Here is a 115,343-nt window from a genome sequence, read left to right on the forward strand (position 1 = left end):
TCTGCGTTCCTATACGAACACGCTGCTGTACACCTCGCTTGGTGTCATTGTCAATTTATTGATGACGACGCTGTGCGCATACCCGCTCTCGAAAAGGTATTTATACGGAAGATCGCTGTTTGCCTTTTTCGTTGTATTTACGATGTTTTTCGATGGCGGATTGATTCCAAGGTATACAGTCGTTCATTCGCTCGGCATGGTGAATACGATATGGGCGCTGCTGATTCCGACAGCGGTCAATGTGTTCAACATGATTTTGATGCGAACCTTCTTTGAGGAAATACCGGAAGCCCTCTATGAGTCGGCTACGGTGGATGGTGCTGGAGAATTAAAAATATTATGGAAGATCGTGCTGCCGTTATCGCTGCCGGTTATGGCGACGATGTTTATCTTTTATGCGGTAGCGCACTGGAACAGCTTCTTCCCGGCTTTGATTTATTTGAACGATAAATCCATGTTCCCGCTGCAAATTCTTGTACGGAACATTGTCGTTCAGGGCGAGCTTACTTCACAAGCAACAGAAACAGGCTCTGCCGAAGGCATTACGATGATGGCTCAAAATATTAAGTATGCCGTCGTATTCGTAGTCATTTTACCGATTCTGCTGGTGTACCCGTTTGTTCAAAAGTATTTCATACAGGGCGCGATGCTGGGAGCGGTAAAGGGTTAGTTAATCATGAGAAAACTATTTCAAAGGAGCAGTGGATATGTCGGAAAATACGAAGGTTCATCTTATTGGTAATGCCCATCTCGACCCGGTTTGGTTATGGCAGTGGCAGGAGGGTTATGCGGAAATCAAGGCAACGTTCCGCTCTGCCCTGGATCGCTTGAACGAATTTCCCGAGTTTGTGTTTACGTGCGCTTGCGCCGCCTACTATCAATGGGTAGAGGAAAATGCTCCTAATATGTTTGCAGAAATCCGTGAGCGGGTTGCCGAAGGGCGTTGGGTCATAACCGGGGGGTGGTGGATCCAGCCGGATTGCAACTTGCCGTCAGGTGAATCCTTTGCGCGTCACAGCTTGTATGGACAGCGCTACTTCCAGGAAAAATTCGGGATCATGGCGACCGTTGGCTATAACGTCGATTCGTTTGGTCATCACGGGATGATGCCGCAAATTTTAAAACAAAGCGGTATGGACTATTACTTGTTTATGCGTCCTGAAGAGCATGAGAAGCATCTGGAAAATGATTTGTTTTGGTGGGAGTCCGAGGATGGCAGCCGCGTGATGACCTTCCGTTTGTCAGACAGCTATGCCAATTTCACGAAGCATGGCAAGGATGCCAAAATTCTCAAGCATCAGCGGCTTGCCAAAGAAAAAGGTCACGACTACATGTCGTTCTATGGAGTGGGCAACCATGGTGGCGGACCGACGGTAGCTAACCTGCAGCTGATCGATGAAATTCGTGAGGAGCATGGCCGGGAACAAATTATTTTAAGCTCGCCGAATCAGTTTTTTACCGATATGGTCACGGAAAATCCGGCGATTCCTGTTGTCAAGGATGAAATGCAGCGTCATGCTATTGGCTGCTACTCTGCGCATTCCGAGTCTAAAGCGAACAATCGTCGCGCTGAGCATCGATTACTGAGCGCTGAGAAATTCTCTTCTTTCGCCAATGTGTTGTTGGGGCTTCCTTATCCGAAGGCACCACTCAACCTGGCTTGGGAAAACGTCATGTTTAATCAGTTCCATGATATTATGGGCGGCTGCAGCATCAAGGAAGCCTTTGACGATGTGAGAGAGTTTCACGGAGAAGCATTGGCTATTGGCGCGAGAACACTGAACGCGGCTTTACAAAAAATATCGTGGGCGATCGATACGATGAAGCCCGAGGTCAAGTCACTGAGCAAGGATAAGGATTGGCAAACCTGGGAGCAGGATGATTTGGGAGCACCTATCGTTGTGTTTAACCCTTTGTCCTGGGAAGTCGAGACGCTTGTTAAAGTGAACAAGAAGCTGACAAGTGTTACTGACGAAGCGGGTACGCCGATTCCGCTCCAGACTGTACGCGCGTCACGGACAAATGGAAGAGACGACAAGTGGGACTCGTTAATCACGGCTCGTGTTCCTGCGTTTGGCTATCGTGTTTATTGGACTTACCGCGATAAGGACATTCCAGCGGCACCACTCGCAGGAGAGGTTCTTGTGGATAACAATGTCTTGGAAAATGCTCAGATCCGCGTGCAAGTGGATGCTCATACCGGTTACATCAGCAGTATTCTCGACAAGTTGACGAATACCGAGCTGCTGAACGGCAAGGGCGCTGTGCCGATTGTGATCGACGAGCATCACAGTGATACATGGGGCCATCATCTGGTGCAATACCGGGATGAAATCGGCCGCTTTGGAGATGCGCAAATCAAGGTGCTGGAGCAAGGTCCACTGCGCGTTACACTTCGTGTGACGAGCTATTATAACAACTCTGTGCTGCGTCAGGATATCAGTCTGGGCCATCATTCATCGGATATACAGGTTCGTGTGCAGCTGGACTGGAGAGAAAAACACAAGATGCTGAAGCTGTCCTTCCCTATTCATGTGGAGCAGCCACAGTCTGTCTCGGAAATTCCTTATGGCTTTATTGAGCGGCCGACGAATGGCAACGAGGTGCCAGGACAGCAATGGGTGGATGTATACGGTCTCGCACCGAATACTGCGGATGGTGAAGAGCAGCAGGTCAGAGGAATGGGGCTGCTGAATGATTCCAAATATGCGTATGACGTGCAGGGAAGCGAGATCCGAATGACAGTTGTCCGCAGTCCGATATTTGCCGATCATTTTAGCGAGCGTGACGATGATCAGGTTGAATATATGGATCAAGGTGTACAGGAATTCGGTTATACACTTGTACCTCACTCCGGCAGCTGGAAGGACGGCAGATTGGTCCAAAAGGCAAATGAGCTTAATGTTCCGCCGCTGCTCATGTGGGAAACTTACCATGAAGGATCGCTTCCGCAAATATCAGAGGGTATTGTCATTTCTGAGGCTGCTATTGTGGCAACGACGTTCAAGCGTGCGGAGGAAGGCGACGGATGGATCGTTCGCTGCTATGAGACCTTGGGGCAGGAAACCGAATCCGCGTTCAAGCTGCCTGCACTGCAGCGTGAGTGGAGCGCAGCGTTCCGCAAATGTGAAATCAAGACATTTTTTGTTCCCGACGATACAGGCTTAGCTGTGAAAGAAGTCAATTTCGTTGAATTGGCTGAAACCGAGTAAAGTGAATAATCTGAACCAAGTCAAGTGAACGAGCTAACTTTATTTATGTAAAGGAGCATACCGATGAGTGCAGTGCTTGATGTAATGTGTGATAAATACCCGGAGTTGGTTGTGTGTCTGCCTGATGTGGAGAAAGCTGCTGAGCTGCTGAAGCAAACGTTCCATGGAGGGGGCAAGCTGCTGCTGTGCGGTAACGGCGGAAGCGCATCCGACAGCGAGCATATTGTAGGCGAATTAATGAAAGGCTTTCGATCCAAGCGATACTTGTCGGACGAAGCACGAAGCTCATTTCTCAAGGAATTCCCCGATGCTGGGGATTTCCTTGCCGATCATTTGCAGGGAGCACTGCCTGCGATATCTTTGGTCAGTCATTCGGCCTTGATAACCGCATATGCCAACGATGTGTCAGCGGAAATGATCTTTGCCCAGCAGGTTTACGGATACGGCAAGCGAGGAGATACACTGCTTGGACTGAGCACCTCCGGCAATTCCGCAAACGTCGCCCGGGCGATCCAGGTCGCTAAGGTTCAAGGTCTTCATACCATCGGTCTTACTGGGAATCAAGGCGGTCAGATGGCGGAGCTTTGCGATGTAACCATTCGAGTGCCATGGGAGCTGACGCCTGATATTCAAGAACGGCATTTGCCGATTTACCATGCCTTGTGCATCATGCTGGAGGAGGAGTTTTTCCCCTCATGAGTATTTTGGCCGGTATCGATATTGGAGGCACCAAATGTGCGGTAAGTCTGGGAGTTATGGGGGATAGGGCTGACCAGCAGATCGAAATTATTGCCAAACGACGCTTTGCTACTTTATCAGGCGCGGAGGCCAATATAGCTCGATTGTTAAGCGAGCTGGAAGAACTGCTAATCGAGGCTGGTCAAGGAGATGCTGAACATGGGCAGCTCGAAGCGATAGGCATCAGCTGCGGCGGTCCATTGAACAGCAAAGCGGGACTCATTCTGTCACCGCCGAATTTGCCAGACTGGTCCCGTGTCGATATCGTCACTCCATTTCGCGAGCGCTTCGCTGTGCCTGTCGGCTTGCAAAATGATGCCAACGCGTGCGCATTGGCAGAATGGAAATGGGGTGCCGGTCAGGGCAGTCGCAATATGATCTTTCTCACCTTCGGCACCGGGATGGGAGCCGGTTTGATTCTGGATGGCAGGCTGTATTCGGGAACGTCAGATATGGCTGGAGAAGTTGGACATATGCGTCTCTCTCCAACAGGTCCTGTCGGTTATGGAAAAGCGGGCTCCTTTGAGGGCTTCTGCAGTGGCGGGGGTATTGCTGAGCTCGGACGTATGGAAGCAGCACGTTTATTTAAGGAAGGAAGGACTCCTTCCTTTTGTGCTGAGCCTGGCGCTATACCTGCGATTACAGCGGAAGCTATCGGTGAGGCGGCGCAGCGCGGGGAAGCGGACGCGTTTGATATTTTTCAAACGGTAGCTCGTCAATTAGGCCGCGGCTTGGCGATTCTTGTGGATATCCTGAATCCCGAAGTCATCGTGATCGGCAGTATTTACGGCAGACAGCTTCCTTTGTTGGAACGGGTGATGCAAGAGGAGCTGCAGCGCGAAGCGCTCTCCCATTCGTTGTCCGTGTGCCGGATCCTGCCTGCTGGACTGAAAGAACAGGTCGGTGATTACGCCGGTTTATCCGTAGCGTTGAATCAACTGATAACAGCCAATTAACAGTCACTGCTCAATGAGCAATGAAGCAACATTAATAATAAAGGGTGGGAATACAAAATGGGGAACACGATTGCGAATGGCGTATGGCCAACGATGCTCACGCCGTTCACAGAAAATAATCAATTGGATGAGCCTGCCTTGGAGCGGCTGGTGGATTGGTATATCGAGCAGGGCGTACATGGTTTGTTTGCCGTATGCAATTCTAGTGAGATGTTCAAGCTGAGCCTGGACGAACGCGTGAAGGCGACCCGGATTGTCGTCAGACAGGCTTCCGGCCGTGTGCCGGTTATTGCATCCGGACATATCTCAGATTCTATCGAAGACCAGATTGAGGAAATTAAGCAAATATGGGCTGAAGGGATTGAGGCCTTCGTCATGCTGAGCAACCGTTTGGCAGCAGAGCACGAATCCGATGAGGTATGGAAGGCTAACGCGGAGCGTATTCTGCAGGCGATTCCCGATGTCAAATTCGGGATTTACGAATGCCCTTATCCTTATAAAAGACTGATGAACCCCGCACTGCTGGAGTGGTGCATCTCGACAGGACGTTTCTTGTTCCTTAAGGATACGTGCTGCGATATTGTTGAGATCAAGGCTCGGCTTGAGGTGCTTAAGGGAACCGGACTGAAGCTTTTTAATGCCAATTCGGCAACACTGCTGGAATCACTGAAGCTCGGAGCTTCAGGTTTTAGCGGAATCATGGCCAATCATCATCCGAATTTATATGTGTGGCTAGCTGAGAATTGGAATACACAGCCGGAGAAGGCCGAGCAGGTTCAGGACTACGTGGGTCTCGCCTCGGGGATCGAAGGTCAATATTATCCGGTAGATGCCAAATACAACATCCAGCTGTCAGGCGTTCCGATCACACTGACTACACGTGTCAAGGATGGCGCGGGTCTCCAGCCGCATCAGCGTACACTGGTGGAGCAGTTGAAGCGTTATTCGGATCGATTGATGGCGGAGCTGAAGTAAGATTAGTAGATTAGTTATATTTGGCACTTTCCTGTGTCTACTTGTCTATAACAAAATCCTCCAAGTAGACACAAAGAAAGTAGCCTAATTTCATGAAGTTAAAGCCAATCGATCGATTATTCACAGCAATATACGATTGCTGATGTCATGAAGCGTGTCGATTTTTTTGCAATTCGAATTAATAGCTGACTGTAGGCTCAAGCACAGTTAAAGTATTATTGAACGTATTCAGATTTACCATTGCTCCTATAGGGATCGCAGCTTTATATTGACCGTGGGCACTTGCCAGATTCGTCATAAGAGGTTTGCCAAGGGGTACAACGAATTCATTAATCAGATCTTGATATGACTTTCCATAGGCATCTGCACAATCCGTACATTCCCCCATAATAATTCCAACACAATTCGCGAATTTGCCAGCCAACTTTAAATGGTTCAAATACCTGTATATCGTGTTGATGGGTTCATGCGTATCCTCCAGGAATAATATTTTCCCCCTCGTATCGATTTCAAAAGGTGTGCCCAAAGTATCAACCAAGGAAGTCAGATTACCCCCGACTATGGGGCCAACGACGTTACCACCCACCCTGCTCACCAACGGCAATCCTGGCGGATTTTGGATTTCCCTGTATAAAGCTAACGAAGACGTTGCAGAAAAAAATTGGTTGAAACTATACGCAGGCGTATCTGGTTTGAAATCGATAAGCATGAGACTATGGAAAGTAATCAAATTTGAAAATTGGTATAGGGCATTCAGCAAAACGGTTATATCACTATAGCCGGATATAATTTTGGGATGGCTCTGGATGAAACGATAATCAAGATAGGGGATTATTCCGGCAACCCCGACACCCCCTCGGGTGGGTAGGATCATTTTCACCTGATTGTTTTCAAATATTCTCATCAAATCCATAGCCCTTTGCTGATCGGTACCCGCTATAAAACCATTTTGGACATATACATATTGACCCAAAACAACATTAAACCCCATACTTTTAAGAAAATTAATGTTTGCATCTATAACCTCTGCCTCCAATGGACTACCCAAAGTAACAACCCCGATGGTATCGCCTTTTTGCAAAATAGCCGGTCGAATTGCCATTCGTACACCTTCCTCCTCAAAATTGCATATGTAACTTCATTTCTTTAATGTATATGGACAAATTCGATGAGCCATAACACAAAAAAGCCTCAAATTTCGAGGCTTTAGCTTTAGTATTGATTGTTATTAATGGAAATGGGGGATGGTATTATAATCAATGATGCAATCGTCTACGTTCAAATACTATAATATTGTGTCTAATAGATACTATACGGAAACGATTGTTCAAGAGGCAGCGTTCAGCGCGCAGTAAGCGGCCACCGATAAATAAAAAACCTCTACATGGAAATACACTGCCAATAATTCGAAAAGCTCTAATAACTCGAATACCAGCAATCCGACGGAACTCTATTGTTACGACATCATTTCTTATATGAGACATAACCTTTCACCTCACTTTCGTATATGAAACTACTCATAGTAGATGCAAGTAGAATTCCAATTGGAACTGCTAGTACCCTTCGGGCTTCACAAATCCGCTAGTGGCATTTCTAGTTGTGATGGTTACCTACAGCCCTTGTATTGACTTGAAAAGTTGTATCCTTTCATTGTATGTGCTACAATTTATACCGAACGTTCAGTATAATAAAATGAATGTTCAGATAGGAGCTTCAACATGAGAGAACAACACACGACACACCTACTGGATACTCAATCGGTTGGTCGAGCTTTCCTTCGTTATTTGATCCCTTCCATGCTGGGGATGCTGCTGGTCGCTGTCAACATTGTCGTCGATGGTGTCATGGTAGGAAACAAGCTGGGGTCCACGGCGCTCGCAGGCTTGGGCATTGCAAGTCCTGTATATACGATATTTGTCGCGATGTCACTCTGGATTGGTATCGGGAGTGCAACCTTATATTCACAGGCAATGGGTGCGAAGGAGCATCATAAGGCACAAACTATCTTTTCGTATTCCGTGACGATTATTACCGTAGCAACACTCGTGATAGGCATCACTGCCTTTATGTTTCGTGATCCGCTCATCTATGCGCTTGGTGCTAATGCCGAGACATATCCCTATGCGTCTGCCTATATGAATGTGATGCTGCTGTTCGGATTTGTATTTACTATAGAGAATGCTGTGAGTATCTTTGTCCGTAATGACGGTAATCCTAATCTGTCGATGATGGCGCAGATTACCTTTGCACTGTCTAACATTGTTATCAACTATTTTGTTTTATATGTGTTCGAGCTGGGGGTTGCCAGCGTGGCTATGGGGACGATCATTGCTGCATTTCTTGGTTTAATGGTACTCTTCACCCATTTTCTTAGAAAAACGAATCATCTGAAGCTGCGGCGGTTCAAATGGGATAAGGCACTCCTGATTACAGTTATCATTGTAGGATTTCCAAGCTTTCTGGCTGAGGTTGGTATTTCCGTATTCACGATTTCGCATAATGTTTCGTTGGAAAAGTATGCCGGGACAGACGGGGTCGCTGCATTTTCTATTATGAGCTATATTCACAGCATTATTTTGCTGACCTTCTTGGGAATGGGCTCGGCGATCCAGCCACTAATCAGCTATTATCATGGAGCTCGGCAGGATGAACGGAAGCGGCAAACGATCCGAATTGCTGTCCGCACGGCGCTTGGAGCGGGAGCTGTCCTACTGCTGATTGTACAGCTGGCAACATTACCGATCGTTGGCATTTTTGGGCATTTTAGCAGTCAGGTCACAGCTCATGCTGTCCATGGGCTCAGGATTTTCGTAATCGCCTATCTGTTTATGGGCATTAATTTTGTGATGATGACTTATTATCAATCAATCGGCAGTATGAGGATGGCAATCTGGATCACGGCAGCGAGGGAAATGATTCTTATGCTGGCTTTCATTACAGTGCTTCCAAGGTTCATGGGGATCACGGGGATCTGGATGGCTGTTCCCTTGTCAGAATGTATTGTACTGATTACGATTGTTATTTATTATAGGAGGCAGGGATCTTTAGGGAAACATTCATTGCGTAAGGCTGGTATCTAAAAAGGAGATGGACCCGATGAATAAAAAACAGCTGCAGAGTGAGCAGACTAAAAAAAAGGTAGCTGAAGCCGCAAGGGCATTATTTGCCCAAAAAGGGTATACAGCCACATCCATTGAGGATATTGTAGCCGCTACGGGAAGCAGCAAAGGGAATATTTATTATCATTTTCATAACAAAGAGGGATTATTCCTGTATTTGCTGGACGAATGGGATCGGGATTGGAAGGAACAATGGGCTGAGAAGGAAAAGCTGTACACAACCGTGGAAGAAAAATTATATGGGTTTGCCGAACATCTCGTCGTGAATGATCTGAACCACCCACTAACCAAAGCTACAGATGAATTTATATACAGCGAATGGGCAAGAAATGATGTACAGGAAGAGGTAGCCAATTATCTTTCTGACCATGTGCAATTGAACCAAAGGATGCTTCAGCAGGCAATGGACGCGGGTGAACTGAAGTCGGCTGACGCACGGACACTTGGGTTTATATTGGAGGGATTGCTAATGGGGCTTGGCGAAATGTCCAAACGTTCCCCCAACCATGAAGCGACATTGAACATTTATCGTCAAGCCATTCATGTGTTTCTCCATGGCACAGTCGTCCATAAGCCAAGGGCCTAACGCTAATAGATATATGGATATGGAATAAATTGGATGATAATAGATCGCTTCATCATCGTTTTTTATTGGAAAGCTTGGAGAATCTAATGAAAAACGATGAGGGGTCACAGGCCATTGGATACTTCCAAATACGATTGTATGATTATTGGGGGAGGTATTGCGGGCTTACAGGGAGCGATCCAGCTCGGCAGGTATAAGCACCGCGTACTCGTTATAGATAAGGGTGAAGGTCGTTCAAGCCTCTGCAGGAGCTATCACAATATACTCGGTTGGCCGGACGGGGTGTCGGGCAATGAGCTTCGCAGTCTTGGTAAATTGCAGGCGGAACGACTTGGCGTGCAGTTCATACAAGATGAGGTAACTGGCCTTGTAAGATCAGAAGACGGATTGATGATAGGCAGATCAAAGGGCAATCAAAGCCTTCAGGCTAAGACCGTATTGCTTGCAATGGGGTTGAGTGACAGGTTCCCGGCGCTGCCCGGACTTGAGCAATGTCTCGGTTTAACGGTGTATGTATGTCCCGATTGCGACGGTTACGAAGTTAATGGCCGACAAACCATCGTTATGGGTGCCGGTAATGTCGGTGCTGTCATGGCGCTGACGTTGACCTACTGGACCCAAGCTATCACGTATATCAATCATGAGTGGCAGAATAAAACCGTTGATGATGAACATTTGGAGAAGCTGGCTTCACATGGCATCGTCCATATCGACGCAGCGTTGTCAGAGGTGGTAAGAAGTGAATTCAACGGTGATTTTCAGGGTGTTTTTCTGGATGACGGACGTATGATTGCAGGCGAACGGGGCTTTATCGCTTTTGGCGGGAATCATGTTCATTCGGAGCTCGCTCGTCAAGTGGGCATTGAGTGCCTGGAAAATAAGCATATCCTCACGGACCCACGCACCAAGATGACCAACATACCTGGCATATGGGCGGCAGGTGATATCGGTGTGCATGCGGAGCAGCTGACAATAGCGATGGGCGAAGGCTCTCAGGCAGCGATATGGATTCACAAGGAGCTAGTAGGAGCACATAGAGTCACGCCAACTTACAGACGAGATCTTCAGCTTGAACATCATTGAATACGTCGATTACCGTATATGGATAGAGTAAGCAGAGTTCATTCTGCTCGCTCTATTCATTTTTATTTTCACTACCTGCAGCATTGCATGTTAAAATACTACTTGAAATCCCCATACAAAAAATGGATATCAAAGGAGTGATCATTATTGAAAGCGGTAACACCCTTGTTAAAAGGCCTGTCATCTGTACTCCCGTCTTCGTTTAAGGGCAGGCTGTACATTATGCTGTTTGTTTGTTCCTTTGTTCCCTTATTGCTAATCGGAGGTTTGTCGGTGTATTCGATTTCCTCCATTCTCAATAACAAAATTGATAAAGGACTGCTAAACCACTTGAATCAGGTCATGATCAATCTGCAAAAAACTTTAGATTATTTAGATTACAGCTCCCAGCAATTCACGACCAACGGATTAATCGGAAAGGATCTAAACCAAATTCTGCTAACCGATGATCTGACTGAAACGATGCCGCTGCACAATGAGATGAAAAAAAATATTAATTTACTCAATTTCACCAATCCGACGATAGGCTTAACGATGTTCTATGATAAAAAAAGCAAGCAGGTTTTATTTTCCAATTTATTGACATCCGATCTTGACCTGGAACGACTGCCCACCTTAACAAGAACGAACGGTGCAGTGTACTATGGTCCGCATAAAACTCATTATAAATACAACGATGAAAATATGGTTTTTTCGATTAGCAGAAAATTCGATATATCCGGCGGAAATCCGCTCACTTCGGAGGTTATTATTTATACGGAGACGAATTTTAAAATATTTCAACAAATTCTGAATACGACCCAATATGGGATGAGTGCCTTCCATTTGCTGTTGGATGAGGATGGCAAGATTTTGTACTCCGATAACAATGATTTGTTTCTTGCAGGAAGTATGTATAAGGAAAAAGAACAGGATCGTTTTCGGGTTTTCAGTGATACGAACAGCCACGGCTGGACACTTGTGCTTTATATAGACCGGCAAGCTTATAATATGGAGCTGGTTAGATGGCTGGTAGCCTTTTTCGTTGTCATTATGATTTCGGTATCCATCAGTATTTTTATGGCGGTTAAAATATTAAATTATGTATACAATCCATTGTTAAATATAAAAAAGGGTATGGTTCTGGTAGCTTCCAACAAAATGGACTCTGAGCTGAGCCGCAGCGGATTGGATGAATTTGATTATATCATTGAACAATTTAATAGCATGAATTACAAAATCAAGGAATTAATCCTACGTGTTGAGCAGCAGGAAATACGAAAGCGTGAAACCGAAGTCGCGAAGCTGATGGCACAAATCAATCCGCATTTTTTGTATAACACCTTGAATACTGTACAGTGGTTGGCGAGGATGAAGGGTGAAACCGAGATAGATCGTTTCGTTGCCTTATTTACGAATGTATTAAATTATAACTTGACCAAAGAAGGACTGATCGTAAGCATTCGTGAGGAAGTGGAGGTCTTGAAAAATTACATAGAGCTGCAAAAAATTCGCTACGATTATTTGTTCGATGTTCGATTAACAGTCGATGAGCAGACTTGGGGGGATCGTGTTCCCCGGTTTTTACTGCAGCCTATCGTTGAGAACTCCCTTTATCATGGGCTTAGGGACGAAGGCGGCATCATCGAGGTCACGGTACGAAGAACTGAGGATCATCAGTTATTGATTCTTGTTCGTGATAACGGCTATGGAATGTCTGAAGACAAAATCAAGCAATTGCTGTCCGGGGAAAACCGCAGTCAAACCGGAATGGGTATCGGCCTCAGCTATGTGGACATGACCATTCAAAGTAATTATGGCTCGAAGGGCAGGATGGAAATTGAGAGTGTACAAGGATCTGGAACAACGGTGCAAATTATTATTCCACTAACCGGAGAGGGGATTCATCATGATTAAAGCTATGATAGCCGACGATGAGACATTGGTCAGGAAAGGGCTCATTACCGTCATGCCGTGGGAGAAATTCGACATCCGTATTGTAGGAGAAGCTTCGAATGGCCTTCGTGCCTTGGAGCTTATTCAAAGCCAGGAGGTCGATTTGTTATTTACAGATTTGATGATGCCCGAATTGAACGGCTTGGAGTTAATGAGAAAACTTAATGCCACACATCCGCATATTCAGGTGGTCGTGCTGACATGTTATCCGGAATTTGAATATGTGCAGGAATCGCTTCGGCTTGGAGCCATTGATTATATTCTGAAAACCCAACTGGAGCATGAAAAGATGGATGCCGTGCTGCAGCAAATTGTTCAGCGATACCATGCAAGACAAGCTTCCTCGCAAAATGTCGTACAGCGTTATGGAGATAGCGGTTGGTTATTCATGACGGACCAGCCGAATGTTGATTATTCCGCTCTTGTGCGCAAGTATGAGGCTGAACGATTAATTCCTATCGGAGAAGACCTATGGTTTATGATTGAGCGGCTGTCCGATTCAGAGCAGCTGATCCGGGAGTGGTTGGATAATGATGCTAAGTGCGGTTGGATTACAGGAAGAGTTCTGCTGCACAAATGGGAGACACTGCAGGAGCTTCAATCACAGGTGCGCTGCTATTATGAACGGGAATTGTTTTACCGTTACGAACCAGGCATTCGATATTACGATGTGGTAATCCCCTTGACCGATTCGGACGTTCTGCAGGATTGGAAGGAAAGTGACCTGGCTGCATTAACGAATCAATGGGTTTCAAGAGACTGGATTACGGATGATGCACTGTTTCAGTCGATGCTCGAACAGTTAACGACGGCAAGGCTGCCAGTGAAGCAGCTGCGCCGCTTGTTCTATGATGCGATAGTGAGATGGAATTTTGCTGAGAAATGTCAAATAGCGGAGTGGCTGTACAGCATCGACCAACTGACCTTTATGGAGGATTGGAAAGCGTTGTTGATGAGGACGAGAGATACCGTTAGAAGCATGTACAAGAGGGAGCAATATCCGAATGAGATTGTGACGGGTATCTGGAAAGCTATTGAATACATGCAGCAGCAGGATCAATTGAATTTCACGCAAGAGCAGATCGCCAAAGCCGCAAATATGAGCAGAGGATATTTCAGTCAATGCTTTAAGGAGATTACCGGCAAGGGCTTCCAGGAGTATGTCAGTGATATGCGCTTGGACAGGGCCAAAGAACTGTTAACGACGACGACGATCCCGATTTATATCATAGCAGAGCAGTCCGGGTTTAAAGATGAAAAATACTTCAGTCGTTTGTTTTTGGCAAAAGTCGGCAAGCTCCCTTCGGACTATCGGAGTTAACACCGTTGTATCTTCTTAACTTTCTATGAAAAATGTTGTTATCAGGTAAGAAAATTGTTGGCGCTTACACATTCCTCCCCATGCAATTTCCAAACAATAACACAACATATTACTGACAGCTTTCTAAGCCGGGTTATTGAGGAATCGGTCTATAATGAAACTGTTCACAAAATACAAAAGGAGGTCTTGGCTCATGTTTAGAAAAAGAAAAGGCTTGAGTGCACTCATCACTATTTTGTTATCTGTTAGCTTGGCAGCCTGCTCGACTGGCAAAGATCTGGCAGAGCAGGGGAAGAGCAGCGATGGAAAACCAGAGAAGGATATCCCGGCAGGTCCATTCGCTAAATTTCCGGAAACGATTACAGTCAAATATGGAAAACCATCTTCGGTCGATGTCAAGCTGCCGCCGGGGGACAGTCAGGAAAACAATGAGTTCGTAAGATTTATTTCGGATAAATTAAATATTAAATATGAGCATACTTGGCAAACACCAGATGGTGACCCTTATAAACAAAAGATTGATTTGGTAATTGCAAGCGGCGACGTCCCTGATGTGATGTTCGTAAACGAAACCCAATTAAAACTGTTGGTGAATTCTGATTTAGTAGCTGATTTAACTAGTGCGTACGATAAGAATATTTCTCCGGAATTACGAAAAGTGTTTGATTCAACAAAAGAGCTTAGCTTATCACAGGCAACCTTTAACGGCAAGTTAATGGCTATTCCGAATTCTCAACCCGGCGCCGATGCGATGAATGTGCTCTATATCCGTAAGGACTGGCTGGATAAGCTGGGTTTGCCGGAGCCTAAGACATTAAGCGACATTGAGAACGTAGCAAAGGCGTTTATAGAACGCGATCCGGGAGGAAACGGGAAAAATAATACACTCGGCCTTACCGGAACACAGGATATTATAAATATCGGAAGCAGTATATTCGGATTTGATACGATATTCAGTTATTACGATGCTTATCCTGAGCTTTGGATCAAAAACAAATCAGGTAATGTTGAATACGGTTCCATACAGCCCGAAAATAAAGCGGCGCTGGCGAAATTAAGAGAGATGTACGCAGCTGGAATCATTCATAAGGAATTTGTAGCCGAAACAACAAGCACAGGCAGAGAAAAAGTGATCAGCGGGAAGGTCGGGATGTTTTTCGGACCCTTCTGGATGGGAAGTTTTATGTTGATGGACAGCGTCAAACAAAATCCTCAAGCTGAATGGATACCACTAGCCGTTCCGCTAGACGGCAAAGGCAATTTTAAAACACATACGATGTCACCGACTTCCAGTTTCCTTGTCATTAGCAAAAAGTTTAAACATCCTGAGGCCGTTATTCGTACGCTGAATCATGAATATATTATCGATCAGAGCTTAGGAGTGGATTTCTATAAAGGTCAAAATGTCCCGTACAAAAGGGTAAACCTGCCTTTCGGACATATGATGGCTCCATTTGATGAAAAGGAAATTCGAGTGAGTGGAGTGGATAAAGTTATTGCCGGAAAGGCCGATTACAATTCTCTTCCATCGCCGGAAAAATTGCAGTACGACAGAATTAAGTTTGAAAAGGAAAATCCGAAGAAGGATTTGACCGCTTGGTCGACCACGCTTAGCTCCGCTACGACGAGAGCCATGCTGCAGGACAATGTGATCAAGACATCAGGTGTCTTTTATGGAAAAACTCCAACGATGGGACGCAAATGGGTCAATTTGAAAAAAATGGAGGATGAAGTATTCATCAAAATCATCATGGGCAGTAAACCGCTCGAAGCCTTCGACGAGTTTGTAACGGAGTGGAAAAAGCTCGGAGGTGATGAGATCACAAACGAAGTGAGAGGCATGCTCAAGCAATAGGTATAAGGGTTAAGATGAACAGATTGGAGCTACGCTATGAGATCGAAACATCATGTTTGGAGTTACTACGCGATGATTGCACCTGCAGCCATTCTTGTAATCATCTATGAGATACTTCCGTTATTCGGACTTGTTATGGCATTTCAGGATTTTATTCCGGCCAAGGGCATATTCAACTCGCCCTTTGTCGGGCTGGAAAATTTCAAGTATATGTTCGAGCTGCCCGAAAGCTCCCGGATATTTTTTAATACGATTTTTATCGCTGTCTCCAAAATCATCATGAATTTGGCTGTTCCACTCGTATTTGCACTCATGCTGAATGAAGTTGTTCAACATACGCTCAAACGTTGGATTCAAACGATCGTATATTTACCACATTTCATGTCATGGGTCATATTGGCCGGGGTACTGACCAATATGCTGTCAACTAGCGGCATTCTCAATTCCATGCTGAAAGGAATGGGGATTGAACCGATATTTTTCCTGGGAAGTAATACCTGGTTTCCGATCGTCATTGTTGGCAGCGATGTATGGAAGGAGTTTGGATTCAATGCCGTCATATTCATGGCTGCATTAACAGCGATTAATCCAAGCCTGTATGAGGCAGCCAAAATAGACGGAGCCAACAAATTACAGCAAATGCGTTACATCACACTAACGGGTATTGCACCCACGATTGTTTTATTAGCTTGTCTTGGGATAGGTAAAGTAATGAATGCCGGCTTCGAGCAAATTTTCAACCTGTACAATCCATCTGTCTACGAATCAGGAGATATTATTGATACTTATGTATACCGCATTGGCATGATTCAACATCAGTATGGCTTGGCTACGGCTGTAGGTGTGCTGAAATCGGTCGTTGGATTTTTGCTGGTGGTCATTTCATGGAAGCTGGCAGATAAGTGGGCCAATTACCGCATTTTCTGAAATCAGGGGGAGACACGATGTTCACAAAGCAGCAGAGCGTCGGCGGGAAGCTGGCATACCTGGGATTGCTACTTGTTTTAATCATCATCACGGTCATATGCCTGGCACCGATTTGGCATATGGTTGTGCTGTCCTTCAGCGATAAATCTGCGGCTGCGGGCGGGCTAGTTACCTTTTATCCTATAGGCTTTACGCTCACTCCCTACGAGTATATTTTGCAGGATCAACGGTTTTTCAATTCTTTTCTGATTTCGATTCAACGTGTGCTGCTGGGAGGCGCTCTTAATTTTATACTGACGGTATTGGCGGCCTACCCCTTATCCAAGGAACGGTCAGAATTTCCGGCGAGAAATAAGCTGATGTGGATATTCGTATTTACGATGATGTTTAACGGCGGCTTGATTCCCTGGTACATGACCGTAAAAATGACTGGGATTATGGACACGGTATGGGCGCTTGTACTGCCTACAGCTGTGCCGGTGTTCAATGTTATTCTGCTGATGAATTTTTTTCGCGGCATTGGTAAGGAAGTGGGGGAAGCTGCCACGATGGATGGTGCGGGTCCTTTTGCTACGCTGTTCCGAATTTATATCCCGATGTCGACAGCAGCTATCGCGACGGTTACGTTATTCAGTATTGTGCATCATTGGAATTCGTTTTTTGATGGCATGGTGCTTATCAATGATCAGAACCGGCAACCGCTTCAGACGTATATCCGTTCACTTGTGATATCACCCTTGTTAAGCAACATGAGCAGCACTGACATGGAGGAGTTAATGAAGCTGTCAGAAAAAACGTTCAGTGCGGCCAAAATAGTCATTACGATGGTACCCGTGCTGATGGTATATCCGTTTCTTCAGAAATATTTTGTGACTGGCATTTCACTTGGCTCTGTCAAGGAGTAGACCATAAAACAATCAATAAGGAGTGTAGAGCATATGGGAAAAGTGGCTTTTGTAACGGGTGCGGACAGAGGTTTGGGGTTTCACATTACCCAATGGTTGCTGGAGAACAAATACAAGGTGTTTGCCGGGCAATATTTGGAGGAATGGAACTTTCTTGCGGATTTGAAGCTCAGCCATCCAGAACAATTGGAGCTGGTGCCATTGGATATCGGCAGCAGCGATAGTGTGAAACGGGCCGCACGTATGGTATCCGCCAAGACCGGACATGTAGACTTAATAGTAAATAACGCGGGGATAGGCAATCGCGCCGACCATGCGAATGTTCTGGTTGAGCTCGATTTTGATGTGATGATGCAAATCTATAACGTCAACACACTGGGAGCTTTGAGAGTTAACAACGCACTTATGGGGCTGCTGCTCCAAAGCGAGGACAAACTGATTGTGAACATCTCCTCGGAAGCTGGAAGTATCAGTGAGAACAAAAGAAAAGCATCGTACGGCTACTGCATGTCGAAAGCAGCTATGAATATGCACACATCCATATTGCATAATCATCTGCGGGATATGGGAGGACAGGTTATGGTGTTTCACCCCGGTTGGATGCAAACCTATATGAGCGGTAAGCTGAATCCGGACGCTCCTATTTCTCCGGAAGAGTCTGCCGGGAAGATTATGTCTCTGGTCCAGGATCATAAAACGTATTTGGCTGACCAACCGGCCTATTTGGATCTAAATGGAAAAAAATGGACATGGTAAATCAAAAACGAGAGGAAGCTGCCCCTATGCAAACCAATCAAGCTTTAGCTTTAGGTGACTATAAGCATGCAAAATATCATCCATTCACAGATGTAGATCGGGAGCTTGAAAAGATTTTTGAAGGCGAATTTGCCGTTACAACTACAGAGGACTACGGGCAGCTGGACCCGAGGGTTCTGGAATCGTATTCACTAGTGATCTCCTACACGGAATTTGCCAAGGAGCCGCTGCCATCCGCTCAAACCGCAGCGCTGCTGTCTTATGTGGCTAATGGGGGTGGACTGCTGGCCATTCATAACGGGATTTCGCTTCAAAGGAGTCAGGAGCTAGGGACGATGCTGGGTGCTAAATTCACGGGTCACCCGCCCTTTACAGCCTTGCCGATCAAGACTTCGGGGCACAAGCATCTGATCACTGAAGGTATCGATGATTTTGTTATGGATGAGGAACCGTACCGGTTTGACATGTATCCGCACTATCAGACTACAATTCTCGCCGAATATGAGCATGATGGACAATTGTGGCCAGCCGCATGGACACATGAATACGGATTAGGCAGAGTCGTCTATTTAATGCCTGGACACCAGCTGGCGTCCTTTAGTGTAGAGCCTTTTCGGGAGCTTATTCGCAGAGGCGGGTTATGGGCAGCTCAATTATTGTAATGGAGTCCGTGTATACAAAGGAGATCATGGAGAGAAATGCTTGAGGCTACAAATAAAAAAGCAAATTATACCGTGCTGCTTGCCATTAGCTTGGCTCATTTCATTAACGATGCCCTTCAAGCTGTCATTCCAGCTTCCTATCCGATCCTGCGTGATTCCTTACATTTAACGTATACTCAGATCGGCATCATCACCTTCATTTTGTATTTTTCTTCATCGGTCATGCAGCCTTTTGTGGGGATGTTTGCGGACAAACGGCCAACGCCTTATTTATTGCCAATCGGAATGATTATTGCTCTAATCGGAATGCTTGGTTTAGCCTTTGCACCTGCCTATGCGGTCCTGCTTGCTGCCGTTGGATTAGTCGGTGTAGCATCTGCTGTGTTCCATCCTGAGGGTGCACGAATCGCCTATTTAGCCGGCGGTGAGCGTAGAGGCTTGGCGCAGTCCATATTTCAGGTCGGAGGAAACTCCGGCGGAGCGATGGCACCCTTAATGACAGCGCTGATCTTCTTCCCATTTGGCCAGTTCGGGGCTGTATGGTTTACCATGATCGCAGCCATAGGCATGATGATTCAGCTATGGGTAGCCCAATGGTATCGGCAGCACCTGCTGGTAGGTCAACGCAAAGGCCAGTCCAAAGCTCCGGCATCACGATTTGGCCAGCATGAAAAGAAGATCAAAACTGCGATAATCATTATTTTGTTGATTGCTTTTGCACGTTCATGGTTCGGAGCCAGTATTTCAACTTATTTTTCATTTTATTTACTTGAGCGTTTTCAGATGACGGTTCCCGAAGCTCAAATTTTCCTGTTCATCTATATGGGTGCGGGAATTATCGGAACATTTTTTGGAGGGCCATTATCTGACCGGATCGGCAGGAAAAATGTCATCCTGTTATCCGTTCTTGGCTCAGCACCATTCGCGATGCTTCTACCCCATGTGGGTGAAATCTGGGTATATCCATTGCTATTTTTGCTTGGTATCATTAATCACAGCAGCTTTTCTGTAACCGTTGTGTATGTACAAGAATTAGTACCTGGTAAAGTAGGCACGGTCTCAGGACTCATAACAGGTCTATCGTTCGGCTTGGGTGCGGTTGGGGCTGTGGCATTGGGTGGCCTGATTGATTTAACAAGTCTTACTATTGTGATCACAGCATGCTCATTCATGCCTTTAATCGGTGCGCTCGGGTTACTGCTTCCTTCTGACAAAACGATTCGAGAATGGTCCAAAGCGGTTACGTAAACACTCTACCAGCTTATAATTAAAAGAGAAACTGACACCTGCTAGCAGGGAAGCCAGTTTCTCTTTTTTCATTATATCAGTCCATGTTCGGTACATTGGCATTCGGCAGACTGAAACGGGAGAACAAGCTCCATATGAGTTCCCTTCGGCTCGTCATGCCGGTTTTCGTGAAAATCGATTTCATATGATCTTGAACCGTATAGGCGGAAATATGCAGAGAGCTGGCGATTTCTTTCGTGGAGAAACCCCGTAATACCGACTCAAGAATTTGTTTCTCTCGTAATGAAAGTCCATGGGCTTCCGCCATAAAGGGCATAATATCCAGTGGCTTCGCCGTTTCGAAGCAAACTGCCAGCAGCATGGAATCAGAGGGTCCGCTTAACCGACTTGCCCGGATAACCAGAAATTGTCCATCTGGTGTATAAAAGCAGACTTTGGACGGGTACGCTTGGTCTGGATATGGAGTATGGTTCGATTGGGCGCGAGCACACACCGCTCGAACAGGCCGGGGCAGCGTGGTGCTGTCGATTCGTTCCCATTTGCGAAGCAAGGAAAGCCAATAATCGGCCGCTGCATCAGAGGATAGGGTGGTAAGGCTGTTCGACAAAATCAGGATGCCAGCGTCCATGTGCACCTGCTCCGATTCATGAGTCGTCAGCTTCAGGCTTCTCTTGCGCAGCATCTGAGAAATAGCAGGGACCAGAGAGGAAACGCAGGAACGCTCAGCCTCCCCAAACACAGGTTGATTCTGAGCACGGAATAGAGTCAAATACCCCCAGCATGCGCCATCGCTCACCAAAGCCGCTCGCATTTCATCGCCAAAGCCTGCCGGACTGAGAATGTCGCGGTAGCGGGAGCTCTTCTTCAATTGACCATTCGTAGCCCCACTGAGTGTGGCGGTGGGGTCATCAGCTTGGACCAAGCTGGCGTATTTATTGAAATCTTCGTGCTGGTATTCATTTTCAAACAGCAGGTGATGAATTTTTTCTACACTATGCTCCGTAACAGCCCCCGTTGAGAGCAGTGTCCTCGGATCAACAGTCGTGCAACAAGCCGCATCGAACGGTACGACGCTGCGTAAGAGTTGGATTACCATTTCCCGATAATCCGAACCAGATGCAGGACTCGTTTCCAGTGCAGATATCTCTTTGGTGACGGCTCTTATATGTGTATGAACGCTCATGTCGCTTCTCCTCGTACAAACCGGTATGTGCTTTCTGTAAGAATCCCAGATTTGTGGGATTGTCCGTACCGACTACATCCTTATAATTGAGAATGATTCTTATTGTTATTCTACTATATAAAAAAGGGGATGAAAAGAAACTATGCTGCGTCGTCGTACCCTGCATTTGTTGTTGTTGACTCTGACCGGTCTCATTATTCTTTTAGGTGGTTGCTCCAGAAGTGCGGAAGACGTTAAGGAAACAACGGTCCCGTCGACAAATGTGGAAAATGTGGTCCTGTTATCTCCGAAAGCACCTTCTCTGATTCCAGCATTGCTGGCCGAGAAGAAAGGGAGTCCAGATATGAAGCTGAAGGTGGAAACATGGGATACCATTGAGCAGTTGCTTGCTCGTATCCAGAACGGAAATGTACCATTTGTTGCCGCACCGCTTAATCTTGGGGCCAATATTGCTGCAAAGGGATTGCCGCTGCAGCTGCTTCATGTCAATACGTGGGGTTCCATGTATTTGATCTCTACTTCACCTGATGCACACCGTCTGGCTGATCTGACCAATGAGACGGTATATATTCCCGGACAAAGCGGCCCGCCCGATATTGTAACCCGATTTTTGCTGAGAAAGGAAGGGCTGGATGGAAAGATCAAGCTTGCTTATTCTACCGTTCCAGAAATGATGCAGCAGCTTGCAGCAGGTACCATTAAGTATGCTGTGCTGCCAGAGCCTATGATCAGCGGATTGCGTGTGAAGCTGGATGGCAGGTTATATGAAGTTATCGATTTCCAGAAAGCGTGGCGGGCCCAATTTGGAGAGGATTTACCGCAAACAGGTATTTTCGTGAACCGTGAATGGGCTAAGACACATACCAAGGAAGTAGCGCAATTTCAGATTATGTATCGGGATGCGCTGAATGAGACGGTTCTAAGGCCAGAGGAATCGCTTAAGTTGTCTGCTGAAGCATTCGGTCTCCCGCAAGCCGTACTATCTGCTGCCATGACCAAGATAAGTTTGGTTTATAAAGATGCCAGGGATGCCAAGCCGGAAGTAGAGCGATATTTTCAAATTTTGCTGCAGGACGCACCGGAATCGATAGGAGGCCGGCTGCCTGATGCGGGTTTTTATTACGGTCTATAACAAATGGCCAGGCAGCTATACCTTTCTTGTTATTCTTGCCATCTGGGAGGTTGTGGCCCGTGTATACCCTGCTGTTATTCTTCCTTCACCACTTGAAACCTTACAGGCGCTGCTTCATATCGCTGGAAACGGACATTTATGGGAGCCGTTGTTGATTTCCTTCGTACGTCTAGCGATTGGTTTTGGTATAGCTTTTGTCATTGGAACTGGACTTGGAATTGCATCAGGCTGTAACGATAAAATATACGCATTCGTGCGGCCAGCGGTGACACTGTTACAATCCGTACCTCCCGTGTCATGGATTCTTTTGGCTATACTATGGTTAGGGATAGACGGAGGGGCGCAGATTCTGGTCGTCGTGATTGCCCTTTTTCCAGTGTTTTTCTTTAACTCAGTGGAGGGCATCCAACAAGTACCTAAGGATTTGCTTGAAATGGCAAGCGTCTTTCGTGTTCGTCGTATGAAGCGAATCCGGGACATTTATTTGCCGGCCCTGCGGCCTTACTGGTTGGCAGCCCTCACCATCAACATCGGCAGCGGATGGAAGACCATCGTCATGTCGGAGTTAATCAGCGGCCAAACCGGAATAGGCGCAGCAATGAACACCTCACGATTATATTTGAAGACGGATGAAGTGATCGCCTGGACACTGCTAGTTGCTCTGTTGGGAATGAGTCTGGAATGGTTAATGCGAACCTACTTCTACGGAAAGCATAAGGAAAGAGAGAACAATAAACGCTATGCGGTTTGAACAAGTGACCAAACATTACGGTAATCGAACGATTATGTCGGAGCTATCTCTTGAGCTTCATGAAGGGCAAATTACTTGCATAATGGGCTCCTCGGGTATTGGTAAAACGACGCTGCTGCGAATGGCGGCAGGTCTGGAGCTGCCGGATTCCGGAATCATAGAAAGAAGAAGCGATATGCGAATCGGTTATGTATTTCAGGAGCCCCGGTTATTGCCATGGAAAACGGTACTGGACAATGTTCGATGGGTGCTCGATGATCGGAAGCGTGCGATTAGAGATGAGGATATTGCGGTTTGGTTAACAGAAGCGGGATTGGCGCATGCGCTGACAAGCTACCCCGATCAGCTCAGCGGTGGGATGAAGCAGAGGGTTTCCTTGATCCGGGCATTCATAGCCAATCCGGGATTGCTCCTGATGGATGAGCCTTTTCAAAGCCTGGATGCCGCAACTCGGTTGGACATGCAGAAGCTGCTGCTGCGACTATGGCACAAGAATAAACCAACCGTCCTGCTCGTCACGCATGATCTGGATGAGGCTCTTGCTCTTGGATCTCGTATCGTAGTACTTACAGGGGCAGGTTCGCTTGCGATGGACATTTTCCATGCTGCAGCCGATGTCGGAGCTGACACCATGCGGTTTACGGCAGACGATATCGTTAAGCTGCACAAACTTGTCAATGGACATCAATCAACCTAAGGAATGGAGCGATAACAATGAACAATCCTCAATCAAGAATGAACTGGAATAGCCCGAATGTGAACCGCTATGGAGAGACGATCTCCTTAAAAATACCTGGTTACGGACTACTGCATGATATGACGGATCGCATATTGAACGCGATCAACCATAGTGAAGATACCGAAGATACCAGCTTGGATGTGCTAATCGTTGGGGCAGGCGGCGGTCATGAGATTGTGACGCTGGGCAGCAAGCATGACAATTGGACATTTACAGGTATCGATCCCTCCGAGCCGATGCTGAAGATCGCGGAATCAAGGATCAATCAGGCGGAGCTTGGGGATCGGGTATCTTTAATAAAAGGAACCGTCGATAAACTACCGCTTGAAAAGCGTTACGACGGTGCAACTTGCATGCTGGTCCTGCATTTTGTCAAAGGCATGCAGCACAAGCTGGAGCTGCTTCGCGGGATCTCCGCGCGACTGAAGCCTGGTGCTCCTCTCTTGCTTGCATCGCTGAACGGTGAGCCGCAGACACAACAGTTTGCCACTCAGATGCAAGCCTGGGAAACTCATATGCTGGATAACGGAATTACACAAGAGGAATGGGAGCGATTCGCCGCTTCTATCGGTCAGGAATCAGATCCAATTTCCGCAGAAGACGTGGCAATGTTGTTACAGGAAGCTGGATTTACTCACACATCACGTTATTTTGGTTCTTATTTAATAGAAGGATATTTTTGCTTCAAATCCGCCGATACGATGGAATAGAGAATACAGCATACGGGGTCAGGAGAATTATTGTGAAAAATCATATGATGGTAGTTGGTGGTTACGGTCAGGTAGGACAAATGATCTGCAGGGATCTGGGTGAGTTATATCCAGGAAAAGTGATTGCGGCAGGAAGAAGCTATGATCGTGCTGAGCAATTCTGCTTAACAACCGAGGGTAAGGTAAAGCCTTACCAGATCAATATCAAGGAAGCCGTTGATCCGGAAATATGGAAGGATATCAAGCTGGTCGTGATGTGTCTGGATCAGATCGATCCTGCATTTGCACGGACTTGTTTTAACAACGGAGTGCATTACGTGGACATTTCTGCTGATGATTCGTTTCTTTCACAGCTGGAACATCTGCATGAGGAAGCCGTAGCAGGTCAAGCAACGGCGGTGCTGAGCATTGGACTTGCGCCTGGGCTGACCAACCTGTTGGCTGCTCACGCCAAACATCTGATGGATCAGACGGATGTCATAGACATATCGATCATGCTGGGATTGGGCGACCAACATGGTAAAGCGGCTATCGAATGGACAGTGGATAACCTGGGCACGGATTTTACTGTGATGCAGGCTGGAAGTAAAGTTGTTGTATCCAGCTTTACGGACGGTAAAATAACGGAATTTGGGTCAGCGTTGGGACATAGAAAGTCTTATCGGTTCAACTTTGCTGATCAGCATGCTCTATCGCGAACACTGGGTGTGCCACTTGTATCCACCCGGCTCTGTTTCGACTCGGCGTCCGTGACCGGCTTGCTGGCGTGGTTAAGAGTAGGCGGAGTGTTCCGTTTATTGAAGTTGCAGCGGATTCGTCATGCTGTCATCCAATTGTTCGGTAAGCTGCGATTTGGAAAAGAGATGTTTGCCGTGAAAATTGATGCGTGGGGGAAAAAAGGTCAAGATGACGTGTTGATAGAATGTCTGGTTCAGGGGATCAAGGAAGCCACTATTACGGCAAAAGTGGCTGCTACTGTAGCAGATAGGGTTTACCGCTCTGTATTGCCGCATGGCGTGTATCATATTGATCAGTTATTTGAATGGGAAAATTTGCTTCCTTCGCTTCCTCCTGAGGTTATGATTGACATACGAATAAACGACTATAGCTAAAATCTCCGTTGTAACATTCTGGAAGAACAACTACACTTTTGATATAAATTGAAAGTGGAGAGAGGTTATCACCATGTCCATTGCGCTGCGGCCCTTGAGGCTGCCGGAGGATTATGCAGAATTAGCAGAGCTATTAAACACATACTGGTCAGAACCAACCACGGCAGAGAGGCTTGAGGAAGACGATGCCAAGCTTTACGAAGTAGGCCATACCTACATCGATGATAACGGGCTGCTTGCAGGCTATGATCGCGTACGTCAGGTTGCGGTTACAGAGCAGGGCGTGATCGTAGGTTTTGTTTGGGCTTGGCGGGCACCCTGGACAGAGCCCGGCCATCTCAATAACACGCTGATCGTAGCTAAACAGCACCGCAATCAAGGTGTGGGGCAGCTTCTCCTGCGCCATGTGACAAATTGGGGAATCCAGCTTGGAGCTAGCCTACTTGTAGTGGAGATTTGGGATGACAGTACGGAATCGCTTCAATTTGCTGAACGTAGAGGGTTTATAGTTGAACGTCATTCTTTTCAGTCCGTGCTTGATATGGAGAAGGTCGACTTGGAGCGTATGAATGACCATGATCTTTTCCGTGCACTGGAGGGTGAAGGGGTGCGGTTCTCTACGTTAGCCCATGAGGCTGAAGAGGGGAGCGAGCAGAGGCTGTACGAGCTCTACAAGGAGACACTTCAGGATATACCGGGGTATACAGGTGAGGTCCCAGCCATTGATGAATGGCGTAAGTGGTACTTGAAGGTCGATGGCTATGCACCGGAACAAGTCATTATTGCGATAAATGGTAATAAATATGTGGGTGTATCCAATGTATTGCACAATCAGCTGACCAACGGAATGTATCATGAGTATACCGGTGTGAGTAGAGCTTACCGTGGTCGTAAAATCGCGTTGGGACTGAAAATAAAAGCAATAGAGCTTGCCAAACAGCGTAATGCCGCTTATATCCGTACGGACAATGACTCCACGAACGAGCCCATTCTTCGAATTAATCGGCGTTTAGGGTACGCGCCATTGCGAGGCAAAAATCGGATAATTGCCAAGCTGCAGGATGTATGGAATCATGTCCAGGGTGGACATGGATGAGAATCCGCCATACAATGCGAGAGGTCCATACTCTTTAGAAATAGATATGTATAACGAAATAAATGTTAAGCCCCCTCGTAACCCTGACAGTATGCTGTCAGGGTACTTGCTTTATGATTAGAAGTGTAAAGAAGAAACATAGAGACCCCAAATTCGAGGAGGCACTTCTAATGACAACGATTAACCACACATCAAACCATGTAGACACTGAGATTCGCCCTTTCCACATCGCCATTCGACAAGCGGATCTTGATGAACTGCACTACCGCTTGTCCCGCACTCGCTGGCTTGAAGCACTTCAGGATGCTGGCTGGAAGTACGGCGTGTCGCTTCCGTATGTGAAAGAGCTGGCAGCTTATTGGAACAATGAGTATGATTGGCGCAAGCATGAAGCGCGTTTGAATGAATTCCCACAATTTACAACGACGATAGATGGGGCCCATGTGCATTTCCTGCATGTCCGTTCACAGGAGCCTGATGCGATGCCGCTCATCCTCACACATGGTTGGCCAAGCTCGATCGTGGAGTTTTTGGAGCTGATCGGTCCGCTTACAGATCCTCGGTCTCATGGTGGAGATCCGGCGGATGCCTTTCATCTCGTCATCCCTTCTGTGCCTGGATTTGGCTTCTCTGGTTCTGCTCTCGAAGCCGGCTGGAATATAACTCGTATTGCCCAAGCATGGGCAGAGTTGATGGAACGTCTCGGTTACGAACAATATGGTGCTCATGGCAGTGATTGCGGTGCGCTCGTTTCCCGTGAGATGGGTATTCAGAAGCCTGACGGTCTGCTCGGTATCCATGTGCTGCAGTTATTCTCCTTCCCATCAGGCGATCCCGCTGAGATGATAGACCTGTCCGCAGATGATCAGAGCCGACTTCAATTTCTGGCCAGCTTTCATGAACGGGCAGGCTTCAACGCGATTCAGCAGACCCGGCCACAGACGTTGACGTATGGTTTGACTGACTCTCCGGCAGGCCAGCTCGCCTGGATCGCTGAATTATTCAATGGGTTTGGTGACCATGTGGACTTCATTAACCGTGATGCGTTTCTGACGAATGTAATGCTGTATTGGCTGACCAATACGGCGGAATCCTCCACTCGCCTCTACTATGAAAATGCACATAACAGCGAACAGGCTGTGCAAGGCCCTAATACGACCGAGACCGGAGTTGCTGTGTTTGGCTACGACTTCAAGTCGATGAAGCGTTTTGCAGAGCGCGATAACACTAACATTGTACATTGGTCGGAGTTTGAGCGTGGTACACATTTTGCCGCCATGGATGCGCCGGATCTTTTGGCACCCGACCTGCAAAGCTTCTTCCGTCGCTTCAGATAATGACATGATTTCCTTGTATAAGAAGGTTAAGTACGGTTACGTGTAGAAAACAATAAGAATCTGCAAGTGTGACCATTAAACTCGGCAAGGAGGAGCTTCAAGTGAAACTGGATCGGTTGCTTGCCATTACGATGACTTTACTCAATCAACCCCGCGTCAACGCAACTGAACTGGCTGAGCGCTTTGAAGTTTCTCTGCGTACGATCTATCGGGATATGGAATCTATTAATCAGGCTGGAATCCCGATTGTTTCATTTCCTGGCTCGGACGGAGGATATGAGATTATGTCCGGATATCGTATAGATAAACAAGTCTTATCTCTCGATGACTTTTCGTCTATTTGTTCGGCATTGAAAGGAGCACGCTCTGCTACCGACAGCTCGGACATCGATGGGCTTTTGGAGAGAATCAATGTCTTGATGCCGACTCCATCCAATGCCGCCAATACGGTTCATGTGGATCTTGATTTCACCCCAACCCCCAATGACAAGGTGAAAATCGCCCCTCTTCGTCAGGCTATTAAAGAGCTGCATATCATCCGGTTTGACTATTTGGATAGCAAGGGAACGGAAACAGAAAGAACGATCGAACCGATGGGATTGTTTCTCAAAGGATATGTTTGGTATTTGTATGGCTACTGTCTCAGTCGATCTGCTATGCGTGTATTCAGGCTTTCCCGTATGATTAGGCTGCGAAGCTTGCCCGAGCTATTCGTCCGGCGCGCTTATACGCTGCAGGATGTTGAACAGCAGTTCATGAGCCATGCTAATTTTTCCAAGGTGCGAGCGGTTCTGTGTTTTAATCAAGAGGTCAAGACGAGAGTACGGGATGAATATGGTTATGACCAGATCATAGATAACCCGGACGGTACGATATCAGTAACGGCACATTATTCCTCCACGGAAAAAGCGGTTCAGAACATTCTTAGCTACAGCAGCTATGTCAAGCTGTTAGAACCTCCCGAATTAATTGCCGAGCTGCAAGGTCATATTATGAAAATGGTCCAGATCTACAAGGTCGACTGATTCGATACCCAAGTGCTGCCGCGGGCGGTTGGAACGAGTATGGAGAGGTGATAGGGGGAGAAGGTTGATAGCCGTAGGAGCCGTCTTGATCAATATCCGCTATTTGTGTACAAGGATATTACCTATTTTCCAATGACATGGTACGATTCCAGGTTGTTGGGATTGGCAAGATTATGGCAGAGCGACTAATGCAGCAACGAAGTACGCGCTAATGTGGAGGAGTTCCTTATGGAGTTCCTCTATTTGTTTATAGAGTGGGAAATACGGAATTTTTATCTATACAGGATCTGCGTACGCTTCAATCTCTTGTGAATCCTGTGGGCCCTTCGAGCTTGTCTTAGTATTTGTCTGAGATGCGGTTTCGTTAGGTGCTGCTGAATTTGAAGGCCATGCTGTACAAACAGTTGATGATAATAATAGAGCAGTGAGACTGAGGCTGCGAGTCATAGTTAACATGGTTCATTTCTCCTTATAAGTTTGATGTTGGTCTCATGAGTATCCCAAACAGGTTGTCATTTTAACAAGTTACCTTCTGTCATATCTTTGCATCCTGCGCTGAAATGGGCTGGTTTCCATGTCATATGACATTTAGGCACTGGTCTATATGACGTAGGGAGGAATAGACTGTGGATGACTATAAGAGTCTCAAAACAACCTGGGAGGGAAATGAACATGCACAAACGATTCGTGAGTAATACGCACAATATGTACTTTTTGTTTCTAACATTTATAACGGGATTGTTTTACTTTTGTTTTTATTTGGTTAGTCTTATACTGGGTTTAAGCTTGTGCTTTACATTAATAGGGGTTCCGATACTCTCTTATGTGATGCGCACGACACAAACATTTGTACAATACGAGCGTATTCAAACCAAGCTTTATGCTGATATCACGGTGGAGCCTTATCCAGAGAAACCACGCATAGAGGGTACCTTGTGGGCACAGGCTAAAGATGAGCTGCTCGATCATCGGAACTGGAACGCTATCTCTTGGTTAATGCTGAAGTTTATTATTGGACTTATTGCTCTAATTAGTGCCGTATTTGTATATGTGGCTCCTGCCCTATTCATCCTGACCCCGGTTCTATTCCAGGTTGTCGATATCCAGTTGATGGGGATGCCTATCGATACATTCACCAAATCTCTTTATACGATGGCTGGGGGATTCGTTCTTGCTATTGTAGGTGCTTGGCTGGGAAATGGTCTGGTTCGAATGGTAGGGGGTTACACGCGTCATATGATTAACAGGTTAATCCGGTAGGACTTCCTAATTAGATAGCGATATGAAGTGAAACAGAAGGTTTGTTAGGGAGTTGATTGACTTGTACGACATGGTTAAACAATGGTTCTGGTATGATTGGATCATGTTCCTGATTCGAATTATTAGCAGTGTATCGCTCTTTCTCACAACGATTCAATTCCAGGATCAAATACCGATGCCGCTATGGGGTATGGGTATTTGGCAGCTTATCGCATTTTCCGTACCTTGGCTGTGCTTGCTTCTTAACTATAAGTACTATCTGCTAACGGAAATTGTTTTTTCCGGGGGGCTGTGCTTGTTTTTGGGATATTTATTTCCAGAAGCCTATTTGTCGTTTTTGACATATGCTTTTCTGATCGCTGCCAATAGTGCACATCTTTCCTATCGTTGGTCGGGGCCTATTTCCATCGTCCTCATACCCTTACTTATTAATCTGCTGTCTCATCAGAATAGCTACTTAATTATGATCATTCACATCGGGCTGGCTTACACGCTCGGATTTACCTTTCATCTGCTGGTCGTTAATCATAAGCAAAATGAGATCATCCGCGGGCAAAATGCCGTCCTGGAACAATATTTATCTCAAATCGAACGTATCACATTGGCTGAAGAACGTAACCGGCTTTCCAAAGAGCTGCACGATACGATCGGACATTCCTATACCTCTATCATTATGGGATTGGAAACAATGCGACCTCAGCTTTCGGAAAAGGCGCAGGAGAAAGGACTCGATCCTCTATTGCTATTGGCTCGCAAAAGTATAGAGGAAGTCAGAGGCTACTTACATAAGATGGAATCACCGCAAGAAAAGCTATCGCTGCTGCAATCTTTGCAGAATTTGGCCGATGAATTTCAAGCGAATACCAAAGTGCAGGTTCATTTTCGAACCTATGGCGAGGAATACCAGTTACCCAAGCAGGCCAAGCTGACATTTTATCGCTGTCTTCAGGAATCATTAACTAATGCGGTACGTCATGGTCATTCCACGGAAATTAATGTTTCTGTGCAATTTGAGCAATGGCAAACGAGACTCGAAATAAAGGACAACGGTACAGGAATGCAGAAATGGCAGGAAGGCTTCGGCCTGAACGCAATGAAAGAACGAGCCATGAATCTGCAGGGACATGTCTCTGTTTACTCTGAGCCCAGTGAAGGAACTGTTGTTGTTTGCACACTGCCCAAGCAAGCGGAGCTGCCAGAAGAAATCATTCGCTTGCTGCTCGTTGACGATCAATCCTTCATACGTGAGAGTCTTCGTACCCTGCTGGAAAGACACAAAGATTTGCAAGTGGTGGGTATGGCTGAGGATGGAGAGCAGGCCATTGAAATTTGTGAGCAGGTCCAGCCGCAGCTTGTGATCATGGACTTGGACATGCCCAATATGGATGGTATGACTGCATCGAAAATTATGAAGCAAAGGTGGCCGAACATTCGTATTCTCATTCTGACCACGTTTCAAGATACGGAGCAAGCCCTAGAGGTGCTGAGAAGTGGGGCGGATGGGTACTTATTGAAATCTATGGAGCCACGTGAGCTTGTAGAAACGATTCGTCTTGTGTATCGTGGGGGCACTCTCATAGATCAGGATATGTCACAGAAATTGTTTGAGAAAATTCAACTGGACAAAGAGGAGAACAGCTTACCCAATACGAACACAACGGATGAATATGGACTAACGCCTCGTGAATTAGAAATTTTGCAGCTCGTATCCAAGGGTTTGCGTTACAAAACTATCGCCTCAAAGTTATATTTATCTGACGGAACCGTCAGGAACTACGCCTCAACCGCCTATATGAAACTGGGCGTACGTAATCGGGAAGAAGCGGCCAAGAAAGCAATGGATGCTGGATTTCTCTAGTGCCTTAAAGAGGTTCTTGTTAATTCATTTAGATAATTTATCAAGGGAGTGCCTATATTCCCGAAAGGCATGTTATAATATGGGGGATAATGGAAGTGATTTATCGAGAATAGTTGAGACGAGAAAGGTGAGATGAGGAGCATGGCTCAAGTGAAGATCTTTGGTCTTAAGGAAAATCTGAACCCCATTAAGGAAAGGGTTTCGGATATTATTCATCTTTGTGTTGTTGAAGCTTTTAAATTTCCAATGGATAAGAGGTTTCATCGTTTCTTTCCAATGGCTAAAGAGGATTTTTATTACGCCGCTGGACGAACTGAAGCCTATACCATTATTGAAATAAGTATTTTTGAAGGACGTTCAGTGGATTCCAAAAAACAATTAATTCGCATGCTTTTTGAAAATTTTCATAACAAATTAAATATCACTGCGCAGGATTTAGAAATTACAATTTTTGAGACTCCTAAATCGAATTGGGGGATCAGAGGTTATCCAGGCGATGAACTTCAGTTGAATTATAATGTGAATGTATGAATGTGGTTAGGGGCAGCCAATGAATTTGGTTGCCTATTTGCTTTGCTATACATAGTGAAAAGTTACAGAATAAGTACTGCTGCGATACACATTGAAAATAGAAAGTATTTGTTGTCAAAAAAATGCTCTAAACCCTTGTCTTACAAGGATCTAGAGCAAGCTTTACCGTAATTCTTATCCTTGCTCTTAATAGAGTATACTCATGATTCTGTACGATAGTTAAGGAAGGGAAAACTCCAATATTCGATTGATCACTCTATAGCTGGAAGAAGCTTCTCCCATACGATATCCAGTAACGCCTGCATTCTTTTCTCGTCCGAGGTAATCGCAATGACCACATCCTGCTTGGGCATTATGATACAGAATTGACCGTTTGCACCTCTTCCACAAAACCCGCCAAACTGGCAGCGCCAAAACTGATACCCATAACCCTGCTGCTTGTCTATACCATCCATAGCAGCAGTTGATATATGAACAGAAGTCGCCTTCTCAATCCATTCCTCCGATATGAGTCGTTGACCGTTCCAAACTCCTTTACGTAAGTATAACTGTCCAAATTTCGCGATGTCCTCTGTCGTAAGATTAAGACCCCAGCCGCCACAGTTAATTCCCATAGGACAAGAATCCCAAGTTACATTTTCGATTCCAAGAGGTTGAAAAAGTCTGGTCCGTAGATAGTCGAGAAGCGTTTGTCCGGTTACCTTCTGTACGATCGCGGACAGTAGGTAAGTAGCGCCACTGTTGTAGACGAATCGTGAACCTGGAGCTTCTTCAATGGGCGTTTCGAAGAAAGCTTTTACCCAATCACCGTCTTGTGTATTCCGTATGAGGTTTGTAGGATCTTCTGAATGGCCAGAAGTCATTGTAAGCAGATGTCGGATCAGTAAAGAGCTCATGTTGGACTCAATTTCCGGTGTCATATGATCAGGGAAATATTGCAGTACCGGCTCCTCGATGGATAGCAGACCATCATCAACCAACATACCGATAGCTGTTGAACAGAAGCTTTTACTAATTGAAAATAAAGCATGCGGTTCGTCCGGATGATGCGTCGGCCACCAGTTTTCGGATACTACGTACCCATGACGAAGGAGCATAAAGCTGTGCATATTCAATCCGGCAGCTTCAATGGCCATAATGAATTGTTCAATGGCCTGTGGAATGATATTCTGATCTTCAGGTTTGGAACGAGGTAACAGATGTTCTGTCATATTAGCCCTCCCGTAGATATGGTTTCTTTTTCCATCATAACATGGATTGGGCGGAAGCGATGAGGACAATTGGAATAAAATGAAAGATTTATTGCCGCGATAATAAAGCAGACATGCGTTTGCAGGTTTCAAGTGGATACGATATGATGATGGCAGTTTCAGAAAACTCAATAGGAGTTGATTTCATATGAACCTAGAGGTCAATACAAAAATGAAAATATCAAAGTCTGTAAAGGACGTATTCGAAGCATTTGTGTATCCTGTACAAATGGCAAACTATTGGTTCACAGGCTCGGATCAATGGGAACAAGGCAAAACGATTACTTTGAGATATATGGAATACAATGCACAAGTGGATATTAAAATATTGGAGCTCGAAGAAAATAAGAAAATCGTGTTCCAGTGGGGAGCAGCAGGGGATGGGAATGTGGTTACGATTACGCTGAAAGAGCTTGACTCTAAGAGTGCCCTTATTGAGGTTAATGAAGTAGGCTTTAAAGAGAATGATGATGAACTCATAAGCAAATTGTTGGGCAATAAAGAAGGCTGGGTATACATGTTAACCTGTCTAAAAGGTTATTTGGAATATGGCGCTATTTTGAGAGCTGCATTGGTGATATAAGGTTTATTGAATGTTTAACGGTAGTCTGGACTGAATTCCTATGTCCTGGGCTACCGTTGTATTTGTGTAGAACGACCCATACTTATATTTCCGAAAGTTTGTCCAAATAAGCGCGCAGAACATCGTGTTGGAGAACAAGACTCATGAACTTGCCTTCACGAATGCATTGAACCAAATCGGCTGTCTCCAATTCTTTAATATGATGGGAGATGGTAGCGGCGCTCACGTTGTGGGACTCATGCAGTATACTGCATGGTAGCGGCTCTTTGGCTGCTCCGATTTCCTTGAGCATTTGATAACGACGCGGTTCGGCCAGGGCGCGGGAGATCCTCGAGAACTGCTGGTCGGATAAGGTTGTCATACAGATTTCTCCTTTTCTGTGACATTGTGTGTTGTTGTATTAACTTCTTTTTATGTCGTGGGTCGCTCTTCATTTTGATGATATGGAAGTATCTTGATTTGTCAACGCAGATTCAGTAACGATGAAAAGCAACTGTGATTATGTTTATCATACCATATTTGGTCTAAAATTTCTCCTGAGCAGACAGGATGATCGATCCTCCACTCCCGTACATTTCTGATCCTATCAGGCATTATCGTATAATTTAATTAAGGTACCCATTTAAATCCCAGAATTGACCATGTTTGAGACATTGTTATAATTGGAGATGCTATGGATTACACAATCCCTACAGGATTCATAACAGCAAATAAACAGCTCCATTTAGCAATAGTCATAGAAGGGAATTGTAGTTCCCTCTATGCTTATTGCTAAAAGAGCTGCTTGTCTGGCAATCAGTGATTAGTGAGGGTTAGCTTAGATCTCGCTTTTTTTGAACCAAGGGATGTTCTTAGCATAATGGTCACAAAACCAAGCGCCAGGAATATGATGCCGGACCATACGACATGATGAGTGCCCATACTTGCAATAAACATACCGCCAATTAATGTGCCGACCGTTACGCCTAGATTGGCAAAGGCAACAAACAAGCCGTTTGCAAAGTCAGGCGCTTCTGGGGCTGAGGAAGTAATCCAGTATTGAGATATATTGAGTCCGAGGGTAAAAAGAACACCCCATAACGCGATAATTATCGTCATTGGAATAGTGAAATTCCCTAGCAAATACGCGAGTAAATAAATGACTCCGAACACAAATGGAAACACGATTGCTGTTGCGATCGCTCTATTGCTTAGTAATTTTCCAGCCAATAGATTACCTGCCATACCGGTTACACCGAATAATACCAACATCAGGCTGATTTGTTTTCCAGTCATATGAGTAACGGTATCCAGATACTCGGCAAAAAAACTGTAAACGGCATACATCGATGAATTCAAGAAAATGACAGTCACAATGCTGATCCAGACCAGTGGTTTCTTCAACACGCCCAACTGTGCTCCGTAGGATAGTTTTTCCTTAACGGGCATAGACGGGATGAAAGCGAGAATGGCTACGAATGCTATCGCATTGACTACGGCAAAGAACCAAAGTGAAGCTTCAAGTGACATGACGTCCGCGATAAAAGACGTGATGGGTGTACCAATGACCATCCCGGCAGTAACGCCCATGAATACCTTGGATATGACTTTGGGAACCTGGTCTTTGCTAACGGAATTGGCTGCTGCTGTAAAAGCTACCGAGAAATAAACGGGATGCAGGAACGCAGGGATAATCCGAGCTATAAGGAGCACGGTAAAGTTAGGCGCATAAACAGATATCACATTGGTGATGACGAAAAGTCCGATTACCATGAGCATGGCTATCTTACGATTCATTCCTGAGAAAAGCAAGGGTAAGAAGGGTCCGCTAATCGCAACAGCCAGTGCGAAAAGGCTGACAAGCAAACCTGCGTCGGATACGGTTATGCCAAATTGTTGGGAAATCTGTGGCAAAATGCCGATTACACCCATTTCGGTATTGATGATACCAAAGATACCGAAAGCGAGGATGAATATAATTAAAGATTTAGATTGAGCCACCTTTGAAATCATCTCCCAATTATCGTGTAGTTGTATATCTCTCAATTGACGCTAGTCACATGCGCCGATTTCTTCAAACCTCAAGCAGCTCTTGCGGGATTAAACAGACTAAATCATATCAAACCATCCTTCTTTTTTTGTCGTCAATTAGATACTTGTATAACTATATAATTAAAGGTACTGTTCGTCAAGTACCTTATTCGCGCACAAAAACAAGGAAAATGAACTTAAATGTGGAATTCGTTAACATAACGTGAAGTGCAGACAAATAGAGGGAAGGTGTGAAGAAATGAAAGAAAAGGTTCTCCAAGCTTACGAAAAGCTTGCTAAAGACTATGAAATTCATGTTGATACTGAGAGTGGGCATAACGCTTATTATGAACGACCGGCGATGATGAAGCTTATGCCAAGCGATATGAGAGAACTAGCAGTCCTGGATGCTGGCTGTGCCGCAGGTTGGTATACGGAGCAATTTATAAAACGGGGTTCTCAGGTTACGGCTGTTGATCTAAGTCCTGCCATGGTAGAAGCTTGTAAAAGGCGAGTCGGTGATGAGACAGCGGTGTTCACTTGTGATTTGGCTGAAACACTTCCGTTCCATAACGAGATATTCAATCTGATTGTAAGTTCATTGACCCTTCACTACATAGATGACTGGGAACCCACCTTTCGTGAATTTCATCGTATCCTGAAACCAGGAGGCTGCTTGATTTTCTCCGTGCATCACCCTTTTATGGACTTTAAACACTTTGATAGACCCGATTACTTTGCCCATGAGCTACTGAAGGAAACATGGAACAAAAAGGAGTCTGGACCCGTAGAGGTTACATTTTACAGGAGACCTCTTCAAGAAATACTTAACGTCACCTCAGCACAATTTGTAATTGACCGAATCGTTGAGCCGCAGCCCGATATAGAGTTCAAAGATAAACCTGAGTCCATGGATTGGTATAAGCGATGGTTTGATCGTCTTTCGACGAACCCGCATTTTCTAATTGTAAAAGCACGAAAACAATAATCGTTACTTATAAGACATAGTCTGAACCTCCATTTGGTAGCATACCAGAAGGAGGTTTTTATTTTGACGAACATAGTTCTTTACGAACTATGTTCGTTGTGGTATAACTTGAAGAGAAAGGAGCGAGTTGAAATGAATACAAATACACAAGCGAATCATGCCACAGCCGCGTTCTCAGTCGAGTGACTCCCATTACGAAATCTGCTCAACAAATCGTAACCTCATTTGGTATTACTATTGTCACTGCTTATTTATCACACCGTATCAACGCCTTACAAGATGTCCACAATTGGGCAAGAGGCTTGTCCCTGTAAGTGTTAGGATAAACGGAAATATTGTTATATCTATAAACGAACAATGCTCTTTACGAACTATGTTCGTTATTTTATAAAATAGTTAAGACATTCACAAACTAACTTTGAGGAGCTGAAAAGGATGACAGCAGCATCAGCAAAAGAACAACGTATCGCAATTATAGGTGGAGGTCCCGGCGGATTGACGTTAGCCCTGATTTTGCAGCGGCATGGTATAAAAGCCGTCGTGTATGAACGCGAAGATTCGGATAAAAACCGCGACAGTGGTGGCTCGTTGGACATTCATGAAGATACCGGGCAAATTGCGCTTAAAGAAGCAGGCCTTTACGAGCAATTTAAAGCGATTGCCCGCTATGAAGGAGAAGACTTCCGGCTTCTCGACAAAACAGGCAAAATTTATATGGATGAGGTGGCTGGCGTCGATGATACTGGGGAACGTCCCGAAATCGACCGCGGAACCCTATGTGATCTGCTGCTGAACGCTCTCGATCCTGAATGCCTTCACTATGGGCATAAATTAATTGAAGCCATTCCTTTGGATAATGGCATGCATGAGCTTCGCTTTGAGAATGGGCACGTGGATACCGTCCATCTTGTCGTCGGTGCCGATGGCGCCTTCTCCCGTATACGTCCTCTTCTCACGGATGCCAAAGCCGAATATAGCGGACTCAGTATGGTGGAGCTTAATGTGGACAATGCAGCCGTTGCCCATCCTGAACTCGCCGCCTTTAACGCTCGTGGGAAGATGTTTGGTCTTGCCGATCATCAAGCGATTCTTGCTCAGCTCAATGGAGATGGCCGTATCAAGGTATATTTAAGCTTTAGAGCCGAACGTGACTGGCTGGATACGTGCGACATTCCATTCAATCAGCCCAAGGAAGCGAAAAGGAAGCTGCTACAGTATTACAGTGATTGGGACGAACAACTGAAGAACTATATCCACTGCTCTAACGACAAGATGATCCCAAGACGCATCTATATGCTGCCTGTCGGTCTGAAATGGGCCTTCAAGTCGGGTGTCACGTTAATCGGTGATGCTGCGCATCTGATGTCTCCTTTTGCCGGAGAAGGCGTGAACTTGGCGATGCTGGATGCAACACAACTGGCGCTAGCCATCGCTCACTATGACGATCTCGATGAAGCGGTCAGCGTGTACGAGGAGAAGATGTACGTCTACTCATCCCGATCAGCCGGGGAATCAGATAAGAACCTCAAGCTTATTTTCTCCGATGACGCTGCAACCAAATTGAAGGAAATGTTTGATCAGTATCATCAGCAGGCTGAACTTAAAGAATAAATCAAGAACCGCTATGAACCTCGGACTTCGTGTAATAGAGCGCATTGAAAATAAAAAATAGTACAAAGGTTAATCCATTGGGATATAAAGGGTTGAGAACACCTATATTCACATTTGATTTAATCAAATCAAGCATATGAATGATCGCAGAACCAAATGGAAAATAGCTTACAAAAGTAATGCGTTCCGGAATATGGTCCTCAACTCCCTGAATCGCCATCATATTAATGAGGATAGCGACAATTCCGAGCACGACCGGAGGGATGAAGCTTTTTCCAACAATCCCGGCAGTCATCATAATCGGGATAAGCAGAGCTTGCAGCACAAACATCCACAAATACGCATCGGTATATTTCCAGAACAGTTCGGCCGTAATCGGTTGATGGCCTATTAAGCTGCCCGACAACCAAATCAATGAATAATTAAGGGCAGATACCGTAACAGATAGAAGCAGAACGACAACCATTTTTGCAAATAAAATCGTGACGCGACGATGAGGATATACGAAAAGTTGATTAACCGTATTATCATTGTATTCCCGGACCACCACATATCCTGCTAGCATCGATAATAACATCGGACCAATCATTACGTTGAGAAACAGAAGATTGTTATTTAACAGATTGGTCCAATTCATGTCCTTGAATTCACCGAATGTGGTGATCAACGCAGGCAGTACAGCACCAATGATCGTTAACCAGAGAATGTTGGAGCGTTTTAATTTCAGTAATTCGGTATACATAATATTAAGCAATTCGAGCACCCCCCGTCAGGCCAAGGAAATAATCCTCCAATGTTTCACGCAGCATCGTAATTTCGCACACATCTATGCCGTTATCAACAAGTGTTCGATTGATCATAGCCGATTCTGATAGCTGTTCGAACACCCTGACAATGCCCGGTTCGGGAACGGAGTAGTCGTGAATGCCCAGCTTCTGCTCCAGCAGCATAACTGTCTGACGATCATTGCTTACCTTATACTCCACACAATGTCTGTTTCTCATCTGCAGCGCTTGTTGTTCAATTTCCTCCACTAATTTTCCGTTATGAATAATGCCAAGTACCGTAGCCATCTGCTGAACCTCACTTAAAATATGGCTTGATACCAAAACAGCAATATTGCGTTTCGATGCCAACTCAATAATTAAATTGCGTACTTCCTTTATTCCAACAGGGTCCAAACCGTTTGTTGGCTCATCGAGGATAAGCAGCTCCGGATGATGCAGTAGAGAACGGGCTATGCCAAGACGCTGCTTCATTCCGAGCGAGAAGCTTTTCACTCGCTTGTTGCGAACGTCCAGCAAACCTGCTTGCTCCAGTGATTGTTCAATGCTTTCCTTGTTCCCCATACCCATCATTCGGCGGTGGATGTCCAGGTTCTCGGCGGCAGTCAGATTCGGATAAAATCCGGGTATTTCAATCATCGAACCGATGCGTTCAAAAGCGGCTCTGTGCCCCGACTCCAAGGTCTGCCCGAACAGTTCGATCTGGCCTGATGTGGGTTGGATGAGACCCATAATCATGCGAATCGTCGTCGTTTTACCTGCTCCGTTCTGGCCGAGAAAACCGTAAATCTCTCCTTTTTTCAAGGAAATGTTAATACAGTCGACCGCTGTGTGATCTTTATACTTTTTGGTGAGGCCGCTTGTTTTCAAAATGGTTTCCACTTGTTCCCAACCCCCTATAAGTTTTGCATAGCAAAATGACTTCATAAGCCATCATTTTGGTTGGTTTTAATTATATAGAGTACACTTTACATCCTAATTAACTATTCCTTACATTTTTCTTAAGTTGCCTTGGGCAAATAGAAGGAAAAGCTGGTTTTTTGATTTGGGATGCTGTCGACATGAATTTCACCTTGCTGTTTCTCAACTAATTTTTTGGTAATCGTCAGGCCCAGACCGTTCCCTTGCTGAACAGCATTTCTGGATGCTTTGCCCGTATATAGGCGCTCGAATATATACGGCAAATCTGTCTCTGAAATCCCTTGGCCTTGATCCCAAACATCAATCCATACGCGTTCTTCTTCTTCCCGAACCCTAATGCCGATCATTCCACCTTCCACTCCGTAACGAAGCGAATTGGACAGCAGATTGTTCATAATCCGATCTATGCTGTGCCCATTTCCCCAAACGTAAATGGGGTGTTCGGGAAGCTGCAGCTGTGGACTCAATTGTACGAGCTGAAACTGGTGATAAAAGGAAAGGATCGCTTCTTGTATTTTGTCAATGATGTTGATTCTCTCAGGGTTCAATAGTTCATCATCGGCCTCCAGTTTGGAAAGCTCGAAGAAATCTCGTATCAAGGTTTCCAGCTTGTTCCCCTTGGAGGAGATGATTTGGAAGTAATGCTGTCGTGCAGCTTCTGTAAGGGTTTTATCTGTCTGCATGAATTCTACGTAGCCTAGAATGGCTGTTAGCGGTGTTCGTAAATCGTGGGAGAGATGGGTGATCATTTTTTTTCGTTCGCTTTCCAGCCAGTTGACCTTCTCCATGCTTCGCTGAAAGTCATCGATGAGTCGGTTCATACTGCCTCCGAGCTCGTTCAGGGATTTCTGCGTGGTGGGGATACGGACTCTCTGATTGATGCTGCCATTGCGTATCTCTTCGATACGGGCGGTCACCATCGCTAATTGCCGTTTGAAATGCCACTGTCGAATAACAAGTAAGCTGCTTGAAGCAAGCAAAATAACGGTGATGCTAGTCTGGATGTACATGAGCATCAGTTAGCAGCCTCCCCGAGTTTGTATCCAATTCCCCAAACCGTTTGAATATATTCCGGCTGAGACGGATTCAACTCAATTTTAGTGCGAAGACGGCGGATATGTACCATGACCGTGTTGTCATCAGACATACAGTCTTCCTTCCAGACGGCTTGAAAAATTTGCGCCTTCGTGAAGACCCGGGAAGGTTTGGAGAGAAACAACTTTAATATTTCAAATTCTTTGGAAGTCAGCGTTATTTTACCGGTTCGTGACGCGACTTCATAGGTATGCAAATTGATCGTAAGATCACCATGGGTCAACACGGACGAGGGATCGTCTTTCGTACTATTGTTAAAGTAGACATAACGTCGAAGCATAGCCTTGACCCTCGCGGATAGCTCTCCAAGCCCAAAAGGCTTTGTTAAATAATCGTCCGCACCGAGCCCGAGTCCGATGATTTTGTCCACCTCTTCTCCTTTTGCAGACAGGATCAGTACAGGAATATTTTGTGTTTCTCGTACGCGACGGAGTACTTCATAACCGTCAATCTCAGGTATCATCAGATCCAAAATGAGGATTTGAAATTGTGTTTGTGTTAAGAGGCTGAGTGCCTCTTTTCCGTTGTAGGCGGATGTTGTTTCATAGCCTTCTTTTTGTAAATAAGCGGTCAGCAATTCGTGAATCTCCCAGTCATCTTCGACAATGAGTATTTGTGAAGTTATATTGTCCACTCCTCGATAGTTCGGATACAAACATCTTACCTTTTTTTGGATTTTTGGAAAAGCAGTAACTAGGATCAATCGTCAAATGAGCATTCTTTCTCTGCGGTATGCTGTCATTAGACGCAACAAAAAGCTTATCCAGTCATACAAATCATACATATATGGTATGCTGTAAACTAGTTGACTCCATGGGAAAGCATGTGTTCAGCAGTTGCAATGTGACAAAATGGAAATTTTAACATCTGGGAGGGACGTTTATTAGATTATGGTTACCAGAGAGACACTCGAGCAAAAACAAATTTTGATTTATGTCATTACCCTAATTGCTGCTGCAGTTATTGGGTTGATGTGGCCAGCTTTTTCTTCGACATTTGGGTATATAACCTCAATCGTGATTGCCATTCTACTATTTAGCATGTTCACTCAAATACCTTTTTTTCGTTTACAAGAAACGTTATCCAATCGAAGATTTATTTATGCCCTGCTCGTTACGAACTACGCGGCGGTTCCTTTATTGGTCTGGCTGCTAACGAGCTTTTTACCTAATCAACCACCACTATTACTTGGCGTTATGCTTGTACTTTTAGCACCCTGCATTGACTATGTTATCGTCTTTACTCACCTTGGACGAGGCAACGAAAAGCTTATGCTGATCTCGACACCTTTTCTTTTTATTACCCAAATGTTATTCCTGCCTTTGTTTTTGTGGCTTTTTATCGGCGATCAGGCCGTTGAATTCATTAGTTTGGAGCCTTTTTTTGAAGCATTTATCGGACTTATTCTGCTTCCCCTTCTGCTTGCTTTGGGTGCACAGTTTTGGGCGACCCGCAGTAAAATGGGAGAACTAATGTTAGATGGTGCCGCATGGCTTCCGGTTCCTTTTATGGCCTTAACGCTTTTTGTGATTGTAGCGTCCCAGATCAGCCGCATCTATGAATATTATGAAGTGATCATATACGCAATTCCAATTTATATCGCCTTTATGGTCATTATGCCTTTTGTCGCAGCTCAGCTTGCAAAATGGTTTCGATTGGACGTTTCGGCTGCCCGTGCGCTCGTTTTTAGCGGAGGCACACGCAACTCACTGGTTGTCTTACCGTTTGCTTATGCATTACCGGATCCGTTAGATGGGTTGGTTGCTGCGGTTATTGTCACTCAAACGATCGTGGAATTGGTAGGCGAGCTCATTTATATTCGTGTGATCCCGGGTTATCTGATTCGTGATAAGCAATAATTTGAGAAAAGGACTGCATCTGGTGGTCCTTTTTCTCATTCTCGGATGTACGAGTTCAGGCAAGATGGCTTAACTCTGATTAGGTATAGATATTACCCATATTTGGAATATTAATCTTTAGGGACTTTGAGCAGAATCGAATGATTGAGGTGACAACGATTGGGAAATAAAATGAATCCGATTATTCTGAAGATGTTAAAGTCATCGAATCACACTTTCCTTCTAACCTCGCTGCAAGAAGCCTTCCAGGATGCAGCGGATTTTGAAGTCGTCTGCATTGGTGAAATGGAGTCCCAAAAAGTCTATCTTTGTTATTTATCTACACTTGTTGGTTCCGATCATTTGGGCTTTCATGTAGCTTCCATGGAAGAAAACCAGCTTCATACGGTGTTGGAAAGCTTTTATGGAACTAAATATGCAGAAGGGAACTTCAATACGTGCGAGAGCTCTATATGTAACGGGAAGACCGTATTATGTATGTCACACTCATCCAATGGAATCATTCTGGAGACGTATTATCCGCATCAAAGTGCGGTGCAGTCACCTCAAAACGAGAATGTGATTCAAGGGCCGATGTATGCATTCAATGAAAATTATCAAACGAATGTTGCCTTACTGCGCCAAAGAATGAAAACATCGCGCTTAAAAATATGGGAATCTACCGTAGGTAACGTGATGCATAGCAAGGTGGGCGTCGTTTACCTGAAGGATGTAACGGAAACCAGTCTGGTACAACATATATGTGACCAAATAAGTCAGATTGATGTAGATGGTATTCAGGACTCGGGAGAGCTTCTACGATTAATGAACAATCATTCCACTTTTAATTTGTATCCTATTGCCATTACCTCAGAACGTCCGGATCGAGCGGCAGCTTCCCTTTTGGATGGAAAAGTTATTGTGATTCTTGAAGGAACCCCTTTCTCCATAATTGCACCAACTGCTTTCGTAGATTTTTGGCAATCAGCTGAGGACCAGTATCTTTCTCCTTTTGTTGCTGTTTTTCTAAGGGTGCTGCGGTTTGCTGCTTTAATGATTAATTTGTTCTTGCCGGGCTTTTATGTGGCGATAACCTCAGTTAACATTGATGTCAATCGGTTGGAGATTAGTCTTGCCGCTGCAGCGAGCAGAGAAGGCGTGCCCTATCCTGTCTTAATTGAAGCCATGCTCATGTTATTGATTCTAGATTTCATAGTAGAGGCCGGAGTTCGTCTGCCTAAGTCGATCAGTTCCACAGTGACCATGGTAGGTGGTGTCGTGCTCGGCCAAGCGATCATTCAAGCCAATATAGTAAGCAATCTGCTGGTAATCGTCGCTGCAACTACGGCCATTACGAATTTTATCGTAATCGATTATCAAATGGGGCTTGTACAAAGACTATTAAAATATTTTGTTCTTTTAGGAGCCAGTATAATCGGAGTTTTGGGAATTGTCATTTGTTTTGTGATCATGGTTATTTTTCTTTCACGTATTGAATCCTTTGGTGTGTCGTATCTGACACCTATTGGGCCAAAAGCTCGGGTTCGCTCTCGAGGCGTCGGTCTGCTTGCAAAAATGCATCCTTTTTCAATTAAATTCCTCATGAATTTGTGGAAAGAGAAGAGGCAGGGAACTTGAACCCATCCAAGCTGCAAATTTCCTTTAGTGAGTATTTTGTATTGCAGATTATGATATTTGGGGGTACTTCTTTTTTTCTGTATCCGTATTTTATCATTCAAGCTACACACGAGAGTTATTGGATGATTATCGTCATCTGGATGCTGCTCGGAATGTTAGGTGCATGGTTGTATAGCTGTATGTTGGCCTTAGAACCTGGAAAAGATGCTTTCACTATTTGTAAACATCAATTTGGCATGATGGGAAGCTTATTATTCATCGTACCTCTGCTGTGGTTTGTCGGGAGTTCTATTGTATTAATGATTCGTGCGCACGGGGAAATGATTTCCATGACCATGCTGCACACAACCCCTCAATGGTTTTTAAGCGGGGTTGTTTTTGTCTCCGCGTTTTTGGCATCAGGTGGACTCATTTCGATTGTTCGTACAGCGGGCGTGTTCATTATTGTTAGTATTCCACTATCCATTGCGCTAACCCTGTTAGGTCTGAGCGACATACAGATTCAGCTGGGAAAACCATGGCTGCCTAATAACGGAGATTTTTTACAGCAAGCCTCTTTTTATGGATCTTCTTATGTATGGACGGGTTTTATTTATTTTGCAGTTACTGGAGCTTATACGAATAAACCCAAACAGCTCTGGAAATCGTACGGGATAGCTACAGTCTTTTTTTTTCCAATCATATTTGGGGCAGTTTACTTTCCCATTTTGACCTTTGGTCCCGAACTAACGAGAAGTCTTACATTTCCGTACATAACCAAAATGGATTCGATAAGTCATTACTGGCTTGTGATTGAGAATCTAACGGCTGTGTTTGTTTCCGTATCTATGTTATATGTCATACTGGCCATGGCTCTAATGATCCATTGCTTCGTCGTCGGAATGCGTACCCTGTTTCCCAAATTTAAGGAAAATTTGTTGTATATAATCACGGGTGTGCTGACGTATGGAATGGCGTTAATTATTCCCTCATGGAATTGGATAGAACAAGTGGTTATATGGGCTACCCCACTTCGTTTATATGTCGTATTTGTCATTCCGGCAGCTATTCTTATCAAATATCGGATACAGAAAGGGAAGAAGCATCAGCCATGAAACCAACACATCTTCTCCGCCTGGGCGGTATCGTGATCTTATGTATGATCTTGCAAGGATGCTGGGACGTCAAGGATATAGATAATCGAATGCTGGTCGCCGTCTTGGGAATTGAACATGCCGAAGATAATAAAATTTCGCTTTTGGTGCGGTTTCCTGTAACCAAATCGATACAGACAGGAGGAGGAGGAATCGATAAAAGTTTTTTTATGGCCAAGCAAAAGGGAGATACGGTGGTAGATGCTTTGGATGAACTGCGATTGAGATTACCCAAATCGCTTGATTTGTCTGAGACAAGAGCCATCTTTTTGGATCAGGAATTAGCCGAAAAGGGAGTAAAACCTTACCTGGAATTCGCGGTGAGAGATCGAACCCTTCCGTTAAGTACGGTGGTAGCCTTGATTTCAGGCAGTATGGAGTCGATATTTTCAAAACCTAATCCTACAGGAGAATTGTCAGGTATTTATACCAAGCTTTTTTTTGAATCGTATGCCGGTGGAACTCCCCAAAAAAACAAGGTCCCGCTTTGGAGCTTGTTCAGTCGGATGTACAACCCATTGGAAGAAAATATCGTGCCATTATTGGTGAGAAGTAATATGAATATGTTTGAATTAAAAGGAAATGCCTTCTTTGTAGAGGACAGGATGGTGGGTAAGCTCACTCCTGAAGAAACACTTATTTATGAGATTATTACCCAAAAGATGAGTGATTTTGAAATTGAAACGACAGAAGGAGCCAATGTGAAAATTCTTAAAAATAATACCATGATCTCGTCGAAAATGATGGATGGCAAGCCAGTCATTCGCATCCATACCTTATTAACAATGACGTTAATGGATTCTTCACAGTCAGCCCAGAACAGTACAACAGAAATTGAGAAGTCAGTCAGCAAGGAGCTTGAAGCGAGAGCTGAGAAAGTATTTAAACTAACGAAACAGAAAAAGTCCGACATATTTGGTTTCGGAAATCGCTTTCGAGGTACACTAGCTCCTAACCAGGACTGGTCGGAAATGTACCAGCATGCAACAATTGAAATGAAAATTGTGTCCATGCTGAGAAATACGGGACTTCAGATGTTGAAATAACAGAAGTAACGAGTTAATTTTATTAAAGTGAATGCTTATATGGATTATGGCGGATCATCTGAATGAGGTTCGCCGCGGAAGCAGATAAAGGTTCGTTTTTACGCGTACAAATGGCAATCGTATTGGTGAGATGGATACCGTCCACATGAACCCGGCATAGCTCTCCACGATTCACATATTCGCGTACAACCAATGACGATACGAAATTTGCACCATATCCGGCGATAACAGCTGTAATAGCTTCATGCAGCCCATTGAACTGCAGGGAGATTGTAGGCGCCGGTGAATTGTAGGTGCGACATAAAGAAAATAATCGCTCACGTGTGGAGCTGCCTTCTTCGCGCATGACAAACGGCTCTTTCATCATTTCCGGCAAAGTTACTTGCTGATTGGCATATCGGTGATTCGGTGCAACAACAAACCATAGCTCGTCCTGAAACAATTCCTCGGTCTGAATCTCATCCACATATTCTTCAGGTAGCCCCCCGTAAATAGCCATATCCACATCCACATGTAAAAGCTGCTTCAAGGCGTCACTTGAATTGGTCGTCGTAATAATCATTTCAACTTGTTCATACTGCTGTTTAAACTTGGCAATCCAGGTCGGAATCAGGAAATGAGCGGGTAAATACGTAGCGGCTAATCGAATACATCCGTTGGTGCCATTCCGGTAATCCAGAGCAAATTGTTCGATTTGCTGTTCGACTGCGAAGAGTCTTTTTGCAAGTATTGCAAGCTCTTCACCTGCATCGGTTAAGGCTATGCCTCTTCCTTGAGGCTTCAGAAGGGTGAGGAGCAATTCCTTTTCAAATTTTTTGATTTGAGCGGTAATAGCAGGCTGACTGATATTTAATAATTCAGAGGCACGTGTCACACTTCCGGTTGAGGCGATCACATGGAATAAACGTAATGCATGCAGATTCATTTGAACTGCTCCTCTTTTTAATTAATATATTTAAAGTATGAGTCGATCATAAAGATATATTATATTTATGATTATAACTCATTTACAATAAAACTAGAAGGCCGGTGAAAACCGAGAGGAGCGGCCAAATGATCCTGGAGAAGCGTAAGCGCTCGCCTTTGTTTCCGTAATTTTACCGCTAAATATATTATGGAATCAAAAAATACGGAAACAACAGCGATCGGAAGGATATTTGGCCGCGCAGCGAGATGTATTCAACGGACTTCTACTAGAAGTAAAATCAATGAGGGAGAAGTGATCCATATGAATCAAGCGAATACTTGGGATAAGGTCGATCAGTATGTTACCGAGCGTCTCATCCCACATGATGCTGTGCTGGAAAAAGTGTTATTTGCGAATCATCAGGCAGGTCTGCCAGCAATTGATGTAACGCCGAATCAAGGTAAGCTATTAAACCTGCTTGTTCAAATGAAAGGCGCACATCGTATTCTGGAGATCGGCACACTGGGCGGATACAGTACCATTTGGATGGCGAGAGCACTACCGGCTGATGGACAATTGATCACCCTAGAGCTTGAATCCCTTCATGCTCAGGTAGCACAAGCTAACATAACCCTTGCACAGCTGGATGGACTTATAACTATTCGGGTAGGTGATGCCTTGGCTCAATTAGCCCAGATGAAAGAGGAGGGCGTGCCACCTTTTGATTTCATATTTATTGATGCTGATAAACCTAATAATCCCAACTATTTAAAATGGGCACTTCATTTCTCCCACCCTGGGACTGTCATTATAGGAGACAATGTCATTCGTGATGGCGAGGTCATTAATGAAAATAGCCAGGACCCTCGTGTACAAGGTGTCAGGCAGTTCTATGACTTGTTGGCTGAAGAATCAAGGATTTCGGCTACAGCGATTCAGACAGTGGGGAGTAAAGGCTACGATGGTTTTGTATTGGGGATTGTTAGCAGCTGATATGTAACTTTATCCAATTGCCTTTCGTCTATAAGATAGGTTATAAAGTTCCACTCAAAGGGCAAAAATCGGATGAGAAAAAAGATGATATTGGTGATGTTGCTTTGGGCTGTACTCACTGCCTGTGCAAACCATATAATTGAAGAGAATCTTAACTCTCTTCCTGCAGTGGAAGATAACAAAGAGGTTAAGAAAGAAGATAACTCAGTCAGGGCAATTGGTAAGCATACAGACAGAAAATTACTCGTCATACCTGCTGGAAAAGCAGTCTCAGCTCCTTTGGGAGCCCCGAGTTGTTACGGATTGGAGACTGACTTAAGCTGGTCAGGAGATTATGCCATGGTATGGGAATCCCAATCGGATGGGTCACAGAGCACAGTAATGACATTCCCTGTTGATTTCGAAATTGTACAGCCTGAGGATAAACCTGTCGAAATGCAGAAGTATACCTTTGGAGAAACCGACATTTATGCCTATGTGCCGCGGTATACGGACTGTCATGCGCTTGAGACTTTTCTTTTTGGAGTAAGCGGCGGGAAGGCTTTTCCGATAACGCTGGAGATGAAGCCAGAACAAATCTGGACGCATATAGGTCAGCTGCCGCATCATCCTTTTCAGGTAACTAATGGTGAACTCATTTTGACGGGAGGTTATGGGGCAGGACAGGACTTCATAGATGTATATCTTTTTCGGTATGATTCGATGAAACAGTCCATGATTTTGCAATCTACGGATCAAGTGAAGCCGGGTGATCTTATCCAGGATCAGGATCAATAAGGGCATATGATTGTGTTTTTATCAATGCGTCCAATCCAATCTCCGCTGATGTTCATAATATACAAATATGGAATGTGGAAGGAGGGGGGACATATGGGTGCATTAGGAGTTGGCGGAAGTTGCGCTAGTTGCGCAGGATATGGTTTGGGTACGACTACGGGTGCAATTCTTGTACTATTTATTTTGTTGGTAATTATCAGCAGCACATTTATCTAAATAACGCCTCCACCTACGTGGAACATAAACCGATTTTTCAGATTTCAATTGAATGAAAGCTATGTGACAGTTGATGATTATAAATATTTACCAGAAGAGCAGGTACAAGCAATCGTTGAAACGTTTGGATCGATCGACGATTTGAAATAGACTCAATGAACTCATCGGCTTGGTTGCAGAGTTATATAATTAAGCGAATAATGTACGGATACAAAAGGGCCTCGCGAAAAGTACGCGATAGGCCTTTTTGTGCAGCTCGGGAAGCTGCTATTTTATCCAAGATGAGGCTACCGTGCTGCTTACACCTTATGTGCTCGGATTTCTTCTTCCCATCGCTGTACTCCTTCCGGACAAACGTACATATATTTTAGATATGAAGTCTGCTTTCTGATGAAGACCAATGGTGTATGAGAGACCCGATTATTACCTGTAAATGTAAGGGTTTGCAATTTTGTTTCTGGACTTTGTAAGCTAATAGTCGAAGCCAAGGGAGGGATAGATTGTGCATATTGATTTACGTGGGAAGGTGGCTCTTGTGACAGGAGCGGGGCGGGGAATTGGCCGGGAGATTGCACTCACTTTAGCCAGTGAAGGCGTGAGGACGGTCGCCATGGATGTGAATCCGGATCATTTGGCAGAGCTACATCAAGTATTCGTTGAGCATCAATTCGAGGGCTTTCAACAGGTGTGTGATATTCGTGAATACTCGGAGATCGAGAGGGTGATTCAAGAGGTTGAGCACCAATACGGGCGAATCGACATCCTTGTTAATAATGCAGGTGTTGCAAGCGGTGGTCTGGTGGAGAGCTTACCTGAGGAGGTGTGGGATCTCAATATGGATGTCAATCTGAAGGGCAGCTTCCTTATGTGTAAGGCTGTGCTGCCGATAATGAAAAGGCAAAAATCAGGACGTATCCTGAATGCTGCCTCATTCGCCGCCATGATCCCGAGCTTGGGTGGGGCAGCGTATGCCGCATCCAAAGCGGGGATTGTGCATTTTACCCGAGTGCTTGCCGGGGAGCTGGGGCCATGGAATATAACGGTGAATTGTTATGCCCCTGGAGTCATTCCTACCGATTTGAATCGGTTTGCAGATCGTTCTCCTAAGGAGCAAAAGGAGCTGCTGGACAATCTCTCGCTTCGGCGTTGGGGCAATAAACAGGAAATAGCTCACCTGATTTGTTACCTGGCATCCGACTATGCGAGTTATATAACCGGAACCATGATCGATATTAGCGGAGGAAAGCTGGCGACTCAAGTGCCGCGAATGGCTTATGAATGGGCAGCGAATGAATTGAACGTATAGTTATCAAAGCTCGAAGGAGGAATAAAATGAGTTTAAATACGTTTAATTTGGATGGCAGAGTAGCCCTGATTACTGGCGGCTGCCAAGGGTTGGGGTTAGTTTTTGCCAAGGCGCTTGCAGAAGCTGGAGCAAGTGTGGCTGTAACGAGCAGGGATGAAGCGAAAGCCTCCGAAGGTGCAAGGCAAATCCGTGAGGAAACCGGACAACAGGCAATAGGATTAGCCGTGGATGTTACGGATGTTGAGCAGGTTCAGCGTATGGCAGCCGAGACGGTGCAGAGCTTGGGACGGATCGATATTCTGGTCAACAATGCAGGCATCAACGTGCGCAAGCCGATTCTGGAATATGATGAGGCGAGCTGGGATCTGGTGCAAAGCACGAATCTGAAGGCTCCTTTCCTATGCGCCAAGGCGGTAGTTCCCTTTATGATCAAACAAGCCTATGGAAGGATTATTAATCTGTCCTCGATGTTGGGTACCATCGCGCTCCCTGAACGCTCTGCTTACTGCTCTAGTAAGGGCGGATTAATTCAACTAACCAAAGTTATGGCGCTGGAATGGGCTGAGCACCATATTACGGCTAACGCCATATGTCCGGGGCCATTCGCTACCGAGCTTAACAAGGTGGTGATCGACAATCAAGTGGCAAATCAATTTTTCCTCAATCACCTTGCCATTAAACGTTGGGGCAATCCGAATGAACTGACAGGATTACTGATCTATCTGGCTTCAGAGGCATCCAGCTACATGACGGGATCTTCCATTGTCATCGATGGAGGGTGGACGGCACAATAATACGATGAGAAAGGGCTGAAGCGCTTGAGATACGGTCTCACGGTTTATGGCACAACCTATGGAATGGGCATCCATCCGCAGTCGGGCATCAAACCAATCACGCCTATAGAGCTGATGGATATTACGGAAAGCTATGGACTGGAAGGGATAGAGATCCCTTATCCAATATTGAAGGAACATGACCTCGACGAAGTGGCAGACTATGCGCGCTCCAAAGGGATGTTCGTGAATATCGCAGCAAGCGGTTATGATCCTGAATCATTAAAGGAAGCGCTGCTGCTTGCCAAGCGAGTGGGGGCAGTAACGGTGCGGACCGTGGTGGGCGGAGCCAAATTTGGTGGCGATCGCAGACATATGGCCGGTACGTGGAAGCCATTTTTGGATCATATCCTTACTTCCTTTCAGGTAGTGGCTGAAACTGCGGAACAAACGGGTGTCAATCTTGCCGTGGAAAATCATCAGGATTTGGCCTCTGAGGAACTGCTCTGGCTGTGTGAAACTATCGGTTCGGACAGGTTTGGTATTAACCTCGATACAGGTAATCCGCTGGCAACCGCTGAAGAGCCCAATGACTTTTTTCGCCGGGTTGCCCCTTATGTAAAAAATGTTCACTTGAAGGATTATTACATGTATTGGTATGAGGAAGGATATCGGCTGGTAAGGAGTCCGCTTGGTCAAGGTGTGATAGATTTCCCTGAACTGCTGCGAATTTTCTCGGTAGCGGCTCCTCAGGTAACGATGTCCGTGGAGCATGGAGCTTTGGAGGCAAGAAACGTTAGGGTGCTTGAAGAGGACTATTGGACGGAATACCCAGAGCGCTCTGCTAGACAGCTTACTCGCCTGCTGAGGTATGTACATGACCATGCTAAGGCAACAGGGGATTGGAGAACTCCCTTTGAGAAAGGCGAATCGCCCGCAGCCATAGTTACTTATGAACAATCGCAAATGAATACAGCCCTTGCCTATTTGAAAACGTTGATTCGGGAGTTTCGTGATCATGAAAATTTGGTGAAAAGCTGAGGTGCAGGTATGGCAGATTTTGATTTAAGGGGTAAAAACGCGCTAGTCACTGGCTCCAGCCGTGGTCTTGGCCGACAGTATGCGATGGATCTGGCCCGTGCCGGCGCTAATGTGATTATTCATGATGAAACAGAATCGAAATCGATGGAGTTCAACGAAGCACTTTCCGGCTTTACAGTGGCTGAGGAAGCTGTTGAGCTAGGTGTGAAATCCGGGTTTATTGCCGCCGATCTCACCGATCCTGAACAGGTTGAGCAATTGATTGCGCGGTCGATAGAAATGCTGGGTTCCATAGATATCCTCGTCAATAATGCGGGTGGTGACATTGGCTTCAATACCCCACGCCCGGAGCCGAATGATTGCTTGGATATTCGTGTTGAGGATATCCGATCTGTTGTCGAACGCAACCTGCTGTCTACGATGTACACGTGCAAATTTGCGGGTCAGCATATGCGTGAACGGTGCAGTGGCAAAATTGTAAATGTTGGCTCAATTGCAGGACATGTGCCCGTTACGTCAGGCATCATTTATGCTGCTGCCAAGCTGGGCATTTCCCATTATACAAGAAGTCTGGCCCAGCAGATGAGACCGTATGATGTGAATGTCAACTGTATTTCACCCGCACCGACCTACACAGCACGCTTTTCCGCTACACGTACGGTGAGCAATGAAGAAGGCTTGTCCAGACTGCAGCGGATTGCCCAGCCTGAGGATATGTCCCGAATTGTCATGTTCCTCTGCGGTCCGCTAGCAGATTATTTAACCGGCGAAACGATCGTTTGCTGGAAATGAGAATAAGGAAATGGGTGAAACCAAGTGAATTTTGATGGTAAAATTGTATTGGTAACGGGCGGAGCCAGAGGAATCGGAGCCGCTATCGTGAAGCAGTTTCTGGAAAATGGAGCCAAGGTCATGATAGCAGACGCTTCCCCGGACGGGGAGCAAGCTGCGAAGCAGTGGCAGAACCAAGGTAAAGAAGCGGTGTATGTCCAATGCGACGTGTCCCGGGAAGCTGAAGTGAATCATGCGGTTTCGGTTGCCGAGCAGCAATTCGGAAGGCTCGATATTGTTGTCAATAACGCTGGAATCTTTCCGCGTGCTGATTTGCTGCAAACAGATGAGACTTTCTGGGATCGTGTGATGGATATCAATCTAAAAGGCGTTTACTTAATGTGCAGAGCGGCGGTCCCCCTGATGATCAGGCAGGGCGGGGGATGTATCGTGAACATAGGCTCGCTGCATTCGACCGTAGGAGGAGAAGAGTTGTTTGCATATGCGATATCCAAGGGCGGTGTTGTGACGCTGACCCGGAATTTAGCCCGCGCTTTAGCGAAGCACGGCATCCGTGTCAACTGTGTGCATCCAGGCTGGGTAGCCTCTCACGGAGAGAGGGCGCTGATGAAGGCTAATGGAGAAGAAGATAATTGGCCGGAGCAGCATGCATCCAAAATGCCCTTCGGCAGATTGCAAACCGAGGATGATATTGCGGCGGCGATTTTGTTCGTATGCTCTGCTCATGCAGGACAAATCACAGGTCAAATGCTGACCGTAGATGGTGGACTTGGATTCAATTTATCGTAGTAAAGCTGGTAATGGGATTTTACAATGATAGAGTCACAAGCCGATTGCCTGGAGCAGTCGGTTTTTTGTGTATACACGGTGTTACCTATCTTACAATTCAGGAGTGGATCTACAGTTGTACGAAGCGGCGCGAATGGACGGTGCCAGCCATTGTCCTTGCAACAAAGATATCAAACCTGTTGGTATATCGATTCCTGCAGAAGCATTAAACAATCAAATTAGGGACTATTAATGAAAGGGAGGAAAAGAGACAAGGCAACAAGGAAAATACATCGATGGCGGTGGCTGCTCTGAACCGGATTTTTAAGAAATATTTCGGCATGACGCCGACCCAATATCGGGAGAAGATCCAATAAGGACAAAGAGCATCAGTCTCGACTCGACCAGAGGATCGTGTATACATCGAAGGCAATGAAATTCAATGCGTCGATCTCGCGGGACAATCCCGTATGTTGAACCACATGCCGGGTACACCAAATACGGCCATTTCACCGTGGGTAACCGGTACACAGACCTGTTGGTAACGGACGGCTATTACTATCCGGAAGGGTGGGAGACCAGCGGGCATGGCGGCGGCGACTGGCTGTGTGTGCTTCACGTGGATTGGGTGCAAGGGACGATTGGAGCACCCTGTACCTGCACGGCTCGAACTGGGACTCCCAGGACAGCCACCCGCATCCGGTTTTCAGCCACGATGATAGATCCGTGTACTACACGATAAACCTGGACGGCGTGCGTGCCGTGTATGTGGTGGAGATGGAGCAAAGCTAAGGGGCATCGATTGGAGCGATTGCTCTTGTGGAACGGAGGCTGGGCGTATCCTTCTACATGTATCCCCCATTATATTTACAGTCCTCCCCCCAAAAACGGGGGATTTTTTTTTTGGTGAAATAGTCCTATACTAGTTCGAGATGTAGTCAAAAGCCGACAGGAGCAATAGATATTCCGCTACATTCGACGTCAGTTGTGAAGTTTTGCGGACCGTGGAGGAAGAGGAGTGCCGAAGTAAGGGGAACAAAGCTATTTATTTCAAAGGAGGATATTTTGTGCTGAATAACACTGTGAGAAGAAGGCTATCGTTTGGTGTAACGCTACTCTTGTTGATTGCAACGCTATGCACCGGCTTTACGGTTGTTAACCAATCGAATGTTGCGTACGCAGCAACCTCTAGTACTAACCTTGCTCTTGGAGCTACTGCAACTGCCAGCAGCAGTGTAGAAGAATGGGTTTGGCATCTCGCGAACATTAACGACGGACAGGTAGACTCCACCGTATCCAACTATGGATGGACCAGCGCCCAGAGTTCGGCCAACAGTACGGAATGGGTACAGCTGGATTTGGGCGCCAATCAGACGTTCAATAAGATGAAGTTGTTCCCACGCAATGATCCAGGTAATGGGGGATATGGGTTTCCTCTTGATTTTAAGGTCGAGGTATCCACTAATGGGACAAACTGGACGCAGGTAGTTCAGAAGACCGACTATCCATTCCCGAATCCAGTTGTTGGACAAGAGTTTGTTTTTGACAATGTTACCGACCGATATGTCAGGGTAACCGGTACCAAACTGAGGACGGACAAAAACGGTACCTACTACATGCAATTTGCCGAAATAGAAGTTTGGAGCGTTGTGGTACCACCAACTTTGACGGCAGTCAAGACGGACAACGATACGACGCACGACATCGAGATTACATTCACGGATGACTTGGCTTGGCGCACAGCAATCACAGCAATCAAGGACGGGACGATTTCTTTGACGGCGGGAACAGATTACGAAATCAGCGCCGGGAAGTTAACGGTAAAAGCTGGCGTGTTGGCAACAGGCAATCACATGATTACTGTGAAGGCAACCGGGTTTACGGATGCTTTGTCCAACACATTCAGTATAACCAATAAGCTGCCTGCAACCGTAGAAACGAATACGAATGTGACTTCCATCACTTCGTCCTCAGCAACGGCTGGAGGGAATGTAACTTCATCCGGGGGCGGCACAGTCACAGAGCGTGGTGTGGCCTATTCCGTGTATGCCAATCCGGTAAGCAGCAATGGTAAAGCTGCAGCTGCTTCAGGCGGGACAGGAGCTTTCTCGGTGAATCTCACCGGACTTCAATCCGCAACTACTTATCATTTACGGGCATATGCTGTCAGTGAATTCGGAACAAGCTACGGTCAGGATGCTACACTTACAACGTTAAGTTCAGATTCAAGTTTAAAAGCTTTAAGCTTAAGTGGCATTGCGCTGGATCAAACGGTCAGCGCAGACGTATATACCTATACGGCAAGTGTTCCTAACCATGTGTCGAATCTTACCGTAACGGGGAGAGCCGACAGCACCGCAAGGTTGGCTGTGAATGGAGACCGGGTAGAAAACGATCAACCGAGCAGCACAATCAACTTGAAGGTAGGAAGAAACACGATTACGGTCACAATCACGGCGCAGGATGGAACAAAAAGGGACTACACGATCACGGTAGCTCGGGCAGCCAACAACGATGCGACGTTGAGCAGTCTGACGATTGACCAAGGCGAGTTATCGCCGGATTTCACCTCATTGAATACGAATTATACAGTGAATGTGCCTAACTCGGTTTCAAAGCTCACCGCATCTTTTGCTACAACCAATTCCAATGCAACGTTCTCGGTTACGGGTGCGGTTTACAGCTCTGTAACGGGTAATGTGTATGCCTACAATGCTTCGAACTTGGTTGTCGGGTCTAATTCTATCCGAATGATAGTAACCGCGGAGGACGGCACGACCAAGCCGTATACGCTCACAGTGAACCGTGCACAAGCAACACCCGGTCCCGGCGGTGGAGATGGCGGCGAAACACCAACTTTACCGGCGAATAATGCCAACTTGAGCGGACTGAAGTTGTCGAGCGGTACTTTAACTCCTGAATTCGCATCCGCAACAACCGACTACACCGCTAGTGTGGATAATGATGTATCCAGTATAACGGTTACCGCCAATGTTTATGACAGCAAAGCAACAGTGCAAGTGAACGGAACAGCGATTGCCAAAGGTCAAGCGAGCAACGCTATTAACTTAAAGGTAGGAAGCAACAAGATTACGGTTACAGTCAGGGCGCAGGACGGAACTAAGAAGGATTACACGATTACGGTAACTCGGGCAGCCAACAACGATGCGACGTTGAGCAGTCTGACGATTGATCAAGGTGAGTTATCACCGGCGTTTTCCTCATTGAATACGGATTATACAGTGAGCGTGCCTAAATCGGTTTCAAGTCTCAATGTTTCTTTGGCTACAACCTATTCCCAAGCAGCTTTCACGGTTACGGGTGCGAATGACAGCTCTGTAACGGGCAATGTGTATGCCTACAATGTTTCTAACTTGGTCATGGGGTCTAATCCGATCCGGATTCTAGTAACCGCGGAGAGTGGTGCGACCCAGCTGTATACGCTCACAGTGACCCGCGCATCGTCATCGTCATCGTCAACAACGTCCATAAGTAATACAGTTGTCTCGACAAACGGTAACCTCACGCTTCCTACGGGCAAAAAGGGTGAGGTTAGCTTGGACGATGAGATCAAGATCACGATTCCTGACGATGCTTTTGTCAAAGAGCTGAGAGTAACGATAGAAAAAATAACGGATATTCAAAAGCTTCTAACGAATAAAGGAATTCTCGTCAGTCCGATATTCGAGATTCTGAAAAACTTCACGGAAAATTTCAGCAAGCCGGTAACTATGATCTTTACCTTTGACCCGAATAGCTTAAAGAACGATCAAAAGCCTTCTGTGTTCTACTATGACGAAGCGAAGAAAGTATGGGTGGAAATCGGCGGTAAGGTAGACGGTAATCACATTACGGTTGAGGTCGATCACTTTACGAAGTTTGCGGTATTCGCTGTAGGTCAAGATCAAGATACGATCACGGATGCAAATCTGAAATTGTTGAATTTCAGCGATATTTCCGGTCATTGGGCGGAGACTAACATCAAGCAAGCGGTAAGCGCAGGAATTGTCAGCGGCTATCCGGACGACACGTTCAAGCCGGATCGTACAGTAACGCGCGCGGAATTTGCGGTTATGCTGATGAATGGGCTGAAGCTGCCAGACAAAGGAGCAGTGCTGACGTTCATCGATACGGAGAAAATCGGCAGCTGGGCACAGAAAGCAGTGGCGCAATCGGCGCAAGCTGGGATTGTTAGCGGTTATGAGGACGGCACATTCCGTCCGGATGCGGAAATTACTCGTCAGGAAATGGCAGTGATGATCGCCAGAACTTTGGGGCTGTCAATTCAGACGTCGACGACAACGGGCTTTGCAGACGACAAGGACATTCCCGAATGGGCGAAAGGCGCAGTGGGCGCGATGAGAAAGCTTGGCGTTATCGAGGGCAAAGGCGCAAACGCATTTGCTCCGAATGATAAAACGACAAGAGCAGAGGCAGTTACGGTTCTTTTGAAAATGTTTGCGTACAAGGGTTAATAAATGAATCTCTTGTAAGGCTGCCTTGAATTCAAATTTAAGGCAGCTTTGTTTTTGAATTATAACGGTCAGGCGTTTTGGGCAAAGTGAATATCAACGTCAATAAGCGAGTTCTGGCGATGGATATTGATTGTGAGAGCTGTATATGATGAGCGGGCGCAGCAAGCATTCTACATTGGGATAAAACGCTATTGAGAGGACATATTAAATAGGAAAGTATCTACCAGAACAGGAGGAATTTAGATGAATGAATTTAAGGGAAACAACAGCGAAGGACCCTCCAAACCGGGTAAACCTGAATCCGACCGGGCTAGAAGTCCATTGGACCCGCGCTCCCCGGGCTTCGATAAGAAATTAGATGGCCCGGTTAGACCGAGTGAATGATCGCAAGCGCTGAAGAAGCACGCAATTTCCAATAGCAAGGCAGCAATCAGACGCAGCTTCGGGGAGAATATCCCCGAGGTTTTTTGTTAGTCAAAAAGCCACCCTGGTAGGTGGCTGACAATGAAATTGTGATGCTGTGATATCCCATACGCAGGAAAAAATTTCCTTTGTGCTTAGGTTTTTTCTTGAATCAAAGAATGGATGAGCTCAAGCAACTCTATTGTGTGAATCGTATCCTCTATGTGAGGCATAGGAGCGTCACCGTTCAAAATGCTCGTTATGAAATGAAACATCTGCTGCTCAAAGCCATAATAAGAATAATTGGACATATTGCTGTGATTCGGGTTCCATAGGAGCGTATCGCCCCCATCAGCCAGTTTTTCCAGTTGAAACCCGTCCCTTTTTGGAGCGGGTCGATTGTACTCAACACTGCGAATATTGTCCACGATCACATTGCTGCCAATCCCGGTAATTTCGACTCTTTCCATCGGATATTCGATCTTTTGCAGGGAACCTGACTGAATAACGCCAATGGCTCCGGAATCGGCAATGAATGAAATGTTAAATCCTACCATATGATCATTTACCTTAATTTTATCCACATGAACAGATTGGAACTCCCCAAGCAGGTATCTGGCCAGATCGATATGATGGCTGACATGATTGAAAAGGAAGAGCTCATCCGATGCGCTCTCTGAGCCTTGAAATTTGGACAAAAACATCGTGACCGGACCAAATTCTTCCCGTTGGATAATTTCTTTGGCCATCATATAGGCGGTTGTGAATCTTTTATTAAACCGGGTCATCACATATTTCTGCGTTCGGATTTGTAATTCCAGTAGTTCTTGTGCCTGCACCCTAGTAAAACACGGAGGTCTTTCCATAAAAACATGGACTTGGGCCAGTAAACAATCCTTGGCTATGCTGTAATGGGAATGCACATCCGTCGGAAAACAAATCATGGCATCCAACTGCTCATTGTGCAGCATTTCTTTGTAGTCCCGGTAAACCTTCGGAACGTGATACCTGTTTGTAAATCTGTTTAATTCCGCTTCATCCGTGTGGCTTACGGCGGCAAGTCTGAAAGGTAGCTGCTTCATGCAGTCATACACAAAGTGATACATTAAATTGCCGCAGCCGATAATGCCTACATTCAATAATCTGTCCCTCATAAAGAGACCAAATAGTAAGGCTGATTGGAAAGCTCGGCATTTAATCCCGGGTGCATGCGCACATCGCCCTCACGATCATGAATTTCAAAGAAATAAATCAAGTCATAAGGCGAGTCTGTGTAGGCGGCAGGAACGTTAGCTGAGAATAAGCCATCAGCTTGCCGAGCCATCTCGACGATAACATAATGTTCTCCCTGATTGGCGTGACGATAATGCAAATTGATCATATACACAGTTGATGCATGGGACGCGGCAAGCTGTAATTTCAAGGCTTCGCCTTTCCGAAGCTTATCTGGAGATTGATGATTGACAGTGATCCGTTCCGCCTCGTTTTTTGTATGCAAGAATAGGGAGGCGGCTTTCATTTTATCTGAATCCTCTGTATTTACTGCCAACCCGCGAACCACGGAAGCTTTCGATTCCATAAGAGTGAGATCGTCTTCCATAGCCTGCAAGCGATCAGACCAGTGCCCTCTGACATGAGGTGTAAACCCAAAGGTAATATCGGAATTATAAATATCCTTCGAAATAGAGACCAGATGCTTCCAAGTAAGTGTAGCGGATCGGGTCAATTCCAATGCCTGTTCCAACTGTGTACTATCGTGTGTTCGCTCGTAGAGCGCATAGGCCAGAGATGCACGGAATTTATTGGCAAAGAAACGGCCGAGATCGATCAGCATCGCCACATCGATCGCAAAGCGGCGAAAGGAAGGTGCTTCCGGCTCCTGTGATTCACGGATAGCCTGGGACAAGTGCTTTTCAGCAGTGTCGGTGAGCTGCTCCAGACGCCCGGCTGTTTCTAGAGGTGAATATTTCCCTTTACGGAAGCCTTGGATAATGTCATCGGCAAATTCGTCTACCCGATAAAACAGCGCCGTATCGAGCGGGCTAGCCGTACCGAAGGTTCCCGGCTTTGGAGTGTCAAAATCGTAGTAGCTGCTGGCCTCGCTTGCCACTATCGGCAGGTTGGTATACATTTCCGGCCAATAAATAACATTCGCGGCAGATGGAAGATGCGCTGCGGTAACAAGCGGCAAAATTCGGCTGGCATGCGCAAGGGCTTGCTCATAGGAAGAGGCTGCTTCGCCAAACTCACTGTTCAGGTAACGCTGCCAGGAGGTGGGGTTCGCGTCCGGGTTATACAATAAACGTCCCCATAACCGGTATGTGTACTTGTATTTAAGCCAATCGCGACCCTGCAGCTGCAGCTCCGGATCCAGATAAGGCTCGCGTCCACCCTCACGGCCTGATCCTTTGCGGCCCTTGAACGTTAATGGCTCGCATAATTCAATGCCCTGGCTGCCGCTAAAGCTGGAATAGCGGCCATATCCGGCAGCGATAGCCGGATCACCCCACAGCAGAAGCTTTTGCGTACCGGGCCAGAGCCTGAACAGGATGCCGACCTGACGATCCTCCTGCAAGTAATCCGCATATCCGTACCTCGTAAATCTGCGTGATTGCTGTGTAATGGATGACATACTCATTGTGTGGTTGAGCGGCTGGAAAAATTCGGCGTCGCGGATTGCGGCTTGATGATAGGAAGGTCCCATATGCTCAGCCCAATATTTGGGGGATAAGTAAACCGGCTGCTCTGTACTTAAAGCAACCTTCAGCAGCTCATCATTGACACCCTTGGCATGCATATCGATTTCTATCCGACGTCCGGCATCCTTCGTGCCTTCCATAACCACACGCCAAAATTCGTAAGCGGGCTCTGGAATACCTCCCTCATAGTGGACGCGGAACGTAAGTCCATCGATAGCCGGGAAATCCTTCAGCAGAACGCGAATCGCTTCGCGGCAGTACTCGGCATGATTGTCTGGAGTAATTCCTTCAATGGTATAGTTCTGATTGGGGCTATCTGTGAATATATAGGAATGATTCCACAAGCCGAGCTGAAAATGCAAGCCTCTGCGCTTGGCTTCATCTCCGATATAGCGGAGCATATCCCAATTGCGCTGTCTTTCCTCGTCCGGTAGCTCCTTAACCTTGATATCATAGCCGGGAACGTCAAACAGGAAGGGATAGCTGAAGCACAAATAATTGTCATGAACATCGGGGTCATGTCCATAATCGTAGCCCATACCCAGCGCAAGACTGAATCTGTTGAATCGCTGGGTAATGAGTTCGGTCAAATATTCGTCCCAAAATGATTTGTCATAGAACCATGGCTTATCCTCCGGCTCACAAGAGAATAGCCGGGTGATACTCCTGATCGCATTTGCTGGTTTGTCGGCAAAGGACTCTATGGAAAGCAGTTCCTCAATGACATGGGAACTGTGCTGAATACGGTCTGTCAGCTCAAGTATGGCATAGATTAAACCGCGAGCGTCCATAGCAGATACAACAAGCACGCCACCTGACACTGCAATAGCAAACGATTCTGCTTCAGCAGGCAAGCTCAGATTGGCAGCCTTCAACGCTGAATGTACAAGTGACGAGTCGGAGCCGGAAATAACGATCTTCACGGCAGCCTCAGGAGCGTCATCGGAAGTATTGGCGAGAACGGTACTCACGTGACGGTTTTCCAAAGCTGCTGTCAAGTGATTAACTGCCCAGATGATCGAGGCATGTGAGGTGAAAGGGTCCTGATGATCGTGTATAACGGCGATTTTTGTTACAGGATCATGGTTTGAAATGTCGTTTGACAAAGCTGTTCTCTCCTTTGGTACTCATTATTGGGGCAGTGAGATCATTTTGATGCAAACCGGCATCGGCACTTTGATGTTATGACCTGTAGGCTGCAGCAGCCCGGTTTGACGGTCTACAGTAAATGCCACAACATTGTCCGTATCCTGGTGGGCGACGAATACATAACTGCCTGTCGGGTCGATGACAAAGCTCCTCGGAGCTTTTCCTTGCGTCGGCTCATGGCCAACAAGCGTAAGCTCGCCCGTATCGGGTTGGATTGCATAAATGACAATACTGTTATGTCCACGATTCGAACCGTATACAAACGTACCGTCAGCATTTACATGCACATCCGCACAGTTGCTGCGGTCTGTAAAGTCGGATGGTAGCGTGGAGAGGGTTTCCTTCAGCCTGAGAATGCCTTCGTCCGCATCATAATCGTAGCTCATCAACGTATTGCTCAGCTCATTGATGACATAGCCCCAACGTTCGTTGGGATGAAAGGCGAAATGACGAGGACCTGAGCCGGCTTCGATCGGAATCGATGGAACGATACCGGGTTTTAATTCCCCGTGATCGGCGTCCAGACGGTAAACCCGTAATTGATCGGCTCCATACTCGGCGGCAACCGCAAAGCGGCTGCCAGGGTCGAGCGTTATGGAATGGACACGTGGACCGAGTTGGCGTGTTGGATGAATACTAGAGCCTGTATGCTGGACGAAATCGGTCATTACGCCCAACTTACCGTTTGCTTCAATAGGTAGGACGCATACGCTGCCATCGCCAAAATTGCCAGCTAGCACGAATTTTCCTGTCTGATCCACAATCAGATGGACAGGCTTGGAGCCGCCGGAGGGCTGCTGATTGAGAAAGGTCAGCTGCCCCGTACTCGGGTCTATGGCAAAGGCGCTAATCAGGCCCTCGCCTTCAATTGTATTTGCCGCATAGAGATACCGTTGCGACGGATCAATAGCCAAGTAAGTCGGATTAATGCCACCGGCTGTCGTACTGATATGCTCCAGTTCACCGGTATCCGGATTCATTCGATACACGTAGATACCTTCGCTTGTGCTATCGGTTTGCGTCCCGATGTATGCATAGATAGTTGAATGTGAGCTCATAATCGTTGTCCCCGTTTATTATGACTTGAGAATGCCTAATCCTTCTTCGAGAGATTCGGATACACTATCCGCCAGTTGAGCGGTCAGACCACCATCTACCACAAGGGCATGACCGGTAACGAATGAAGCATCGTCAGAGGCAAGGAAAAGTGCTGCCAATCCGGCTTCACGCATCGTTCCAGGTCTACCAAGAGGGTAAACGGCTTTTTGTCGGCGAACCTCTTCTGGATATTTTTCCAGAAAATCGATTTTACCCTCCGTCACAATTCTGCCAGGGCAGATGGAATTTACCCGAATGCCATACTTTCCGTAATCCAGAGCCATCTGCCGGGTCAGATTAATAATTGCGGCCTTGGCGGCATCATAAGAAGAATGCCGTCTTCCGCCGAGAAGCCCATGTACGGACGCTGTATTGATTATCGAGCCTCCACCTGCCTGAATCATGCCTGGCAGTGCATATTTACTGCCCAGAAATACGGCTTTGACCGAAGAAGCGAAGACCTGATCCCAGTCTTCCTCCTCCTGCTCGTGAACAGAAGCCGTGTGCCCTTTATATGCATTGTTCATCAGGATATCCAGTCGGCCATAGGTTGTATAAGCATGCTCGATCAGCTGCTTTAAATCCTCGCTTTTAAATACGTTTGCCTTAAAGTAACTGGCCGAACCTCCATTAGCAATGATACCGTCAGCGATCTGCTGACCCAGACCTTCGCGGCCCCCATCGTCATTAACGATGACATGAGCACCTTCCTCGGCAAACACCTCGGCACTTGCTCTTCCGATACCGGATGATGATCCTGTAATAATAGCGATTTTGTCCTTTAATCTTGTTCCCATGTTTAATTTCCTCCTACAAGTTTGTTGAATTTGAGTTAGTTTTTAATCTTTTCTTTATACAGCTCGTTTAATTCTTTCAAGTGCTTTTGATAAGTCGGATCATCCTTGAAGCCTTTTACAAACTTATCCCAATCATCCATGGTGTTTTTACCGATAATCACATTGGTTTCCATATCATTAATCTTTTTGTTCCAGTCTGCGCTTTTTTCCAAAGCCGTCGGAGTAACAAGACCGAGTCCGGGATTAGGGATGGAGACCGTTGCAATTTTATCGACCAGCTTGTGATTATATTCTTTGGTTTCCGGTGTCATGCCTGGTAAATCTGCTTTGACATATTTATCAAAATAGCTGGAAACCCATTGCGCAGATGTATCAAATGCATAACCTTTTTTCTTGCCTTCCTCTGTCTGGGTAATATCACCGGCTGCGTTTTCATTGTAGTCCGTTCCTTTAATACCGTAGGCGACCAGATTGTAAGCTTCCCGGGTTGCCGTGTAATCGTAGATTTCAAGAATTTTCTTTAATTTGTCCTCGTTCACTTTTTTATTGATCATAAAGATACCAAATGAACCCGGTGCGGCTTCCATATAAACCTTTCCATCCGGTGCGGCTGGGAACAGGTAAGGAACGATCACAGCTTTTGGGTTCACCTTCTTCAGGTCGTCCATATATAGGTGACCGTCATAGGTATTAGTGAAGCCCATGCCCGCTTTGTCCTGGGTCATAAAGTCGCGAATTTGGCTGACCTGCAGAAGTGGCAGATCCGGAACCATAACGCCATTCTTGTTGACCTTGTTCCAGAATGCCAGCGCGTCCTTCATTTTGGGATTAAAGAAGCTTGGCTGCAACTGCCCACTATCATCCACATAATGCTGCAGGCCATTGCCAAACATCGATATGAAATAAGAAGATATGGTAGGTGTCCCATGGCCGACAAAGCCATACGTATCATTTTTTCCATTACCGTCGGGATCATTTTTGGTGAACGCTTCCATCACATTATAAAACTCATCCATCGTCGTTGGAGCTTTAAGGCCCAGCTTGTCTAACCAATCCTGGCGAATCAGCAACGACTGATGTCCGTCAATAGGCCGAACGCGCGGAATTCCCATCGTTTTCCCTTTGAAGGCAACATTCTTATATATTTGCGGTGGATAAGCAGCCAAATTTGGATAGTTTTTAATGTACGGGGTTAAATCCCAAAATGCACCTTGATTAGTCGCGTTGGCGAAGGTTTGCGTGTTGATATCCCATACCAGGGTCACATCAGGAAGGTCCCCGGCAGCTAACATGACATTTAATTTATCTGTATAATTATTTGCGGGAACGTAAGTCACATTGATTTTGACATTGAATTTGGCGTTTAATTGTTTAAGGCTTTCCAGTTCATTGCTGGGTGCAGAATTGTAGGTCGTTGTCACTATATTAATTTCTATCGGTGCTTTCGAGCCTTTATCGGCTGCCGGGGCATCCGAAGTACTCGAAGTTGTTGTTGTGGAACTACAGCCTGCCAGCAAAACAACGGCTGCCATTGCGCCTATATTCGTATTTCTCAGCCAATTATTCATCTACATGGACCTCCTTCAAATGTTGAAGCATTTTTCTTATGTGATGCTTGGATGTACGACCGGATTACTCCGGCAGCTTATAACCTTGATCCCCTCGATATGCCTCACTCCTTTCCATGCAGTGTGTGTCAGCCTTTAACGGAACCGACCATCATCCCTTTAACAAAGTATCTTTGCAGAAACGGATAGACGATAATAATAGGCAGAGAAGCGACGACCACAGCGGACATCTTGATCGTTTCCGGCGGCAGCATCTGTTCGCTCTGCAGCATTTGCGCTACCGCAGGATCTCCTACCTGGGTTGATGCCTGAATAAGCAGCATTTGCAGCACAACCTGCATCGGGCGAAGCGTGTCCTTATTGATATAAAGCACAGCGTTAAAATACGTATTCCAGTAGGCAACAGCAAAAAACAGTCCAAAGGCTGCTATTGCCGACAAAGAAACAGGCAGGATAATCCGAAAAAACACTCCGATGTCCGTACAGCCGTCCATTTTGGCTGATTCCTCCAGCTCCTCGGGAATTTCCTGATAAAAGCTTTTCATCAAAATGACATACCAGGCGCTGGTCAATACAGGAAGTATAAGCGCCCATACGGTATTAATGAGTCCAAGCTCCTTGACGAGCAAATAGTTCGGAATCATTCCCGGATTGAACAGCATCGTGAACAGAATACCCATCATGAGGATTTTCTTCAGTCTGAATTTTTTGCGGGATAAGGCATAAGCGAGTCCGCTGGTTAGGATCAGACTACAAGCGGTTCCGATCACAGCGAGAAAAAAACTGATGCTGAGTGAATTCAAAAATGTTCGGGTCGATAAAATAAACTTGTAGGAAGCCAAACTCCAATGCTCAGGAATAATGACGAGTGCCCGGGTTTGAAACTCGATTGGATCGGTGAAGGATACAAGAATGACATACAGAAAAGGCAAAAAAGTTGATAATGAGATGATGGCAAGAATGATGTAGTTAAAGGTGTCAAACACCCGTGAGCCAAGCTGCTGTTTCATTTAGTAGACACCCTCTTCTCCAAACTTTTTGGCCAACCGATTAGCGGATACGACGAGAATCAGACCAACAACGGATTTGAATATCCCGACTGCTGTGGCGAAGCTGAATCGTCCGTTTTGAATGCCGACCCGGTAGGCATAGGTATCGAACACATCGGCAACTTCCGTCACGGTGGAGCTGGACATTAGGTAAATATGCTCAAAACCGATATCCAACACCTGACCCAGTCGAAGAATCAGTAAAATAATGATTGTTCCTTTGATCCCGGGGATTGTCACAGACAACGTTTGTCTCCAGCGGTTCGCACCATCCATGCGTGCTGCTTCATAGAGCTCAGGATTAATGCCTGCCAGAGCAGCGAGGAAAATAATTGTCCCCCAGCCTGTTTCCTTCCATATGGTCTGTGCCGTCAGCATCGCCCAGAAAGTATCGGCGTTGGTCAGAAAATTAATCGGCTGCCCGCCGGATTCTGCGATCAGCTTATTAACGATTCCGCTTCCACTCAGCGTCAGGAAGCAAATACCGACGATGACTACCCAGGAAAGAAAATGCGGCAGGTAAATGGCAGTTTGAACCCATTTTTTGAATGACAAATTTTTCAGCTCGTTCAGCAGCAGTGAAATAATGATTGGCATCGGGAAGAAGAAGGCAATATTAAGAAAACTGATGGCAATCGTGTTGCGGAACAGCAACCAAAAATCAGGGTTCGCAAAAAAGTTCTGGAAATGTTTAAGTCCAACCCATTCGCTTTTGAGCAGTCCCAGGTAAGGGGAGTATTCGGTAAAAGCCAACGTCAATCCCCACAAGGGGACATATTTGAAAATAATGAAAAACAACAAACCCGGCATTGCAAGTAGATACAAATATTTTTCCTGTTGAAACGTCCTTTTCCAGCTCTTTAACCAAAGCAGAAATGAGCTATTGGACTTTGTGTTCTTCCTCGGCTCAGGCAAATCCGCTAGTTTTGGAGATAGAGCTTCTCTTTGTTGATTAGGCAATCTGCTCATCCTTTCTGTCCATGACTCAATGGGGCATCTGTGTTGATAATTGAATTGTATGCGGTTCTTGTTGAGCCAACAATAAGCCATTTGTGAATGCTCTTGATGTGCCGTATTTAAGGTGAATCACAAAATGAGTATCTGTACGTGGCAAATTAAAAACCCGTATTCAGCAAGGTGTTATCCTTTTTGGGAATACGGGTGGATCATCGTTAAATGTAGTTACTCTCCTTCATCACGAAACTGTCCAGGCGTGAGCCCGACATTTTTTTTGAATACACGGATAAAATTTTGGGTGTGGAGGTAGCCTACCTTTTCTGAAATATCGGCAACTGGAATATCTGTGTCGCGCAGCAGCTTCTTGGCTCGTTCAATTCGAACTTGTGTAACATAATCGCTGAATGAGATGTGCTGGAATTTTTTGAATAGCTTGCTGAGATGTGTTCGGCTGATTCCAAAGCTGTGCGCACATTGATCCTGAGAAATATCCAAATGATAATTTTCCTGAATGAAGGCGGTCACCTTGTCAATGATGTGCTCGTGCTTCACAAACGTTTTATTGTGTACGAACGTCACGATAGGGGTAATGAGTTTGTCCAGAAACCAATGATTTAAATCATCCATGTTTTGAAACTTGCGCAAATATTCATAGGGCTCCTCGCCTTTATACAGCGAATCCAGATCGATACCGAGCAGGTACATGGTCCGAATCGTAGTACCGAGCAGCTGTGTATATGACATTTGAATGACTTTGGTCACATGGGTTGCACTTACGACATAGTTGGAAAACTCATCAAGCATTCGCTTTGACTCTTCGAGGTCTCCTTGCTTCAAGGATTCCTCATAATGCTGCTCCAGCTCAATCGGGTATCGAAAGCTTTCGCTTACTTTCAAGAAGTCATTCTCGGGGTCGATAACCTGCTCTCCGCCTACCACAAGCCGGGAATATAAAGCACTAACCGCCTGATGGTAGACCTGGGGCAGATCGCGGATCTCGTGAGTTACAGTTCCAAGGCCAGCGGTTACCGGCAGCCGCAAATAATCCGACAATACGCTTCTGGTTTCTTCTACAAATCCCTTCACTAATACTTTCCATTCTGCAGTCATTGCGCTGTTTAATTCCAAGTCGATCTTTGTATGATTCCAAAGCAGCACGGCGATCTGATCATTCAACAGATTGATCGTAATTCCGAGAAAAACACGTTCATTGGCATGGACGAGATCCGTAATGATGTTTTTCATCGCAAAGATGACGAGATCCCGATCCTGATCGGAAAATTTACCTTTTCCAGGTGTGCTTGAATCATAGGTCACAATGAAAATGGCAAATTGGGCTTGCTGCGGGAGGCCGTAACGCTCGAACAGGTTCCCGAGCTCACTCGGTGCATAATACAGATAATTGCCCTGCAGCATCTGCATAACGAAGGATTCCTGAATAATAGGCAGCTGATGGGATAATTGGTCCTGCAGCTGTCTCGTTTCGTCCTTTAACGCCAGCCAGGTCTGTTTGACATAACCGATCTCATCCTCGTCTGCTTCGCTGCCTGCAGAATCCCGCTTCATATGAATCATCAGATTGGCAATGGGCCGGTACACCCATTGGGTACCCAGAAAAGTGAAAACGAGTGCAATCATCAGAACAATGGCGAGCACAACCGCCGTAATAACCCCAATCCCGGCAGATTTGGCATTTAACTCATCGACTGGGATCAAATCGATATATTTCCAGCCGGTATAGGTTGACGTAAGCGTTGTCACTAAATAGTCACGGTTATTCCAATTATAATTAAGCTTGTGCTCAGATACGTTTTTTTGCTGAATCCGTTCAAGCAGTTGGGAAGGAATTGCGGATACGGAGGAGGAGGTGACCGTTTTTCCTTCTTTATCGACAATTGCAATCGTTTGTCCGGGGTAAACTACCGAACGCTGGAGAGCATCCTGGAACAGCTTCTCATCAATGCGGACAAGCATCAGACCGACCGGATTCAGGGCCTGAAGCGGCAGCCTGCAAATGAAGGTTACCCCATTGGCTGCATCATTCGCCCGGATTTGAAATACCGTATTTTTCCACTGAAACTCCTTGGGGTATGTCATCACCTCATTGAGCCTGTTACGGTCGTAGATAGGGGTTATTTTAAATAAGCCGAAGGAGGAGGACAGCAGATAGTTATCCTTCACATACATTGAAATATCCAAAATGAGCTTATGATTGGATTGAAAGGTTGAGAAAAATTGTACGACCTGCATATTAAATTCGGATTCATTTTCCTTAATTCCCCTCTGCAGCGCTTCATTGCCAAAAAGAGGGTGAAACAGCAGCTGCAGCGTACTGTCCTGTATGTTTTGCAAATCCCGGTCGATGGTTGCGGAGGTATTCTCCAATAGCTGGACATGCGCACGGTTGACTTCATTTTGCAAGGTTGAAGCGGAGAATAGATAGCTGCTGATGCCTACGATTAAGGTGGGCAGAAAACCAACAGCCAAGGTTAACATGATCATACGTTGAAGCAAGGTAGTCTTTCTCCCAAAAATCCGCTTGATTTTCAAGTTGTCCCTCCTCAAGTCATACTTAAAATGATATTGCAGTCAATTCTAGCATACATACAGCATGGAAACTACAATTGTCCATTCCGCTTACACTTACTTCAAGGTTAGTTATTTATATTTTCCCGAAACGTAATTAGTTGATCAAATGCTGTACATAAGCTGGTTTTTGGTTATTGTATCAAGGAAATGCTCCTTCTGTGACAGACTCAGGGAAACGCACAAAAGGAGCATCACGAACTGCTTATGGTTAGGCAACGCAAATTCACTTTATAATACAATCGTCCGATTGGTACGCATGCTTGGAGAACACTGTCAGCATATATTTACAATTATAAGGTATAGATGACAATTTGTGAACATGGTTCAATATAAAGAACTTTGGAGTAAGTTATGATCAAGATTAGCCTGATACTTACAAGAGGCCCGCAGCATTGGATAACAAAATCCGATGCTGTGGGCCTCTCTGAGCTATCGTTCTATAAGGACTGCCAGATGTCTCAATAATGGATATCCTTTGGCCAAGCACCGTCGATTGGGGTTGCGGGAAGATTGGGGAGCTTCAGCTCCTGCGCGGCAATACGCAAATATTTAATATTATACCGGATTTCCGAACTGACCAACGGGGGTGTGGATGGGCCGAAATATTTGCTGGGGTCAAAATAGTTGAGCATCTTCAGGTCGTTACTGTACAGAGCCGCATCCCAGCGAATTTTGGATATGGAGCGGCTGACAACTTCCAAAGGAAATCCAGTTTCCAGCGCAAAAACTTTGGCTGCCTGATGGGGCTGCTCCCGTATCAGCCGATTGGCCTGCATATGGGCCTTTAAGTAAGCGACTACCAAATCCTCATGGTCGAGTACCCAACGCTCGTCAGCGACCACGTTAGCAATAAAACCAAGTCCCAGCTCCTGGTTGAAAATCGATTTGCCGATTTGCTGATGATGGGCAAGACTCAGGAAGGGCTCCCACATAATCGATGCGCTCAGTCTGCCTTGACGCAGGCTTTCCATACTTTCCTCGATAGAACGATGAATAATGTTCAAATCCGTCATATGATGCGATTCCAGCATCTTTCTCAAGCGGTACTCCGCATTGGTGCGGAATGTGGTGGCGATAGGCAGAGTGGCGAGATCGCCAATACTCTGAAGTGTCAGATCTGTCGGGACAACCATCCCAAACCCGTCACCCTTCGCGGATTTTCCTCCGGCGGCAAGCAGAATCGGGCGGTAATCGGGCAGCATTGTGCTGATCATATGGCTGACTGACAGAGCATAATCTCCAAAGGTAGCAAAGTGAATATTGCCTGCTATCATCCCTTTTATCAATTCCATTCCGTCCTTGGCCTTGTGCCATTTGATTTCGATCCGGTCCTTGGGACGGATACGCCTCAGCTCTTGTTCGAGAAATCCGAATTCCTTAATAATTAACGGACCCCACATATGCGTGGAAACGGTCGTATATCCAATGGTTATCGTCTGATTGGCGGTAAGTACAGGGGAAGATTGTCGTACTTGGCCAAATTGCCTATACCAGCGCATAACCTCATTTTTATCAAAATATATTTCTTTTCCTATCTTAACGCTGGGCAGCTGCTTCGTTTTTCGCCAACGGTCAATCGTTGAACGGCTAACATCCAATTGATCCATGACCTCACTGATGTGGATTAAATTAAATTGTTCTTTAATCATGCGATGTGCCCCCCCTTGGAATGTAAATTATTGGTCATTTTGGTCAATAATCATCAGTAATCCTTTATATTTGTCATTATGTTGACTAAAAAAATTGCACATGCTAACTTATATTAATCCTAGTATATCGATATGAATAGGTATATTACAATCATTTTTTTGTGAAAGAAGGGGGAGGGTCTGCTTGTCGAATACAGTTAGCGCGGAATGGCTCCATGAACGCTTGAATCATACAGAGATCGTGATCGCAGATTGCCGGTTTCTTCTTGGCAAATCTGCTGCAGGTAAAGAGGCATACGAGGCTGGCCATCTGCCGGGTGCCGTTTATTTTGATCTTGAACAGGACTTATCGGATGCGATTGGCGTCCACGGAGGCAGGCATCCTTTGCCGGATACGAATCAGTTGTCAGCGAAGCTTGGAGATGCGGGAATCGATGAGTCCAAGATCGTCGTCGTTTACGATGATCAAGGTGGTGCTATGGCATCACGATTATGGTGGATTTTGAAGTATTACGGACATCCACAGGTTTATCTGCTGGATGGTGGCTTATCCCGGTGGAAAAGCCAAGGTTTTGAGCTTACAAAAGAAGTTTCATCCGTTAAAGGCAGTACGTTTGTCCCGCAGCTTCAGGAAGGGTTGCTGCTGGACGCCCAAGAGGTGAAGCAAAGATTGGATCGCTCGGACACCCAGCTCATCGATTCCCGTGAAGAAAAACGATATCTGGGTTTGGAAGAGCCCATTGACAGAATAGCTGGACATATACCTGGGGCAGTAAACCATTTTTGGAAAAATGCCTTTACTGCTGAAGGCGAGTTGAAAGAGTCCGGGGAATTGAAAGCAATCTTTCATGAGCTGGATGCATCCAAGGAAATCATCGTTTATTGCGGATCAGGTGTTACTGCCTGCCCTAATGTTCTGGCCTTAACAGAAGCTGGGTTTACCAACGTCAAATTGTATGGCGGAAGCTGGAGCGATTGGGTATCTTACCCGGATAATCCGATTGAAACAGGGACTGGAAAAGCTGAGCGGCGTGGAAAGGAGCAGTGAACGAACATGAGTAGAAGAAAGGGGCAGCTGCATCTTACTTTGTCAGTACAGGGCACCGGTTATCACCCTGGGAGTTGGCGTCATCCTGACGTCAGTAATGTGAAGCTGCATGAACCAGCTTATTACTACAGTCTGGCGCAAACGGCCGAGCGTGGGAGATTCGATATGCTGCTTCTGGACCAGACTTCCATCGGTGAACGTCTCCGTGCAGCAGGCAGGGAACCCGGGCTGCCGTTCGAGCCATTCACCTTGCTGGGAGCGTTGGCATCCGTCACGAAACACATTGGTTTGGGAGCTTCTGTATCCACCTCCGTTATAGAGCCGTTCGCGGTTGCCAGGCAATTGGCCGCGCTGGATCATCTCAGTGACGGAAGGACGGCATGGCTGGCGAGCGCGGTGGATCTATATGAACCGAAACGCCGTCTCGGCGGTCCACCTGAGCTCTCCCTAGCACAGAGAAATGAGCGCAAGAAGGAATTTATCGAAGTCGCAGCGCGTTTATGGGACAGCTGGGAGGATGATGCAGTCATCATTGACAGACGAGAAGGGCGCTATATTGACTCTGACAAGGTGCATTTGATCCATCATACAGGACAGCACTTTAAAGTGCGCGGTCCCTTAAGCATACCACGGCCTCCACAGGGACATCCGGTTCGCATCGGTATAAGCTCTGCTTGGGATAACCGGAATGGAAACGATCTGGATACACCAGAGCTTGTGATAAGCTCCCGACCATTAATAGAGGCGGCTGCTGACTTTTATCAAAAGCTTCAGAAACGAAGGGCTGTGAATGGATACTCTGCTGCTGGAGTGAAGGTGCTGACGACCTTGTCCCCGATAATAGGAGCAACCGAAGCGGAAGCCAGGCATAAAGCAGCCGAGCTGCAGGAACTCGTTGATCCAAAGACGGGAATTGCCATCCTATCCGATCTGTTGAATCTGGACTTGACGGGTTATTCACTGGACGGACCCCTTCCTGATATTCCCGGTTTGTTGGAGGCGGTCAAAGCTTCAGGAATCGAAGCGGCAACACTTCGTGAGCTTAGTTCTCAGATTGTGAAGCTTACCGGAACTAAAATATTTGTTGGGACACCCGAGCAGCTTGCCGACTGGATGGAAGACTGGTACCAAGCTTACGGTAGTGATGGGTTCCACCTTCAGCTTCCGCTGCTGCCAGGGGGATTGGATGAATTTGTTGCACAAGTAATTCCCGTGCTGCAGCGAAGAGGACTTTTCCGAACGGAATATACGGGAACTACGCTGCGGGACCATCTGGGACTGGAAGCTCCAGTCGGCGTGCGAATAAGCAAGGAGGGATAACGATGGGTAATACCAAAAAACAGCTGCATCTCGGTGTTTTTCTATTGAACACTGGGCAGCATGTAGGCGGATGGCGTCATCCGGAAACGCACGCTGATCGGCTGCTCGATTTGTCTTTCTATCAAGACTTTGCGAGGCTGTCGGAGAGAGGGTTGTTCGATACGATTCTGGCGCTGGAGCAAATCGCCATTGGCGAACAGAATGGGAAGGTAGCTGAGGAACGCTCCATCCCGACGCCGGATACGCTGACCCTGCTATCCGTCATGGCCGCAGTAACGGAGAAGATCGGCCTGACGGCTACGTTATCCACGACGTACAACGATCCCTATCATGTTGCGGCCAGATTTGCAACACTTGATCATTTGAGCGGTGGAAGGGCTGGCTGGAATATGGTCACCTCCCAGGACCCGCGTGTCGCCTCCCAATTTAGCAAGGACGCGCATATGGACCATGCGTTAAGGTACCAACGCGCGAACGAATTCGTAGATGTGGCGATGAAGCTGTGGGACAGCTGGGAAGAGGATGCACTGATCAGTAAGCAAAGCTCGGGCCAATACCTCGACCCTGCCAAAGTACATGATATCAATCATACAGGAACTTATTTCTCGATCAACGGAACCTCCTATATTCCGCGCCCGATTCAGGGGCATCCGGTGCTCTTTCAGGCAGGTTCATCCGGCAGCGGCCTGCAGTTTGCGGCCCAGAAGGCTGAGGTCGTCTTCACCGCTCAGGATAACCTGCGGGACGCCTTGGATTACTATGCCAATCTGAAGGGGATGCTGAAGTCCCATGGACGCAGACCGGAGCAGCTTCATATACTGCCGGGGCTTGCACCGATTCTGGGTTCTACGGAGCATGAGGCTAAAGTACGCGAAACGTACTTTAATGAGCTGGTTTTGCCGGATATTGCCGTGAAAACCTTGTCTGGCACCATCGAGGTCGACTTATCCTCGTACCCTCTGGATGGTCCGTTCCCATACTGGGAAATCAACGCGGAGGCGAACAATAACAAGAAAAGCCGTCTGCAGCTATTGAAGGATTTGGGACAACGTGAACAGTGGACGGTCAGGCAGATGAGCAAGCACGTGGTATCCGCCGGAGGGCATCATACGTTCGCAGGCACACCGGAGCGGCTGGCTGATCTGATGGAGCATTGGCTGGATCAGGGGGCTTGCGATGGATTTAACATTATGCCCTCTCACTATCTGCGAGGATTAGAGGAGTTTGTCGATCACGTCATTCCGATATTGCAAAAACGTGGTCGCTACCGCACTGAATATACGGGTAATACGCTGCGTGATCATCTGGGATTGACACCACCAGTTAATCGCTGGTCTGCGCTTAGTACGCCATCATCCAAATAACATACCATTTATCAGGAGGAACAACTTCATGAAAAAAACTCGTTTTCATTTACTATTTGCAGTCGTATTGCTTACCGTTCTGGCAGGCTGCGGAAAAACGGCCCCTGCAGCGGATGGCGGCTCGACCCCGGCTTCAGCTACCCCTGCAGCGGCTTCAACTGCCAAAGCGGCACCTAAAGTGATTAAATCCGCACTAAATACAGTTCCCGTACCTTTATTCAGCTTTCTTGATGAGAAAAACCAACCGGCAGGATTTATGATCGACTACCTGAAGGAGCTGGAAAAGAAGCTTCCGGAATATAAATTTGAGTACGAATCCGTGGATAACGAAGGGCAACTGATCGGTACCGACACTGGCAAGTACGCATTTGCAGCCAACTTCTGGTTCAAAAACCCGGAGCGGGAGAAAAAATATTTGTATCCGCAGCAAGAGTTCGGCTATTCCATTACAGGTTTGGCTGTTAAGCCGGACCGCAACGATATCAAGACCCTGGATGATCTGGTAGGCAAGAAATTGGTTCCAATGACCCCGGTTTCCGGCTTCCGCTACATCCTGAAGGATTATAATCTCAAGCATCCTGGCAAGGAAATCAAAATTGAAGATGTAGAGAAGACGACCCCTGCTGACGATCTGAAGCTTGTTGAATCGGGCAAATACGATGCTCATCTGCTCAACATCAATCATTTTGAAGATGCCGTTAAGAAATTAAATCTGAACCTGAAGATCGGCGGCGTCATCTCGAAGGAATCGGTATATTTGCTCTTCAACAAGAATCAGACAGAGCTTGCCCAAAAGATGGACGCGGCGACTGTTGAGTTAATTAAAGACGGCACGCTGCCAAAGCTTTCGGAAAAATGGTTCAAGGTGGATGTATTTAAAAGCCTGGAGTATGTGCAGCAGGGCTATAAATTCCGGAAGGATTAACGAAAATGAACAGCACCGGAATCGAAACGACATTGAATCTGGTCCTGCGAATAGCCGAGAGACTGCCGATTACGTTGACGATCATGCTCTTATCCCTTGTTTTTGGACTCTTGCTGGGGTTGGTTATCGCCCTAGCCAGAATTCAAAAGAATAAAATCATTTATGCGCTTGCCACGTTTTATCTGTCGTTCATGCGGTGCACTCCGACCATCGTTCAGCTTTTTCTGGTCTATTACGGGCTGCCACAGCTGTTGATACTGGTAGGCGTGGATGTGAACGACTGGGATAAGATCATCTTTGCCGTAATCACCTTCTCGCTGCACAGTGCAGCCTTCTTCTCCGAGGTTATCCGCTCTTCCTATCTGGCGGTCGGAAGCGGTCAGCAGGAGGCTGCCTACAGTGTGGGCATGACCTACGGACAATCACTCAGGCGGATTATTTTGCCACAAGCGTTCGGTATTGCGATCCCTAATCTGGGCAACAACGTGATTATTTTATTAAAAGAAACGTCACTGGCCTTCTCCATCGGGATTGTTGACATTATGGGGCAGGTACAGATCATACTCGGAAATAATTATGGAGCAAATACGTTCCAGGTGTATATTCTCGTTTCGTTGATTTACTGGGTTCTGAGCATTGCCATTGAAAAGGGCTTTGGACGGTTGGAAAAAAGCTATAAGAAAGGCCATGTCAGTATTGCAAGATAAGGAAGAAAGGGAGGGGAGCTGCATTGGCTGAATTTAGCTTGGCCTTCGCTATTGAAAAATTCCCGGAGGTTCTGAAGGGTGTACCCTCCATGCTTATTGTGGCGGTTATCTCGATGCTGCTGGGTACGATTATCGGACTGATCATCGCTCTGTGCAGGATCTATAAAGTACCTGTGCTGGATAGGCTTGGGGCATTGTACGTATCCTTCATCCGGGGGACTCCCTTGTTGGTGCAGCTTTATGTAGTGTTCTACGGTACACCGCTCCTTGCTGATACCTTGAATCGGGAGTGGGGTTGGCATTTGCCTCTTCAGGAAATGTCGCCTCTCGCTATTGCGCTGCTCGCGTTTACGATCAATTCTGCAGCTTACCAGTCGGAAGTCATCCGCGGGGCGCTGCTCACTACGGATTCGGGTCAGATGGAGGCGGCGTATTCAATCGGGATGACGACATCCCAAGGGCTAATAAGAATTGTTGCTCCGCAGGCGTTTGCCGTTGCGCTTCCGAATTTGGGGAATATTTTTATTAATCTGATTAAAGGTACCTCGCTTGCCTTTGCAATCAAGGTTATCGAGGTGATGGCCCAAGCCAAAATCGTTGCCGGTGACGGTTATCGATACCTGGAAATGTACTTTGATGCTTCTATTATTTACTGGGTCATTTGCTGGATCTGCGAGAGGCTCTTTGTATGGCTGGAAACCCGATACAGCCGCCATGAAAAGAGAATGGCCGCGTGAGCAGCAAGCCAGATGTATTGATTCTATAACCGAGGTGGCGCAGCATGATTCAAATGTCAAAGATCAAAAAATCCTTTGGCCGCAACCAGGTGCTGAAGGGTATCGATTTAACCGTGCACAAGGGTGAGGTCGTCGCTATTCTTGGACCCAGCGGTTCGGGTAAAACCACCCTGCTGCGCTGCTTGAACTATCTTGAAAAGCCGGACGAGGGCAGCATCACCATCGGCGATTTCGCTATCGACTGCAAGCGTGCAGGCAAGAAGGAAATTCATCAGCTTCGCCAAAGGTCGGCCATGGTGTTCCAGCAGTATAATCTGTTCAAGCATAAAACCGCGCTGGAGAATGTAATGGAAGGGCTCTTGGTCGTAAAGAAGCTTCCTAAGGAAGCAGCCAGAGATTTAAGCGTCGAGCTGTTGAAAAAAGTAGGGCTTGAACACAAGCTGGACGCTTATCCGTCACAATTATCCGGCGGTCAGCAGCAGCGGGTAGGCATCGCCCGAGCGTTGGCGCTTAACCCCGAGGTGATTTTGTTTGATGAGCCGACCTCAGCGCTCGACCCGGAGCTGGTAGGCGAGGTGCTGTCAGTCATTCGCAAAATTGCCAAGGAAGGAATTACGATGATCATCGTTACTCATGAGATGGGCTTTGCGCAGGACGTTGCGGGCCATGTTGTATTTATGGATGAAGGCGTAATTGTCGAGGAAGGCAAGCCGAATGAGCTGTTCAGCGATCCGAAGGAAGAGCGGACCAAGCAATTCCTCAAGCGGATACGACCGGAGCTGAACTATTCCATTTAACATAACAGAAATAAATCTGCTTAATCACAGAGCTACAAATAAACCACGTCAGGAAGCCTCCATCCCCACTGCCCAAGTGGAAGCCGGAGGCTTCATTTGAGGTGGTTTTTTAGGTTCAAGATGTGTATTCTGTATGCCCAAAATCGGAGAATCACTCAAAAATCCGTATGATTACCAATCGCGCTTTTCAGTAATTGCAGTTATAATTAGAAGGCGGACGCCGCAATATAGTACAACGGGTTCTTCACTCAGGAAGGAATGACAATACGGATGTCCTTGCTCTTCAAGCTCAAATCGTTCAATAATAAGCTTTTTTGGAAGTTTTTTGCCAAATATTTTATGCTTATTCTTATTCCTGCCATTCTGGCAAGCGCGTTTACGAATCTTTTTGTCGTTAGTCTGATCCAGAAGGAAGCAGAGCAATCGAGCTACATCGTTATGAAGAACAATGCCCGTCAGGCTGACGCGAGCTTTCATTCTCTTCAAGTGGATATGATCAATTTATTAAGCTCGTCCAATATGAAAAGCATTCTGAAGTATGCCGGTAAGTCCCAGCTCAATATGGAACAAACAGAGATGATTTACGCGATGATGACACAGGTAAACTCCGTCATCACAGAGCCGCTCGTATCAGGTGCTTTCCTTTATTTCGCAAATGCCGATCTGGTGATCGATAATAATATTTATACGAACAAATCATTTTATTTCAAAAATTATTACTCTCTGGATGAATCGGAGTCATCGAAGTTGATTGCTCAATTTAAGGGCAAACAAATGATGCGTTTCACCGATCCGTATCCTGCCAATCTTAGAAATAATGTTTTAGGTGACAATCAAACACGTGGTTCCAACGTTTCGGTTATGATGAGTTATCCGTTCAACTCCGATAATCCCGAAGTGTACTTTGAGGTTCATTTTCAGAAGGAAAAGCTGGAGCGGTTGATCCAGACACAGGAAAAATGGATTTCCCGGACTGCGATCATACATACAGACGGAAGTGTGATCAGCCAATCGGATACAGCAGAGCTGAACTTAAACTCCCTGAATGAGGCTATCCTCGCCAAATCGGAAGGAGCATTCTCTGCTTATAATGACCAACAGGCCGTTTCATTTGTCAGATCCGAATACGATTCTTCCTGGTACTATATCAGCTGGGTTGATTTGAAAACGCTTTTGAAGCCTGCTGAGACGCTGCGTGTTCTGAGCATCGTGTTTGTATTGTTTTTTCTTCTGGTCGGAGCCTTTGTGTCTTATTATTTGAGTCGGCGTCTGTATACCCCGATCCTGGAAATTCGCAATCGTTTGCAAGCTCACCAATCCTTTACTCCACCTGATGGAGTCGAGATTGTGCCGGATGGCAATGACTTTGATATGATTAAACGATTTTCCAAATTGCTCATATCCGAGCATAAGGAGATGTCTCAATGGGTTAAAGGGGCGCTTCCTATCGTACAGGAGGATTTTATTACCCAAATCTTGTTAGGTGAGTACAGAGATAACCTGTCGATTGATTATTATTCCAAAGAGATCGCCTTCCCCTGCGAAATTAAAGCTGCGCGTACGGTGCTGGTTATTGAATATCATTATTATGCACATGTGCTGGAACAGCTGTCCGAGACGTCGAAGTCGTTCCTGCTTGTTGAACTGAAGGAGAAAATCGGGAAGCAGGTATCCAACCAAATGTGGCTAAGCCAAACAAGAGCAGATGTACTGGCCTGTGTATGGCATCATGACCTGGACAATTCCACCGATGCAGCAGAGATAGCCAGGCAGATCAAGCTGGTGCTGGAGCCATATATGACTTATTTCAAATCGACGATCGGGATCGGCAGGACCGTGCAGGAAATAGGCGAACTTCATAGCTCCTATCAATACGGTCTGGCTATGCTAAAGCAAAAAAGTCTGAACGCAGAGGTCGAAATTTGCAGCGAGGACGATGCTTGGGAGGATCGGGCTCAGATGGACAGCTTCCTGTCGTCCGAGGAAGTGAACCGTATCGCGAATATGTACAAGGCGCAAGAGTATGAACGGCTGCTGCAATCCGCACTTTACCTGCTGGAACTGGGACAACGCAAGCAGGCAGGCGCGATGCAGATGAAAAGCTTGTGCGCGGATGTGCTCAATACATGGATTCGTGCCGTAGAGACAGGGCGCAATGATTTTAACATTTCGTTATATTCCGGATTATTCGAGTCGTTGAACAGGTGCCAGACATGGGATGAGCTTAAGCAGCATTTTGAACATATTCATTCCTTGCTGTTCCAGGCTTCGTCTTCCATGAATCGAAGCGATCAGTTTGCGGAAGTGGTGCAATATATTAACGAGCATTACCAGGAGGAGCTATCGATAGAATGGTTTGCCGGAACAATGAATATGTCGGTAAGCCACTTTAGCCGGACGTTCAAGGAAGCTGTCGGTGAGAAATATATGGAATATATAACGAAGTATCGATTATCTATGGCCAAGAAGCTGCTTAATGAAACCGATATGAAAATTGAAGAGATCGCTGAGCGGGTTGGTTATCTGGGCAGCAATGCATTTATCCGAATGTTCCGCAAGTACGAAGGGATCACACCGGGCAAGTACAGAAATGTAAAATAGGCGTTTTTTGTGAGATGAGCTTTTTTTGCGAAAGGGCCTTTAACGTTAATAAAAGTGCAGAAAAGTCGGCCATTGGGCTGGCTTTTTTTTGTATAACCTTACGGTCAGACAAAAAAAGACGATACGAAAAAATGCGCGATTTACAGCTGTTCGTATAATCCGTATGCTGTGGCTATGCGTTAACGGTGTGATACAGATCATAGCAAGATTTGCAGAGCACGCGGGAACCGATTGGATAACATCAGGAGCGTGATGAGATGGTGGTAAGTAAATGGAAAGCCGGTTGGCAGACAGCAAGGAAGCATAAGGCGCTGTATCTGCTCATGCTGCCGGGTATATTGTATTACATTATTTTCAAGTATGTGCCCATGTATGGGGTAGTCATTGCGTTTCAGGATTATTCCATGGGAAAAGGAGTTTTTGGAAGCAAGTTTGTCGGAATGAAGCACTTCGTTGAGTTTTTCGTGAATACGCCTGATTCCTGGAAGCTGATTCGCAATACAGTGCTGCTCAACTCCTATGATCTGTTGTTTCACTTTCCGGCTCCCATTATATTGGCACTTCTGTTTAATGAGCTTAAGAACAAATATTTCAGACGGTTCGTGCAGACGATCAGCTACATGCCGCACTTCTTATCAACGGTCGTTATCGCAGGCATACTCGTTATTTTCCTGTCACCGACGACCGGTATTGTTAACTTTGCACTAAAATGGTTGGGTACGGAACCGATTATGTTTCTTGGGATTCCCGAATGGTTCCGAACGATTTATGTAGGCTCAGAGATTTGGCAAAAGATTGGCTGGGGAACGATTCTGTATCTGGCAGCCATCGCCGGAGTAGATCCGGCCTTATATGAAGCGGCCAAGATGGATGGCGCTAATCGGTATCACCAAATTCGCCATATTACTTTTGTTGGCATGATTCCGGTTATGGTGATTTTGTTTGTACTCAATCTGGGTCATTTTATGGAAATAGGCTTCCACAAAATCATATTGTTGTATAACCCGTTAAATTATGAAACTGCCGATGTTATTAACACCTTTGTATATAGAAGAGGGATTCTCGATGCAGATTTCAGCTTCGCTTCGGCCGTCGGATTGTTCCAATCGGCTATCGGCCTCGTTCTGGTAGTCATTGCCAATCGCGTTGCCCGTAAATATTCCGAGACCAGTCTGTGGTAGAAAGGAGGACCAACATGCGTTTAAAACAAAGCTTGGCATCCACGATATTTGATACGATTAATATGATTTTCATGGTTTTCCTTATCATCATTATGCTTTATCCCATGGTGTATGTGTTCTCGGCTTCAATTAGTGATAATGCAATGGTAGCTGGTGGCAAAGTATTTCTTTGGCCCAAATCACTGACCTTTGCCGCCTATGAGCGAATATTTGGAGATAAGCAGCTGTGGGTCAGCTACTGGAATACAATCAGGTTTACCGTAGTTCATACGGTGTTGACGCTGCTGGCAACCTCAGCTATGGCGTATCCGCTCGCCAAGAAATGGCTTCCTTTACGAAAAACGATATTACTTATGGCCGCCTTCACCATGCTGTTTAATGGTGGGTTAATTCCGACCTTTATCGTCGTCAAACAGCTTGATTTATTAAATTCGATCTGGGCCATTGTGCTTCCGTCATTAATCAGTACATGGCATTTGTTCATTATGCGTACCTTCTTCGAAGCTCTTCCCGAAGAAATCGAGGATGCGGCCACTATGGATGGTTGTGGGTCTTTTCAGGTGCTGCTGCGTATCGTCATTCCACTTTCCATGCCGGTGATGGCGACCATTGGTTTGTTTACGGCAGTAGGCCAATGGAATGCATTTTTCGACGCACTTATTTATTTAAGTGATAACACGATGTATCCGCTGCAAATTATGATTCGTAATTATTTGATTGCGGGACTCAATCCGGCTCAGGGTGAGGGTGATCTGCAAACGATGGAAACGGTGAAATACGCTTTGATCGTGGTTGCGACACTGCCCATCCTTTGTGTATATCCATTCTTGCAGAAATACTTTACACAAGGCAGCATGATCGGCGGCGTAAAAGGCTAGTCTTTGCTGGAAGGCTGCTGAATTCAGGGTAATGTTGGTAGCTGCAGATGGTTTGTTCATCTGTTACTATATACAAACAAGTTAACGAACGATAATCGGGAGGTTTAAGTAATGAAGCACAAACAAAGAACAATAGCGATGGCACTTACATCAGTAATGCTTACGGGAGTAGTAGCAGGATGCAGCAGCGCTGGAAACAAACCTGAGGCAACGGGAGATGGGGGTACCGGTGCGATCAAACCGGCTACTTATACATGGCTGGTTGGAGATCGTATTGAAGGACCGATTCGCCAAGATTGGGAAATTTTCAAGGAAATTGAGAAAAAAACCGGTGCCAAAATTGAGTTTCAGGCTGTACCTGCTACATCCCTGGAGGAGAAGAAAAAAATTCTGATCGCTACAAACTCTGTACCTGATATTATGCATATCACCAATCAGGAAGGGCGCGAGCAAGGTCCTGAAGGCGTATTCCTGAACCTGAAAACGTACTTGGACAAAGCACCTAATATCAAAAAATATTTTGATGAAAATCCGGAGGCAAAAGCACTTGCAACCGCAGCGGATGGTGGGATTTACACCGTACCGAATCTGGATTCCTATATTGGAGGCAAAGGATTTGACCATGCCTGGTATTTGCGTAAGGATCTATTAGATAAATATGGTCTTAAGGTTCCGACCAATATGGATGAGTTTTATCAGGTGTTGAAGGGGCTTAAACAACAGAATCCAGATTCTTATCCATTGACCATGTTCCCGCCTGCAACAGAGAAGAAGATGGGACTGTATACGGTTTTCCTGAGAGCGTTTACCGGCATTCAGGGACTTATCAATCTGAATCCTGATAACGATACCTATACATTCGCTGGATATCAGAAAGGATTCAAGGAAACCTTGCAATATTTGAACAAATTGTATAGCGAAAAGCTGCTTGATCCCGAATATTCGTTGTTAACTCGTGCTCAGTTCGATGAGCGGCTAATTTCGAATAAATCGTTTGTTACGTTCGTCTGGAAAGCCGACATTGAAGACATTGCTGAAAAGGCACGCAAAGCAAGTGGAAATGCAGAGTATAATATGGAAGGTTTCATGCAGGTCACTGCTCCGAATGTGAAAAACTATCAATTCGCTCGTTCAGTCGTTAATGTCAACGGGATTGCCCTTTCCAATAAGGTTAAAGATAAAGAAGCAGCAGTCAAATTACTTGACTTTTTGGTAGGTGATGAAGGTAAGAAGCTGCTTTCTTTGGGTATTGAAGGTAAAACATACCAGATGGTGGATGGAAAACCGCGCTACCTGGAATCATTTGGCACGTCTCCTTTTAACGGACTTCGCAAAGATTACGGTGTTTGGTTTCCTGGTATTGGCTCCGACTTTGCGCTTGCACGGTTAGCTTGGGAAAGTGCTTTGAACCCAAGGACCAAGAAGGTTAATGAGGCCTATGAACCGATTATCGTACCAGCCCCTAGAGGTTATGCAAAAACTAAAGAAGAGCAGGAGCTTGAAAAATCGAAGCTGAGTAATCTGGACAAATACATGGACCAAAAAATGGCTGAATTCGTTGTTGGCAAGACACCGGTCAATGATGATACCATTAAAGAGTTTATTGACCAGACGAAAAAGCTGGGATTGGATGAAATCCTTACTATGTACAACACGGCCTATAAACGGACGTATGGCGGCAAATAAGCAAATATAGCTCCTCTAGACCAACCCCTTATCCGCGGATAGGGGGTTTTTCCTGAAATCGTAGAATTACTGAATATAACGTAGTATTATTAATCGCAAATCAACACCCTGCATTTTACAATGTATGTATCAAATGTAAGGGGGCTTTTAGAAAATGAGTTCAGTGCAGAAAGTCATTGATACCGATGTGCATAACACGTTTAGAACCCCGACAGACCTTGTTGAATATTTGCCCGAGCCGTGGAAATCGCGTGTTGCAGGCAGCGGCATTGGAAATCCATGGCATGGAATATGGTCGCCCATAGGTGTGTTCCGCAAGGACTGTATGCCTCCTACCGGAGGACCGGCTGCTTCCGACCCGGAATTTTTGGTAGAGAACTTGATCGAACCGAATCATATCGAATATGCGATCCTGACGGGTGACGCGATGAATATATGTGTGAATCCCGACCCTGACTATGCGGCGGCTATTTGTACGGCATACAATGATTATTTGATTAAGGAATGGCTGCCGGTTCATAAGTCGTTTAAAGGGGCGATGTTGGTTGCTGGTCAGGACCCGCTGCTGGCTGCCAGGGAGATTGATCGGGTTGGGGGACATCCTGACATCGTGGAGGTGCTCATGGGCAGTGCCCAACGTGCAGGGCTCGGTCAGCGTCAATTCCACCCAATTTATGAAGCAGCCGTACGCAACGGCCTTCCCATGTCCATACATCCGGGTGCTGAAGGCTCTGGTGGAACTTATGCTTCAGCGGCGGGTATTCCGACCCGTTATCTGGAATGGCATACTGGTTTATCACAGAACTATATGGCCCATACGATAAGTCTCGTATGCGAAGGTGTATTTGAGAAGTTTCCCGAATTAAAATTTGTCATGCTGGAGGGAGGCCTGGCTTGGCTGCCGCATCTGATGTGGCGACTGGATAAAAACTACAAGGCACTGAGGTCTCAGGTTCCTTGGTTAAACCGGATGCCCAGCGAGTATATTCGTGATCATTGCTACTTTTCTACTCAACCGATCGAGGAACCCGATAATCCGAATCACCTGATCGATTTATTCAATATGATAGACGCCGAAAACTTTATTATCTTCTCCAGCGATTATCCGCATTGGGATAATGATGCCCCGATGGAAATATTGAAGCGCCTGAATCCCGATGCACGCCATAAAATCTTTTATGAAAATGCCAGAAAGCTGTATAACCTGTAAATGTGATTCCAACTATGCTCGAATCCAACATTCCCTGCGGATTTTGTCGTTTATCACGGGGAATGTTTATTTAATTTCGAACCTTGCCAACCCCTAAGCAGATGTGTGAAAATAGAAACATACAAATAATTGGAAGGGGATTGGTGTGATAGGTGAATCGGTTTTTCGGCCCCCGCTCGTTTAATATAGCGTTGTTTTGGCAGTTTTTTGCAAGCTATTTTATTCTCTTTCTCATTCCCGTTATTATAGCCAGTACATTTACTTATGTGTTCGTAGTTAAGCTGATCGAGCAGGAGGCGGAGAATTCGAATAACATCACGATCCGCAACTTCTCCACCCAAACCGACACCGCTTTTTCTTCTCTCCAGGCCAACATGATTAATCTTCTGGGTACCTCTAACCTTAAAAGCGCTATGAAGCTGTTCGAAGAGCCTGTCAAAGACCCCGACTATTATGAAATTACCCATTATCTGATGGATCAGTTAAATACGTTGGATACGGGCGATATCATCTCCAACGCCTACTTTTATTTTGCCAAATACGACCTTGTTATAGGGTTTAACACAGAGACAAGCAAAGAAAATTTTTTTCAATACTTTTATCCGGTCAGCGATCAGGAAAAGCAAGAATACCTGGACAACTTTTCCGGTAAAAAAATGATGCATTTTACAAAGCCATATACCTTACATCAAAAAATACTGTTCACGAATGATATTGTATCGTCCAGCTCCAGTATTTCGGCAGTGATGAGCTATCCATTCAATAGTGATCATCCCGATGTGTATCTGATCGTCAACATGAAGCTGGGTGAGCTTAGCAAGCATATTCGTATTCAGGAGAAGTGGGTTGCAGGGACCGCTATTGTTGATGTGACGGGTAACGTGATTACTCGGGCTGGCGAATCCATTGTTAATCCGCAAAAGCTGCTTGACGCAGCCCGTTCTCATTCCGAAGGAGCGCTTTATTCAGACGACCAGCTGCAAGCGTTATCTTATGTGAAATCCCGATTTAATGACGCGTGGTATTATGTCAGTCTGATCGATCTCGAAACCTTATTGAAGCCAGCGCACAGGATCCGGATGTTCAACCTTGTATTTCTCGGATTTTTTCTGGTTCTAGGCGGGTTGGTCTCTTATTATTTAAGTAAAAGGTTATACAAGCCGATCCTCGAAATTAAAAGTGGATTGACGTCGCACCTCCGTAAATCGGTTGTGCCTGTACAGCAAAAAGGAAATGACTACGATTTTATTAAACAATTCTCGAAGCTATTAATATCTGAGAATAAAGAGCTGTCCGAATTGGTGAGTGGGATGTCTCCGATTGTCCAAGAGGATTTTATAGCGAAGATGCTGTCCGGCGAGTATCGTGACAATTTATCGATCGAATTATATGCCAGAGAGATCGATTTTGTTTACGAGCGGAATGTAGCTCGAACCGTTTTGTGTATTGAAATCCAGTACTATTCGTGGGTGCTTGAGCAAATTTCGGAAACGTCCAAAACGTTTATGATGGTGGAATTAAAGGAACGCATTCTCAAATCAGCATCGGGAACCGTTTGGCTGTGTCAGACGAAGCCGGATATGTTGGCGTGTGTGGTCCAGCATTCGCTTTTTTTACATATGGGCCCTAAGGAGGTATCAGAGGTTGTTTCGCTGATTCTTCAGCAATTTAATCCGTATTTTAAAGCTGCGATTGGAGTCGGGAAAAAAGTTCACGATATCGGTGAGCTGTACTTGTCCTATGATTCAGCTCTGGCCATGCTGCAGCATAAAAGCCTTCACTCCAGAGTGGAGATTTTAAGTGAAGAGAATGCTTGGGAAGATAGAACGCAGCTTGACAGCTTTTTATCTAGTGATGAAGTCAATCGGATTTTTAATATATACAAATCACGGAATTATGCCAAGCTGCTGAAATCGGTCTTCGATCTGTTGGATATGGCAGTCGTGAAAAACGCAAGCGCCTATCAGGTAAAGGGATTATGCTCAGACGTGTTGAATACATGGATCCGGGCTGTTGAGACGGAACGTAAAGACTTGAACATTCCTTTTTACTACAGCTTGTTTGAAAAGCTGAATCGCTGTGCGACCTGGGATGAAATCAAGCAATGCTTCGAGCATATCCATACGATTATGTTTCCATTGGTGGAGCCAAGCGACCGGAGCGCGCAATTTGCAGAAATATTGGACTATATTCATCAACATTACGGAGAAGAACTATCTGTGGAGAAATTCGCTCAGCAATTAAACATGTCGGTAAGCCATTTTAGCAGGACCTTCAAGGAAACAGTTGGGGAAAAATACGTGGAATATATTACAAAGCATCGATTGATGATGTCCAAAAGATATTTGCTTGAGACCGACATGACCATCGACGTCATTTCTGAAAAAGTCGGGTATTTGGGACGGACTTCATTCATCCGAACCTTTTGCAAATATGAAGGCATTACTCCCGGCAAATATCGAACGATTCATCATCAATAATAATGGCATATCACTCCAAGTGGCCCGTTTCACTGTCATAATGACAGGGAGCGGGTCTTTGGTATTCAGCGGCATCGGCAGGCTCATTATACGTAGCTATAATTGTATGTGTCGCTATTTTTGCAGGAAGTGTGGAATAGGATATAAGAAGGGCACGATACACAAATAGCTACACAGCACAAAAATGCACGCTTTACGATTGCTGCCAGAGCCCCTATCTTTAGGTCAGGAGAATGCGTTACCAAGTACCGAATGAAGTGAATTCAAAAGGAGTGAGGGTGCTTTGTCAGCCAATAGCGGAGCCAATAAAGGAACGAGTGAGTGCGTCGTTTCTCAAATCACAACTGGAAAGCGCTTACGTGCCAAACGTTATCTAATGAAGCATAAAGCCTTATATTTATTAATGCTCCCAGGTATCATCTATTATATTGTTTTCAAATATGTGCCGATGTACGGAATTATTATTGCGTTTCAGAACTATTCGATTGGAAAAGGCATGCTGGGGAGCAAGTTTGTCGGGTTGGCGCATTTTGTTGAGTTTTTTTATAATACGCCTGATTCGTGGAAGCTGATTCGCAATACCGTGTTATTGAATATTTACGATTTGTTGTTTCATTTTCCGACACCGGTTATTCTGGCCTTGCTGCTTCATGAGATCAAAAATAAAACATTCAAACGAATCGTGCAAAGCATCAGCTACATGCCGCATTTCCTGTCAACGGTGGTGATCGCCGGAATTCTGGTCATCTTTTTGTCTCCGTCTACCGGTATCGTCAATATATTGCTGCATAAAGCATTTGGCATCGAGCCGACCATGTTTCTGGGCTTGCCCGAATGGTTCAGAACCATATATATCAGTTCGGAAATATGGCAAAAGGTCGGTTGGGGAACGATCCTCTATTTGGCGGCTATTGCCGGCATCGATCCCGCTTTGTATGAAGCAGCCCGAATGGATGGTGCCAATCGTCTGCAGCAAATACGTCATATTACGTTGATTGGGATGATTCCGGTCATGACGATTTTATTTGTACTCAGTCTCGGCCATTTTATGGAGATCGGGTTTCAAAAAATATTGCTGCTCTATAATCCGATGAACTACGAGACGTCCGATGTGATCAATACTTTCGTCTATCGAAGAGGAGTATTGAATGCTGACTTCAGCTTCGCCTCAGCTGTAGGTCTGTTTCAATCGGTGATTGGCTTTACATTAGTTGTTACGGCCAATCGGCTTGTGAAAAAATATTCGCAGACCAGTTTATGGTAGAGGAGGGGCAGCATGAAACGAAAAAGCTTTGGCTTCAAGCTGTTTGACATCGTCAATACGCTGATCATGGTAGTCGTCATTATGATCATGTTATATCCGATGGTGTTTGTATTTGCAGCCTCGATCAGTGATAATGCGATGGTTGCCAGCGGACAGGTTCTGCTGTGGCCCAAAGGCATCAATTTTGGCGCTTATGAAAAAATTATCGTCGATGAAAACCTGTGGATCAGCTATTGGAACACGATTCGTTATACCGTGGTGCAAACCGTTCTTACTTTAATAGCAACTTCTGCTATGGCGTATCCCTTGGCCAAAAGATGGCTGATCGGTAGAAAATGGATTCTGATACTGGCCGCGTTTACTCTGGTGTTCAATGGAGGACTGATTCCAACCTTTCTCCTTGTCAAGCAATTAAATATGTTGGATACGATTTGGGCTATCGTACTGCCATCCTTGATTAGCACCTGGCATCTGTTCATTATGAGGACGTTTTTTGAAGGGCTGCCGGAGGAAATTGAGGATGCGGCGATTATGGACGGCTGCGGCTCCATGCAAGTGCTGCTGAGAGTCGTTGTTCCTTTATCGCTGCCTGTTATGATGACGATCGGATTATTCACAGCTGTCAATCAGTGGAATGCTTTTTTTGATGCACTGCTGTATTTGAATAGCGGCAAGATGCATCCGCTGCAGATTATGCTCCGCAGTGTACTTATAGCCGGCAACAACCCGCAGGGTGAGGGTGATCAAAGTTATATCGAATCGTTGAAATATGCATTGATCGTAATCGCGACATTGCCGATCCTGTGCGTGTATCCCTTTATCCAAAAATATTTTGTGCAGGGCAGCATGATTGGCGGCGTGAAAGGCTAGATAGCCATAGATTCCCCTGGAATCTGTTCCTATATATGAACCATTAAGGGAGGTATTAGGGTGAAAAAGAGAGCATATGCAGCGACGCTTACAGCTATTATGTTTGGCGGCATGATTGCCGGCTGTAGCAGCGGGGGACCCAGTGCTGGCACTTCAACGCCAGCAAAGGATACAGGTGGCACAACGGCGCCGCCATCAGCGACAACGCCAGCCCCAGCGGCAAGCCAGCAGCCTAAAGCGGTAACGTTCACATGGTTGGCAGCTAATCGCGTGGAGGGACCGGTTAAGCAGGATTGGGAAACCTTCAAGGAAATTGAGAAGAAAACGGGCGCCAAAATTGATTTTCAGGTGATCAGTGAGGAAGCACTCCCGGAAAAAAGAAAAATAATGATTGCGACGAATACAGTCACCGATTTTATACTTGTGCCTAATCAGGATGGAAGGGATTTTGGACCGGAGAAGGTGTTCCTGAATTTAAAAGACTATTTGGACAAAGCGCCGAATATCAAGAAGTTTTTTGACAATAACCCGGAAGCGAAGGCTCAGGCGACAGCAGCGAATGGCGGATATTATTCCATGCCTGTATTGGAAAGTGATCCCAGCACCAAAGGCTTTAACTACGCCTGGTACGTTCGAAAGGACTTGCAGGACAAATACGGCTTGAAGGCGCCGACTACTGTGGATGAGTTCTACCAATATCTGAAAGCGTTAAAAGAAAAACACCCGGATTCATATCCGCTCACATTTCGCACACCTGTCAGCAGCCCTAACCTGACCGGGATCTTTACGGTATTCTTAAGAGCATTCACAGGCGTCGAAGGATTCATTAACGAAACACCAGGAAGCGGCGGTCAATATGAGTTCGCCGGGTATCATAAAGGGTTCAAGGATTCGTTGGTGTACATGAATAAGCTGTATGCCGAGAAGCTGCTCGAACCGGAGTTCGCGCTGTTGACTACAGCCCAATGGGAAGAGCGGCTGCTGACGGGAAAATCGATGGTTACCTACTTCTGGAAAGCTGACATGGACCCGTTAATTGAGAAAGCCCGTAAAGCCAACCCCAACAATAAAGATTTTGATATGAATGTCATCCCGCAATTCGCTGCCGAAGGTGTCAAAAATTATCAGTACGCACGGCCTGCCGTCGGTACAAGCGGCCTTGCGATTTCAGCTAATGTAAAAGACAAAGATGCGGCGATCAAATTTATGGATTATTTATACAGCGAGGAAGGCACGAATTTGATGTCGCTCGGCATCTTGAACAAAACCTATAAACTGGTGGATGGCAAGCCCAGATACATGGAAGAATTCGGTACCAGTCCCTATGTTCCATTGCGCCGTGATTGGGGCGTATGGTTTCCTAACGTCTCGATCAATAACGCGATAGCGCGTGCTGCATGGGAAAGAGGCTTGGACGCCAAAAACAAGGAAATCAATGCTTCCTATGCCAAATTTATTATTGACGCACCCAAATCGATCGTTAAAAATGCGGATGAGCAGGAAATCGAAAAATCGAAGCTGAACAACCTTAACAAATATTTTGATCAGAAGCTAACCGAGTTTGTATCTGGAAAAACACCGATCAATGATCAAACCGTTGCCGAGTTTATTGACCAGTCGAAGAAACAGGGCGTGGACGATCTGCTGAAAATGTACAATGCAGCCTACAAGCGCACTTATGGCAAATAAGCTTATTCACTTGGAGTTTCGTGCGTAAGCGTATGAATTTACACACGAAAAGACCGTCCGGCGAGCTAGCTGGACGGTCTTTCTTAAACATGATGAGGTGAGTACCGTATCGGCTCTTAGAGCTTAGAAGTGGCAGACAGCAAAAAGGATGAACAGAGGACATGGGTGTGGGGTGTAAAGTTTACGTGCCGTCTTTGAAGTCGTGTTCCCACCGCCTAATCTAATCCATGGAACATGACTTCAACAACGGCTGGAACCCCATACCCATGTCCTCACCAACGCGCCAACGTATGGGTTTAGACAAGTATGGTTTTTCTATTTGGCCTCCATTGAACAGCTGCTTTTATTCCGCCGCCTGTTTCATGCCACGCTTGGGCGTAGATGTTGGAGGATAGCCTATATTTTTTTTGTAAATATAATTAAAGTAAGTTTGATCGCAATAACCGAGATAATCGGAAATCTCCTTGATTGTCATATCGGTATTAAGCAGCATCTCGCGGGCAGAGGTAATGCGCACCTGATGCAGGTATTCGACCGGTGTGCGGCCTGTTACTTCTTTAAATACACTTGAAATGTAATTCGGAGTCCGGTCAACGTGTTGAGCAAGCTCACTGAGACGAATCGGCTCACGGTAGTGCTTGACGATATATTGCTGAATGTGCATAGCCAGGCTTTGCTTGGACGTGGGATGCTGCTTGGACATAAGCTCCCGTTGGACGATCCCCAATATTTCCAGCATAATTCCTTTGGAAATAATTTCATAACACGGCATTTGCCCGATCCAGCAATCATAAAGCAAAGAAAACCGCTGCTTCAGGTAATCGAAGCTGATGGTTCGAATAAAACGGTGGTCTCCTCCAGCAAGTAGAGGTATATCGATTTCCGTAGAATCGTTGAAGTGTACGGAAAACATCTGATGGGGATCAGTAGGGTCCGTGACTGCAGATCGCATAGTACCCGCTGATATAAAAAGACCGTCTCCACGCTGCAGAGGAATTACGGTATCCCCTAAGGTATAAGTGATTTTTCCGTTGATAACAAGCAGTAAAATATCATATTTAGTCGGTGACCTCGATATGCTCCAGTTTTTGCCCATTTGAGAATCAAATAAAACCGATGTTATTTTCACGAGTCTGCTCCCCTCCCAATGACTTCATTTTATCATACTAATCGGAGAATCTCTCAATAAATTGTTGAATCACTTATCGTGATCCCTTGTCTCTTTGATTACAATAAACATAGGACATAAGGGAGGTAATGAAAGTGAGTGAGATATTGAAGGTCATCGATGTGGACGTGCATAATGAGTTGAAAAAACCGCAGGATCTGGTTCCCTATTTACCGGAGCCCTGGAAAACCCGGGTTGCTGCTTCAGGGATCGGTATGATGGGGAGCGGGTACTGGTCGCCAGTCGGAGGAATGCGCAAGGACACCAAGCCACCAGGCGGAGGGGTGGAAGGATCGGACCCGGATTATATGCTCGAACAACTACTGGAAGAGTACAATATGGAATATGTCGTTCTGACCGGTATTCTTTATAATATTTCAGCAACACATGATCCTGATTTTACGGCAGCTATTGCTTCTGCATATAACGATTATTTGATTGCGGAATGGCTTCCGCGGAGCGATAAATTCAAGGGGGCAATGGTCGTATCAACAGGGGATCCTCTGCTCGCTGCGCGTGAAATCGACCGTATCGCCGGACACCCGGATATTATCGAGGTTATTATTTCCAGTGCAACCCGCGAACCGCTGGGGCATCGCATGTATCATCCGATCTATGAGGCGGCAGAGCGGCATGGACTGCCAATAGCTGTACATCCCGGAACCGAAGGTACAGGTGGCACCGGCGCCCCGACTTCAGCTGGTTATCCTACCCGATATATCGAATGGCACACGAATTTGTCCCAGATGTTTATGGCACAATTGACCAGTGTTGTTTGTGAAGGGGTGTTCGTGAAATTCCCGAATTTGAAATTGGTATTGCTGGAAGGGGGGATTGCCTGGCTGCCCCATCTGATGTGGAGGCTCGACAAAAACTACAAAGCTTTGCGGGCCCAGGTGCCGTGGTTGACACGATTGCCAAGTGAGTACATTCGCGACCATTGTTTCCTTTCCACACAGCCGATTGAAGAGCCGGATAATCCCAAAGATTTGATCAGATTGTTTGACATGATGGATGCGGAAAATATTTTGATGTTTTCCAGCGACTATCCTCATTGGGACTTTGATGCCCCGGATGCGATTCTCAAACGTCTGAGCCTTGAAGCAAGAAAGAAGATTTTCTATGAAAATGCCAAAAAGTTATATAAATTGTAACTCTATCACTACAATGAGCGTATGTACAAGAATAGAACCGTCCGGACAGGAGCCGAACGGTTCTTTACTATTTTTGCGTTGATTTTATCCATATGTTCCGGTTACAGTGATAACATGAAGGGTTGTTGCGAATTAATTGCGGGGGAAGCCGTACAGGATGAGGGGCGTGAACAAGTTGGGTGGAGGCGAGATGTTAACCAAACCGGAGTTTCATGTCCGGAGTTTTGTGGCTACTACGAATACAGATTGGGCGGATGACGGCTTTCACCAGCACCGCACCTTGGAAATCAGCATTTTGTTGGAAGGTAGAGGCGTATTCGAATGGAATGACAGTAAGCTTAATCTGGATGCAGGGCAAGTAATTATCATCCCGCCTGCCCTGCCGCACCGGTTTGAAGGGAAGCAGCGGAATCGCTATGGGGTCATGCATCTGGAAAACATACCGGCTCGGATTATGGAGCACTTATCTGATTTTGGAAGCGGATCCAAGCCAGTTATCATAGCTCTATCCCGTCTCGATAAAGAACGCTTGGAATGGCTTTTTCGCGAATTTTTACGCATATTGTCCAGTCCACTTAAGAAGCAAATGAGAACATACAGTGCATGGGTAGAGGTCATTGTTCTATTCCTGCTTGAACATTCGCAATCGGTTCAGCATGCATTAACGATCACCAAGGCGGCCGATTATATCCGCGAAAATTTGAGTCGAGGTGTGCAAATCGCTGACTTGGCCGCATTGGCAGGGCTGACCGAGGCTGGTTTTCGCCGTTTGTTCGATGAAATCTACGATATGAGCCCCAAGCAGTATTTGCAGCAATGTCGTATGATCGAGGCCAAATGGCTGCTTAGCTCCTCAAATAAAGAATTGAATGAAATCGCCGAGCAGATCGGATTTGCCAGATTGCATTCGTTCTCGTTATGGTTCAAAAAAGTGGAAGGAATCCCCCCATCGGAGTGGCGTAAAATGCAACAAAGAAAGACAGATGAATTTTCTATTTAAGCGGATGGCGTTTTGTGTAAATTGTGTTTCGATTTCAATAAATACAAGCGGTTCGAAATACATTATTCTTCTAGTGTACCCCGAAAAACGGCAGCATGCGGTAAGTCATGCGTCATAAGCAGGGCGGAAAGGAAGAAAAAGTGGATGCGCAAAGGAATTAATCAATGGTGTTTTCCAAAGGGTACTTCATTAGCGAATATGTTTGAAACGAGTCGTCAAGCGGGCTTCGATGAAGTTGAACTGAACCTGTACGCACCTGGTGGTGTGGGACTAACCATGGACACCACGGAGGAGGAAGCCAAAGCCATTGGGCGGCTCGCCGAGCATCATGGGATCCAGCTGCGCTCACTTTCCTCAGAAATCATGGGACGTTATCCGTTGTCTTCCCCCGATCAGGAGGTTCGCAATCTTGGAATCAAGGCTATGCAGAAGCAAATACAAATTGCTGCATGGCTCGGTATGGATACGATTCTTGTTGTTCCCGGCAGAGTGAACGAGGAAGTATCGTATGAGCAGTGCTATGAACGCAGCCGGACAGAGCTAGCCAAGCTGCTGCCGGCTCTGGAGGCGAATCATATCCATATGGGCATCGAAAACGTATGGAATAAGTTCATGTGGTCGCCAATTGAAATGGCCAAGTACATTGATGACTTCGGGTCATCTTTGGTATGCGCTTATTTTGATGTAGGCAATACACTGCTATTTGGTTATCCGCAGCAATGGATTCGTATACTGGGTCACCGAATTCGCAAGGTGCATGTCAAAGATTTTAAGCTCGCTATAGGTAACCTGAATGGCTTTGTCCCGCTGCTGGCAGGTGATGTCGATTGGAAGGAAGTACGAATCGCATTGAACGATATCGGTTATAAGGATGTGCTGACTGCGGAATTGACGGCTTACACAAGTGCTCCGGAGCAGCTCATCTTCGATACGGCGAGGCATCTTGGTGTGATCATGGGCGACAAACCGAATTAACTAAGCGTGCTTGTACAATCAAATTCCGAAGGAGTGCGGTATATATTATGGTAAAAATCGCTGTTATGGGTGCAGGTGGTATTGCTGCCGAGCATATGAAAGCTTTGAAGCCTCATCCAAAGGTAGAGATCGTAGGGATCTGTGATGTAATTCTTGAAAACGCGCAAAATATGGTTAATAAAAACGGGGGGCGAGCCTACACCCATTATGAGGAAATGCTGGACCGGGAGCAGCCGGACGGCTTGATTATCAGTGTCCCTCCTTTCGCCCATGGTGATGTGGAAGAGGTCGCAGCGAGTCGTGGAATTCATTTATTAGTCGAGAAACCGGTTGGCCTCAATATGGATGCAGTCAGGAAAAAAGCAGAAGTGATGCAGGCGGCAGGAATTATCGTCAGCACCGGATATTGCTTGCGTTATATGGAAGCCTTGCAAAAAGCACGGGCGTATTTGTCGGATAAGCCGATAGCGATGGTGCGGGCACTGCGCATAAGCGGCATACCCCAAATGCCTTGGTGGCCGATCATGGACAAATCCGGCGGGCAGCTAGTTGAAATGACTACACATAATGTGGATATGATGCGCTGCCTGGCTGGAGATATCACGAAGGTATCCGCTGATATGAACTTGCTTGTGATGAAGGATGGGGGATTCGATATCCCTGATGTCACTTCCGCGAACTTCGTTTTTGCTAATGGGGCAGTCGGACATATCGACACCACGTTTTTTCCTCAGCCTGTCGAACGAGCTTATCTGGAAGTAATGGGCCCTGGGTATCTTCTGACAATTGAAGGTAGAACCTTGACTATAATAGAAGGCAAACAAACTATGGTTTATAAAGGGGATGATGATTTCTATAGAGCTCAGGATCATGCGTTTATCGAAGCGATTGATACGGGTGACCGCAGCCTGATCCTTGCTGATTACAGCGAGGCCATGAAAACGCTGGAGGTTACATTGGCGGCGAATGCTTCAGCTGCTTCAGGTCAAACGGTTTATTTAGCCTGATAAAAGGTTCTCATGACATTAGTGATATTGCGATTTGCATTGTATAATAAGCATGGTGCAGGAAGAATATGTCTGCCGATGCAAATCATACTTTATTCATGGGAGATGGTCATGTGACACAAGCAGGAGAGCGTGCGGCAAGCGCCGTGCTAAATACGCCGGGATTGGTCAGTTTTTGGGATTTTCAGGAGCCCTCAGGAGAACCTCCAACTTCCCAGGGGAAAGAGCGGTATGTGCTGCAGGATGGGAACGGCGCTGTTGCCAAGGCCAATGAAGGTGTGTTCGGGCCCTCTGCTGCCGACATTCGCAACGGTCAGTGGTATCGGATTGCTCGTGCAGACTGTCCGTCTTTGGATTTCCACGGAGAGACAGCGTTTACATTGTGTGCATGGCTGAAGCGCTCTGGTCAGCAGGAGTCAACAAAATGTGAAGCGGTCGTTGGCATGTGGGATGAAACGTATAAGCATCGGCAATATTGCATGTTTCTCAATCTGCGGATTTGGGACAGCGCTCAACAGCTATGCGGACATGTGTCGGCTGAAGGCGGTCCGACACCGGAATATAAATATTGTATGACATCGGCTATTGGACAAACAGAGGTTTCCTTTGGAGAGTGGCATTTTGCTGTGTTCACTTTTGATGGCGAATACGCCAAAGTATTTCTGGACGGACAGCTGGATGAACGGGAAACGTTCAACCCCTACTTGTATCCGAAGGCACTGCACAACGGTGGTAGTGAGGGATCAGACTTTACGGTTGCCGGTGTGAATCGGTCTGGAGAAATGGGTAACTTCTATGAAGGCCTGCTCGGTGGGCTGGCGGTATATGACAGGTGTTTGTCTGTAGGTGAAATTACTGCGCTGTATCAAGCGACTCGGCCAATCGAGATGGATGCTTCATGATGTAGTCTCGCTGTACATCATCGATTGGGCGGAACGGCTGCTTCTCACACCGATGTGGAGGAGCAGCCTTTTCGGGTGGAAATGGCCAGTAAGAGTATGGTTGTATGGATTGGAGATTACATGCATGGATATGAAGGATTTCATGAATAATGACAAGCTTCAATGGCTCGTGGATATCGAGAAAACTTTAAATCGGTTCCCTATTCTGCTGCGATTTAATGAGTGGACCAAGGGAACCAACTTTCATTATCAGCCTGGTGTGGAGATACATATCACTCAAGAGGGAGAGGGAACGATGGTTGTAGGCAGGCAAATCTTGCTGCAGGCTCCCCGTTCTGTCTCGGTATTTCGCGGAACCGTGCCGCATCAGATGATTTCCAAATCGTCTTATAAACGTGCGGTGATCTGTGTCAACTTCAGTAATGAGGATGAGGATGTGCTTTCTAGCCTGCACCGTCTCATTGATTTTGCCTGGGTACCCGATGATTCGTGCCTGAGCTTTTCTCTTAGTCCTAAGCAGTTCCAGAAAGTAGAGGAGATGTGCAGAGGGCTGAATCATGAGCTGGAAGCTCGCGAGATTGGCTGGGAGCGGATGGCATTGGCTCTTGTACTGCAAATAACAGCTTATTTGCAAAGGAGTACGACAGATTCGGAGCGCGTAACGATGCTGCCGATGAAGGGGAAAAAGAATGATCTTGTGCAGGCTTGTCTGGATTATGTATGTGGAAATCTGGGTGAAGAATTATCATTAAAAGCGGTTGCCAAACGCTTCGCGGTCAGTGAAGAGCATTTGACGCGAAGCTTTACGAAGGAGATGGATATCAGCTTCTACCAGTATGTGCTGCTGCAAAGGGTGGCAGAAGGAAAGCGACTGCTGCGCGAGTCTGCGGATGTGTCTGTCTCGGAGATCGCATATATGATCGGTTTTCCCTCCTCATCTCACTTCAGCCGTCATTTCAAAGCTCTGACAGAGGAGACACCTTCCGCATACCGCCAGCGTTTGTTTGCAGCTGAATAAATGCAGGCAGCACTTCATCAGATTGGTCAATTATTGACCAGAAACATGTCAAACATCGGCAATCTTATTTCGCTTCTTCATCCTATAATTGATCTTGTCAAGCAACTGCAGGACAAATCGTTAATTGGAGGAGAAGCGAATGAAGGCGACAGAAGGTGGACAGCAAATGACGGTCAAACGTCCAAAGCTGAAGCGTTCGATCATTGATTGCGATATCCATCACTACACAGGGATGAATGTAATAAAACCATATTTGCCTCGTGAATATCGTGAGCTTGTCGATACTTATGGAGCTGCCTTGCCTGGAGGTATGCATTTTAATGGAGGTGTAGGCGGTCGGATGGTCGACTCTTTTCCGCCTGCTGGAGGTCCCGCGGGAAGTGATCTGGCTTACATGCAGGAGCATCATCTCGATCCCCATAATGTTGAATATGGCATCCTGACCGGTGAAGGCATGGGGATGCATGGTACGATCAACCATGATTACGCGGCAGCTTTATGCACCGCAACGAATGAATATACCATCGAGCACTGGCTGGCACAGGACAGCCGGTTGAAAGGTTCAGTATTTATTCCGAAGCAGGAGCCGAATTTATCGGCGCAGGAGATTGATCGTATAGGTGGACGGGCCGATATCGCGCAGGTGATCGTTTCCAGCGGGTCGATCTTTCCTTATGGGAATCGATATTACAATCCGATCTATGAAGCATGTGTCCGTCATAACCTGCCATTTACCATTCATGTTGGTGGAGAGGGTAGCGGAGTGAATGCGGCGACTACAGGTGCAGGCTATGTGACCCATTATATAGAATCCAGAGCTGCTCGTCCGCAGGTCATGATGGCTCATCTGGCAAGCTTCATCTTCGAAGGTGTATTTGAGCGGTTTCCTACATTGAAGGTTGTGCTTCAGGAAGCAGGTGTATTCTGGATCGCCCCGTACCTGTGGAGGCTGGATCAGGATTGGAAGGCGCTGCGTGTGCAGACCCCATGGGTGAAGAAGAAGCCAAGCGAGTACTTCCGTACGAATATGCGAGTTACGACGCAGCCGATCGAGATTACGCCGAATCGGGAAGTGTTTGACCAGATGATGGACAGCATCTTCGCAAAGGAAACGATGATGTTCTGCAGCGACTATCCACATTGGGACTTTGATTCCCCGCTAAAAGCATTGCCGAAATTGGATGATGAGCTATGGGATCGTGTGTTTTACCAGAATGCTGCCGATATTTATAGTCTGCCTTCGCGTAAGGCGGAAAGAGACGGGAAGCAATCATGACACAGTCTACACAACAGCAAGTCCCGCAGAAGAGGCCACCAACTGCTGAGATGCACACCGTTGCACAAGTATCGGAGATTCCTCCTGGAACTCATAAGATTGTGGTAGCCGGCAACCGCAGTATCGGCATTTACAATATCGATGGGCAGTTTTACGCACTGCGCAACGTGTGCCCGCATCAGGGTGCAGAGCTGTGCAGAGGGCTGACCAAACCGCTTGTTAGCTCCTCAGGTCCGGGTCGCTTTGAATATGAGCGTGAAGGGGAAATCGTCCGTTGTCCGTGGCATCAATGGGAATTCGATATCAAGACCGGATGTATGATTGTTGATCCGGCGATGCGAACGAAGTCCTATGAGGTAACAGTGGAAATGTTCGGGGTTTCCGTCGAAGATGGAGCGGTGATTGTCCATCTGTAGGCATGGAGAGCAGCACAATCCTATTGTAGAGTTTTACCCCATACAAGAAAAAAAGAAGAAGCCTCCGGTTTACTAACTCAGTGAGCCGGAGGCTTCTTTGTTCATATATAAGAGGATCATGGTTATGAATGCCGGATGGCAGATCGGCTTGGGGTTAAGAAGTAGAAGACTGCACATATGAAGGAGAGAGGACATGGGTATGGGGTGGAAAGTTTACGGGCCGTCTTTGAAGTCGTGTTCCCACCGTCCAATCTCATCCATGGAACACGACTTCAACAACGGCTGGAACCCCATACCCATGTCCTCACCAACGCACCTAAGTATGGGTTTAGACACGATAATGCTGTCTGAACGACGAAGGATTCGTCCCGATCTTGGAGCTGAATATTCGGCTCAGGTAGGAGCCGTTCTCATACCCACATTGGATCGCAATCGATTCCATGGTGTCATCTGTTTCCAGCAGCAGCCGCTTGGCCTCCTCCAATCGCAAACGGGTAACAAATTCCAAAGGTGCCACGCCATATGCTGCCTGAAACCGCCTTGTAAACTGAGGCTGCTTGATTCCGAGACTGGACGCAATTTCGTGCATGCTAAGCTCGCCGAACACATTCTTGTGAATGATTCCCGCTGCTTTCTGCATGCTGGGGTCAATCTGCTTTTTACGATTAAAAGTGGATTTTTTTTCCACATCACACAGAAATAAAAGGTCCGCAACCAGATGATTGAGAATAGGAGAGGAGACGCCGTATTTGAGCTCTGTCTTACGCAAATAAGTATAAGTGGAGGAGAGCCGGGCCACATCGTGAATCGTTATTTTGCCAACAGGTGGCCGCAGAAAAGAATCCTCTACTTCCTCGGGTACGGTAAACCGAATCATGTGAAAAGTAATTTCATTGGGTGTCCTGCGCTTTAACACGACATTCGGCGGACAAATCACGATATCCCCAAAGACCGCATGTCCGTTCAACTCCCCGACATCGAAGTCAAACGCGCCTTTTTCTACGCCAAGGATAACATGATTACTGTATATATCCTCGGGCAGCTGGAAGCCAGGTTGGGGTCCCGCATAGACATATCCATCTACATTTATCAGGTTTTGAAGCATGGCACATTCCCCTCCTGCCACCAGATCAACCAAGCTGGCTTTTAATTTGAGAATATCATATTTTATGTAATTATTAAAGGTTTGGATCGGATAGTTGTTTCTCCGCATCTACGCAAAAAAGTGCAAGAGAAATGGCAAATGTGTGTATTACAATCCGTATTTTACGATGATATGATAATAGTGAAATCAGAACATTACGTAGTTCCAAGATGACAATTGCGATAAAGGGGTGGTTCAAATGGAGACAACACAAATCAAAGGATCAGAAAGCAAGTCCAAGTTGAAGCGTTCCATTATTGACACGGATATTCACGGAAGAGCTCCGCGAGAAGGTATGCTGAAGTACATGCCGCGTATTTATCGGGAACAGATTGCTACTTTTGGTTGGCGTCTGCCTGCACAAGGCGGAATGTTTCTGAATGGTGGAACCAACGGTAGTATGCAGGATGTGAACATCCCTGAGGACAGTCAGAACGAAGACACTTATCTCGATTATTTACGGAAAAACCACCTGGACACCTACAACATCGAGTATGGTATATTGACTGGGGGAGGTTATGAGGTTCATGCAGCGGTAGACACCGATTTTGCGGCGGCGGTTTGTTCGGCACACAATGATTATTATTTGGAGAGATACTTGTCGAGAGAAAGCAGACTGAAAGGCTCAATCCTGATTCCTAAGCAGGATCCTATTCTGTCCGCCAAAGAAATTGATCGTGTTGGATCCAATCCAGATATGATTCAGGTCGTGGTCTCCAATGGAGCACAGAAGCCTTACGGGCACCGATTTTATCATCCTATTTATGAAGCTTGCGTTCGCCATAACCTGCCTTTTACCATTCACGTCAGCATGGAGGGTATTGGTATCAACAATCCGACAACGGGGGCCGGGCATGTTACCAGCTACATTGAATACCGTGCAGCGCGTGCTCATATTATGGCAGCACATATGGCAAGCTTTATTTTTGAAGGGGTATTTGAGAAGTTCCCAACACTCAGGGTAGTGATGATGGAAGCGGGAATGCTGTGGATCGCTCCGCTGATCTGGAGATTGGATCAGGATTGGAAAGCTTTGCGCCACCAGACACCGTGGGTCAAGGAACCGCCAAGTGAATATTACCGTAAATTTTTTAGGATCACCTCGCAGCCGTTGGAGCTTCCTCCGACAACCGATATGATCAAGCCAATGATGAATGCCATCCATTGCGAGACGAATCTGATGTTTGCAAGCGATTTCCCGCACTGGGATTTTGATTCCCCGACGCATGCCTTCCCGAAATTGGAAGAGAATATGTGGGATCGAATCTTTTACCAGAATGCAGCGGAGCTGTACGGCTTGCCGCAAAGAAAAGCGTCGAAGGGAGTGGCTTTGGCATGACCCGGTATTTGGTAGGCAGCATCTCAGAATTAACACCTGGATCCAAAAAAATTATTCAAGCCGGCGGGCGCAGTGTTGGTGTGTACAACCTGGGCGGCGAATTGTATGCGATTCGGAATCTATGCCCACATCAAAGTGCGGGATTATGCGAGGGCATTACGAGCTCGTTTGTTACATCCACGGGACCCGGGGAATTTTGCTTTGAGCATGAGGGTGAGATTGCACGATGTCCGTGGCATTTTTGGGAATTCAACATTAAGACAGGTCAAATGATGGTGGACCCGAAGGTAAGAACCAAAACGTATGATGTAGAAGTAGAACGGTTTGATGTTTCTGTAGATGAACAGCAGGTCTTCGTCCACATGTAACATCCAGAAGCTAACAGCAGGAGATTAGGGTTATCCCTACAGAAATGGCGGTGGTAGGAATTAAAGCAACATTGACTCTGCTAAAAAAAGACAAGCATCTGTATTTATTGGCCATACCCGGCATCTTATTCTTTATTGTGTTTCATTATGTTCCGATGTATGGAATATTGATTGCTTTCAAAAAGTACAACGTATACCAAGGATTTGCTGGCAGCCCTTGGATAGGATTCGATAATTTTGTTAAGCTTTTTCAAATGAGTGGTTTTGTGAGAGCGCTTAACAATACGATGATTATCAGCCTGTACCAATTGGTGTTTGCTTTCCCTGCTCCTATTATCCTTGCGATTATGTTGAATGAAGTCAGGCACATGCTGTATAGAAAATTTGTGCAAACCGTCATTTATCTGCCCCATTTTGTATCGTGGATTATCATTACAGGCATATTATATGCCTTTTTTTCCCCGTCTACGGGCGTTATCAAAGAGATTTCCGTGTGGCTGGGTTATGAGGGAACTGTGATCAATTTTATGAGCAGCAAGGAATATTTCAGATCGTTGCTGGTTGTCTCGAATATATGGAAGGAAGCAGGGTTCGGGACTGTGCTCTACTTGGCGACCATCGTATCAATTGATCCTCAGTTATATGAAGCGGCGAAGGTGGACGGGGCGAAGAAGTGGCATCAAATTTGGCATATTACGCTTCCGGGGCTGCGAACAACGATTGTCATTTTACTGATCTTCCGGGTAGGCCACATCCTCAACGCCGGGCTGGATCAAGTGTATGCGCTTTATAATCCTCAGGTATATGAAGTCAGCGAAATATTGGACACCTTTATTTACAAGCTGGCTTTCGAAGAGGCCAAATATGATTTGTCGACAGCTACGGGTGTGTTCAAGTCAGTCATTGGCTTGATACTCGTATTGTTCACTAACTATATTGCCAAAAAAATCGACCGGGACAGCGGGATTATTTAAGCTTACGATGCGGGTTTTGTACCAAAACTTTTAGGAGGCCAACATGAAGGAGACGTTTGGGGAGAAGTTCATTTATTGGCTGTTAAACGGTTTTTTATTACTATTGTCCCTATGCACGCTGTATCCTTTCTGGCATGTCCTGATGTATGCCTTAAGTGATCCCAAGCTATCGATGGGTGGAGGCATATTCCTTCTTCCACGGGGATGGTCGCTATCGTCGTTTGAAATTTTACTGAACAGTAAGGGGATCTATACAGCCTACGGGAACTCCTTGATCAGGCTGGTTGTGGGAACCTGTGTGAATCTTCTATTTACGGCGATGCTTGCTTATCCGTTATCCCTGAAGCGTTTTATCGGCAGAAATGCGATCACACTGATGATCTTTTTTACGATGCTGTTCAGCGGCGGTATGATTCCCAGCTATTTACTCGTTAAAGAATTGGGACTATTGGATAGTATCTGGGCGCTCATTATTCCGGGTACGATCAGTGCTTGGAATTTGCTGATTATGAAAACGTATTTTCAGAACATTCCTCCTGAGCTCGAAGAATCTGCGAGCATAGACGGAGCTTCGCCCATGAGGGTGTTAATTTCAGTTATACTGCCTGTCTCCATGCCGGTGATTGCTGCGATCGGCTTGTTTTACGGAGTAGCTCATTGGAACTCCTATTTTGACGCGATCCTGTATATCAACTCACAGAGCCAACAAGTATTGCAGGTGTTCCTACGGACGATGCTCAACAGCAGTTCTTTGCAGCAGGTACAGGGCTCGGAGGCTTTTGCCAGCAATATCGGGATGGTAACCGAGGAATCGGTCAAGATGGCAACGGTCATTTCATCGGTACTGCCTATGCTGCTCATCTATCCGTTTTTGCAAAAGTACTACGTAAAGGGAGTATTAATCGGTTCAGTTAAAGGATAATGAAATGTGAATTCGGACAAATACCTAGGGGGCTGGCTATGATTAATAAATCTTGGAAATCCATCGTATGGGCAACGACAACAATAGTTGCGGTTGGAAGTTTAAGCGCTTGCAGTGGAGGTGCGCAAGGAACGGGTTCCGATGCATCGGGACAGCAGCAAACCAAGCCTGGAGAAACGGCAACCGTTACGATTCTTATGAGCAAGGGCACCAATTTCCCTGAGACGAATCCGGTCATTGACCAAATCAGAAAAAAAACAGGCGCCAACGTGCAGGTCATTGCAGTGGATCTCGGGGATTATGAAAATAAATTGAATGCCATGATTGCATCCGGCAGCCCACCTGACATATTCAACAGCTACAGCAAGCCTAAGATCAAAGATCTGGTAGACAATAAAGCCATTCTTCAGCTTGATCCTTTATTAGAGAAATCAGGAAAAAACATTAGTGAGAATAAAGGCAAATATTTAAAGGGTATCGGCTACATCGATGGCAAAACGTATGCCATCCCGAATGCTTACGGACTCGGTAACGGACTTGCCATCCGTCAGGATTGGCTCGATAAGCTTGGGCTCAAGGTGCCGACAACATTGGATGAATATGAAAATGTTTTGAAAGCCTTTGTTACCAAGGACCCGGATGGTAATGGCAAGAATGATACCATCGGTCTTGGGTTGTCCGTATCCATTGATCAGACATTCGAGCATGTCTTCGCGGCTTATGGGGTGCCACTCAAGAGGGGAGTGCTAGTTGACGGTAAAGTGACTCCGTGGCCACTAGCCCCCGGTTATCTGGATGCAGTCAAGTACTATAACAAGCTGTACAAGGAAGGGCTGCTTGAGCCTGACTTTGCAACCGTTCCAGCGATGCAGGAATATGAAAAGCTATGGAATGGGAAGATGGGTGCCTTCCAGTTTAATCCTCCAGGTACAACGCAAAACTGGATGACCCGCTATATTGAAAATCCTAAACCGAAGTTTGTGTATACTACGCTCAAGGGACCGAATGGTCAAGGCGGCAATGTTCGTTTTGTCCGTGAGGATAAAGGTCCGTGGACGCACATCTCCAGTAAATCCAAAAACCCTGAAGCTGCGATGAAGGTGCTTGATTTTCTAATCAGCGAAGAAGGCGACCGTTTGACATGGGCTGGAATTGAAGGAACCACCTATACCATGAAAGACGGCAAATTCGAATGGATCAAGCCTTATGACGATGCTGTTCAACTGAGAAATCAGGGGGGCTTCGCCTATTCTGCTATTATTCAACGCCTGGATGGTATGGAGTTTCAGCTGATGAACGATACGACGCGCAAAGGGATCGAACTATCGTATAACAGCCCAATCCCTGATGCTTATCTATTTGGGGTACCTGATATTGAAAGAGACAAAAAGAAGGTTCTTGATGACATGGAGCTTGAATTCAGAACCTCTGCCATCGTATCGAAGGGCGATCTGGATAAACTATACACGGACTTTAAGAAAAAATATTTAGCCGAAGGCGGAAGCACGTGGATTGAGCAAGCAACGGTTATCTACAACAAGGAAAAAGCGGAATTAAAAAAGTGAAATGAATCAATCGTGCGCTAATCACTGAAGAATGGATAGCACACAGCACAAGCTGACAACGGTAGTAGACCGGGGTCAGCTTGTTTGTATGATGGTTGTAAATTGGATGGATATGCATAATATTCGAACATCTGGATAATCTATTACCGTTATAACAGACGGATGGTGAATAGTGTCATGGATAAAAGTATAGGTAAAATTAACTTTTTGCAGGTGTGCATGATTTTGATGCTGATGAATGGACTTATGACTCATGTAGTCGTGAATCCTATGCTGATGGAGGCATCCGGCAGGGATGCCTGGATTTCCGCTATATTGGCAGGAGTATTGTTATTACCGTGGTGTGCCCTGCTGGTTATCTTTATGAAAAAATCAGGCCAACAGAAGCTTCAGCCTTGGCTAGCGAGCAAGACAAATTCCACAATCTCGTGGTTGCTTGTCATTCCGATTTGTTTGCAATTGTATCTCATCGGAGGGACGACGGTTATCCACACCGCAACATGGACCATTATTAATAACCTGCCCGGTACGCCCAAGCTTGCCTTGGTTTTCACTTTATGTCTGGTCAGCTTGTATTACGCCATTTCTGGCATTCGGATGATAGCGATTAGTGCGGGCATCTTATTACCTATGGTAATTGTACTGGGGTATTTTGTGAGCTTCGCCAATATGCCCAAAAAAGATTTCACCCTGTTGCAGCCGGTTCTGGAGTATGGCTGGCAGCCTGTTATCCATGGCATGCTTTATGCGGGAGGCGGCTTCATAGAGCTGATCATGATCATAGCGATTCAGCATCGAATAAAGTCTCGTGTTCGGCCATGGCAGCTGATGATACTTGCAGCTGTTATGGTGTACATCACGGTAGGTCCCATTATAGGTGGAATTACGGAATTTGGGCATAGGGAAGCCACCAAGCAGATGGAATCACCCTACGAGCAGTGGAGATTGGTAAAACTTGGTAATAATATCGAGCATGTGGATTTTTTATCCGAATTCCAATGGCTCGCCGGTGCGGTGATACGAGTCAGCTTTTCACAGCTATTAATAGGAGAGTTGTTACCTTTTCGAAGCTTGAAAAAGAAAAATATGCTAATTTTATCCATCACGATCAGTTATATTGTGCTCACGATGCTTCCCTTGGAAAGCTATTCCGTTTATTTATGGATGTATCAATATTACATGCCGATTTCTTTCACAGTAGCTTTGTTCATATCACTCGTATGCATGGCGATTGCACTCATTTCCAGGAAGGTAAAGGAGGAAGCTGCATGAAAGGAAATAAGCTTGAATCGTCGGAAAGCTGGAGCGAATCTAAACTCAAGGCGTTATTTCCTCACTCGGCGGACGTCCAGATTCATAATTTTCGATTAGAGGATGATGGTTGCTCCGAAGTTACTCTCATTTATAGCGAGGGCTTGTGTGATACCACTCAAATTGGTAGGGTCGTTCTACCTCAGCTTAAAAATATGTATCGCCAGCATGGTTTTACTGACTTGCAAGGGGACAATGTATACGGTACCCTGCCTATACATTCAATAGAGGCCGAAGCCACACCTGTAGAAATAGCCGAATTATTGTTTCAGGGGGATCTCCTGCTGCTGTTTCCTCAAACCTCTGCTTTATTTAGAATGTGTATCGGTCATCGTTCTGAGCGCACTCCTGAAGAATCAAGTACAGAGATATCGATCAAGGGTCCCAAAGATGGATTCGTAGAAGACATCATGGTGAATGTGTCACTGATCCGCAAACGGATTCGCAGCAATTCCCTCTGCTATGAAACCGTTACGCTGGGAAGACGAACAAGAACAAGAGTTGGTTTGCTGTACATTGATGACATTATTTCCCCTGATGTGTTGAATGAAGTGAAAAAAAGGCTTAACAAGATTGATGTGGATGGACTTTATAGTATAAACCAACTTGAAGAAATGATTGTTGACGCCAAGTATTCGATGTTTCCTTTACTCGATTACAGCGGTCGACCTGACAAAGCAGTAAGCAGTCTGTTGGCAGGGAGATTTGTCATCATTGTCGATGGGAATCCAATGGTATTAGTTGGGCCTACGACCTTTTTGCTTCTAATAAAATCACCTGAAGATCTATATTTTAGTTTCCAAAATGTATCATTTGCACGTTTGATACGTTTATTCAGCTTCTGTATATCTATTTTGCTGCCTGGTATTTGGGTTTCGTTGTCTTCTTTTCACCAGGATCAGATCCCCTTTCGACTGATGGCAACCATTGCATCAGCACGTATTGGATTGCCCTTTACCGCACAAGCAGAATTGTTAATTTTACTGGTGCTATTAGAGATATTCAGAGAAGCGGGTCTTCGATTACCAAGTACAATTGGACAGACATTGACCGTTGTTGGCGGATTAATTATTGGTGATGCATCTATTCGAGCCGGCTTGGTTTCGCCAAGCGTTGTTGTCGTTGGCGCCATTACAGTAGTTGCAGGAACTACTTTAGTCAATCAATCGTTAAGTTCAACCGTCAGTTTCATGCGGTTTTTGATGTTTATGATTTCTTCTTTTCTTGGCATGTACGGACTTATCCTTGGGATGTTGCTGATTCTAGGTTATATGAGCCAGCTTCGTTCCTTCGGTGTGCCCTATATGGCGCCGATTTCCCCTCCGCATTTTAAAGAAATGTTAGGCGCTGTTCTTCGACTTCCCTGGAGCAAATATAAAAAAAGACCTCAATCATTACACACCATAGATTCGGACCGACAAGGGGAGGATTAGCGTGGCTGTAAGCATAAAATGGGTTCTCATACTGGCTGTACTCCTATTGGAGTCAGGCTGCTGGGATTCCAAGCCTATTCAAAATATGGTCTATGTAACAGCTATTGGTCTGGATTATGAGGAAGGTAATTTTATTGTCCATGTACAGACACTAAATTTTAGTAATGTGGCCAAGAGTGAAAATTTCGAAATTGGTAAAAATGTACCCGTGTGGTTAGGCAGAGGAGAGGGGAAAACGGTCAGCGAAGCTTTATCATCGATCTATGCGACCTCACAGGTAAGAGTATACTGGGGACATGTCAGAGCGATCATTTTCAGTGATAGAATGCTTAATGCGACAGATTCGGTTAAGCATGCTTATGACGCCATAAACCGTTATCGTGAGGTTAGATATAACATTTTAGTATACGGTACGAAAGAGCCCATGACCAAGATCCTTACGCAAAAATCAATTTTCAATTTTTCACCATTAGAGAGCATCATGGATACCCCGGAAGATAGCTATTCTCAAAGGTCCTTTATTCCTCCCCAGTATGGTTACAGGCTTATCGCAGAAGTGAGCGAACCCGGAAGGACGGCAATGCTTCCATCGCTTGCCACCGTAGACGATAGCTGGACGGAGGATCAAAAGAAAAAATCAATGTTTAAAGTGGACGGAGCCTACATGGTGAATACGCAAGAACTGAGAGGTTGGTTTTCCGGTGACGATCTCAAGGGAGCCAGATGGCTATATAAAAAAATGAAACGTGCGATCGTTAATATTCCCGGTAATGGGGACCCGATCGCGGCACTAGTCCTGAAGCTGCCTAAACATCGTATAGAGACTTACCTTGAAAATGGGGAATTGCGCTTTAATATCACCGTTGAGGTCCAAGCTTATGTAGATGAAATGGTCCAAAACACATCTACAAAGAAGATGGAGCAGGAAGCGGAAGCGGTTGTTCGAGAAGAAATAAAATCGACCTATTTAAAGGGAGTTTCGAAGCAGACGGATATTCTGAACTTGCTGGGAGAACTTTATGAAAAAAAATATAAAATATGGAAAAAATTTTCTGACGAAAACCAACTGGTATTAAAAGAAGATACTTTGAACAAAATCATTGTTCACGTAAGGATAACTAACACAGGGACCTATAAAGGCAAGGTAAATTGATTTACAAAATCACATCGTTATAGCATGTTGAGGAGACCGTATGAAGCAGCTATGCAATTCCGATGTTCCAAAAAGCGTAGACAAATAGTTCAAAAAAGCCGGAGCCCCTTTACTTTTTTAAAGGATGCTTCGGCTTTTTGTCAGCTTGTGGTTGCGTTATGTATGAGAAGCTCTGATTAAAGTGAACTCTCATACAGGGCTTCGGATTACTTTCCGGCAGCGTTAACAGCTGCTCTAATGGCATCCGTCACTTTCTGTTGGAATTCAGCCGCTTCTTGTGCGGACAGGTTATCTGAAACAGCATGTATATCACTACTCCATAAGTTCAAAATACGGGATGCCAGCTCATCAGCTGATGTTGCAGTAAGACTTGTCAGGCTGCCACCTTGTTTATAAGCACTTTTCAGTTCATCATACTCAAGATCCTCAGTATTGGTAATCAGGAAAGCATCGTTAAAGATGGATGCTAAATGTTTGTTAATGAATGCTTGTGTATCATATGTGGAGTCTTTCTTTACATCCATCCCATTGGACAAGGAAACGGCAGATAAAATGGAGTTGTTTGCTTGATCCTTCAGCTTCGCAGCTTCATCAGCTGTTAGCAGATTGGCGGCAACCGCCTTATCAAGCTCTTGCAGAATCGGACTGACCAGTGCATCCCTTAAAAAGCTTTGATCGAGAAGGGTAGCCTCTGCGAGCGAGCTTCCTTTGAGTACACGATCATGTACATCCACATAATCTTCATCTGAAATAGCTGCAGCCTTGTTCTCCAATTGCTTCATAAGTGTATTCATAAGAGTATCATAATTAAATCCGCCTTTGACACTGGCAACCTGATATCCTGGTGTGGAAAGAGCGACTTGAATGCTATTGTACAAATCGGATTTCAATGTTGCTAACTGCTCATTAGTGACCGAATAGTTTTGCAAAGTACTGGATAGATCCTGATCTATCCATGCTCTCAACTTTTCGCCCAGTAATGAGCTGTCGATACTGGAAGCTTGAGCTAATGTCTGCCCATTAAGCAAAGCATCCTGCACATCTACATAATCTTTATCCGAAAACGCTACTGTCATCGTAATCAGCTTGTTTAAACGATCTGTTATGTATTGCTGTCTATCCAAAGGTGCTTTTACTCTTTCAATGACTGGGTAATCATCGTCATCCGCAAATGCTTTCGGGGCTAAAGTAAGGGCACCACTAAATAATAATGCAGTAGAAAGTATTGCAGCCATCCATGGTTTTCTGTTTTTCATTTTTAACTCCACCTTATCTCTATAGTTTTTCCTTAAACATTTCGCTAACGAAATGTTTCTGTACGAAATATATCACTTTGTGTTTGAATTGTAAATAGTATCTAAACAATAATAAGTGAATAAAGTTTGAACAATTTTCAAGAAAATGTTAATGCCACAATCTGGTACCAAGGATGACTAACTAGTTATTGCTAGAGTGCTCATAATGTTCTACAATATATTGTGAAGTAACTAACTTCTATGTAACGTAGAGCGGTGTATAGTGGTGTGGAGTGCGGTGTTAGAGATCA

General features: G+C 45.8%; 99 protein-coding genes (1 of these 99 cut by a window edge). 77 read left to right on the top strand and 22 right to left on the bottom strand.

Annotated features, from left to right (window positions below):
• The 5 genes from OB236_RS19720 to OB236_RS19740 all read left to right on the top strand — a co-directional run.
• Nucleotides 1–670: the 3' portion of a carbohydrate ABC transporter permease gene (locus OB236_RS19720; protein WP_262685536.1), read on the top strand. 203 nt of this gene lie to the left of the window's left edge; 670 of the gene's 873 nt are visible here — the last part of the coding sequence; its start codon lies beyond the left edge, outside the window; it ends in the stop codon at nucleotides 668–670.
• Nucleotides 671–707: 37 nt separating this feature from the next.
• Nucleotides 708–3,212: an alpha-mannosidase gene (locus tag OB236_RS19725; protein ID WP_262685537.1), complete on the top strand. Its 2,505-nt coding sequence runs from the start codon at nucleotides 708–710 to the stop codon at nucleotides 3,210–3,212.
• Between the two features lie 63 nt (nucleotides 3,213–3,275).
• Entirely contained in the window at nucleotides 3,276–3,911 is a 636-nt protein-coding gene (locus OB236_RS19730) for a D-sedoheptulose-7-phosphate isomerase (protein WP_076233666.1), read from the top strand.
• Nucleotides 3,908–4,906 carry an ROK family protein gene (locus OB236_RS19735; protein WP_262685538.1) on the top strand — a complete coding sequence of 333 codons (999 nt, stop codon included), beginning with the start codon at nucleotides 3,908–3,910 and terminating at the stop codon, nucleotides 4,904–4,906. The genes OB236_RS19730 and OB236_RS19735 overlap by 4 nt, the downstream gene beginning before the upstream one ends.
• Before the next feature lie 57 nt (nucleotides 4,907–4,963).
• Nucleotides 4,964–5,881, top strand: a complete 918-nt coding sequence (locus tag OB236_RS19740) for a dihydrodipicolinate synthase family protein (RefSeq protein ID WP_262685539.1) — start codon at nucleotides 4,964–4,966, stop codon at nucleotides 5,879–5,881.
• Between the two features lie 178 nt (nucleotides 5,882–6,059).
• Here the strand turns inward: OB236_RS19740 and OB236_RS19745 are convergent, their stop codons facing one another.
• Nucleotides 6,060–6,983, bottom strand: coding sequence for a S66 peptidase family protein (locus OB236_RS19745; protein WP_262685540.1), 924 nt, complete (start codon nucleotides 6,981–6,983; stop codon nucleotides 6,060–6,062).
• A 616-nt stretch (nucleotides 6,984–7,599) separates the two neighbouring features.
• Here OB236_RS19745 and OB236_RS19750 point away from each other — a divergent pair.
• From OB236_RS19750 to OB236_RS19800, 11 genes are all read left to right on the top strand, one after another.
• On the top strand, nucleotides 7,600–8,961 hold the full coding sequence (locus OB236_RS19750; protein WP_262685541.1) for an MATE family efflux transporter: 1,362 nt from the start codon (nucleotides 7,600–7,602) through the stop codon (nucleotides 8,959–8,961).
• Nucleotides 8,962–8,977: 16 nt separating this feature from the next.
• Entirely contained in the window at nucleotides 8,978–9,586 is a 609-nt protein-coding gene (locus tag OB236_RS19755; RefSeq protein ID WP_262685542.1) for a TetR/AcrR family transcriptional regulator, read from the top strand.
• Between the two features lie 138 nt (nucleotides 9,587–9,724).
• Nucleotides 9,725–10,669, top strand: coding sequence for an NAD(P)/FAD-dependent oxidoreductase (locus tag OB236_RS19760; RefSeq protein ID WP_262685915.1), 945 nt, complete (start codon nucleotides 9,725–9,727; stop codon nucleotides 10,667–10,669).
• Nucleotides 10,670–10,816: 147 nt separating this feature from the next.
• Entirely contained in the window at nucleotides 10,817–12,565 is a 1,749-nt protein-coding gene (locus OB236_RS19765; protein WP_262685543.1) for a sensor histidine kinase, read from the top strand.
• Nucleotides 12,558–13,925 (top strand): response regulator transcription factor, encoded by a 1,368-nt coding sequence (locus tag OB236_RS19770; RefSeq protein ID WP_262685544.1) that lies wholly within the window; start codon nucleotides 12,558–12,560, stop codon nucleotides 13,923–13,925. Before OB236_RS19765 ends, OB236_RS19770 begins: the two co-directional genes overlap by 8 nt.
• A 193-nt stretch (nucleotides 13,926–14,118) precedes the next feature.
• Entirely contained in the window at nucleotides 14,119–15,780 is a 1,662-nt protein-coding gene (locus tag OB236_RS19775) for an extracellular solute-binding protein (protein WP_262685545.1), read from the top strand.
• A 36-nt stretch (nucleotides 15,781–15,816) separates the two neighbouring features.
• Nucleotides 15,817–16,707, top strand: coding sequence for an ABC transporter permease (locus tag OB236_RS19780; RefSeq protein WP_262685546.1), 891 nt, complete (start codon nucleotides 15,817–15,819; stop codon nucleotides 16,705–16,707).
• Between the two features lie 17 nt (nucleotides 16,708–16,724).
• Nucleotides 16,725–17,612 carry a carbohydrate ABC transporter permease gene (locus OB236_RS19785; RefSeq protein WP_262685547.1) on the top strand — a complete coding sequence of 296 codons (888 nt, stop codon included), beginning with the start codon at nucleotides 16,725–16,727 and terminating at the stop codon, nucleotides 17,610–17,612.
• A gap of 33 nt (nucleotides 17,613–17,645) precedes the next feature.
• Complete coding sequence (locus OB236_RS19790) at nucleotides 17,646–18,368, top strand: SDR family NAD(P)-dependent oxidoreductase (RefSeq protein ID WP_262685548.1); 723 nt, start codon at nucleotides 17,646–17,648, stop codon at nucleotides 18,366–18,368.
• A 26-nt stretch (nucleotides 18,369–18,394) separates the two neighbouring features.
• Complete coding sequence (locus OB236_RS19795; RefSeq protein ID WP_262685549.1) at nucleotides 18,395–19,030, top strand: ThuA domain-containing protein; 636 nt, start codon at nucleotides 18,395–18,397, stop codon at nucleotides 19,028–19,030.
• Between the two features lie 36 nt (nucleotides 19,031–19,066).
• Nucleotides 19,067–20,278 carry an MFS transporter gene (locus tag OB236_RS19800; RefSeq protein WP_262685550.1) on the top strand — a complete coding sequence of 404 codons (1,212 nt, stop codon included), beginning with the start codon at nucleotides 19,067–19,069 and terminating at the stop codon, nucleotides 20,276–20,278.
• A gap of 76 nt (nucleotides 20,279–20,354) precedes the next feature.
• On the opposite strand, the gene OB236_RS19805 is transcribed toward OB236_RS19800, so the two are convergent.
• Nucleotides 20,355–21,461 (bottom strand): helix-turn-helix transcriptional regulator, encoded by a 1,107-nt coding sequence (locus tag OB236_RS19805; RefSeq protein ID WP_262685551.1) that lies wholly within the window; start codon nucleotides 21,459–21,461, stop codon nucleotides 20,355–20,357.
• Nucleotides 21,462–21,603: 142 nt separating this feature from the next.
• Here OB236_RS19805 and OB236_RS19810 point away from each other — a divergent pair, with 142 nt between their 5' ends.
• From OB236_RS19810 to OB236_RS19860, 11 genes are all read left to right on the top strand, one after another.
• Nucleotides 21,604–22,593 (top strand): ABC transporter substrate-binding protein, encoded by a 990-nt coding sequence (locus tag OB236_RS19810; RefSeq protein ID WP_262685552.1) that lies wholly within the window; start codon nucleotides 21,604–21,606, stop codon nucleotides 22,591–22,593.
• Nucleotides 22,568–23,344: an ABC transporter permease gene (locus OB236_RS19815; protein ID WP_262685553.1), complete on the top strand. Its 777-nt coding sequence runs from the start codon at nucleotides 22,568–22,570 to the stop codon at nucleotides 23,342–23,344. The genes OB236_RS19810 and OB236_RS19815 overlap by 26 nt, the downstream gene beginning before the upstream one ends.
• On the top strand, nucleotides 23,334–24,041 hold the full coding sequence (locus OB236_RS19820) for an ABC transporter ATP-binding protein (protein ID WP_262685554.1): 708 nt from the start codon (nucleotides 23,334–23,336) through the stop codon (nucleotides 24,039–24,041). The genes OB236_RS19815 and OB236_RS19820 overlap by 11 nt, the downstream gene beginning before the upstream one ends.
• Before the next feature lie 17 nt (nucleotides 24,042–24,058).
• Nucleotides 24,059–24,793 carry a class I SAM-dependent methyltransferase gene (locus tag OB236_RS19825; protein WP_262685555.1) on the top strand — a complete coding sequence of 245 codons (735 nt, stop codon included), beginning with the start codon at nucleotides 24,059–24,061 and terminating at the stop codon, nucleotides 24,791–24,793.
• 29 nt (nucleotides 24,794–24,822) lie between these two features.
• Nucleotides 24,823–25,905, top strand: coding sequence for a saccharopine dehydrogenase family protein (locus tag OB236_RS19830; RefSeq protein ID WP_262685916.1), 1,083 nt, complete (start codon nucleotides 24,823–24,825; stop codon nucleotides 25,903–25,905).
• Between the two features lie 73 nt (nucleotides 25,906–25,978).
• The gene (locus OB236_RS19835) at nucleotides 25,979–27,001 is read left to right on the top strand and encodes a GNAT family N-acetyltransferase (protein ID WP_262685556.1); all 1,023 of its coding nucleotides are present in this window, start codon (nucleotides 25,979–25,981) and stop codon (nucleotides 26,999–27,001) included.
• 170 nt (nucleotides 27,002–27,171) lie between these two features.
• A complete protein-coding gene (locus OB236_RS19840; RefSeq protein ID WP_262685557.1) occupies nucleotides 27,172–28,338 on the top strand; it encodes an epoxide hydrolase family protein in 1,167 nt (388 codons plus the stop codon).
• Between the two features lie 101 nt (nucleotides 28,339–28,439).
• Complete coding sequence (locus OB236_RS19845) at nucleotides 28,440–29,363, top strand: helix-turn-helix transcriptional regulator (protein ID WP_262685558.1); 924 nt, start codon at nucleotides 28,440–28,442, stop codon at nucleotides 29,361–29,363.
• A gap of 672 nt (nucleotides 29,364–30,035) precedes the next feature.
• Entirely contained in the window at nucleotides 30,036–30,623 is a 588-nt protein-coding gene (locus OB236_RS19850; RefSeq protein ID WP_262685559.1) for a sensor domain-containing protein, read from the top strand.
• Nucleotides 30,624–30,684: 61 nt separating this feature from the next.
• Complete coding sequence (locus tag OB236_RS19855; RefSeq protein WP_262685560.1) at nucleotides 30,685–32,481, top strand: helix-turn-helix transcriptional regulator; 1,797 nt, start codon at nucleotides 30,685–30,687, stop codon at nucleotides 32,479–32,481.
• A 141-nt stretch (nucleotides 32,482–32,622) separates the two neighbouring features.
• Entirely contained in the window at nucleotides 32,623–33,012 is a 390-nt protein-coding gene (locus OB236_RS19860; protein WP_262685561.1) for a tautomerase family protein, read from the top strand.
• 251 nt (nucleotides 33,013–33,263) lie between these two features.
• Here the strand turns inward: OB236_RS19860 and OB236_RS19865 are convergent, their stop codons facing one another.
• Nucleotides 33,264–34,223 (bottom strand): serine hydrolase domain-containing protein, encoded by a 960-nt coding sequence (locus tag OB236_RS19865; RefSeq protein ID WP_262685562.1) that lies wholly within the window; start codon nucleotides 34,221–34,223, stop codon nucleotides 33,264–33,266.
• Nucleotides 34,224–34,410: 187 nt separating this feature from the next.
• Between OB236_RS19865 and OB236_RS19870 the strand changes: the two genes are divergently transcribed.
• Nucleotides 34,411–34,845, top strand: coding sequence for an SRPBCC family protein (locus tag OB236_RS19870; protein WP_262685563.1), 435 nt, complete (start codon nucleotides 34,411–34,413; stop codon nucleotides 34,843–34,845).
• 82 nt (nucleotides 34,846–34,927) lie between these two features.
• On the opposite strand, the gene OB236_RS19875 is transcribed toward OB236_RS19870, so the two are convergent.
• Both OB236_RS19875 and OB236_RS19880 read right to left on the bottom strand, forming a co-directional pair.
• On the bottom strand, nucleotides 34,928–35,206 hold the full coding sequence (locus OB236_RS19875) for an ArsR/SmtB family transcription factor (protein WP_076233649.1): 279 nt from the start codon (nucleotides 35,204–35,206) through the stop codon (nucleotides 34,928–34,930).
• 434 nt (nucleotides 35,207–35,640) lie between these two features.
• The gene (locus OB236_RS19880; RefSeq protein WP_262685564.1) at nucleotides 35,641–36,825 is read right to left on the bottom strand and encodes an MFS transporter; all 1,185 of its coding nucleotides are present in this window, start codon (nucleotides 36,823–36,825) and stop codon (nucleotides 35,641–35,643) included.
• Nucleotides 36,826–37,114: 289 nt separating this feature from the next.
• On the opposite strand from OB236_RS19880, the gene OB236_RS19885 reads away from it, so the two are divergent.
• Both OB236_RS19885 and OB236_RS19890 read left to right on the top strand, forming a co-directional pair.
• Complete coding sequence (locus OB236_RS19885) at nucleotides 37,115–37,843, top strand: class I SAM-dependent DNA methyltransferase (RefSeq protein ID WP_262685565.1); 729 nt, start codon at nucleotides 37,115–37,117, stop codon at nucleotides 37,841–37,843.
• A gap of 435 nt (nucleotides 37,844–38,278) precedes the next feature.
• On the top strand, nucleotides 38,279–39,454 hold the full coding sequence (locus OB236_RS19890) for an FAD-dependent oxidoreductase (protein ID WP_262685566.1): 1,176 nt from the start codon (nucleotides 38,279–38,281) through the stop codon (nucleotides 39,452–39,454).
• A gap of 1 nt (nucleotide 39,455) precedes the next feature.
• Here OB236_RS19890 and OB236_RS19895 read toward each other — a convergent pair whose 3' ends face one another.
• The 4 genes from OB236_RS19895 to OB236_RS19910 all read right to left on the bottom strand — a co-directional run bounded on the left by OB236_RS19895 (nucleotide 39,456) and on the right by OB236_RS19910 (nucleotide 42,880).
• Entirely contained in the window at nucleotides 39,456–40,208 is a 753-nt protein-coding gene (locus OB236_RS19895) for an ABC transporter permease (protein ID WP_262685567.1), read from the bottom strand.
• Entirely contained in the window at nucleotides 40,201–41,121 is a 921-nt protein-coding gene (locus OB236_RS19900) for an ABC transporter ATP-binding protein (protein ID WP_262685568.1), read from the bottom strand. Before OB236_RS19900 ends, OB236_RS19895 begins: the two co-directional genes overlap by 8 nt.
• Nucleotides 41,122–41,240: 119 nt before the next feature.
• Nucleotides 41,241–42,176 (bottom strand): sensor histidine kinase, encoded by a 936-nt coding sequence (locus OB236_RS19905; RefSeq protein ID WP_262685569.1) that lies wholly within the window; start codon nucleotides 42,174–42,176, stop codon nucleotides 41,241–41,243.
• Nucleotides 42,176–42,880 carry a response regulator transcription factor gene (locus OB236_RS19910; protein ID WP_408638504.1) on the bottom strand — a complete coding sequence of 235 codons (705 nt, stop codon included), beginning with the start codon at nucleotides 42,878–42,880 and terminating at the stop codon, nucleotides 42,176–42,178. Before OB236_RS19910 ends, OB236_RS19905 begins: the two co-directional genes overlap by 1 nt.
• Nucleotides 42,881–43,145: 265 nt before the next feature.
• Between OB236_RS19910 and OB236_RS19915 the strand changes: the two genes are divergently transcribed.
• The 4 genes from OB236_RS19915 (at nucleotide 43,146) to OB236_RS19930 (ending at nucleotide 47,910) form a co-directional block, all read left to right on the top strand.
• On the top strand, nucleotides 43,146–44,114 hold the full coding sequence (locus OB236_RS19915; RefSeq protein ID WP_262685570.1) for an arsenic resistance protein: 969 nt from the start codon (nucleotides 43,146–43,148) through the stop codon (nucleotides 44,112–44,114).
• Between the two features lie 159 nt (nucleotides 44,115–44,273).
• Nucleotides 44,274–45,731, top strand: coding sequence for a spore germination protein (locus OB236_RS19920; protein ID WP_262685571.1), 1,458 nt, complete (start codon nucleotides 44,274–44,276; stop codon nucleotides 45,729–45,731).
• The gene (locus OB236_RS19925; RefSeq protein ID WP_262685572.1) at nucleotides 45,728–46,825 is read left to right on the top strand and encodes a GerAB/ArcD/ProY family transporter; all 1,098 of its coding nucleotides are present in this window, start codon (nucleotides 45,728–45,730) and stop codon (nucleotides 46,823–46,825) included. The genes OB236_RS19920 and OB236_RS19925 overlap by 4 nt, the downstream gene beginning before the upstream one ends.
• Nucleotides 46,822–47,910, top strand: a complete 1,089-nt coding sequence (locus OB236_RS19930) for a Ger(x)C family spore germination protein (protein ID WP_262685573.1) — start codon at nucleotides 46,822–46,824, stop codon at nucleotides 47,908–47,910. Before OB236_RS19925 ends, OB236_RS19930 begins: the two co-directional genes overlap by 4 nt.
• Before the next feature lie 22 nt (nucleotides 47,911–47,932).
• Here the strand turns inward: OB236_RS19930 and OB236_RS19935 are convergent, their stop codons facing one another.
• Nucleotides 47,933–48,835, bottom strand: coding sequence for a LysR family transcriptional regulator (locus OB236_RS19935; protein ID WP_262685574.1), 903 nt, complete (start codon nucleotides 48,833–48,835; stop codon nucleotides 47,933–47,935).
• Nucleotides 48,836–49,138: 303 nt separating this feature from the next.
• On the opposite strand from OB236_RS19935, the gene OB236_RS19940 reads away from it, so the two are divergent.
• The 11 genes from OB236_RS19940 (at nucleotide 49,139) to OB236_RS19990 (ending at nucleotide 60,342) form a co-directional block, all read left to right on the top strand.
• Nucleotides 49,139–49,810 carry an O-methyltransferase gene (locus tag OB236_RS19940; RefSeq protein ID WP_262685575.1) on the top strand — a complete coding sequence of 224 codons (672 nt, stop codon included), beginning with the start codon at nucleotides 49,139–49,141 and terminating at the stop codon, nucleotides 49,808–49,810.
• A gap of 339 nt (nucleotides 49,811–50,149) precedes the next feature.
• Entirely contained in the window at nucleotides 50,150–50,587 is a 438-nt protein-coding gene (locus OB236_RS19945; RefSeq protein WP_262685576.1) for a hypothetical protein, read from the top strand.
• Between the two features lie 93 nt (nucleotides 50,588–50,680).
• Nucleotides 50,681–50,803, top strand: coding sequence for a YjcZ family sporulation protein (locus OB236_RS40130; RefSeq protein ID WP_218639025.1), 123 nt, complete (start codon nucleotides 50,681–50,683; stop codon nucleotides 50,801–50,803).
• A gap of 502 nt (nucleotides 50,804–51,305) precedes the next feature.
• A complete protein-coding gene (locus OB236_RS19955) occupies nucleotides 51,306–52,109 on the top strand; it encodes an SDR family NAD(P)-dependent oxidoreductase (RefSeq protein ID WP_262685577.1) in 804 nt (267 codons plus the stop codon).
• 26 nt (nucleotides 52,110–52,135) lie between these two features.
• On the top strand, nucleotides 52,136–52,903 hold the full coding sequence (locus tag OB236_RS19960) for an SDR family NAD(P)-dependent oxidoreductase (RefSeq protein ID WP_262685578.1): 768 nt from the start codon (nucleotides 52,136–52,138) through the stop codon (nucleotides 52,901–52,903).
• Between the two features lie 24 nt (nucleotides 52,904–52,927).
• Nucleotides 52,928–53,923: a sugar phosphate isomerase/epimerase family protein gene (locus OB236_RS19965; RefSeq protein ID WP_262685579.1), complete on the top strand. Its 996-nt coding sequence runs from the start codon at nucleotides 52,928–52,930 to the stop codon at nucleotides 53,921–53,923.
• 9 nt (nucleotides 53,924–53,932) lie between these two features.
• Nucleotides 53,933–54,715 carry an SDR family NAD(P)-dependent oxidoreductase gene (locus tag OB236_RS19970; RefSeq protein ID WP_262685580.1) on the top strand — a complete coding sequence of 261 codons (783 nt, stop codon included), beginning with the start codon at nucleotides 53,933–53,935 and terminating at the stop codon, nucleotides 54,713–54,715.
• A 24-nt stretch (nucleotides 54,716–54,739) separates the two neighbouring features.
• Nucleotides 54,740–55,504: an SDR family NAD(P)-dependent oxidoreductase gene (locus OB236_RS19975; protein ID WP_262685581.1), complete on the top strand. Its 765-nt coding sequence runs from the start codon at nucleotides 54,740–54,742 to the stop codon at nucleotides 55,502–55,504.
• A 421-nt stretch (nucleotides 55,505–55,925) separates the two neighbouring features.
• Nucleotides 55,926–56,225: a hypothetical protein gene (locus OB236_RS19980; RefSeq protein WP_262685582.1), complete on the top strand. Its 300-nt coding sequence runs from the start codon at nucleotides 55,926–55,928 to the stop codon at nucleotides 56,223–56,225.
• Between the two features lie 325 nt (nucleotides 56,226–56,550).
• Complete coding sequence (locus OB236_RS19985) at nucleotides 56,551–59,958, top strand: cadherin-like beta sandwich domain-containing protein (RefSeq protein WP_262685583.1); 3,408 nt, start codon at nucleotides 56,551–56,553, stop codon at nucleotides 59,956–59,958.
• Between the two features lie 243 nt (nucleotides 59,959–60,201).
• Nucleotides 60,202–60,342: a hypothetical protein gene (locus tag OB236_RS19990; RefSeq protein ID WP_262685584.1), complete on the top strand. Its 141-nt coding sequence runs from the start codon at nucleotides 60,202–60,204 to the stop codon at nucleotides 60,340–60,342.
• Between the two features lie 173 nt (nucleotides 60,343–60,515).
• Here OB236_RS19990 and OB236_RS19995 read toward each other — a convergent pair whose 3' ends face one another.
• The 9 genes from OB236_RS19995 to OB236_RS20035 all read right to left on the bottom strand — a co-directional run bounded on the left by OB236_RS19995 (nucleotide 60,516) and on the right by OB236_RS20035 (nucleotide 73,915).
• Nucleotides 60,516–61,499, bottom strand: coding sequence for a Gfo/Idh/MocA family protein (locus OB236_RS19995; RefSeq protein WP_262685585.1), 984 nt, complete (start codon nucleotides 61,497–61,499; stop codon nucleotides 60,516–60,518).
• A gap of 11 nt (nucleotides 61,500–61,510) precedes the next feature.
• Nucleotides 61,511–64,165 (bottom strand): hypothetical protein, encoded by a 2,655-nt coding sequence (locus OB236_RS20000; protein ID WP_262685586.1) that lies wholly within the window; start codon nucleotides 64,163–64,165, stop codon nucleotides 61,511–61,513.
• Nucleotides 64,166–64,189: 24 nt separating this feature from the next.
• Nucleotides 64,190–65,266: a lactonase family protein gene (locus OB236_RS20005; protein ID WP_262685587.1), complete on the bottom strand. Its 1,077-nt coding sequence runs from the start codon at nucleotides 65,264–65,266 to the stop codon at nucleotides 64,190–64,192.
• Nucleotides 65,267–65,284: 18 nt separating this feature from the next.
• Nucleotides 65,285–66,103, bottom strand: coding sequence for an SDR family NAD(P)-dependent oxidoreductase (locus OB236_RS20010; protein ID WP_262685588.1), 819 nt, complete (start codon nucleotides 66,101–66,103; stop codon nucleotides 65,285–65,287).
• Between the two features lie 35 nt (nucleotides 66,104–66,138).
• On the bottom strand, nucleotides 66,139–67,671 hold the full coding sequence (locus OB236_RS20015; protein WP_262685589.1) for an extracellular solute-binding protein: 1,533 nt from the start codon (nucleotides 67,669–67,671) through the stop codon (nucleotides 66,139–66,141).
• A gap of 128 nt (nucleotides 67,672–67,799) precedes the next feature.
• On the bottom strand, nucleotides 67,800–68,681 hold the full coding sequence (locus OB236_RS20020; RefSeq protein ID WP_262685590.1) for a carbohydrate ABC transporter permease: 882 nt from the start codon (nucleotides 68,679–68,681) through the stop codon (nucleotides 67,800–67,802).
• Nucleotides 68,682–69,689 carry an ABC transporter permease gene (locus OB236_RS20025; protein WP_408638496.1) on the bottom strand — a complete coding sequence of 336 codons (1,008 nt, stop codon included), beginning with the start codon at nucleotides 69,687–69,689 and terminating at the stop codon, nucleotides 68,682–68,684.
• Nucleotides 69,690–69,902: 213 nt separating this feature from the next.
• Nucleotides 69,903–72,227 carry an AraC family transcriptional regulator gene (locus OB236_RS20030; RefSeq protein ID WP_262685591.1) on the bottom strand — a complete coding sequence of 775 codons (2,325 nt, stop codon included), beginning with the start codon at nucleotides 72,225–72,227 and terminating at the stop codon, nucleotides 69,903–69,905.
• Between the two features lie 497 nt (nucleotides 72,228–72,724).
• Nucleotides 72,725–73,915: a helix-turn-helix domain-containing protein gene (locus tag OB236_RS20035; protein ID WP_262685592.1), complete on the bottom strand. Its 1,191-nt coding sequence runs from the start codon at nucleotides 73,913–73,915 to the stop codon at nucleotides 72,725–72,727.
• Between the two features lie 184 nt (nucleotides 73,916–74,099).
• Between OB236_RS20035 and OB236_RS20040 the strand changes: the two genes are divergently transcribed.
• The 16 genes from OB236_RS20040 to OB236_RS20115 all read left to right on the top strand — a co-directional run bounded on the left by OB236_RS20040 (nucleotide 74,100) and on the right by OB236_RS20115 (nucleotide 94,672).
• Complete coding sequence (locus OB236_RS20040; protein ID WP_262685593.1) at nucleotides 74,100–74,963, top strand: sulfurtransferase; 864 nt, start codon at nucleotides 74,100–74,102, stop codon at nucleotides 74,961–74,963.
• A 6-nt stretch (nucleotides 74,964–74,969) separates the two neighbouring features.
• Nucleotides 74,970–76,283, top strand: coding sequence for an NtaA/DmoA family FMN-dependent monooxygenase (locus tag OB236_RS20045; protein WP_262685594.1), 1,314 nt, complete (start codon nucleotides 74,970–74,972; stop codon nucleotides 76,281–76,283).
• A 2-nt stretch (nucleotides 76,284–76,285) separates the two neighbouring features.
• Nucleotides 76,286–77,647: an LLM class flavin-dependent oxidoreductase gene (locus tag OB236_RS20050; RefSeq protein WP_262685595.1), complete on the top strand. Its 1,362-nt coding sequence runs from the start codon at nucleotides 76,286–76,288 to the stop codon at nucleotides 77,645–77,647.
• Nucleotides 77,648–77,675: 28 nt separating this feature from the next.
• The gene (locus OB236_RS20055; protein WP_262685596.1) at nucleotides 77,676–78,572 is read left to right on the top strand and encodes a transporter substrate-binding domain-containing protein; all 897 of its coding nucleotides are present in this window, start codon (nucleotides 77,676–77,678) and stop codon (nucleotides 78,570–78,572) included.
• A 5-nt stretch (nucleotides 78,573–78,577) separates the two neighbouring features.
• Nucleotides 78,578–79,279, top strand: a complete 702-nt coding sequence (locus tag OB236_RS20060; RefSeq protein WP_262685597.1) for an amino acid ABC transporter permease — start codon at nucleotides 78,578–78,580, stop codon at nucleotides 79,277–79,279.
• 23 nt (nucleotides 79,280–79,302) lie between these two features.
• Nucleotides 79,303–80,016, top strand: a complete 714-nt coding sequence (locus OB236_RS20065) for an amino acid ABC transporter permease (protein ID WP_262685598.1) — start codon at nucleotides 79,303–79,305, stop codon at nucleotides 80,014–80,016.
• A 44-nt stretch (nucleotides 80,017–80,060) separates the two neighbouring features.
• Nucleotides 80,061–80,813, top strand: a complete 753-nt coding sequence (locus OB236_RS20070; protein WP_076233624.1) for an amino acid ABC transporter ATP-binding protein — start codon at nucleotides 80,061–80,063, stop codon at nucleotides 80,811–80,813.
• Between the two features lie 258 nt (nucleotides 80,814–81,071).
• On the top strand, nucleotides 81,072–83,414 hold the full coding sequence (locus OB236_RS20075) for a helix-turn-helix domain-containing protein (protein ID WP_262685599.1): 2,343 nt from the start codon (nucleotides 81,072–81,074) through the stop codon (nucleotides 83,412–83,414).
• A 257-nt stretch (nucleotides 83,415–83,671) separates the two neighbouring features.
• Nucleotides 83,672–84,595 (top strand): ABC transporter permease, encoded by a 924-nt coding sequence (locus tag OB236_RS20080; protein ID WP_262685600.1) that lies wholly within the window; start codon nucleotides 83,672–83,674, stop codon nucleotides 84,593–84,595.
• 14 nt (nucleotides 84,596–84,609) lie between these two features.
• Nucleotides 84,610–85,473 carry a carbohydrate ABC transporter permease gene (locus OB236_RS20085; protein ID WP_076233621.1) on the top strand — a complete coding sequence of 288 codons (864 nt, stop codon included), beginning with the start codon at nucleotides 84,610–84,612 and terminating at the stop codon, nucleotides 85,471–85,473.
• A gap of 111 nt (nucleotides 85,474–85,584) precedes the next feature.
• The gene (locus tag OB236_RS20090) at nucleotides 85,585–87,159 is read left to right on the top strand and encodes an extracellular solute-binding protein (protein ID WP_262685601.1); all 1,575 of its coding nucleotides are present in this window, start codon (nucleotides 85,585–85,587) and stop codon (nucleotides 87,157–87,159) included.
• A 154-nt stretch (nucleotides 87,160–87,313) separates the two neighbouring features.
• Nucleotides 87,314–88,369: an amidohydrolase family protein gene (locus tag OB236_RS20095; RefSeq protein ID WP_262685602.1), complete on the top strand. Its 1,056-nt coding sequence runs from the start codon at nucleotides 87,314–87,316 to the stop codon at nucleotides 88,367–88,369.
• A gap of 152 nt (nucleotides 88,370–88,521) precedes the next feature.
• Nucleotides 88,522–90,849 carry a helix-turn-helix domain-containing protein gene (locus tag OB236_RS20100; RefSeq protein WP_262685603.1) on the top strand — a complete coding sequence of 776 codons (2,328 nt, stop codon included), beginning with the start codon at nucleotides 88,522–88,524 and terminating at the stop codon, nucleotides 90,847–90,849.
• Between the two features lie 403 nt (nucleotides 90,850–91,252).
• A complete protein-coding gene (locus OB236_RS20105; RefSeq protein ID WP_083689489.1) occupies nucleotides 91,253–92,113 on the top strand; it encodes an ABC transporter permease in 861 nt (286 codons plus the stop codon).
• Nucleotides 92,114–92,125: 12 nt separating this feature from the next.
• Nucleotides 92,126–92,983, top strand: a complete 858-nt coding sequence (locus OB236_RS20110) for a carbohydrate ABC transporter permease (RefSeq protein WP_262685604.1) — start codon at nucleotides 92,126–92,128, stop codon at nucleotides 92,981–92,983.
• A gap of 60 nt (nucleotides 92,984–93,043) precedes the next feature.
• Entirely contained in the window at nucleotides 93,044–94,672 is a 1,629-nt protein-coding gene (locus OB236_RS20115; protein WP_076233616.1) for an extracellular solute-binding protein, read from the top strand.
• Nucleotides 94,673–95,015: 343 nt separating this feature from the next.
• Here the strand turns inward: OB236_RS20115 and OB236_RS20120 are convergent, their stop codons facing one another.
• Nucleotides 95,016–95,801 carry an AraC family transcriptional regulator gene (locus OB236_RS20120; RefSeq protein ID WP_076233615.1) on the bottom strand — a complete coding sequence of 262 codons (786 nt, stop codon included), beginning with the start codon at nucleotides 95,799–95,801 and terminating at the stop codon, nucleotides 95,016–95,018.
• A gap of 128 nt (nucleotides 95,802–95,929) precedes the next feature.
• On the opposite strand from OB236_RS20120, the gene OB236_RS20125 reads away from it, so the two are divergent.
• The 8 genes from OB236_RS20125 (at nucleotide 95,930) to OB236_RS20160 (ending at nucleotide 103,588) form a co-directional block, all read left to right on the top strand.
• The gene (locus OB236_RS20125) at nucleotides 95,930–96,994 is read left to right on the top strand and encodes an amidohydrolase family protein (RefSeq protein WP_262685605.1); all 1,065 of its coding nucleotides are present in this window, start codon (nucleotides 95,930–95,932) and stop codon (nucleotides 96,992–96,994) included.
• A 190-nt stretch (nucleotides 96,995–97,184) separates the two neighbouring features.
• Nucleotides 97,185–97,994, top strand: coding sequence for an AraC family transcriptional regulator (locus tag OB236_RS20130; protein WP_262685606.1), 810 nt, complete (start codon nucleotides 97,185–97,187; stop codon nucleotides 97,992–97,994).
• Between the two features lie 144 nt (nucleotides 97,995–98,138).
• On the top strand, nucleotides 98,139–98,969 hold the full coding sequence (locus tag OB236_RS20135; protein ID WP_262685607.1) for a sugar phosphate isomerase/epimerase family protein: 831 nt from the start codon (nucleotides 98,139–98,141) through the stop codon (nucleotides 98,967–98,969).
• Between the two features lie 47 nt (nucleotides 98,970–99,016).
• Complete coding sequence (locus tag OB236_RS20140) at nucleotides 99,017–99,976, top strand: Gfo/Idh/MocA family protein (protein ID WP_262685608.1); 960 nt, start codon at nucleotides 99,017–99,019, stop codon at nucleotides 99,974–99,976.
• A gap of 113 nt (nucleotides 99,977–100,089) precedes the next feature.
• A complete protein-coding gene (locus OB236_RS20145) occupies nucleotides 100,090–100,878 on the top strand; it encodes a LamG domain-containing protein (protein ID WP_262685609.1) in 789 nt (262 codons plus the stop codon).
• A complete protein-coding gene (locus OB236_RS20150; RefSeq protein ID WP_262685610.1) occupies nucleotides 100,823–101,896 on the top strand; it encodes a helix-turn-helix domain-containing protein in 1,074 nt (357 codons plus the stop codon). Before OB236_RS20145 ends, OB236_RS20150 begins: the two co-directional genes overlap by 56 nt.
• Before the next feature lie 139 nt (nucleotides 101,897–102,035).
• Complete coding sequence (locus tag OB236_RS20155) at nucleotides 102,036–103,172, top strand: amidohydrolase family protein (protein ID WP_262685611.1); 1,137 nt, start codon at nucleotides 102,036–102,038, stop codon at nucleotides 103,170–103,172.
• Nucleotides 103,169–103,588, top strand: a complete 420-nt coding sequence (locus OB236_RS20160) for a Rieske (2Fe-2S) protein (RefSeq protein ID WP_262685612.1) — start codon at nucleotides 103,169–103,171, stop codon at nucleotides 103,586–103,588. Before OB236_RS20155 ends, OB236_RS20160 begins: the two co-directional genes overlap by 4 nt.
• 328 nt (nucleotides 103,589–103,916) lie before the next feature.
• Here OB236_RS20160 and OB236_RS20165 read toward each other — a convergent pair whose 3' ends face one another.
• Nucleotides 103,917–104,693 (bottom strand): helix-turn-helix domain-containing protein, encoded by a 777-nt coding sequence (locus tag OB236_RS20165; protein WP_076228916.1) that lies wholly within the window; start codon nucleotides 104,691–104,693, stop codon nucleotides 103,917–103,919.
• Nucleotides 104,694–104,931: 238 nt separating this feature from the next.
• On the opposite strand from OB236_RS20165, the gene OB236_RS20170 reads away from it, so the two are divergent.
• The 8 genes from OB236_RS20170 to OB236_RS20205 all read left to right on the top strand — a co-directional run bounded on the left by OB236_RS20170 (nucleotide 104,932) and on the right by OB236_RS20205 (nucleotide 113,797).
• Nucleotides 104,932–106,071: an amidohydrolase family protein gene (locus tag OB236_RS20170; protein ID WP_076228917.1), complete on the top strand. Its 1,140-nt coding sequence runs from the start codon at nucleotides 104,932–104,934 to the stop codon at nucleotides 106,069–106,071.
• Complete coding sequence (locus OB236_RS20175; protein ID WP_262685613.1) at nucleotides 106,068–106,439, top strand: Rieske (2Fe-2S) protein; 372 nt, start codon at nucleotides 106,068–106,070, stop codon at nucleotides 106,437–106,439. The genes OB236_RS20170 and OB236_RS20175 overlap by 4 nt, the downstream gene beginning before the upstream one ends.
• A 44-nt stretch (nucleotides 106,440–106,483) precedes the next feature.
• Nucleotides 106,484–107,413, top strand: a complete 930-nt coding sequence (locus OB236_RS20180; RefSeq protein ID WP_262685614.1) for an ABC transporter permease — start codon at nucleotides 106,484–106,486, stop codon at nucleotides 107,411–107,413.
• A 43-nt stretch (nucleotides 107,414–107,456) separates the two neighbouring features.
• The gene (locus tag OB236_RS20185) at nucleotides 107,457–108,335 is read left to right on the top strand and encodes a carbohydrate ABC transporter permease (RefSeq protein WP_076228920.1); all 879 of its coding nucleotides are present in this window, start codon (nucleotides 107,457–107,459) and stop codon (nucleotides 108,333–108,335) included.
• A 38-nt stretch (nucleotides 108,336–108,373) separates the two neighbouring features.
• Complete coding sequence (locus OB236_RS20190; protein WP_262685615.1) at nucleotides 108,374–109,900, top strand: extracellular solute-binding protein; 1,527 nt, start codon at nucleotides 108,374–108,376, stop codon at nucleotides 109,898–109,900.
• 177 nt (nucleotides 109,901–110,077) lie between these two features.
• Nucleotides 110,078–111,172, top strand: a complete 1,095-nt coding sequence (locus OB236_RS20195) for an endospore germination permease (protein ID WP_262685616.1) — start codon at nucleotides 110,078–110,080, stop codon at nucleotides 111,170–111,172.
• A complete protein-coding gene (locus OB236_RS20200) occupies nucleotides 111,169–112,644 on the top strand; it encodes a spore germination protein (protein WP_262685617.1) in 1,476 nt (491 codons plus the stop codon). The genes OB236_RS20195 and OB236_RS20200 overlap by 4 nt, the downstream gene beginning before the upstream one ends.
• Before the next feature lies 1 nt (nucleotide 112,645).
• Nucleotides 112,646–113,797, top strand: coding sequence for a Ger(x)C family spore germination protein (locus OB236_RS20205; protein WP_262685618.1), 1,152 nt, complete (start codon nucleotides 112,646–112,648; stop codon nucleotides 113,795–113,797).
• Nucleotides 113,798–114,003: 206 nt separating this feature from the next.
• On the opposite strand, the gene OB236_RS20210 is transcribed toward OB236_RS20205, so the two are convergent.
• Nucleotides 114,004–115,053 (bottom strand): hypothetical protein, encoded by a 1,050-nt coding sequence (locus tag OB236_RS20210; protein WP_262685619.1) that lies wholly within the window; start codon nucleotides 115,051–115,053, stop codon nucleotides 114,004–114,006.
• Nucleotides 115,054–115,343: the final 290 nt, after the last annotated feature.

Source organism: Paenibacillus baimaensis (genome assembly GCF_025567575.1).

Excerpts from the sequence above, each read along its gene's own strand:
- OB236_RS19815 (WP_262685553.1), top strand. The coding sequence starts at position 22,568 with ATGCGGGTTTTTATTACGGTCTATAACAAATGGCCAGGCAGCTATACC.
- OB236_RS19850 (WP_262685559.1), top strand. The coding sequence starts at position 30,036 with ATGCACAAACGATTCGTGAGTAATACGCACAATATGTACTTTTTGTTT.
- OB236_RS19755 (WP_262685542.1), top strand. The coding sequence starts at position 8,978 with ATGAATAAAAAACAGCTGCAGAGTGAGCAGACTAAAAAAAAGGTAGCT.
- OB236_RS19760 (WP_262685915.1), top strand. The coding sequence starts at position 9,725 with ATGATTATTGGGGGAGGTATTGCGGGCTTACAGGGAGCGATCCAGCTC.
- OB236_RS20140 (WP_262685608.1), top strand. The coding sequence starts at position 99,017 with ATGGTAAAAATCGCTGTTATGGGTGCAGGTGGTATTGCTGCCGAGCAT.
- OB236_RS20180 (WP_262685614.1), top strand. The coding sequence starts at position 106,484 with ATGGCGGTGGTAGGAATTAAAGCAACATTGACTCTGCTAAAAAAAGAC.
- OB236_RS20095 (WP_262685602.1), top strand. The coding sequence starts at position 87,314 with ATGAGTTCAGTGCAGAAAGTCATTGATACCGATGTGCATAACACGTTT.
- OB236_RS20015 (WP_262685589.1), bottom strand. The coding sequence starts at position 67,671 with ATGAATAATTGGCTGAGAAATACGAATATAGGCGCAATGGCAGCCGTT.
- OB236_RS19840 (WP_262685557.1), top strand. The coding sequence starts at position 27,172 with ATGACAACGATTAACCACACATCAAACCATGTAGACACTGAGATTCGC.
- OB236_RS20165 (WP_076228916.1), bottom strand. The coding sequence starts at position 104,693 with ATGCTTCAAAACCTGATAAATGTAGATGGATATGTCTATGCGGGACCC.
- OB236_RS20035 (WP_262685592.1), bottom strand. The coding sequence starts at position 73,915 with ATGATTAAAGAACAATTTAATTTAATCCACATCAGTGAGGTCATGGAT.
- OB236_RS19870 (WP_262685563.1), top strand. The coding sequence starts at position 34,411 with ATGAACCTAGAGGTCAATACAAAAATGAAAATATCAAAGTCTGTAAAG.
- OB236_RS19835 (WP_262685556.1), top strand. The coding sequence starts at position 25,979 with ATGTCCATTGCGCTGCGGCCCTTGAGGCTGCCGGAGGATTATGCAGAA.
- OB236_RS20005 (WP_262685587.1), bottom strand. The coding sequence starts at position 65,266 with ATGAGCTCACATTCAACTATCTATGCATACATCGGGACGCAAACCGAT.
- OB236_RS19725 (WP_262685537.1), top strand. The coding sequence starts at position 708 with ATGTCGGAAAATACGAAGGTTCATCTTATTGGTAATGCCCATCTCGAC.
- OB236_RS19915 (WP_262685570.1), top strand. The coding sequence starts at position 43,146 with ATGGTTACCAGAGAGACACTCGAGCAAAAACAAATTTTGATTTATGTC.
- OB236_RS19890 (WP_262685566.1), top strand. The coding sequence starts at position 38,279 with ATGACAGCAGCATCAGCAAAAGAACAACGTATCGCAATTATAGGTGGA.
- OB236_RS19865 (WP_262685562.1), bottom strand. The coding sequence starts at position 34,223 with ATGACAGAACATCTGTTACCTCGTTCCAAACCTGAAGATCAGAATATC.
- OB236_RS20200 (WP_262685617.1), top strand. The coding sequence starts at position 111,169 with ATGAAAGGAAATAAGCTTGAATCGTCGGAAAGCTGGAGCGAATCTAAA.
- OB236_RS19980 (WP_262685582.1), top strand. The coding sequence starts at position 55,926 with ATGCGTCGATCTCGCGGGACAATCCCGTATGTTGAACCACATGCCGGG.
- OB236_RS19930 (WP_262685573.1), top strand. The coding sequence starts at position 46,822 with ATGAAACCAACACATCTTCTCCGCCTGGGCGGTATCGTGATCTTATGT.
- OB236_RS20075 (WP_262685599.1), top strand. The coding sequence starts at position 81,072 with ATGACAATACGGATGTCCTTGCTCTTCAAGCTCAAATCGTTCAATAAT.
- OB236_RS19780 (WP_262685546.1), top strand. The coding sequence starts at position 15,817 with ATGAGATCGAAACATCATGTTTGGAGTTACTACGCGATGATTGCACCT.
- OB236_RS19970 (WP_262685580.1), top strand. The coding sequence starts at position 53,933 with ATGGCAGATTTTGATTTAAGGGGTAAAAACGCGCTAGTCACTGGCTCC.
- OB236_RS20135 (WP_262685607.1), top strand. The coding sequence starts at position 98,139 with ATGCGCAAAGGAATTAATCAATGGTGTTTTCCAAAGGGTACTTCATTA.
- OB236_RS19800 (WP_262685550.1), top strand. The coding sequence starts at position 19,067 with ATGCTTGAGGCTACAAATAAAAAAGCAAATTATACCGTGCTGCTTGCC.
- OB236_RS19990 (WP_262685584.1), top strand. The coding sequence starts at position 60,202 with ATGAATGAATTTAAGGGAAACAACAGCGAAGGACCCTCCAAACCGGGT.
- OB236_RS20085 (WP_076233621.1), top strand. The coding sequence starts at position 84,610 with ATGCGTTTAAAACAAAGCTTGGCATCCACGATATTTGATACGATTAAT.
- OB236_RS20080 (WP_262685600.1), top strand. The coding sequence starts at position 83,672 with ATGGTGGTAAGTAAATGGAAAGCCGGTTGGCAGACAGCAAGGAAGCAT.
- OB236_RS20175 (WP_262685613.1), top strand. The coding sequence starts at position 106,068 with ATGACCCGGTATTTGGTAGGCAGCATCTCAGAATTAACACCTGGATCC.
- OB236_RS20170 (WP_076228917.1), top strand. The coding sequence starts at position 104,932 with ATGGAGACAACACAAATCAAAGGATCAGAAAGCAAGTCCAAGTTGAAG.
- OB236_RS19960 (WP_262685578.1), top strand. The coding sequence starts at position 52,136 with ATGAGTTTAAATACGTTTAATTTGGATGGCAGAGTAGCCCTGATTACT.
- OB236_RS20105 (WP_083689489.1), top strand. The coding sequence starts at position 91,253 with ATGCTCCCAGGTATCATCTATTATATTGTTTTCAAATATGTGCCGATG.
- OB236_RS20060 (WP_262685597.1), top strand. The coding sequence starts at position 78,578 with ATGAACAGCACCGGAATCGAAACGACATTGAATCTGGTCCTGCGAATA.
- OB236_RS20160 (WP_262685612.1), top strand. The coding sequence starts at position 103,169 with ATGACACAGTCTACACAACAGCAAGTCCCGCAGAAGAGGCCACCAACT.
- OB236_RS19885 (WP_262685565.1), top strand. The coding sequence starts at position 37,115 with ATGAAAGAAAAGGTTCTCCAAGCTTACGAAAAGCTTGCTAAAGACTAT.
- OB236_RS20070 (WP_076233624.1), top strand. The coding sequence starts at position 80,061 with ATGATTCAAATGTCAAAGATCAAAAAATCCTTTGGCCGCAACCAGGTG.
- OB236_RS20010 (WP_262685588.1), bottom strand. The coding sequence starts at position 66,103 with ATGGGAACAAGATTAAAGGACAAAATCGCTATTATTACAGGATCATCA.
- OB236_RS19825 (WP_262685555.1), top strand. The coding sequence starts at position 24,059 with ATGAACAATCCTCAATCAAGAATGAACTGGAATAGCCCGAATGTGAAC.
- OB236_RS19775 (WP_262685545.1), top strand. The coding sequence starts at position 14,119 with ATGTTTAGAAAAAGAAAAGGCTTGAGTGCACTCATCACTATTTTGTTA.
- OB236_RS40130 (WP_218639025.1), top strand. The coding sequence starts at position 50,681 with ATGGGTGCATTAGGAGTTGGCGGAAGTTGCGCTAGTTGCGCAGGATAT.
- OB236_RS20195 (WP_262685616.1), top strand. The coding sequence starts at position 110,078 with ATGGATAAAAGTATAGGTAAAATTAACTTTTTGCAGGTGTGCATGATT.
- OB236_RS19770 (WP_262685544.1), top strand. The coding sequence starts at position 12,558 with ATGATTAAAGCTATGATAGCCGACGATGAGACATTGGTCAGGAAAGGG.
- OB236_RS19905 (WP_262685569.1), bottom strand. The coding sequence starts at position 42,176 with ATGCTCATGTACATCCAGACTAGCATCACCGTTATTTTGCTTGCTTCA.
- OB236_RS20045 (WP_262685594.1), top strand. The coding sequence starts at position 74,970 with ATGAGTAGAAGAAAGGGGCAGCTGCATCTTACTTTGTCAGTACAGGGC.
- OB236_RS20055 (WP_262685596.1), top strand. The coding sequence starts at position 77,676 with ATGAAAAAAACTCGTTTTCATTTACTATTTGCAGTCGTATTGCTTACC.
- OB236_RS19785 (WP_262685547.1), top strand. The coding sequence starts at position 16,725 with ATGTTCACAAAGCAGCAGAGCGTCGGCGGGAAGCTGGCATACCTGGGA.
- OB236_RS19750 (WP_262685541.1), top strand. The coding sequence starts at position 7,600 with ATGAGAGAACAACACACGACACACCTACTGGATACTCAATCGGTTGGT.
- OB236_RS20130 (WP_262685606.1), top strand. The coding sequence starts at position 97,185 with ATGTTAACCAAACCGGAGTTTCATGTCCGGAGTTTTGTGGCTACTACG.
- OB236_RS20090 (WP_262685601.1), top strand. The coding sequence starts at position 85,585 with ATGAAGCACAAACAAAGAACAATAGCGATGGCACTTACATCAGTAATG.
- OB236_RS19745 (WP_262685540.1), bottom strand. The coding sequence starts at position 6,983 with ATGGCAATTCGACCGGCTATTTTGCAAAAAGGCGATACCATCGGGGTT.
- OB236_RS19945 (WP_262685576.1), top strand. The coding sequence starts at position 50,150 with ATGGTATGGGAATCCCAATCGGATGGGTCACAGAGCACAGTAATGACA.
- OB236_RS20050 (WP_262685595.1), top strand. The coding sequence starts at position 76,286 with ATGGGTAATACCAAAAAACAGCTGCATCTCGGTGTTTTTCTATTGAAC.
- OB236_RS20125 (WP_262685605.1), top strand. The coding sequence starts at position 95,930 with ATGAAAGTGAGTGAGATATTGAAGGTCATCGATGTGGACGTGCATAAT.
- OB236_RS20020 (WP_262685590.1), bottom strand. The coding sequence starts at position 68,681 with ATGAAACAGCAGCTTGGCTCACGGGTGTTTGACACCTTTAACTACATC.
- OB236_RS19810 (WP_262685552.1), top strand. The coding sequence starts at position 21,604 with ATGCTGCGTCGTCGTACCCTGCATTTGTTGTTGTTGACTCTGACCGGT.
- OB236_RS20155 (WP_262685611.1), top strand. The coding sequence starts at position 102,036 with ATGAAGGCGACAGAAGGTGGACAGCAAATGACGGTCAAACGTCCAAAG.
- OB236_RS19935 (WP_262685574.1), bottom strand. The coding sequence starts at position 48,835 with ATGAATCTGCATGCATTACGTTTATTCCATGTGATCGCCTCAACCGGA.
- OB236_RS19860 (WP_262685561.1), top strand. The coding sequence starts at position 32,623 with ATGGCTCAAGTGAAGATCTTTGGTCTTAAGGAAAATCTGAACCCCATT.
- OB236_RS19740 (WP_262685539.1), top strand. The coding sequence starts at position 4,964 with ATGGGGAACACGATTGCGAATGGCGTATGGCCAACGATGCTCACGCCG.
- OB236_RS19875 (WP_076233649.1), bottom strand. The coding sequence starts at position 35,206 with ATGACAACCTTATCCGACCAGCAGTTCTCGAGGATCTCCCGCGCCCTG.
- OB236_RS20185 (WP_076228920.1), top strand. The coding sequence starts at position 107,457 with ATGAAGGAGACGTTTGGGGAGAAGTTCATTTATTGGCTGTTAAACGGT.
- OB236_RS19805 (WP_262685551.1), bottom strand. The coding sequence starts at position 21,461 with ATGAGCGTTCATACACATATAAGAGCCGTCACCAAAGAGATATCTGCA.
- OB236_RS20025 (WP_408638496.1), bottom strand. The coding sequence starts at position 69,689 with ATGAGCAGATTGCCTAATCAACAAAGAGAAGCTCTATCTCCAAAACTA.
- OB236_RS19730 (WP_076233666.1), top strand. The coding sequence starts at position 3,276 with ATGAGTGCAGTGCTTGATGTAATGTGTGATAAATACCCGGAGTTGGTT.
- OB236_RS20210 (WP_262685619.1), bottom strand. The coding sequence starts at position 115,053 with ATGAAAAACAGAAAACCATGGATGGCTGCAATACTTTCTACTGCATTA.
- OB236_RS19795 (WP_262685549.1), top strand. The coding sequence starts at position 18,395 with ATGCAAACCAATCAAGCTTTAGCTTTAGGTGACTATAAGCATGCAAAA.
- OB236_RS20190 (WP_262685615.1), top strand. The coding sequence starts at position 108,374 with ATGATTAATAAATCTTGGAAATCCATCGTATGGGCAACGACAACAATA.
- OB236_RS19940 (WP_262685575.1), top strand. The coding sequence starts at position 49,139 with ATGAATCAAGCGAATACTTGGGATAAGGTCGATCAGTATGTTACCGAG.
- OB236_RS20110 (WP_262685604.1), top strand. The coding sequence starts at position 92,126 with ATGAAACGAAAAAGCTTTGGCTTCAAGCTGTTTGACATCGTCAATACG.
- OB236_RS19820 (WP_262685554.1), top strand. The coding sequence starts at position 23,334 with ATGCGGTTTGAACAAGTGACCAAACATTACGGTAATCGAACGATTATG.
- OB236_RS19735 (WP_262685538.1), top strand. The coding sequence starts at position 3,908 with ATGAGTATTTTGGCCGGTATCGATATTGGAGGCACCAAATGTGCGGTA.
- OB236_RS19790 (WP_262685548.1), top strand. The coding sequence starts at position 17,646 with ATGGGAAAAGTGGCTTTTGTAACGGGTGCGGACAGAGGTTTGGGGTTT.